Source organism: Microvirga sp. (genome assembly GCF_014699075.1).
Classification (GTDB): domain Bacteria; phylum Pseudomonadota; class Alphaproteobacteria; order Rhizobiales; family Beijerinckiaceae; genus Microvirga.
On sequence record NZ_JACXAB010000003.1, the window covers coordinates 284,372 to 399,714 of the forward strand.

Below are 115,343 nucleotides of genomic sequence, written 5' to 3' on the forward strand. Positions count from 1 at the left end.
GGACCTTGATTCCCATATGAGGATGAGGCCCCTCGTCAACAATGACATCATGGCCCCAAAGTTCGCGCCTGCGGCAGGATCGACAGGCATTCCGGGCTCGACGCCGTTCGCCTTTTGATCCATGGTCCCGCCGATGAATCAGTCCGATCCCAGACCCGATCCGCAGGACAACCTGGCCCATGAGCCGGCATCCGGCTCGCTGAGCGCCCGCGCCCGTGCGGCGGTTGCGCCGCAATCCCCGTACCTGAACGGCCTGAACCCGGAACAGCGCGCCGCCGTGGAGGCGACCGAGGGCCCGGTTCTCGTGCTGGCCGGCGCCGGCACCGGCAAGACCCGCGTGCTCACCACCCGGATTGCGCACCTGATCGCCACCGGTAAAGCCTACCCGTCCCAGATCCTGTCCGTGACCTTCACCAACAAGGCCGCGCGGGAGATGCGCGAGCGCATCACGGCGGTGATCGGTCCCGTGGCCGAGGGCATGCAGTGGCTCGGCACGTTTCACTCGATCGGCACCAAGATCCTGCGCCGTCATGCGGAGCTCGTGGGCCTGCGCTCCGACTTCACGATCTTAGGGACAGACGACCAGCTTCGCCTGATGAAGCAGGTGATCGAGCTTGAGGGCATCGACGAGAAGCGCTGGCCGGCCCGGCAGCTCGCCGGTCATATCGACGGCTGGAAGAACCGCGGCCTCGGACCCGATCAGGTGCCGGCCGGTGAAGCCGGAGCGTTCGCCAACGGCAAGGGCGGGCGACTTTATCGGGCCTACCAAGAACGCCTCAAGACCCTGAACGCCGTCGACTTCGGCGACCTCCTGCTGGAATGCCTGCGCCTGTGGCGCGAGCATCCGGACATTCTGGAGCAGTACCAGAACCGTTTCCGCTACATGCTGGTGGACGAATATCAGGACACCAACGTCGCCCAGTATCTCTGGCTGCGGCTTCTCGCCCAGGTGCGCAAGAACCTTTGCTGCGTCGGTGACGACGACCAATCGATCTATGGCTGGCGTGGCGCCGAGGTCGACAACATCCTGCGCTTCGAGCACGACTTTCCCGGCGCCACCGTGATCCGGCTTGAGCGCAACTACCGCTCCACCGGCCACATCCTCTCGGCTGCGTCCGGCCTCATCGCCAAGAACCAGGGCCGCCTCGGCAAGACCCTGCGCACCGAGGACGAGGCCGGCGAGAAGGTGACGATCACCGGCGCCTGGGACTCCGAGGAAGAAGCCCGCCTCATCGGCGAGGAAATCGAGGCGCTGCACGCCAAGAAGCATTCGCTCTCCGAGATTGCCATCCTGGTGCGCATCTCGGCGCAGATGCGCGAGATCGAAGACCGGCTGGTGACGCTCGGCGTTCCCTACCGCGTCATCGGCGGCCCGCGCTTCTACGAGCGCGCGGAAATCCGCGATGCGCTCGCTTACTTGCGCGTCGTCAACCAGCCCGCGGATGATCTCGCCTTCGAGCGTATCGTGAACACCCCGAAGCGCGGCCTGGGCGATGCGACGATCCAGGTGCTGCACAATCATGCGCGCGCCGCCCGCGTGCCGCTGATGGAAGCAGCGCGCTTCGTCGTCGAGACCGACGAGCTGAAGCCGAAGCCGCGTGCGACCCTGCGCGATCTTCTCATCTCCTTCGGCCGTTGGGCGAAGCTGTCCGAGACGCTCTCGCAGTCCGAAGTGGCTCAGACGGTGCTGGAGGAATCCGGCTACACGGACATGTGGCAGAAGGACAAATCCGCCGATGCTGCGGGGCGGCTTGAAAACCTCAAGGAGCTCGTGCGCTCCATGGAGGAATTTCCGGATCTGCAGAGCTTCCTCGAGCACGTGTCTCTCGTGATGGAAGCCAACGAGTCCGACACTGTCGAGCGCGTGAGCCTGATGACGCTCCATGCCGCAAAAGGCTTGGAGTTCGGCACGGTCTTCCTGCCCGGCTGGGAGGAAGGCCTCTTCCCGAACCAACGCGCTCTCGATGAGAGTGGCCGCGCCGGTCTGGAGGAAGAGCGCCGTCTCGCCCATGTGGGCATCACCCGGGCCCGGCGCCGGGCCAAAATCTACTTCGCGTCCAACCGGCGCATCCACGGCCTGTGGAACTCGACCGTGCCGAGCCGCTTCATTGACGACCTGCCTGAATCGGATGTCGAGATCGCCGAGGCTCCGGCCAACTTCTCCCATGGCGGATCGCGCTTCGACCGCATGCAGCCCTTCAGCGGCTCGTCCTACCAGACCCCCGGTTGGCAGCGGGCCCAGGCACACCGTGCAACGACCGACGACGGCGGCTACTCCGCCCGGCGCTCCGGCGAACGGCGCGGTCCGACACTGATCGAGGGTGAGCTGGTGGCGAAATCCACCGGCGGCTCGGGCTTCAAGCTGGGCGGGCGCGTGCTGCACACCAAATTCGGCCCCGGCACCATCGAGGCGGTCGACGGCAACAAGCTCACGGTCGAGTTCGACAAGGCCGGGCGGAAGATGGTGCTCGACAGCTTTGTCGAGGCGTTGGGATAGGCTTGAGCAAGCTCTCACTGTCATTCCGGGGCAAGCGCAGCGAGAGCCCGGAATGACAATGGGGAGCAATTCAAAATGCCAATGGCCGGCACAAGGCCGGCCATGACGTTGATGTAGAACTCGCCACAACTACTCCGCAGCAGCGGGCGGCACCGGGGCCGGCGGGGTTCCGTAAGTGCGGGGATCGACCGGATTGAGGTCGCCCTCGTCCTCCGTGTAGGCTGGCGGGCGATCGACGTAGGTGAACGTGCCCTTCCCGTCCGGCGCAGGCCCTTGAGCCCAGCGTCCCTGCTCGCTCTCCGTGCCTTCCGAATGGTTGAGGAACTGGTAGGACACCTCGGTCTTCTCCAGCTCCTGCGGAAAGTTCGACGGCACCGGAGTCATCTCGAGCCCGTCCTCCTCCAGTTCCTTGATCGCGGCGAGCCACTGGTTCTGGTGCATGGTGTCACGGGCGAGCATGAACGAGAGCATGTCGCGCACGCCCGTGTCGTTGGTCATGTTGTAGAGACGGGCGACCTGGAGACGGCCCTGGCTCTCGGCCGTCACGTTGAAGCGGAAGTCGGCGAGCAGATTGCCGCTCGCGATGGTGTAAGCCGACGTCCACGGATTGCCGACGCTGTCCGTAGGCCGAGAGCCGAGCCCGGCCACGATATAGTGCTGAGGGTTCATGCCGGCCACGATGGCATCCTCGACGCGGGCGCCACCCATCACGGCGCCCACCACCGAGTTCTTGGCCATCTCCTCCTGCTGCTCGATCGGCGAGGTTTCGAGCAGGCGCGCGATCATGGTGGCGAGCATCTCCACATGGCCGATCTCCTCGGTGCCGATGTCCATGATCATGTCCTTGTATTTCTGAGGACCGCGGCAGTTCCAGCCTTGGAACAGATAGGTCATCATCACGCTGATCTCGCCCCATTGGCCGCCCAGGGGCTCCTGGAGCATCTTGGCGAAGAGCGGGTCTGGTTTGTCAGGCTTGGCGTGATACGCCATCTGCTTCTGGCGGAAGAACATCGGCTGCTCCTGTCTGGTGGATTGAGTCGCGACTCTCAGCCCCGCAAGAGTCAGCCTTCCAACCGGAGCATCCTCCCGTTGTTCCCGAATGAGGCTGTTTGTGCGGTACTTTAGACGGGTTCTGATCTGGGCCATCTTCTCTCTAGCCACCCGCCCGCAACTGTGGAACCATCCGGCCCCGATGAATGACCGCGAGAGGTGCCGATGTTCCCCCTGTCCAACATGCTGAGATCCTTCATCCGCGCCGGAAGCCTGAAGGTGATCGATGCGGAGGGCGGCACCCATACGTTCGGCGGGGAAAAGCCGGGACCGAGCGTCACCATGCGGCTGACCGACCGTTCGCTCTATCACAAGCTCTTCCTCAACCCGGAACTGCATGCCGGCGAGGCCTACATGGACGGCCGTATGAGCTTCGAGGACGGCTCGAACTTGCGGGACTTCCTGAACCTGTTCTCGATGAACCGCTCGTCCTTGGCGAATTATCCGCTGCAGAGCGTGCTCAAGCGCATCTCGCGCGGGGTGAAGCGCTTCCAGCAGGCGAACCCCGTGGGCAAGGCGCAACAGAACGTGGCCCATCACTACGATCTGGGCAACGACTTCTACAAGCTCTTCCTTGACAAGGGCATGCAGTATTCCTGCGCCTATTTCGTCAACGATGACGACACGCTGGAAGAAGCGCAGCAGAACAAGCTTCGTCTGATCGCGTCGAAGCTGCGCCTCAAGCCCGGCATGAGAGTTCTCGACATCGGCAGCGGCTGGGGCGACCTCGCGCTTTATCTCGCCGCCATGGAAGACGTGGATGTCACCGGCGTCACGCTCTCCAAGGAGCAGCATGAGCTCTCCAACGAGAAGGCACGGCGCGCGGGCCTATCGGATCGGGTGCGCTTCGAGTTGCTCGACTATCGCAAGGTAGACAAAAAGTTCGACCGCATCGTCTCAGTCGGCATGTTCGAGCATGTGGGCGTGCATCATTACGGCGAGTTCTTCGCCAAGATCAACGCGCTGCTCGACGATGACGGGCTGATGGTGCTGCATTCCATCGGCAAGATGAGCCCTCCCGGCACCGCAAGCCCGTGGCTCAGGAAGTACATCTTCCCCGGCGCCTACTCGCCTGCCCTGTCCGAGGTGTTCCCCGTCGTCGAGCAGAACCAGCTCTGGGTGACGGATCTCGAATTCCTGCGACTGCACTACGCAAAGACGCTCAATCACTGGCACCGGCGCTTCGAGGCGAACCGGGAAAAGATCGCCGCCATGTACGACGAGCGCTTCTGCCGCATGTTCGAGTTCTACCTCATCAGCGCCGAGACCATGTTCACAACAGGCAGCCAGCTCGTGTTCCACATGCAGCTTGCCCGCAAGCGCGATGCTGCACCGGTCGTGCGCGACTACGTCACGGATGTGCAGCGCGACTATAAGGCGAAGGAAGCGGAACGCCTAAAGGTGCTGGAGCCGGCTAGGCAGCTGACGCCGGTCTAAGATCCGGCATCTACTGAACCAATTGGCTGCCGCTCAGGTGAGCGTCTCGTAATCCTTGTTCTTCAGCCCGTCATGGGCATGTTGTGTCGGCAGCGTGCCTTCCGGCTGCTTCTTGAAATGCGAGGCGGCCATGGAGCCGACGGACCCTTTTGCGATGGTCACACCGCCATCAACCGCGTACAGCGCGCCGGTAATGTAGCTCGCCTCATCGGAGGCGAGGAAGCAGAACACGTTCGCGACCTCCTCCGGCGTTCCGCGGCGCCCCATCGGCGTCGCGTCGATCATCATCGATTCCATCTCACGATCCATCGGGCCGCTCGACTTGTGGGTCCATGCGGTGTCGATCGGACCGGGGCAGACGCAGTTGGCGCGCACGCCATGGGCAGCCTGCTCCACGGCCACACCGCGCATGAAGGAATGAATGAAAGCTTTGGTGCCGCCATACATTGTGTTCTTGGCAATGCCGATCATGCCGGCTTCCGAACCGGTGGAAACGATGTTGCCGTAGGTTTTCTGAAGATGTGGTAGGGCAAACTTGGTCATCAAGAAAACCGAACGGACATTCGCACGCAGGGTCTCGTCGAACTTGTCGATTGGGTAATCCTGCGTTTCCGCCGCGACCAGAAACATGCCGGCATTGTTGACGAGCACATCGATGCGCCCATAGGCATGGAGGCAGGCTTCGATAGCAGCCTCGGCGTGACGCTCCTCGGCGATATCGCCAAGGTAGGTCTCAGCGAAGCCGCCCGCATGATTGATCATGCGGGCAACATCCTCCACCGGATCGTCCGGCAGGCCGACGAGCAGAAGGCGGGCGCCCTCCCGGGCAAACTTGAGAGCAATCGCCTCGCCGATGCCGGTGCCGGCACCCGTCACGATGGCGACCTTGTCGAAAAGGCGTCCGGTCATGGGGATCTCCTGGGGAAACAAGCGCAGCCATTGGCCCTCGGCCATGGCCGCTGCTGAGCGAGGACAAAACGGGCCGCCACCCTGACGGTTCCTCGCAGGCCCCGGAATCACGGACAGGTGACCTGCGCTCTGATGAATGGTAAGGCGACCGCATGCTTGAAGGTCTGCACCCCAACCGCCCCACCCACGTCTTCCGCATCACCACGGATGAGCGTTCCGCACGCGTCATGACCGACATGATCGGCGAGATCTTCGATCCGGCCGAGACCGCCGTTGCGTCTTTCGAGACGGAAGACGACGGCCCCTGGATGCTGGAGGCCTATTTCGCCCATCAACCGGACGAGGCGGCGATCCGCAACCTGCTGCGCCCCATCGTGGGCGCTGAGGCCGACAAGGGTGTGTTCCTGCCTCTGGAGCAGAAGGATTGGGTGAAGTCGTCGTTGGAAGGCCTCAAGCCTGTTCGCGCCGGCCGCATCTTCGTCCACGGCTCCCATGACCGCGAGCACCGCCTGCCCAGCGACATCGCCATCGAGATCGAGGCGGGCCTCGCCTTCGGCACAGGCCATCATGGCACCACCAAGGGCTGCCTGCTTGCCTTCGTGGATGAGTTGAAGATGCGCACGCCGCGCCATGTGCTCGATGTTGGCACGGGCACGGGCATTCTCGCGTTCGCTGCGGCGAAGGTTTTGAGGCGCCCTGTCGTGGCCGGCGATATTGACCCGGAGGCTGTGCGGGTGGCGCGCGAGAACGCGCGGCTCAACGGGATTGCGGCGTGGATGAGGCTCTATGTCGGTCCGGGCATCCGCCATATGGAAGCGGATCGTCCTGGGCATTTCGACCTCGTCTTCGCGAACATCCTGGCCAAGCCCCTGCGGATGCTGGCACCGGCGCTGTCGCGCGTGGCAAGCGATGACGGGACGATCATTCTGTCGGGGCTTCTCTACCGCGACGTCCCTGGCGTTCTGTCGGCCTATGCGCACCAGGGCTGGTATCTGCAGCGCCGCTACAACCTGGACGGCTGGGCGGCATTGGTCATGACAAGAGGCAGCGCCCGTGCGCTGCCCCGCCTGTAATTCCGATTACTCGGCCATAACGCCCGGGTAGCGCTTGGCAAGCTCGCGGCGGAGCTTGAGGGTCTCCGTCCAGACTTCGCGGATGGCCTTGAGGGCGGTGATGATGATCATGGTCCTATCTTTCTTCGCAAATGAACTGATTAAAGCTTGAAGGGCAGATCGTCGGACTGGTCGAGGAACAGGGGCGAATGATCCTGCCGGCGGCCGAGATCGGACATGAGGGCCTCGTGGCGGCGCAGTTCCCGTGCGGCGCTCCGGACGCGGCTCTCGATGAGAGCGTTCATCACGCGGGTCGCGACCTGCGAAAGCCGGGACGGGGCGCTTACAGGACTGGCAACGTGGGACGAAAAAACGGCTGCGGTCATGGGCTCATCTCCAACAGATCGGTGCTGAAACCCTTCAGCGTTCCTCTGTTCTTGTTGTCAGAAAGATAAGCTCGGTTCGACTTTGGTAGAAGTCATAGGATCACATGCAAGCCATGCGCTATGTGCAGAACCCTCTTAATTCTGATTAAGATCTAGTCGCCTGGCGCATAATCCCAAGGCGGTCTGCTCAAGGATGCATCATCATCCATCGGGGCATTGCAGTTGCAGCCGCGCTCGCTCCGGTTTGGCGCATCGTGCGGACCCAGAGGGGCCGCGTCGGCGAAAAGTGGTCCCGGTTTTCCGCCAAATACGATGCGCCACTTCATAAACTGGAGCATCGGGTTGATCCCAAAAGTGGTTTCCACTTTTTGGCCCGATGCTCTAGCGTGCAGACCTCTTCATTCCCGATTTCCGGTGCTGCTTTCCATGGCTCAGTTCCAGTTTTTCGACGACACGACCTCGCCCGCCCAGGGACCCAAGCATATCGCCAAGCTGCGCGCCGAAATGGCCCGCCGCGGCTTCGACGGGTTCATCGTTCCCCGCGCCGACGAGCACCAGGGCGAATACGTGCCGAAGAGCGCCGAGCGTCTGGCGTGGCTCACAGGCTTCACGGGCTCGGCCGGGACGGCCGTCATTCTGCAGAACAAGGCCGCTCTCGTGGTCGACGGTCGCTATACGGTGCAGGCGGCAGAGCAGGTGGACACCTCCATCATCACGCCGGTTCAGCTCGCCGACTTCACGCCCGAAGATTGGATTGCCGAGAACCTGCCGCAGGGCGGCACCTTCGCCTATGATCCCTGGCTGCACACCAGCGACAGCCTGAAACGTCTGGAGCAGGCGGTCAGCCGAGCCGGCGGGCAGCTTGCTCCCGTCGACATGAACCTCGTCGACGTGGTCTGGATCGACCGCCCCGCGCCGCCGCAGGCCCCTGTGAAGCCGCATCCGCTCGACTATGCCGGCGAGACCGCGCCCGCCAAGCTGGAGCGCATCCGCCGCAAGATGGCGGAGGCCAAGATCGATGCCCTCGTCATCTCCGATCCGCACAACCTCGCCTGGGCCTTCAACCTGCGCGGCGGCGACGTGGGGCACACGCCCCTGCCGCTCGGCTATGCGATCCTGCCCCGCGAGGGCCGCGCAAGCCTGTACTTCGATCCGGCGAAGGTGACGAACGAGGCCGGCGACGCGGTCGGCGATCTGGCCGCGTTCGCGCCGATCAGCGGCTTCCAGGGTGCCCTCGACGCGTTGGGCCAGACCGGCGGCAAGATCCGCATCGATTCCGCCACCGGCGCCGTCGCCCTGATCCGCCGGATCGAGGCGGCAGGCGGCAAGGTCGACGTGGGGGCCGATCCGATCGCTCTCATGAAGGCCGTGAAGAACGAGGCCGAAATTGCAGGCTCGCACGCGGCGCATCTGCGCGACGGCGTGGCGGTAGCCCGCTTCCTCGCATGGCTCGAACGCGAGGCGCCGTCAGGCAAGCTCACCGAGATCGACGCAGTGGAGGCACTCGAGGCGTTCCGTGTCGAGACAGGCGCGTTGAAGAACGTCTCGTTCCCGAGCATTTCGGGCGCAGGCCCCAATGCCGCCCTGCCCCATTACCGCGTGACGAGTTCGAGCAACCGCGCCATCGAGCGCAACCAGATCTTCCTGATCGACTCCGGCGCGCAATACGAGGACGGCACCACGGACATCACCCGCACGATCATCGTGGGCGAGCCGACGGCCGAGATGAAGGATCGCTTCACCCGCGTGCTGAAGGGCCATATCGCCATCGCCCAGGCGGTGTTCCCAAAGGGCACGACCGGCGCGCAGATCGATGCCTTCGCCCGCAAACCCTTGTGGGAAGCGGGCCTCGACTTCGATCACGGCACCGGCCATGGCATCGGCAGCTATCTCTCCGTGCACGAGGGCCCGCAGCGCATCGCCAAGACCGGCCACACGCCGCTGGAGATCGGCATGATGCTGTCCAATGAGCCAGGTTTCTACAAGCCCGGCGCCTACGGCATCCGCATCGAGAACCTGATCCTCGTCGAGCCGCGCACGATTCCCGGCGGCGACCGCGAGATGATGGGCTTCGAGACGCTGACCTTCACACCCATCGACCTGCGCCTCGTCGAGCCGGCGATCATGAATGCGGACGAAATCGCGTGGCTCAATGCCTATCATGCCGCTGTTCGTGAGAAGATCGGGCCGCATCTCGATGCCGAGACACGCGCTTGGCTCGAGAACGCGACGCAGGCGATCGGCTAAAGAACATCCACTGTCATTCCGGGGCGCCGCAGGCGAGCCCGGAATCCATATCCGCTGACGGTGTGAAGGTAGGCGTAACGTCGCTCGCACTTTCTTGGGACGTCGTGGTTATGGATTCCGGGCTCCGCTGCGCGGCCCCGGAATGACATGGAGACGTTCATCAAATCAGGTTCCGCAGCACCACGACGGCGATCACGCCGACCGCCACCGTGCCGAGGAGCGGGAGTCGGAACGCCGCCACCGCCGTGATGGCGGCCGCGATGGCTTCAGCCCATCCGGTGGTGAGCGCGGTGGGCGCAATCACAGCGACCAGCACTGCCGGCGGAATGGCATCGAAGGCGGCTTTGGCGCGGCCGGTGAGCACGAGGCGGTCGGCCACGAACAGGCCTGCGATGCGCGTGAGATAGGTCACCGCCGCCATGGCCAGGATGGCGATCAGGGTTGTCGTGTCGAGGCTCATGAGCGAGTCTCCTGAGGAGCTGCGAGGTAAGCTGCCGCAATGCCTGCGAGAGCGCCGGATGCGACGTGCCACGGCGCGCCGATGAAGTAGTGGACGAGGGCTGCAACAATCGCACTGGCGGCAACGGTGACAAGCGTCACGCGGCTCCTTCCGAAGCCGGCCACGAGGCCGATGAACAAGGCCGTAAAGGCGAAGTCCGCGCCGATGCGCTCAGGGTCTCCGAGGAAGGAGCCGAGGATCGCCCCGATGGTCGACGACAGCGTCCAGTTCGCCCACAGCACCACGGCCATGGCGAACCAATAGGCTCCCGTCACAGGCCGCTCCAGGGCGCGGCGCTCGGAGAGCGCCCAGGCCTCGTCGGTGAGGAAGAAATAGGCCAGCAGGGTCTGGACCCGCGACATGCGGACCTTCGGCGTCAGCGAGGCTCCCATCAGCACATGGCGCGCATTGATCAGCAGAGTGGCGAAGGCCAGCGTCAGGACGGGCGCGGGACTGATCCAGGTCTCGATGGCGGCAAACTGCGCGCCGCCCGCGAAGACGAGCGAGGACATCAACAAGACCTCGAGGGTCGACATGCCCTTGGCGGCAGCAATCGCGCCGAACAGGAGGCCGATGGGCAGAGCCGCCACGGCCACCGGGGCGATGTCGCGCAGGCCCGCCTGGATGTCCCGGCGGGGTGTGGAGACGAAGGGGTTTGCTTGGTCCATGACGGTCCTCATCGTCCCGGCCTTATGCAGGACGAACATCTCGGCGTCTTGGATGAAAGTGCTGTGTCAGGCAGCTCTATAAGCCCCCGGCGTCACGCCCATGCGGGCCTTGAACACCCGGTTGAGGTGGCTCTGGTCAAAGAAGCCGCAGGCCACCGCCACATCGCCCGGAGCCTCACCCTGCCCCAGCAGCCGGGTCGCGGCCCGGAAGCGCCGGTCGAGGAGATAAGCATGGGGCGTCAACCCGGTCTCCTTGGCGAAGGCGCGGATGAAATGGCTGCGGGACAGCCCCGCCAGGTTGGCGAGGCCCGCGAGATCCGCCTCCTCGCCAATATGGGCATCGAGATAATCGCGCACCCGCAGGATGCTCGTCGATCCGTAGCGGACGCTCGGCAGGGCATCGAGATCGGCCCAGCGGGCAATCAGACGACTTAAGAAGTCGATGAGCCGGGTGTCCTGCTCCATCTCGGAGGCCCAGCTGTCCTCCTGGCAGAGGCAGGCATGGAGCCGGACCTGAGCCTGGAACAGCTCGGGATCGTCGATGACGGAATGCCGGAACCAAGGCGGACGCGAGAGCGGGCGTCCGGCCACGTCCTCGGCGATCTCCTGCATCAGCTCCGGCGAGGGATAGAAGGTGCGGTACTCGAAGCCGCCGCCATAGGGCTCGCCGTCATGGATCTCGTCGGGGCAGACAACCGCCACGCAGCCTGCCGGAACATAGCGCTGCTCGCCGCGATGGAAGAACGTCTCGCAGCCGGCCAGCACCGCCGCGATGGCATAGGTGTCGTGGCTGTGGCGGGCGTAGGAATGACGGCGGAAGGTCGCGCGCAGGCAATCGAGGCCGCGATAGCGCGGCACCCGCCAGAAATGCGTCACGTCGCCCGCTCCAACCTGGGCAGGATCGAGCGAGACCTCCGGGGTGATCACCGTCATGGGCGCACCATGCCACATGAGGGCCCATGTGTCTTGGACAGGAGTCTCACCCCCGCCCGACGAGGGCGAACCAGCCGTCCTCGTCCATGACCTGGAGGCCGAGCTCGGCCGCCTTGGCGAGCTTCGAGCCCGCGCCGGGGCCGGCCACCACGATGTCGGTTTTCTTGGACACGGAGCCCGCCACCTTGGCCCCGAGCCGCTCGGCCATGGCCTTGGCCTCCTCGCGGGTCATCTGCTCGAGGGAGCCGGTGAACACCACGGTCTTGCCGGCGACCGGCGAACTCGCGGAGGCCGGCGCTTCCATGGGCTCCGTAGTGACTTCAGCGAGCAGCGCATTGAGCATCTGCTCGTTGTGCTGTTCCTTGAAGAACTCGACGATGGCCTCCGCCACCACGGGCCCGATGCCGCCGATGGCGGTGAGTTCCGCATGCGCTTCAGATGTCTCGTCGGATGCTGCCTTCGCGGCTTCACGCAGGTGTTCAAAGGTGCCGAAGTGGCGCGCCAGCAGCCGCGCCGAGGTCTCGCCCACATGCGGGATGCCGAGCGCGAAGATGAAGCGGTTGAGCGAAATCGAACGGCGCGCCTGAATGGCTGAGAACAGGTTCTTCGCGCTCGTCTCGCCCCACCCTTCCCGGTTCTCCAGCCGTTTGAGGCTGCGCGCATTGCGCTCCTCCAGGGTGAAGATGTCCTGCGGGCGCTGGATCAGGCCTTCCTCGTAGAACTCATCGATGCGCTGCAACCCGAGACCCTCGATGTCAAACGCGTTACGCGACACGAAATGCTTGAGACGCTCGCGCGCCTGCGCCGGGCAGATGAGGCCGCCGGTGCAGCGGCGCACGGCATCCTCCTTGCCGGTGCGCGGATTGACCTCGCGCACCGCGTGGCTGCCGCAGGCCGGGCATGTGGTGGGAAATTCATAGGGCTTCGCGTCCGCGGGGCGCTTGTCCAGCACCACGTCGAGCACCTTGGGGATCACGTCGCCGGCCCGGTTGATGACGACCGTGTCGCCGATGCGGATGTCGACACCATTGCGGATCTTCTCGCCGTTGCCGCCGATGCCCTTGATGTAATCCTCGTTGTGCAGCGTCGCGTTCGACACCACGACGCCGCCGACCGTGACGGGCTTCAGGCGCGCAATGGGATTGAGCGAGCCCGTGCGGCCTACATTGATCTCGATGCCTTCGAGCACCGTGACGGCCTTCTGCGCCGGGAACTTGTGCGCCAGCGCCCAACGCGGCGAGCGCGACACAAAACCGAGGCGCTGCTGCAGGCTCAAGGAATCGACCTTGTACACGACGCCGTCGATGTCGTAGCCGAGGTTGGCGCGGTCGGTCTCGATGGCATGGTAATGCTCCAGCAATTCCGCGATGCTCTCGCAGCGGCGCGTCAGCGGATTGACCGTGAGGCCGAAGCTCTTGAAGCACTCCATCATGCCGTGTTGCGTGTCTGCCGGCATGGCGCTCACCTCGCCCCAGGCATAGGCGAAGAAGCGCAACGGACGCGAGGCGGTGATCGACGCATCGAGCTGGCGCAGGCTGCCCGCCGCCGCGTTGCGCGGATTTGCAAAGAGCGCCTTGCCGGCCGCTTCCTGGCGCGCGTTGATGGCGGCGAAATCCTCGTGCGAGAGATAGACCTCACCGCGCACCTCGAAAATTTCGGGAACGCTCGATCCCTTCAGCCGGTGCGGGATGTCCCCCACCGTGCGGGCGTTGTTGGTCACGTCCTCGCCCACCGCGCCGTCGCCGCGGGTGGCGGCGGAGACGAGCTTTCCGTTCTCGTAGCGCAGGCTCAAGGACAGGCCGTCGATCTTGGGCTCGGCCGTGAAGGCGAGCGGCGCATCGTCCTTCAGATTCAGGAAGCGGCGGATGCGCTCGACGAACTCCTCCACCTCCTCGTCGGCGAAGCCGTTGGCGAGCGACAGCATCGGCACGCGATGCCTGATCTTGCCGAACTTCTCCGACACCTTGGAGCCGACCTTCTGGGTCAGGCTCTCAGGGCTTTTCAGCTCGGGGAACTGATCCTCCAGCGCCTCGTAGCGCTTGCGCAGGGCATCGTACTCCGCATCCGAGACGCTGGGCGCGTCCTCCTCGTAATAGCGCCGGTCATGCTCCGCGATCTCGGCGCCGAGCGCCTCGTGCTCGGCACGGGCTTCATCGGGGGTGAGGTGGTCGGCGGGCTTTGAGGAGGTGTTGCGTGGGGACATGATCGAATCGGGTTTGAGGGTGCTTGAACCATAGCGCTCAGGGCTTCAGTCTCCAGAGGGGAAGCCCCAATCACGGCTTCCTTCCACTGTCATCCCGGACGAAGCGCAGCGAAGATCCGGGATCGGGTGCCATTCTGGCCCAACGATTCCGGGTTCTGCTGCGCAGCCCCGGAACGACGTTGTTTGAGCCAGCACCTTGGGGCCCGCAGCGGGTGCTGCGAGCCTGAAGGTTGATCGAGGGTGGCGCGAATGGCAGCCCGGTTCGGTGATGTGTGGTGATTGGGAAGAGCCGGGGTGCCTCTTCGCGCACGGTTTGTTTCAGCGGACCTGGTCAGAGCCAAGATCGGCCACCCGCGATCACAGGGGTGCAGCCCTGCGGCGGGACCGTGCCTGCTCCCACACTGCGACGCCTCGCGAGCGCGGCCCTCGATAGGAACAGATCTACCCAACCTTATAGCCGAGCTTGCAGCATCTGTCAAGAACAAAATAAGAACATACGCGCCTACATGCCCTCTCCCTGCAGCGGGAGAGGGTGGCCTGCGCAGCAGGTCGGGAGAGGGCCGTGCCCGACCGGACTTCCCCTCTCCCGGCTCGCTCCGCTCGCCACCCTCCCCGCAAAGGGGGAGGTTTACCCGCGCCTCATCCTGCACCCGATCCCGGATCGGCTGCGCCGTCCGGGATGACATCGTGGGGAACAGGGCGGATGTCATTCCCGGCCGGAGCGAAAGCGGAGGGGAAGGGAATCCATAGCGCCGCGCTTGATCGTGGATCCCCTTCCCGGCCTGCGGCCGCCGGGGATGACACCCAGGTTCTCACCGCTCGTCTTCACAGCTGGTCAGCAATGCCTCGCATCTCCTCTTCACCGCGCTTCACGCCGATGCTCCCATCAGCGGAGGTGCCGTTGCGGAAGTTGACCACCCAGGAAACATCCATCCTCATAAGCCGATGCTCAAGGTGAGTCGGGATGCCTGTGATGAATGTACTCGTGGTCGGCGGAACGGGGTTTCTGGGTGGGGCGGTGGCGGATGCTGCGCTCAAGGCCGGCCACAGGGTCGCGATCTTCACCCGCGGCCAGACCATCAACCCGGCGCTAGACGCCGGCTTCGAGACGATTGTGGGCGACCGGCACCAGGACCTCTCGGCCCTCAGGGGACGCAGCTTCGACCTTGTCGTCGACACCTGCGCCTTCGCGCCCGACGCCGTGGCGAGCCTGCTCGACGCCCTGTCTCCCGCCATCGGCCGATACGCGCTGGTAACGAGCGCTTCCGTCTATGCGGGCTTCGCCGAGCCCGGCCTGACGGAACAGGCGCCCACGAGCCGCGCAACACCTGAGCAACTGGGCCTCGCGCGATCGCTCCCGCTGGAGCGCCGCTCCAGCGCCGCATCCTACGGAACGGCCTACGGCCCGCTGAAACGCGAGTGCGAGCTGGTGGCGATCGAGCGTCTCGGCGACCGGGCGCTCATCCTTCGTTCCGGGCTCCTGGTCGGTGCAGGCGATTATACCGACCGGCTGACCTACTGGGTGCGCCGTGTGGATGGGGGCGGCTCCATCCCGGCACCCGGGGATCCGCAGCGGCTCGTTCAGCTCATCGATGTGCGCGATGCCGCGCGCTTCATCGTCGAAGGTGCCGGGAGAGGATTGGGCGGGGTCTTCAACCTCACCGGCCGTCCCCTTCCCATGAGCGCCCTCCTCGATTCGTGCCGCCAGGTTGCGGGATCGGACGCGCGGTTCGTCTGGTGTTCGGACGAGGCGGTTCTGGCCGCGGGCCTCGAGCCCTGGAGCGAGGTCCCCCTCTGGCTGCCGCATGCGGATGAGGCGTTCCGTCATTTTCTGGAGATCGATACGGAACAGGCATTCGCCCATGGGCTTCACACCCGGCCCTTGGATGAAACGCTCGAGACCATTCTCGCCTGGGACCGGACCCGCCGTGCAACGCCCTTGAAGGCCGGGATGCCTCCGGAGAAGGAGGCTGCGTTGTTGGCGGCGGTCGAGGCCGACGCGGCCGTGTAATCGGCAGAAAAGGCGATCCTGCTCGGTTATCGATCCGGCATGATCGGGCGCGTATTCCGCAGCACCTGGGTCAGCGCATCCGTCATCTGCCCGAGCAGCACGCGGTCCACGTTCCCCGCATTGTCGCAGGCCTTGTGATAGCAGGGGTCGTAGGGCTGCCCGGCCTGGCCGCCAAAGCGCGCGGCATGCTCGTCGCTCTTCGCATTGCCGGCGCCGGTGAAGAGGCCCAGCGTCGGGATGTTCTTGCCCGAAAAGGCCGCATCGTCCGAGCCGAAGCCGCGCTGGTTGCGGGAGCGCTCCTCCACCGGCAGATTTTTGGATTCGAAGTGATCGGTGAAGGCCTGGATGATGCCGGCGGTCTCAGGCGTGCGCTCCGTCTGCGAGAGCTGGATAAACCGCCCAGGATTGACCGAGCCGACCATGTCGAGATTGATGTAGAACCGGATCCGGCGCCGCTCCTCCTCTGAGAGCGCATCCAAGTGATGGCGCGAGCCGACAAGGCCGCGCTCCTCCGCACCCCAGAAGGCGAAGCGGATCGGCGTGCCGGTCGCGGGCTCCCTTGCAAGGCGCAGGGCCGTCTCCAGAACGGCCGCCGAGCCGCTGGCATTGTCGTTCATGCCGGGCCCCTCCGACACACTGTCGAGATGGGCTCCGACCACCATGAAAGGGACGTTGGTCTCACCACGATCCGCAAGCACATTCCGGGTGGAGCGGGTGCCGGTCTCAACATCGACCTTCAGGCGCACCCGATTGCGGGATGAGTCTTGGGCCACCTCGGCAAGCTTCCGCCCGGCCTCGGTGGTCACGCCCAGCACGGGAATCGCGGCTTGCGTGGCGAGGCGTCCGCCGAAGGTGCCGGTCTGGTCCCCGGTGCCCTGGTTCATGATGATGAGGCCTGCGGCTCCCGCCGACTGGGCCAGCTCCGCCTTGGTTTGGAACGGACAGGTGCCCCGCCGCACGAGGGCGATATGGCCTGGGGTGAAGCCTGCAAAGTCCTCCCGTTCGCAGCCGCTGGTCGAGGTCTGAAGGGGCTCCTCGTTCAAGGCGAGATCGACCGCCTGGACGGGCGCCGTCACGTCGCCGGAACCGGAACTCGCCAGGGTGCGCAGCGCCTCGCGCGGCGGCGTGAACGCATCGGCCTCTCCAGGCCCGGCGACGAGGACCGGCGGTGACCGCTCGTCGAAGAACGGAAAGGTGAATTCCTCGAACCGCACATTGTAGCCGGCGGCACGCAGCTGTTCGGCGATGTATTCGGCGGAGCGGTCATAGCCGGGCGTTCCGGCCGCCCTGTTGCCGCCATTGGCCGCGGCGATGTCCTGCAACGCCTGGACATGGCGGAACGGATCGGTCTGGACACCGGCTGCGGGCAGGCCGACATCGGCATGGGACGATGCTGCGCCCGTCAGGACAATACAGGCTGCAAGCGCGGTTCGGCGGATGTTCGACTGCAATCGGGGCACGCGAGGCTCGTTTCCATGGGGCACCTCTTGGTGCGTCCAAGGACATCGGGTTTGCGCGCCCCGCAACAAGTGCGGCAGCCTGGCCCTCACACAGACGTGAGACTTGGGATGCTCCATTCATAGCTTGCGCATCGTGCGGACCCAGCGGGCCGCGCCAGCGAAAAGTGGATCCGGTTTTCGCTGGCGCGGCCCGCTGGGTCCGCACGATGCGCTAATGCGCCGCCGCTTCGAGCAGGCGCGCGGCGGCCGCGCGGGCTTCCTCGGTGATGGTCGCGCCGGCGAGCATGCGGGCGATCTCCTCCCGGCGCGGCGTGGCCTCCAGCGGGATCACGCGGGTGGCGACCCGGTCCTTTTCACCGCGCACGCCCTCCTTGGCGATGAGGAAGTGGCTCTCGGCCTTGGCGGCCACCTGCGGCGCGTGGGTGACGGCCATCACCTGGACCTTGCGGGCGAGGCGTCCGAGGCGCTGGCCGATGGCGTCCGCCACGGCACCGCCGACGCCGGTGTCGATCTCGTCGAAGACCAGGGTCGGGGCCGAGCCCTTGTCCGCCAGCACCACCTTCAGGGCCAGCATGAAGCGCGAGAGCTCGCCGCCCGAGGCCACTTTCATGAGCGGGCCGGCGCGGGTGCCGGGATTGGTCTGGGCCCAGAACTCCACGCGCTCGAAGCCGCCCGCGTCGCGGCTCGCCTCGTCGGTGGTGATTTCCGTGATGAAGCGCGCGCGCTCCAGCTTGAGCGGCGGCAGTTCAGCCTGGACGGCGGCATCGAGGGCCTGGGCGGCCTTCCTGCGACCGGCTGAAAGCGCCTTCGCGGCCTTCACATAAGCGTCGTCGGCTTCTTTTTGGGCCTTCTCCAGGCCGGCGAGCTTTTCCTCGCCGGCATCGATGGCCACCACATCCTCCTCGAAGCGCTGGCGCAAGGCGGCCAACTCGTCGGCGGGCACGTCGTATTTCCGGGCGGCGGCACGAAGCGCAAACAGGCGCTCCTCCGTCTGCTCCAGCTCGCGGGGGTCGTATTCGGTGGCGCGGATCGCGTCTTCGAGGGCGGCGCGCGCCTCGTCGATGGCAACCAGCGCCGCATCGAGAGCCTTGACGCTCGGGTCCACGAGGGCGGGCGCCTGGGCGCCGCGGCGCTCCAGCTTGCGCACGGCAGCCGAGAGTTCGTTGACCGGCGATGCGTTGCCGGCCACGACCTCGTAGGCCTCGTTGAGATCCGTCGACACCTTCTCGGACTGCATCATGACCACGCGGCGCTCGGCGAGGCTCTCCTCCTCGCCTGCCAGCGGGTTGAGCTTCGTCAGCTCCTCGACCGCATGGCGCAGGAAATCGGCCTCCTTGCGGGCTTTCTGGATGCGGTTGCGGTGGTCCTGCAGGGCCGTTCGCGCGTCGCGCACCCGGCGGGCCGCCTCGGCCACGGCCTGGTTTTCCCCTGCGAGACCGCCGAAGGCGTCGAGGATCGCGCGGTGAGAGACGGGATCGACAAGGGCGCGGTCGTCGTGCTGGCCATGGATCTCGACCAGGGTCGCGCCGATGGCCTTGAGCACCTGGACGCTGACCGGCTGGTCGTTGACGAAGGCGCGGGTGCGCCCGTCGGCCACCTGCACGCGGCGTAGGATCAGGTCGCCGTCGATGTCGATGTCCGCATCCGACGCGATGCGGCGGGCCGGGTGATCCATGGGGCAGTCAAAGACGGCCGTCACCTGGCCCTGGTTCTCGCCATGGCGCACGAGGCTGCCGTCGCCGCGGCCGCCGAGAGCCAGGGCGAAAGCATCGAGCAGGATCGACTTGCCCGCGCCGGTCTCACCCGTGAGGACGCTCAAGCCCTCATGGAAGTGAAGCTCAAGCCTGTCGATGAGGACGATATCGCGAATCGCCAGCTGGATGAGCATGGATGGTGAGGCTTAGCCCGTCCGCTGACCGACCTGGGGAACGCCGCGGAAGGCCTTGCTGATCCAGGACTGGGAGTCCTCGCGAGGCTCAACGCCGCCCTTCGTCAGGAGGGCGTGGGCATCCTTGTACCAAGGAGAGTCGGGGAAGTTGTGACCGAGAACGGCGGCGGCGGTCTGCGCCTCGCCCACGATGCCCATGGCCATGTAGGCCTCGGTGAGGCGCTGGAGAGCCTCTTCCACGTGGCGGGTCGTCTGGTAACGGGACACGACCTGGCGGAAGCGGTTGATGGCGCCCGCGTAGTTGCGCTTCTGCAGGTAGAAGCGGCCGACCTCCAGCTCCTTGCCGGCGAGCTGGTCGCTCGCGACCTGGATCTTCTTCCGGGCGTCGGACACGTACTCGGAGTTCGGGTAGCGCTGGACCAGTTCCTGCAGGGACAGGATGGCGCGCTCGGACTTTTCCTGGTCGCGGGTGATGTCCGGGATCTGGTCGTAATAGGACGACGCCATGATGTACTGGGCGTAGGCCGCGTCCGTGGTGTTGGGATAGCTCTGGAGATAGCGGCGAGAGGCCGTGATGGCCTCATCGTAGAAGCCGCCTTCGTAATTGGCGTAAGCCTCCATGATCAGGCCTTTGCGGGCCCAGTCGGTGTAGGGATACTGCTTGTCGAGGCTGCTGAACTTGGTAACAGCGCCGTCGAAGTCGCCCTTCTGCACCCGGGCGAGACCGTCGTTGTAGATCTCTTCGGCGGGCAGGTTGGAGACGATCTCTGGCTTGTAGCTCGTGTCCTTCTCGAACGGGTTCAGCGACGAGAGCGTGTCGCATCCCGCGAGCCCCAGGCCGCAGACGCCAAGGATCAGGGCGCGGGCAGCCGCGCCTTTCATACCCGAATAAGCCTTCGCGAACGACATGCTTCGCGGTCCTCCAAAAACCGTGCCCGATGTTTTAACGGTGCATCAAAGGTTCTTTAGCCCAAGCACGGGGCAAGAGCCAAGCCCATAGCACAGGGTTTACCCAATAGGAATTAAGAAAGCCTGCATGAAATCATGCGGCCAATGGGCGCCTTGAACCCTAAGGTACCGTAACGGTGCTTTCAGGAATGATGTCAGTGCACTTCGGGAGCGAAAACCGAAGCGACCGCGCTGCCGATATCGGCATAGCCGGACTCGCGGCGCGGCGTGGCGTCCACGATGGCGTAGTTGGAGCGGCTCGAGAACAGGGCCTCCAGCACCGAGAAGTTCATGCGGTGGCCGCCGCAATAGGAGCGGTAGGTGCCGAGCAGCGGCAGGCCAGCGAGCGACAGGTCGCCGACGGCGTCGAGGAGCTTGTGCCGGACGAACTCGTCGGCATAGCGCAGGCCTTCCGGGTTCATGATGCCGTCGTCGCCGATGGCCACGGTGTTCTCAAGGGAGGCGCCGAGCGCGAAGCCGGCGCTCCAGAGCTTCTCCACGTCGCGCATGAAGCCGAAGGTGCGGGCGCGGGAGATCTCGCGGCGGAATACCGAGGGAGACAGGTCGATGGCCTTGCGCTGACGGCCGATCACCGGAGTCGGGAAGTCGATCTCCACGTCGAGGCGGAAGGCGCGCTCGTTCGGGAGAAGCTCGGCGAAGGCCCGGCCCTGGGTGACGCGAACGTGCTTGAGAACCTTGATGTAGCGGCGGGTGACGCCCTGAGCCGTGATGCCCACCTGGTCGATGGAATCGATGAAGGGCGCCGAGCTGCCGTCGAGGATCGGAACCTCCGGGCCGTCGATCTCGACGAGAACGTTGTCGATGCCGAGGCCGGCAAGAGCCGCCATGAGGTGTTCGATGGTGGCGACCGCGCCCGAGTCGCGGTCGCCGATGACCGTGCACAGCTCGGTGGCGGTCACCGCCAGATGCCGAGCATCGATCAGACGGTCCAGGCCGCCCGGAAGACCGGTGCGGAGAAAAGCAATGCCATGGTTCGCTTCAGCCGGATGAAGGATCATCTTCACTTCATCCCCGGAGTGGACTCCGGTTCCGATGAGGGTCACGGCGGCGCGAAGCGTGGTTTGCTGGCTTTGCTTCATGTGTCCTGGACCTCAATTACCCTTGTCGCCTGACAGAGCCTGTTTCGCCGAAGGAAGGTGCATTGGCTGCGTTGTGCTTCCCGCGGCAGGCTTCTTGTAGCGGTGCCCCTTATGATGTGAGGCACCATAGTCCCGCTATATGGCTAGGCCAAATCACGCTTTCTTACCGTCTGTTACAAAGGGGATAAGTCTCAAGCCTTTGATGTTAATAGATTTTTAACGAAGAAGGCCCCCAGCCGGTTAGGGCTGGGGGCCGTTTGTAACAGCTGTAACAGCGTGGTCAGGCTTGCTTAGTTGGCCTGGCGGCGGAGGAAGGCGGGAATCTCCAGCTGATCATCCTCGGAAGCCGCCCGGGGAGCCGGGGCCGGCTGGCCCTGCGGCGGCCGCTGCGCCTGGGCCGGCATGGGCCGGCGGGCGTATTCGGCATGAACCGAGGACATGGGCTGGCGCGGGGCCTCCTGGCGCGGCTCGGCAGGAGCCTGCTGCGGCTCCTCGCGGCGGCCGAAGCCGATGGTCGCGAGACGCTGGATCAGCGAAGGCTTGTGCTCCGGAGCCGGCTCCTCGCCGCGGCTGGCGCGCAGGGCAACCTGTCCAGGCATGGGCAGCTCGTCGATGCGCGGCATCCGGGCCGGACGCATGGCGCGCTCGGCCTGCGGCGGGATGAAGGCGCCCTGGTCCATAGGCTCGTCGTAGACCTGCGCCTGAGGGGCCGGAGCCTCGTAGGCCACTGCCTGCCGCGGCTGGGCCGGGGTGAGAACCACGTCGTCGCGCACGATCGGCTGGGGAGCGGACTCCACAGGCTGGGCCGCAGCCACGGGGGCCGCCATCGGAGCCGGAGCCAGAACGGGCGAGCCCTGGGTCAGGATCTGAGCCGCCTTCACCGGTTCGGCTTGGGCGGCGGAGCGAAAGGTCGGCGTGGCCTGGGTGGCGCGGGCGCGGGCCTCGGCCCGCAGGCGCTCGGCAACCTCGGAGATGCGCTGCTCGGTGGCCGTCAGATCGCCGCCGTTCTCCATGATCGCGTGGTCGATGCCGGTGGCCACGACGGACACGCGGATGATGCCTTCCAGGCTCTCGTCGAAGGTGGCGCCGAGGATGATGTTGGCATCCTGGTCCACTTCCTCGCGGATGCGGGTGGCGGCTTCGTCGAGCTCGTAGAGGGTGAGGTCGTTGCCGCCGGTGATGGAGATCAGCAGGCCGCGCGCGCCCTTCATCGACACGTCGTCGAGGAGCGGGTTGGCAATGGCTGCTTCAGCGGCACGGATGGCGCGCTTCTCGCCGGAGGCCTCGCCCGTGCCCATCATGGCCTTGCCCATGCCGCGCATGACGGAGCGCACGTCGGCGAAGTCGAGGTTGATGAGGCCTTCCTTCACCATCAGGTCGGTGATGCAGGCAACGCCCGAGTAGAGCACCTGATCGGCCATGGCGAAGGCGTCCGCGAAGGTCGTCTTCTCGGTGGCGACCCGGAACAGGTTCTGGTTCGGGATCACGATGAGCGTGTCGACCGCCTGCTGCAGCTCGTTGATGCCGGCTTCCGCCAGCTTCATGCGGCGCACGCCCTCGAACTGGAACGGCTTCGTCACGACGCCAACCGTCAGTATACCAAGTTCGCGGGCTGCGCGGGCCACGACCGGGGCAGCGCCCGTGCCGGTGCCGCCGCCCATGCCGGCGGTGATGAACACCATGTGCGAGCCTGCGAGCTGATCGCGGATCTCGTCGATCACCTCTTCGGCGGCCGCGCGGCCAACTTCCGGCTGTGAGCCGGCGCCGAGACCTTCGGTCACCTGAATGCCCATCTGAACCACGCGCTGGGCTTTGGAAGAAGCTAGTGCCTGCGCGTCGGTGTTCGACACCACGAACTCGACGCCCTCCAGACCCGATTCAATCATGTTGTTCACGGCATTGCCGCCGGCACCGCCGACGCCGAACACCGTGATATGCGGCCTGAGTTCCCGGATGTCCGGAGCTTGCTGATTGATAGCCATGATCTGTGCCTCTTCTGGCCTTATAGTGATGAGCGTTTGGCGGACGCTGACCTTTGTTTACTTGAACTCTTCACGATGGCCCGCCGCGCCAACGCGTTACTCGTCTTAGAAACTATCGCGAATCCACCGGCCCATCCGAGAGAAGTAGCCGTCGGTTCCCGTACTCTGAAACAAGCCGCTGGAGCGCGGCTCGAAATACTCGATGTGTGCCACCTGCGGATAAACCAGGAGGCCGACCACCGCCGAAAAGGCAGGGCCCTTTGCCGCTTCGGGCAGGCCCTTGATGCCGAGCGGACGCCCGACACGAACCTGGCCCTGCAAGATGCGGCGCGCCGTTTCCGGCAGCCCGACGAGCTGGCTTGCGCCGCCCGTCAGCACGACCCGCCGTCCGGCCTGGGCCGCAAAGCCCGCGCCTTTCAACCGGTCGCGCACGAGTTCGAGAACCTCCTCGACCCGCGGCTTGATGATGCGAACGAGGTGCGACTTCGGCAGATGATTCGGAACGTCCCGTTCGTCTTCATCGACCTGCGGCACCGCGATCATGTCCCGGTCATCCGCGCTCGATGCGATGGCGGAGCCGTAGAAGGTCTTGAGCCGTTCGGCAGCGGACACGCGGGTCGTGAGACCGCGCGCGATGTCCATGGTCACGTGGTGACCGCCGACCGCGATGGCATCGGTGTGAACCAGATGCCCGTTGGAGAAGATGCCGACGCTCGTTGTGCCGCCGCCCATATCCACCACCGCGCAGCCCATGTCGGCCTCATCGTCGACGAGGGCGGAGAGGCCCGCTGCATAAGGTGTTGCGATCACCGCCTCGATGCCGAGGTGGCAGCGCTCGACCGCCAGCATGAGGTTGCGCGCGGCAGCCGCTTCGGACGTCACCACGTGCAGATCCGCGCCAAGGCGCTCGCCGATCATACCGGCGGGATCGACGATGTGGTTCTGCGCATCGAGCGAGAAACCGGTCGGAAGAGCATGCAGCACCGTGCGGCCGCGACGCAGATCGTAGCTCGACGCAGCATCGAGCACGCGATGCACGTCGCCTTCGCTCACCGCGCCGCGCACGGGAACATGCGCCTCGAAATGCTCTGACGCGAGACGCCCGCCGGTGAGGTTCACGATCACCGACTGGATCTCGACCTTCGCCATCCGCTCGGCGGCATGCACCGCCTGCCGGATCGCAGCCTCGGCCGCTTCCAGATCGACGACAACGCCGCCCTTCAGGCCCATGGACCGCTGATGGCCGATGCCGAGGATGCGCGCCACATGGGTGCGGCTGCGCAGCGACTCGACCTCGTCGGCCGGCTTCAGCTCCGCCACGACGCAGACGACCTTGCTCGTTCCCACGTCGAGCACCGAGAGAATGGTGCTCTTGCGTGCGGAGAGTGGCTTCAGGCGAGGCGTCAAACCGTGACCCGAGAGACTCATGTATCGACCCCCTTGCCGCGCATTGGTTTTTTCTTGAGTGCCTCGGCGCGGGCCAAGGCGGCCTCTTCCGTCAAGCGGACGACGACGCGATCCGACATGCGCAGATCGATCGCCAGCACGTCCTTTTCCAGAATCTTCTGCTCGTGTTCGAGCTTCACGAGACGGGCCAGCGCCTCAGCGGCTCCAATCTCCGGCAGGCGCACGTCCATGCCGTTGTCCATCTTCAGCGTCCAGCGCCGCCCGGCCACGAGCGTGCCGGCGCGAATGCGCTGTTTCAGCGGGCCGGCTGCCTCGACCAGAGCGAGATAATCCTTGCTGCGGGCATTGGCGCCCTCGCCCACCACGAAGGGCAGATTGAGATAGCGCTCGTCCTGCATCAGGTCGATCACCGTGCCATCGGCGGCAACGACGAAGAGTTCGCCGTTGTTCTGCCAGATGGCATGCGCCTCGCGCTCGGCCAGCGTGATGACGAGTTCGTTGGGATAGAGCTTGCGCACCGTCGCCGACTTGACCATCGGCACGCGCTCGAGGCGCTCGCGCAGGTCGTTCACGTCGAGGAAGGCGAGCGACAGCTTGCCATTGATGCCGGCCGCCGCGAGAACCTCGTTCTCGCCCATCTGCGAGATGCCGGAGATCGTCACCTGCTCGAGGCCGAGACCCACGGTGCGGGCCAGCGCATGGTGCGGCTCGCCATGCTGGCGGATGAAACCGTCGATATGCCCGCCCTGCCAGAGGCCGTAGCCGACGACCGCCGAGAAGAAGGCCAGCGTCAGGCCGGTTCCGAGGAAGCGTGGAAGGCGTTGCTCGATCGGGGCACCGGCGGAGCGGCGGCGCACGCTGCCGGAGGATCCGAACAGCTTTTTGATTCGGGAGGGCTGCTTGAACGAGGAGGCGGGCCTCCGCCCCCCGGAGGCAGCGCGCGCAACGGCGAATCCGGCCGGGTAGGCCGTCATCGGTTGCAGGTAGCGTCCTCCACCATCCATTGCACAAGCTCGCCAAACGTATAGCCCGCGTGGGCTGCCAGTTCTGGCACCAAGCTCGTCTCGGTCATGCCGGGTTGCGTGTTGACCTCCAGAACGACGAGTTCCCCGGTTCCCCCAGGAGTGTCGTCGTACCGCAAGTCGGCGCGGCTGATTCCCCGACAGCCGAGCGCTTGATGCGCCGTTAACGCCAACTCTTGGACCTTTTGGTAAATATTCGGTTTAATTTCTGCCGGGAGGACGTGAATGGAGCCGCCCTTCACATATTTCGCATCGTAATCGTAGAAGACCCCGGTGGCGGGCCGGATGTCGATGACCCCAAGGGCCTTGTCGCCCATGACCGCGCAGGTCAGCTCACGGCCCGCAACGTAAGATTCCACAAGGAGTTGGTCGCCGAACGACCAGTCTTCGCGCAGCAGTTCCTGGGGCGGATGGGAGCGGTCCTCACGGACGATGATGACCCCGTAGGACGAGCCCTCGCTGATCGGCTTGATCACGTAAGGGGCCGGCAGAGCGTGGCTTTTCGCCGCCTCAAAACGGTTAACGACCATGCCCTTGGGAACCGGCACGCCGGCCGATTCCATGACGATTTTCGCCTTGTCCTTCTGCATGGCGAGTGCCGAGGCGAGGACGCCGGAATGGGTGTAGGGAATTTTTAAGAGTTCGAGCAGGCCCTGAATCGTCCCGTCCTCGCCCACCCGTCCATGCAGCGCATTGAACACCACGTCCGGCGCAACCGCCTGGAGAACAGTGGCGATATCGGGCTGCACGTCGATGGGAGTGACCTTGTAGCCTTGGCTCTCCAAGGCCTTGCAGCAGGCCCGGCCCGACGCCAGACTGACCTCGCGCTCCGCCGACCAGCCGCCATAAAGGATGGCAACATGCTTCGCCATGGGTCTCTCCTGTGATGTGCCCCAGCGATGCCGGGCCGAAAGTGATTCGGGTCAGGGCTTGGGAAGCCCGACCCGCTTGATCTCCCATTCGAGCTCCACGCCGGACATCTCGCGGACGCGGCGGCGGACCTCTTCGCCCAAGCCTTCGATGTCGGCCGCGGAGGCGGAGCCATGGTTGATCAGGAAGTTGCAGTGCATCTCGGACACCTGGGCATCGCCCACCCGAAGTCCCCGGCATCCGGCGGCATCGACCAGCTCCCAGGCCTTCTTGCCCGGCGGGTTCTTGAAGGTGGAGCCGCCCGTGCGGGTGTTGACCGGCTGGGTCGAGGAGCGCGCCTCGGTGATGGCGTTCATCTCGGCGAGGATCTCTTCCGGATTGCCGGAGCGGCCCTCGAACAGGGCTTCGGTGAAGATCACATCGTCGGGCACGCCCGAATGGCGATAGGTGAAGCCCATCTGCGCGTTGGTGAAGCTCACCGCCTCGCCGGTGCGCGTCAGGCCCTTGGCCTCGACGAGCACATCCTTGGTCTCGCCGCCATAGGCGCCGCCGTTCATGCACAAGGCCCCGCCGATGGCGCCGGGAATGCCACGCAGGAAAGACAGCCCCGCAATGCCGGCCTCGGCGGCCGCGCGCGCGACCTTCACGTCAGGAGCGCCTGCTCCGGCGCGCACGCGCAGGTTCGGCTCGATGGACACTTCGGCAAAGCCCTTGCCGAGACGAATGATAACACCTTCCCAACCGCCGTCGCGGATGAGCAGGTTGGAGCCGAGGCCTACCACGAGAACCGGCACGCTGCGGTCGAGGCGCTGCAGGAAGTAAGCGAGGTCGTCCGTGTCCGCCGGTGTGAACAACACCTGCGCCGGGCCGCCCGTGCGGAACCACGACAAAGGCGCCGTCGGCGCATTCGCCTCCAGCTTGCCGCGCAGCTCCGGCATGCGGGCTTTGATTTCAGGAACGATATCAGAAAACATCAAATACCCCGCAGCCCTCATCCTGAGGAGCGAGCATGGCTCGCGTCTCGAAGGACGAGGGCGTCTCCAGCGAGCACTGGAAGCGGTTTCCTCGCCCTTCGAGACGAGCGCTTTGCGCTCTCCTCAGGATGAGGAAACCTTGTGTCGCCCCACAGATTTTCAAGCTGCCTTCTCGCCCAGATGCTCGAGTTCACCCGGCAGGGCATAGGCCCATTGGGTGATGTTGCCGGCGCCGAGGCAGATCACGTAATCGCCCGGCTTCGCCACGCCCTTCACGAGGTTGGCAAGGTCTTCGGATTTTTCAAGCACCATCACGTTGCGATGACCGCGGGCTTTCAGGCCCGACACGAGACCGTCGCGATCCATGCCGGGAATCGGCTGCTCACCCGCCGCATAGACCGGCGCGACGATGACCGCATCCGCATCGTTGAAGCAGGTGCAGAACTGATCGAACAGGGACGACAGGCGCGAATAGCGGTGCGGCTGCACCACGGCGATCACCTGCCCGTCCGTCGAAGCGCGCGCGGCTTTCAGCACCGCGGCGATCTCGATAGGGTGGTGGCCGTAATCGTCGAACACAGTGACGCCGTTCCACTCGCCCGTGCGGGTGAAGCGGCGCTTGACGCCGCCGAAGCCGGCGAGCGCCTTGCGGATCGCATCGGGCGAGACGCCGAGTTCATGCGCGACGGCAATGGCCGCCGTGGCGTTGAGCGCATTATGCGCGCCGGGCATCGGGAGCACGAGGTCTTCGAGTTCGAGGCGGAAGCCGGGACGGCGGTCGCGGATCATCACGCGGAACTTGGTCTGCCCGCCGCGCGGATCCACATCCATGATCCGCACGTCGGCCTGCGGGTTCTCGCCGTAGGTGATGATGCGCCGGTCCTCGATGCGGCCCACGAGGTCCTGCACGGTCGGATGGTCGATGCACATCACGGCAAAGCCGTAGAACGGGATCGAGTTGATGAAGGAATGGAAGGAATCCTTGATCGCGTCAAAAGTGCCGAAATGATCGAGATGCTCGGCGTCGATGTTGGTCACGATCGCCACATCGGCCGGGAGCTTCAGGAAGGTGCCGTCGGATTCGTCCGCCTCCACCACCATCCATTGGCCGTCGCCCATGCGGGCGTTGGTGCCATAGGCGTTGATGATGCCGCCGTTGATCACCGTCGGATCAAGGCCGCCTGCATCGAGCAGCGTCGCGACAAGCGAGGTCGTGGTGGTCTTGCCGTGGGTACCGGCCACCGCCACGCAGGACTTGAAGCGCATGAGCTCGGCCAGCATCTCAGCGCGGCGAACCACCGGCAGGCGCTTTTCGCGGGCGATGACCAGTTCCGGGTTGTCGCGCTTGATGGCGGTGGAAACCACCACGATCTCGGCTTCGTCCACGTTCTCGGCCTTGTGGCCGATGAAGGTTTTGATGCCTTTGTCGGCCAGACGCTTGACGTTGTAATTGTCGGCAGCGTCGGAGCCCTGAACCGTATAGCCCAGATTGTGCATGACCTCGGCGATGCCCGACATGCCGATGCCGCCGATGCCGATGAAGTGAATGGGTCCAAGCTTCGGCGGCAGTTTCATGGGCTTTTTCCGTTATTGTTCGCAGAAATGAGGGTGAGCACGGCCTGAGCCAGGCGCTCAGCCGCATCCGTGATGCTGGCGCTATGTGCGGCGGCGGCGGCCTGGGTCAAGCGGTCAGGCTCTTGAAAATAGGCCTGAATCTCGCCGGCCAGCCGCTCAGGGGTGAAGTCCGATTGCGGACAAACGATGGCGGCGCCTCGATCTCCGAGGGTCTTGGCATTGGCCGCCTGGTCCTGATCGAGGGAGCCCGGCAGAGGCACGAGGATCGAGGGGCGGCCGATCACGGCAAGCTCCGCCACGGTCGAGGCGCCGGAGCGGGAGACGACGAGATGGGCCTGAGACAAGCGGTGCGGCAGGTCCTTGAAGAAGGGCTCGGCCTCGAATTCCACATTCAGGCGCTGATATTGGGCGCGCACCCGCTCCAGATCCTCGCCCCTCGCCTGCTGGGTGATGACAATCCGCGAGCGGAGCTCCTGCGGCAGAGCCTCAATGGCGGGCGGCACCACGTCGCTCATCACACGGGCGCCTTGGCTGCCGCCGACCACAAGAAGGCGCAGTTTGTCCTGGGGGCCGAGCGAGGCATAAGCCTGCTTGGCCGCGTCCAGCACCGCGGGGCGGATCGGGTTGCCGGTGTGGATCACCTTGCCCGGCACACTGGCCGGGATGCCCTTGATGCCGGCAAAGCCCGTGGCGATGACCGTGGCGCGGCGGGCGAGCAGGCGGTTGGCCCGCCCCATGACGCCGTTCGCCTCGTGGATCACCGTCGGCACCTTGAGGAGCGAGGCGGCGATGACCGGCGGCACGGTGGGATAGCCGCCGAAGCCCACGACCACGGCGGGCTTCATCCGGCGGATCTCGGACATGGATTTCAGGGTCCCCTGCCCGAGCATCAGCGCGGCTTTCGCCATCTGCGGGATGGAACGGCCCGACGGGGTGGCAGAGGGGATCTCGACGATCTCGTCGGCCGGGAACGAGCCCGCATAGGCGTTGGCGCGCTTGTCGGTGGCGAGCGCCACTTGGGCTCCAGAAGCCTTCAGGGCATTGGCGAGCGCTTCCGCCGGAAAGAGATGACCGCCGGTGCCGCCGGCGGTCAGGAGGATGAGAGGAGCGTTCATCTTCACAGTCGATCCTGGCCGAAATGGTCCATCATCTCGGCGCGCGGGCGCCGCCGCGTGAGCGCGATGAGGAAGCCCATGCCAAGCGCCAGCGAGAGCAGCGACGAGCCGCCATAGGAGATGAAGGGCAGCGTCATGCCCTTGGCCGGCATGAGATGCACGTTCACCATCATGTTGATGCAGGCCTGCAGGCCGAACATGAAGATGAGACCCGTAGCCGCGAGGCGGCAGAAGGTGTCCTCGTTGCGGCGAGCCAGCGTGAGACCGCGCAGCACGATGAAGGCGAAGACCATGAGCAACGCGATGCACACGATGATGCCGAACTCCTCCGCCGTGACCGCGAAGATGAAGTCGGTATGGGCATCAGGCAGGATGCGCTTGACCGAGCCCTCACCCGGACCGCGCCCGAGCCATCCGCCGCGGGAGAAGGATTCCATGGCGGTGTCGACCTGGAAGGTGTCGCCGGAATCCTTGTCGAGGAAGCGCTCGATGCGGGCGCGCACGTGCGGCAGGAACTGATAAGCCGCTCCAATGCCGAGGAGCCCGGCGCCCCCAAGGCCCATCACCCAGAACCAGTGCAAGCCGGCGACGAAGAACAGGCCGCACCATACGATGGTGACGAGCATGGTCTGGCCGAAATCGGGCTGCAGGATGAGCGGGATGATGGTGGCGGGCAGGAGCAGGAACGCCAGGAGCGTGCCCGGCACGTCCTTGCGCCGCGCGCCCTCCGAGAAGGCCCAGGCCGAGAGCACCACGAAGGCGGGCTTCACGAACTCGGACGGTTGCAGGCCGAGGGGGCCGATCATGATCCAGCGATGGGCGCCCTTGATCTCGGGGCCGTACTGGAACGCCAAAAGGATCATCACCATCCCCAGCGCATAGACCAGCAGAGCGAGACGGCGCAGGTGGCGCAGGGACAGGAACGAGACGGTGATGGTGATCAACACGGCCGGGACGAGGAACATCACCTGACGGTTCACGAAGTGGAAGGTGGAGAGGCCGAGCCGCTCCGCCACCGGCGGGCCACCGGCCATGAGGAAGACGAGGCCTGCCAGCATGAGGATGGCGAGGCCTGCGAGAAGCGAACGGTCGACCGTCCACCACCAATCGCCGAAAGCCGAGCGTTCCGCGCGTGACACCATTGTCTAAGCCCCCCTGGCTTCGATGCCGGGTAATGCCCGGACCAGATCGCGGAAATGGTTTCCGCGCACTTCGTAATTGGCAAATTGGTCGTAGGACGCGCAGGCAGGCGACAGCAGCACGACGGCATGAGCGCCAAGCGCCTGTGCGTCCGATGCCGCCTGCTCCACAGCCTTGTCGAGGGTGCCGCAATGAACGTGCGGCACATCCGAGCCGAGCGTCTTCGCAAATTCATCCGCAGCAGCACCGATGAGGTAGGCCTTGCGGATCTTTGGGAAGTAGGCCTTCAGCGGCTCGATGCCGCCTTCCTTCGCCTTGCCCCCGAGAATCCAGAAGATGTCATCGAAGGATTTCAGCGCCTTCTCGGTGGAATCCGCATTGGTCGCCTTGGAGTCGTTGATGAAGAGAGCGTCACGGATACGACCAACCTCTTCCATGCGATGCGGAAGGCCGGGGAAGGTGTGGAGCCCTGAGCGGATTTTTTCCGGGGACACGTTCAACGCCAGGGCAATGGCAACCGCTGCAGCGGCGTTCTGCGCATTATGCGCGCCGCGCAGTGAACCGATGCCCGACAGATTGGCGACCGCGGCTGTATCGGACTCCGTCACCGCAACGAGAGTATCTTCATCTGCGAATATGCCCTTCACGCCCAACGGCTCCACTGAAACGCGGGCGACATTCACGCCCTTGGCCTCGCAGCGCTCAGCGATCGCACGGCTCATCGGATCGTCGACCCCGATGACGGCGAGACCCGCCTTCGCCACCAGCCGCTCCTTGATCGCCGCATAGAGCTCCATCGTCCCGTGCCGGTCGATGTGGTCGGGCGAGAGGTTGAGATGGACGCCGACGGTGGGCGCGAGCGACGGTGCGAGGTCGATCTGGAACGACGAGCACTCGATCACATGAATGCGGTTGTCAGCGGGCGGCGCGAGCGACAGGATCGCCGTGCCGATATTGCCGCCCATCTGCACGTCGCGGCCCGCCTCGCGCAGGATATGGGCGATGAGCGCCGTGGTGGTGGACTTGCCGTTGGTGCCGGTGATCGCCACGAAGGGCGCGTTCGGCGCAATCTTCGCGCGCTCGCGGCAGAACAGCTCGATATCGCCGATGATCTCGACGCCGGCCTCACGCGCCAGCTTCGCCGACCAGTGCGGCTCGGGATGGGTGAGCGGCACGCCGGGCGAGAGGATGAAGGACGAGACCTGTGACCAGTCGATCTGGCGCAGGTCGGCAGTCTCGATGCCTTTTGCACCGGCTTCCGCCATCTTCGCCGGATTGTCGTCGCAGGCGATCACCCGCGCGCCGCCCTCCTTCAAGGCAAGCACTGTGGCCAGCCCCGAGCCGCCGAGGCCGAAGAGCGCAACCGTTTTGCCTGCGAAGGAGGTGACGGGTGTCATGCGTCTTACCGGAGCTTGAGGGTGGCGAGGCCGGTGAGCGCCAGCACCACGGCGATGATCCAGAAGCGGATCACCACCTGCGGCTCGGTCCAGCCCAGCTGCTCGAAGTGATGGTGGATCGGCGCCATCTTGAAGACGCGCTTGCCGGTGAGCTTGAACGACGTGACCTGGATGATCACGGACAGGATCTCCAGCACGAACAGGCCGCCCACGATGGCGAGCACGATCTCGTGCTTGGCCGCCACCGCGATGGCGCCGAGCATGCCGCCGAGGGCGAGCGAGCCCGTATCGCCCATGAAGATCTGCGCCGGCGGCGCATTGAACCAGAGGAAGCCGAGGCCCGCGCCGATCAGCGCGCCGCAGAGCACCGCGAGTTCGCCGGTGCCGGGCACGAAGTGGATCTGCAGGTAGTTGGAGAACACCGCGTTACCGGACAGGTAGGCGATGAAGCCGAAGGTGCCTGCCGCGATCATCACCGGCACGATGGCGAGCCCGTCGAGGCCATCGGTGATGTTCACTGCGTTGCCGGCGCCGACGATCACGAAACCGGCGAAGATCACATAGAACCAGCCGAGATTGATGATGAGGTCCTTCGAGAAGGGCAGCGCCAGCTTGTTCGCCAGTCCTGGCGTCGCCATGTAGGAGATCGCCAGGCAGGCCACGACGGCGATGATCGCCTCGATGGTGAGACGCGAGCGTCCGGAGAAGCCCTTGTGCGACTGCTTCGTGACCTTCAGGTAATCGTCGTAGAAGCCTATGGCGCCGAAGCCCACGGTGACGAACAGCACGACCCAGACATAGTGGTTCTCGAGATTCGCCCAGAGCAGGGTCGAGACCAGCACGCCCGCAAGGATCATCAGGCCGCCCATGGTGGGCGTGCCGCGCTTCGTCAAAAGATGCGATTGCGGCCCGTCCTCGCGGATCGGCTGCCCCTTGCCCTGACGCACGCGCAGGAGCGAGATGATCGCGGGTCCGAACAGGAACACGAACAGCATGCCGGTCGCCGTCGCGCCCCCGGTGCGGAACGTGATGTAGCGGAAGATGTTGAGGGGGCTGAAATAGGGGCTGAGCTCAGCCAACCAGGTTAACATCGATCATCCTTTCAGCGCGTGGGCCGTTGCGCTCGCGCCGTAACGTTCTTTCAAGGCTTTGACAACCAGAGCCATTTTCATGCTGAGCGAGCCCTTGACGGTGACCGCATCGCCGGGGCGAACCGCCGCGCAAACCGCGTCGACCAGATCGGCGGAGCTTTGCGCGTGAGCGGCCACGAGCGATTTCGGCAGCGCATCCACGAGGTTCTGCATCAGGGCGCCGGCGGCAAAGACCTGGTCGATCCCATTCGCATGAACCGCCTCCGCCAGTTCCGCGTGAAGCCGCGGCCCTGTCTCGCCCAATTCCTTCATGTCGCCCAGCACGGCAATCCGCCGCGCCCCGCGCTCAAGCTCGACTGCGCCAAGATTGGCGAGCGCAGCGCGCATGGAGGCCGGATTGGCGTTGTAGCTCTCGTCGATCAGCAGGGCTTCGCCCTCGCCGACGCTAAGCATGGTGCGTTCGCCGCGCCCGACCGGGGGTTTCAGTTCGGCGAAAGAGAGCGCCACCAGGGCGATGTCCGCGCCGAGCGCATGGGAGGCTGCGAGCACGCTCAGGGAGTTGAGGGTGTGGTGGCGGCCTGCCGTGCCGATCCTATAGGTCAGGGGCTTGCCGAAGATCGTCGCGTCGACCACGGAGTGATCGGGCTTCACGATGATGCGGTTCGCGCGGATATCCGCCGCTTCGTGTTCGCCGAAGGTGATGACGCGGCCGGCCGCGGAGGCATAGGCATGGGCGCGCATGCGCTCGAAATAGGGGTTGTCGCGGTTGATCACCGCCGTGCCGCCGGACTCCAAGCCTGAAAAGATCTCGCCCTTGGCGTCGGCGATGCCCCAGAGCGACGGGAAGAACTCGATATGAACGGGCTCGACCGTGGTGATCACCGCCACATGCGGACGAACCATGCCGGCGAGCGGCAGGATCTCGTGGGCATGGTTCATGCCGATCTCGAACACGCCGAATTCGGTCTCGCGCGGCATGCGGGCGAGCGTGAGCGGCACGCCCCAGTGGTTGTTGTAGGAGGCAACCGATGCGTGGGTCGCGCCCTGACGGGAGAGCGCAGCACGCATGGCCTCCTTCGTGCCGGTCTTGCCGACCGAGCCCGTGACCGCGACAATCCTGGCATTGGTGCGGGCGCGGGCCGCGCGGCCGAGCTGGCGCATGGCATCGAGCACGTCGGGCACCACGATCAGCCTGTCGGAGCCTGCGAATTCAGGAGCCTTTTCCTCGGACACGATTGCAGTCGAGGCGCCCTTCTCCAGGGCTGCCGTCACGAAATCGTGGCCGTCATGCACGTCACCCTTGATGGCAAAGTACAGATCGCCGGGCTCGAGCGTGCGCGTGTCGATGGATGCACCCGTCGCCTGCACGAAGCCGCTGCCGATGCGCGCGCCGGTGGCGGCTGCAATCTCGTCTCTCGTCCAAAGGGGTGAATTCATCCCTGCCTCGCTGCAATAGCCGCCCGAACCTCGTCATGATCCGAGAACGGCAGGGTCCGGTCGCCGATGATTTGGCCCGTTTCATGGCCTTTTCCGGCCACGACCAGAATATCGCCCCGGCGAAGCTCGCCCACGGCGGTGCGAATGGCTTGAGCGCGGTCGCCGATCTCCCTGGCGCGGGGCGCGCCCTTCATGACCTCGGCCCGGATGGTAGCCGGATCCTCGGAGCGAGGATTATCGTCTGTGACGATCACCACATCCGCCTTGTCGTTGGCAATGCGCCCCATGAGCGGGCGCTTTCCCTGATCCCGGTCGCCACCGCAGCCGACGATGCAGAACAGCTTTCCCGTCACGAAGGGACGCAGGGCATCGAGCACATGCGCGAGCGCATCGGGCTTGTGGGCATAATCGACGATGCAGATGGCGCCGTCCACCTCGCCCACCTGCTCCAGGCGGCCGCGCACGCCTTTCAATCCTTTGAACCCTTCGAACACCTCGGCCGCCCTGCCCTCGCCTTCCACGGCCAGCACGAGGCCTGCGGCGACGAGCGCGTTCTCGACCTGGAAGGCACCGAGAAGAGGAAGCGTTGTCTGGAACGTTTTCCCAAAGGCTTCGATGGTCAGGGCCTGCGTGAAGCCCTCCGTGCGTGCCTCGACGAGACGGATAGTCTCGCCCATGCTGCCGGTTGTGATGACTTCGAGCCCACGATTGCGAACGCCATGCAGGAACACGTCGGCATAAGGGCCGTCCGCATTGATGATGGCGGGCGCATCCTGCGGCAGAAGCGTATCGAAGAGGCGAAGCTTTGCCGCCGCATAGGCCTCGGTCGTGGCGTGATAATCGAGATGGTCGCGGCCGAGATTGGTGAAGCCTGCTGCCTGCAAACGCACCCCGTCGAGGCGGCGCTGGTCGATGCCGTGCGAGGAGGCCTCCATGGCAAGGCGCGTGACGCCGTCATTGGCCAAGCGGTCGAAGCTCTCGTGGAGGGAGATCGGATCGGGCGTCGTGAGCGAGCCATACGCTGCGCCGTCGGACGTAATAATGCCAAGCGTGCCGACGCTGGCGGATCTATAGCCCAGATGCGCGAAGAGCTGGCGGATGAAATCGGCCACAGAGCTCTTGCCGCTCGTGCCCGTGACGGCGACAACCTTCTCGGGCTGCTTCGGATAAAACCTTGCCGCTGCAAGAGCGAGCGTCCGGCGCACGTCCTTCACCTGGATGTAGGCAATGGTGTTTGGCAGATCCGACGGGCGCTCAGCCTCGCCGACGATGGCGACCGCGCCTGCAGCCGCTGCCTGCGGGACGAAGCTCATGCCGTCCACCTTGGTGCCGGGCACGGCAAAGAACAGGGTGCCGGGCTCCACCTTGCGGCTGTCGGACGCGATCTTGGAGATGGAAAGGGACGCCTGAGCGTCGCCTGCCGCGAGATCGAGAAGATCGCCTAGATTCACGGACCTTGCGTTCATCGGTTGCTGCCCCAGGCGCCGAGGCGCGACATGAGCGGGAAAGGCTGCGCCGGCGGCTCGAAGCGCGGCGGCACGCCAAGCAGCGGCGCGATGCGCTCGATGATGTTGCCCGTCACGGGAGCCGCGTTCCAGCCTGCGGTCGAGAAGCCATAGGTGCCTTCCACCGCCTGCGGTTCGTCCATGATGGTGAGGAAAACGTATTTCGGCTTGTCGGACGGCACCACGGCCGTGAAGGTGGTGAAGTTCTTGTTCTTGGCGTAGCGGCCGTTGATCACCTTCTCGGCGGTGCCGGTCTTGCCGCCGACGAAGAAGCCCGCGATCGAGGCATTTCCGGCCGAGCCTTCCGGAGTCGAAGCGTTGAGGCGCATCACATAGCGCATGGCCTCGCTGGTCTCGGGCTTGAGCACCTGCAAGGCGTTCTGGCGCGCCTCATCCTGCGTGCGCTTCAGGAAAGTCGGCTTGATCATGACGCCGCCGTTCACCAGCGCGCCCACGGCGGAGAGCGCCTGCAGCGGCGCGACCGCAAGGCCGTGGCCGAAGGCAATGGTCATCGTGTTGAGTTCGCCCCAGCGCGGCGGGACGATCGGCAGGGCGCTTTCCGGCAGCTCCGTCTCGAGACGGGTCAGCTGGCCCATCTTGCGCAAGAAGGCCTTGTGGCCCTCGACGCCGATGCCGAGCGCCATGCGGGCGGTGCCGATGTTCGACGAGTGCACGAACACTTCCGGCGTGGAGAGAACGCGCCGGGTCGGATGATAGTCGCCGATGGTGAACTTGCCGTAGCGCAGGCCGGAGCGTGCGTCGAAGGTCGAGTTGATGTTGTACTTGCCGGAGTCGAGCGCCATCGCGACGGTGAGCGCCTTGAAGGTCGAGCCCATCTCGAACACGCCGACATTGATGCGGTTGATGCGATCCTTGTCGAGCGCGTCGACCGGATTGTTGGGATCGTAGTCGGGCAGCGACACGAGGGCGATGATCTCGCCGGTGTTCACGTCCAGGATCGCGCCGGCCGTGGCCTTGGCCTTGAACTTCGCCATGCCCTTCGCAAGCTCGTCGCGCAACGCATGCTGCACGCGCAGATCGAGGGAGAGCTGGATCGGTTTCAGGTCGGCGGCCGAGATATTGAAGCCTGCGCCGTTGAGGTCCTGCAGGCCCATGCTGTCGATGTATTTCTCGATGCCGGCGATGCCCACATTATCCACGTTGGCAAAGCCGAGCACGTGAGCGGCGGCCTCGGCATTGGGATAGACCCGCTTGTTCTCAGGCAGGAAGCCGATGCCGGGGATGCCCAGGCGGTGCACCTCCGCCTGCTGGCGCGGCGTGATCTCGCGCTTGACCCAGACGAAGCCCTTCTTGGTGCCGAGCTTGTTGCGCAGGTCCGTGGCGTCGAGATCCGGCAGCACGGCGGTCAGCAGCTCGACCGCCTCGTCCTTGTCGACGATGTTGCGCGGCTCGGCGAACACCGACACCATCTTCACATCGGTGGCGAGAATCTCCCCGTTGCGGTCGACGATGTCCGGACGCGCAGCGGAGATTTCGGACGACATCACGCGACGCACTTCGCTGGTGGTCTCGCTGGTCACCGCGAGATGAACGAGGCGCCCGCCAATCAGGCTGAACAGGCCAACGAAACATACGGCCGCGAGGCCGACACGCGACGTGCTCTTGTCATGGCGCAGGCGAAACAGCTCGCGGGCGTGACCGAGCACGCCGCGCTTTTGATGGGTGGGCTGACCCTGCCATTCGGTTTGGGGCTCTTGCGACACGAGGCTCACCGTTTCGGAGTTTGAGTCGTCGGAGTGCGGGCGGCCGAATTCCTGTCCTTCGGCGTCGATGTCGGCTCAAGCAACCCGAGCGCTTCGAGCTTGCGGCCGATCTCGTCCTCGCGGGACGGCCGGTTCGGAAGGTCGGACAGACGCGCGAGCTGCTGGATCTTCAGCGCCTGTAGATCGAGGTGCTTGTCGGCGGCCTCCTGGAGGCGGTCCGGACGGTCGAGATACTGCCACTCGGCCTGCAGAACCGCGATAGCCTCGCGCTCACGGCTGACCTGCGACTTCAGCTTCGCCACCTGCTCCACATAGTAGAGGGTCTCGTACTTGACCGAATAGGCATAGCCCGCCGATGCGATGAGGGCGGAGATCGCGATGATATGGAGCAGTCGGATCACCGGCGCCCTCCCTTTTTCTCGGCTGTCTGCGGCAGTTCGGCCAGCATGGTGATGGCGCTCAGGGGTTCCTGCGGCGGCGTATCGGTGCGGGCACCTGCGCGCAGCTTCGCTGAGCGCGCCCGCGGATTGCGCGCCATCTCCTGCTCGCTCGGAGCAATGGGCCCGCGGGTGATCGCATCGAAAGTCGCTTCAGGGGCCGTTGCGGTCGGCAGATGGCGCGAGCCGGTGGGTGCGCGCCCGGTGCGAACGCTGAAGAACTGCTTCACGATGCGGTCTTCAAGCGAGTGGAACGTCACGACCACGAGACGTCCGCCCGGCTTGAGAATGCGCTCAGCCGCATGCAAGGCGCGCACCAGCTCACCGAGCTCGTCGTTCACCGCGATGCGCAGCCCCTGGAACACGCGTGTGGCGGGGTGAATGCCGCCGGGCTCCTGCCGAATCAGGGAGGCTACCAGATCGGCCAACTGCCGCGTGGTCTCGAAAGGCTGGCGGCGCCGCGCTTCGATCACCGCGCGCGCAACGGCGCGGGCGCGCCGCTCCTCTCCGTAATGATAGAAGATGTCGGCGAGTTCGGCCTCGGACGCCTCATTGATGAAATCCGCCGCGCTCGGGCCCGACTGCTCCATGCGCATGTCGAGCGGGCCTTCGTTGCGGAACGAGAAGCCGCGCTCGGCCTGATCGAGCTGCATGGACGACACGCCGATGTCGAGCACGACGCCGTCGACGCTGTCGAACCCCTGCGCGCGTGCAATCTCGTCGAGATCGCCGAAGCGGCCCGGCACGAGCATCAGACGTTTCTTGAATTTGGCGCTTAGCGCCTCACCGCCGGCAATCGCATCGGGATCGCGGTCGATGGCGATCACCTTGTTCTGCGGATGGGCATCGAGAATGGCGCGCGTGTAGCCGCCTGCGCCGAACGTGCCATCGATGAAAACGCCACCGCGATTTGCATCGAGCGCTGTGCCAACCTCCGCCAGGAGAACAGGAACGTGACGGGACGGTCCGCCAGCGGCTCCGGCTCCTGGGCCGTCGCCGCGTCCCATCATCGTTCCCGCACTCCTGGTGAGGTGTTCTGCACTAGCCTTGGCTCCAAAACTCGATTGCCCAATGCTTTCTTCAGGTCTCTGACCTTCGTGCGCGCCTCCTCCAAGTGCGCACGGAAGCGCTCGGGCTCCCAAATCTGGAACTTGTGACCAAGTCCGACGAACGTCACCGTATCGCCGATCCCGGCATGCACTTTTACTGTGTCCGTCAGGATGACACGCCCCTCCGGATCGACCTTCAGAATCTCGCTGGTCCCGAACAATGCCGTCGACAGCTGATCCCGTTCGTCCGAATAGGGCGACAGCGTCGACAAGAACGCATCGATCTCGTTCAGAAGCACGTTGCCGCCTGCGTCCAGCGCCGGCGCATCGAGCGCCGGATGTACGTAGAGCCCCTCGAATCCATCCCGGGCCAACACGGCCCTGAAGGATGCGGGGATCGAGACGCGACCCTTCGAATCCAACTTGTTGGTGAAATTGGACACGAAGCGGTTCATTGGCCGCAGCTCGCACGCTCCTGATTGTCAGCCCCCAGGCGGATCTTGTGGATCCGCCACCCGTTCTCGGTGGTGACGCGACTTTCAGAAGCAGAACGCCAGCATTTCTTGTGTGCTTGACGCCCTCTTCGGAAGACACCGTCGACGGGATGGTTTGGGATAACATGGGATAATATGGTCGTCAACGGAACGGAGGTGGAGCGCAGGCCTCATGGCATGCGTTCCCCATGAGACGCATTTACGGTTAATGAATCGTAAGCGGAGCAAAGGTTTGCTCCGCTTTCTTGCAGATTGTGGCCTGTGGATAGATGGGGTCAGCCGGCCTGTAAGCCGGGTTCTGTAGGGCCCAAAGTCTAAGACTTCGGACGTGGCGACCATTCCTCTGGGACGATCATTGCTGAACGCCTCAAGCAACCAACCCGGACGACCAGCCTGGAAGCGGGCCTGGCGCGAGCGCCTGTCGTCCCTATTCGGTTTTGCTCCTGGTGGGGTTTACCATGCCGTCCGCATTGCTGCGTCCGCGGTGCGCTCTTACCGCACCCTTTCACCCTGACCTCGGGGTCCGGAGACCTTGCGAGGCGGTCTGCTTTCTGTGGCACTTTCCCTAGGGTTGCCCCCGCCGGACGTTATCCGGCACCTTGCTTCCATGGAGCCCGGACTTTCCTCCCCGAGCGAACTCGAAGCGGCCGCCCGGCCGGCTGACGGACGGGATGTGGTGCCAAAAGGGTCCTGCCGTCAAGGGCGAAGAGCCGAGCATCGGATTGATCCCAAAAGTGCACATCCACTTTTGGGCCTGATGCTCTAATCGGCAGCCGCCGTGATCACCTTGACCTTGGCGCAATAGGCCCGCGATGCGGCCGTCATGGTCTGGGTTCGGTGGCCGAACTGGTAGCGCAGGATCGTGCCGCATGTGTCGCCGCCCGCAAGCTTATAGGCAGTGGCCAGGTATTTGAGGCCATAGCGGAGATTTGTTTCCGCAGCGAAAAGCCCGGCGGCATCGCCCTTGTAGCCCAGCGACTGCGCCGTGCGGACATTGATCTGGGTGAGGCCCACGTTCGGACCGTTGCGGGCGCCGGCATTGTAGCGGCTCTCGATCCGGATCACGGCATCGGCCAATTCATAGGGCAGCCCGTTCTCGGAGGCATAGCGGGCAATGAGAGGCTTGAGCGCGCCGGCACGCGCAGCATCGGACAGGCGAGCCTTCGACCCGGCGCCGACCAGCGGCACAGGAAGGGACGCGGTCTGCTGATCCGCCGCTTCGGGGGCAACCGTCAGTTTTGCAATCTTCTCGGGTTGCGCTTCGTTCGCCTTGCCCGCCTGAGGCTTGGCAGCCTTGGAGGCAGCCGCTTCCTTCGACTTCTTCTTGGCTGCAGCCTTGGCGTCCGGCTCGGGCGCCTCCGCGGCAGAAGCTGCGGCAGCCTCCTCGTCGGCGAAGGCAGCGGCTTCAGCCGCCGCAGCGCCGAGGAACTGCTCGGCCTGGTCGGGAGAGATGGGAGCGCTCTCGCCTCCGCTCGCCCGGGCCTGCGATGCCACCACGAGGGCGGCTGCGCCCAAACCTGCAATTGCCAGCGTTCTGAGGAAGTGTTGCCAAGTCAAACCGAAACTCCAGCTGGCGGTAACCATGAGGGGGCGCTGGGTGACGGCGAAATGAGGCGAAGATGTGGCGCCTCACGGCACAATTTTGTTCAGAATAGGTTCAAGCTTGACCGTATTGTCTTCGTGAGGCTTGGGCCCTACAACCCAATTCTAGCCTTGAAGCGGCTCTGAATCCCGCCCTCTCCTGCGCATTGGAGGAACTCTTTCTCCGCCCAGGAGTTGGCGACAGCGTAAGGTCAAGCTAACTACCGCCGGGCCGATGGCCCGCTCAACAACAGGGAAGCCTCCATGAAGAAGATCATGACAGCCATTGCCGCCGGTGCCCTCACCCTCTCGATGGCAGCCTGCAATACTCCTGGTGAGCGTGCAGTCGGCGGCGCCGCAATCGGCGGCCTCGCTGGTGCGGCGATCGGTGGCGCAGCGACCGGCTCGGCAGGCGGCGCTCTGGCCGGTGCGGCCATCGGTGGCGCTGGCGGCGCAATCGTGGGTGCCTCGACGGCTCCGCGCGGCCCGGCCTGCCCCTACGGCACCTACCAGGACGTCTACGGCAACGTGTACTGCCGCTAATTCCTCTCACGAGCGAATTTCAGGGGCCGAGGCGTTCTCGGCCCCTTTTCTTTTGCCTGCACTTGGGCGTACGACTTTAAATAAGATGATTCAGTCGATTTGGGGTAAGCTCGGCGGTGCCGGCATCGGGCTCGCATTCGGCGGGCCGATTGGCGCTCTCCTGGGCGGCGTTGCCGGCCATGTTCTCGTTGATCGCGAAGGCGCTTTGTTCGGAAAGCCGCCGCGCGACGTCATGTTCACCATGGGGCTCGTGGCACTCGCCGCCAAAATGGCGAAGGCGGACGGCGTGGTGGTCGACGTGGAGGTCCGGGCTTTCGAGCAGATCGTCGAGGTACCGGACAGCGAGCATGAACGCGTCGAGCGCCTGTTCAACCTCGCCATGCAGACCTCGGACGGGTTCGAGGCCTACGCCCGCCAGATCCACGAAGAGTTCAGCGAAGAGCCTGCGCTTCTGGAGGACGTGCTCGACGGCCTGTTCCACATCGCCAAGGCGGATGAAGCCGTTCACGAGGCAGAATATGCCTACCTCAAGGACGTGGCGACGATCTTCGCCCTCTCGGACAAGGATTTCGAGCGCATCGCCGCGCGCCACGTGAAGCGCAAGGACGATCCCTATCTCATCCTCAATGCCGACCGGAGCATGAGCGACGAGGAACTCAAGCGGCATTACCGCAAGCTCGTCGCCGACAATCACCCGGACCGGGAGATCGCCCGCGGCCTGCCACCGGAAGCCGTGAAGATAGCCACAGAGCGCGTGGCCACCATCAACGCGGCCTGGGAGCGGATCGCCGCCGAGCGGAACATCCGGTGACCGCATGAGCGCGCTGACACCGGAAAGCCCCGTCGCCGCCAAGGTGTTTCCGTCCCCCAATCACGGGGAGCGCAAGGACGGCCGGCGCCCCAGCATGCTCATCCTTCACTACACGGGCATGCCCGACGAGGGCGAAGCGCTGCAATGGCTGTGCAATCCGGTCTCGCAGGTCTCCGCCCATTATTTCGTGTTCGGGGACGGGCGTGTGCTGCAAATGGTGCCGGAATCGCGCCGGGCCTGGCATGCGGGCCTCTCCTCCTGGGACGGGGAGACCGACATCAATTCCAGCTCCATCGGCATCGAGATCGCCAATCCCGGCCACCCCGGCGGCCTGCCGCCCTTCCCCGCAGGTCAGATCGAGAGCGTGGCGGCGCTGGCGAAGGACATCGTCACCCGCTGGCGCATCCCGGCCACGCGCGTGCTCGCCCATTCGGATGTGGCGCCCGGCCGCAAGGTCGATCCCGGCGAGCTCTTTCCCTGGAAGACCCTGCACGAGGCGGGCGTCGGCCACTGGGTCTCGCCGGCGGCAACCAGCGATGGTCGCTTCTTCTCGCGCGGCGACCAGGGGATGCCCATCGAGGCGCTTCAGGCCATGCTCGTGATGTACGGCTACGGCCTGAAGATCAACGGCGTCTTCGATGAGGATACGGAAAAGGTCGTCGCCGCCTTCCAGCGCCATTTCCGACCCGAGCGCGTCGACGGCGTCGCGGATGCCTCGACGATCATGACCCTGCGCAACCTGATCGCAGCCCGGCCGCAAGCCGCCGCATGACAAAGAGTTAACTCGCAACGCTATAGGAAATCGGCCACAATCGCCCCGCATGAAGGATCATGTCTTGCTGAGGGTTGTCGGGTGCGTCGCGTCTGGTTGTGGCTGATCGTCATTGTTCTGGTGGCAGGAGGCGCCGGCTTCATCCTGTGGAAGCCCACGGGCGGCAACGCCTCGGATCAAGCCTATCGCCTCGGCACGGTCGATCGCGGGCCGATCACCGCGAGCGTGCGCGCCACGGGGACGCTCAACCCTGTCACCACAGTCCTCGTCGGCTCCCAGCTCTCCGGCCAAGTGGTCGAGATCCTCGCCGACTACAACACACCCGTGAAGGAAGGCCAGGTGGTCGCCCGCCTTTATGGAGAGCAGATCAAGTCGCGCCGGGATGCAGCGCTGGCGGATCTCGCTCAGGCGAGGGCTGACCTCGACACCAGGCGCGCCCAGATCGACAAGGCCCGCTCCGCACTTCAACGCGCCGAAGCACAGGCCGCCGACCTTCGGGCGCAGCGTGATCGGACTCAGGCCCAGTTGGAGGAAGCCCGACGCGGCAGCGAGCGGCAGACGGAACTCAACGCGCGCGCGGTGGGAACGCAAACCGCTCTCGAGCAGGCCCGCACCCAGGTCGACATTCAAACGGCGAACCTGGCCTCGGCCGACGCGCAGATTGCGTCCAATCAGGCGGAGACGGCAGGGCTCAGAGCCGATCTTGCACTGGCGGAAGCGAACGTGAAATCCGCCGAGGCGATCATCCTGCAGCGGCAGGCGAAGCTCAGGGACATCGAAATCGATCTCGGCCGCACGGAGATCAAATCGCCGGTCGAAGGTGTAGTGATCAAGCGCGACATCGAGCTCGGCCAGACGGTCGCCGCCTCGCTCTCCGCTCCAACCCTCTTCACCATCGCGCAGGACCTGAGCGAGATCGACATCTATGCCAATATTGACGAAGCGGATGTCGGCCGTCTCAAGGAGGGACAGAAGGTCTCCTTCACGGTCAACGCCTTTCCGAACCGCACCTTCGACGGCAGGGTGCGCATGGTGCGTCTTGCCGCGCAGACGGTGCAGAACGTGGTCACCTACACGGCGGTCATCAGCGTGCGCAACCAGGACCAGGCCCTGCTGCCCGGCATGACGGCGAACCTCCAGATCATCACCGACGAGCGCGAGGACGTGCTGCGCATTCCGAATGCCGCCTTGCGCTTCCGGCCCGCCGTCGCGATGGCAACGGCCGAGGCAGGAGACGGTACGCCGGACGCTCAGCCGAGAGGGCGGCCCCGTCAGCCGGATGAGCAGGCTGGCGACGGAAGCGGCACGGCGACGGCTGGCCAAGCGCCGCGGCGGCGGCCCCGTGGCGAACAGGCCAGATCCATGCAGGACGAGGGCACCAGAGCGCGTATCTATCGCGTCGGACCCGACGGCAATCCGCAGCCCCTGCCCGTGCGGCTCGGCGTGACGGATGGAGCCTATACGGAGATCCTTCGCGGCGACCTGCAGGAAGGCGCTGCCATCATCATCGGTGCGCCGCGTGCCGACGCGGCGGACGAGACGAACGGCGCTCCCAACCGCCGCCCGCGCCCGCCGCGGATGTTCTAGGAGGGCGCCCTGTGGCTCTCATCGAAACGCGCGATCTCAGCCGGGTTTATGACCTCGACGCCGGACGCGTCGTGGCGCTCGACGGCGTGTCCCTCGCCATTGACCAAGGTGATTTCGTGGCCGTCATGGGACCTTCGGGCTCGGGCAAGTCCACCTTCATGAACCTGATCGGCTGCCTCGACCGGCCGACGGGCGGCCACTACCGGCTCGCCGGCACAGCCGTCGAGAGCCTCAATGCGGACGGCCTAGCGCGCCTGCGCAACCGCGAGATCGGCTTCGTGTTCCAGCAGTTCAACCTGCTGCCGCGCGTGGATGCCTTAGGCAACGTGGAGCTGCCCATGATCTACGCGGGCTTCGACCGCAGGACCCGTCGCGAGCACGCCCTCCAGGCCCTCGGCCGCGTCGGGCTTGCAGAGCGTGCCCATCACCGCCCGATGCAGCTCTCCGGCGGGCAACAGCAGCGTGTGGCGATTGCCCGCGCCCTCGTCAACAGTCCAAGCCTGCTGCTCGCCGACGAGCCGACCGGCGCCCTCGACAGCCGCACGGCGAACGAGATCATGGCGCTGTTCCAGGAACTCAACCGCGAGGGCGCCACCATCGTGCTCGTGACGCACGATGCGGAGGTGGGGCGACACGCGCAACGCCTCGTGCGCTTCCGCGACGGTCGCGTGACCGAGGATCGCCGTCAGACGCCCATCGATGCCCGCGATCTCGCACCGGAGGCCGCCGAGTGAGACTGATCGAGGCGATCCGCTCCGCGCTTTCCGCCATCATGGCCAACGCCCTGCGCAGCCTGCTCACGATGCTGGGTATCGTGATCGGCGTCGCGGCCGTCATCGCCATGGTGGCGATCGGCTCGGGCGCGCGCAATCTCGTCGACCAGCAGATCCGCTCGCTCGGTGCCAACCTCGCCATCGTGACGCCCGGCAACGTCACGCAAGGCGGCGCTCGCCTTGGCGCAGGCGCCGCCTCATCGCTCACCGACGAGGACGCGCAGGCGATCCGGCGCGAGATCGACGGCGTGGTGGCGGCAGCCCCATTCGTGCAGGGCGGCGCGCAGGTGGTGGCCGCCGGCAGCAACTGGGGCACGCGGATCTACGGCATCGACCTCGACTGGTTCTCCGCCCGCGAATGGGACGTCGCCACCGGCCGCACGTTCGATCCGGAGGAGATGCGCCGCGGCGATATCGTCATTCTTCTCGGGCAGACGGTGGCGCGCAACCTCTTCGGCGACGAGGATCCCATCGACCGGGTCGTGCGCGTGCGCAACGTGCCGTTCCGCGTGATCGGCGTGATGGCATCAAAAGGCCAGTCGGCCTTCGGCCAGGATCAGGACGACGTGGTCTTCGTACCGCTCGATGCGGGCCGGCGCCGCGTGATCGGCCGCAACTACGCCAAGGACCGCTCCGTCGGCTCGATCTTCGTGAAGTTCGCCAACGAAAGCGACATCGAGCCCGGCATCGGGAACATAACGGAGCTGCTGCGGCAGCGCCATCGCATTACCGGAGAACAGGAGGACGATTTCTCGATCCGCAACCTGACCGAGATCGCCAATACCGCGTCCGCCTCCGCTAATACATTGTCCATGCTGCTCGCGGCCGTCGCTGCTGTCTCGCTGCTGGTTGGCGGCATCGGCATCATGAACATCATGCTGGTCTCCGTCACCGAGCGCACCCGCGAGATCGGCCTGCGGCTCGCTGTCGGCGCGCGTCCGCGCGACATCCTCAGCCAGTTCCTCATCGAGGCGACCACGCTCTCCACCATCGGCGGCGCGCTCGGTATCGGTCTCGGCGCGGGCGCCGCCTATGCCGTGGCGCAGCTCGCCGGATGGCCCTCGCTCGTGTCGACAAACGCCATCCTCATGGCCGTGGGCTTCTCGGCTTTGGTCGGCATCTCCTTCGGGTTCTATCCGGCGCAGCGCGCGGCGAAGCTCGATCCCATCGAGGCGCTGCGGAGGGAGTAACAGTTGGAATTCGTCATCCCGGACGGCGTCAGCCGACCCGGGATCGTGAGCAGGATATGGTGCAGGTCTCCCTCTCCCTGAGAGAGGGTTGGGGTGAGGGGTTAGTGTCCTGTCAGGATAGACCTGTAACCCCTCACCCGCGCCTTCGGCGCGACCTCTCCCCCTGGGAGAGGTGAACCAGCGCCGCACTCGTCGAACGATCCCGGGTTCTGCTTCGCAGCCCCGGGATGACAGCCAGGAATTACTCCGCCGCCATCACACGATAGCTCGCCGGATCGTAGTTGAGGATCGGGCCGAGCCAGCGCTCGACCTCCGTCACGCTCATGCCCTTGCGCTCGGCGTAATCCTCCACCTGATCCCGCTCCACCTTCGCAACGCCGAAGTAGTAGGATTGCGGATGCGACAGGTAGAGGCCTGACACGGACGAACCCGGCCACATGGCATAGGATTCCGTGAGCTTCACGCCGATGCGGCGTTCGGCTTCGAGCAGGCTGAACAGCGTCGCCTTCTCCGTATGATCGGGTTGCGCCGGATAGCCGGGCGCCGGGCGGATGCCCTGGTATTCCTCGCCGATCAGACCGTCATTGCCGAGGCTCTCATCCGGCGCGTAGGCCCAGAATTCCTTGCGCACACGCTCGTGCATGCGCTCGGCGAAAGCTTCCGCGATGCGATCGGCCAGCGCCTTCACCATGATCGAGCGGTAATCGTCGTTCGCGCGCTCGAACCTCTCGGCGATGCGCACCTCCTCGATGCCGGAGGTGACCACGAAGGCGCCGATCCAGTCGGGCTTGCCGCTCTCGACGGGCGCCACGAAATCGGACAGGCAGATATTCGGCTTGCCGTCGCGCTTGGAGAGCTGCTGGCGCAGGCCGTGGAAGGTGGCAAGCTGGTCCGAGCGGCTTTCGCCCGTGAAAAGACGGATGTCGTCACCCACCGCATTGGCGGGCCAGAAGCCGATGATCGCCTTCGGGTTGAACCAGCGCTCCTCAACGAGCTGCTTGAGCATGGCTTGCGCATCGTCCCAGAGCTGGCGCGCGGCCTCGCCCTGCTTCTCGTCTTCGAGGATCGCCGGGAAGCGGCCCTTCAGCTCCCAGGTCTGGAAGAACGGCGTCCAGTCGATATAGGGCACGAGCTCGCCCACATCGTAGCTGCGGAATACACGTGCGCCGGTGAAGGTGGGCTTGGGCGGCTGATAAGCTGCCCAGTCGATCTTCAGGCTGTTGGCGCGGGCCTTCTCGATGGAGAGGCGCTGCTTGTCGGCCTCGGAGCGAGCATGCGCATCCGCCACCTTCCGGTACTCGGCCCGGAGCGTCTCCACATAGCCGTCCTTCATGTCGGACGAGAGCAGCGACGACACGACGCCGACTGCGCGGCTCGCATCCGTCACGTAGACGGCCTGACCCTTGTGGTAGTTCGGGTGGATCTTCACCGCCGTGTGCACGCGGCTCGTGGTGGCGCCGCCGATGAGGAGCGGAATGTCGAAGCCCTCGCGCTCCATCTCGCTCGCCACGTTCACCATCTCGTCGAGAGAGGGCGTGATGAGGCCCGAGAGGCCGATCACGTCCACATTCTCCTTGCGCGCGATATCGAGGATCTTCTGCGCGGGCACCATGACGCCGAGATCGATGACCTCGTAGTTGTTGCAGGCGAGCACCACGCCGACGATGTTCTTGCCGATGTCGTGCACGTCGCCTTTCACGGTCGCCATCAGCACCTTGCCGGCAGCCGAGCGTTCGGTCGAGCCGTTGGCCTTCTTCTCGGCTTCCATAAACGGCATCAGATAGGCAACCGCCTGCTTCATCACGCGGGCGGACTTCACCACCTGCGGCAGAAACATCTTTCCGGCGCCGAAGAGATCACCCACCACGTTCATGCCAGCCATGAGCGGGCCTTCGATCACGTGCAGCGGGCGCTCGACCTCTTGGCGCGCCTCTTCCGTATCCTGCTCGATGAACTCGGTGATGCCGTTGACGAGAGCGTGCTCAATGCGCTTAGCCACAGGCCAGGAGCGCCATTCGAGATCGGCGGCCTTGACGGCGCCGGTGCCATCGCCCTTGAAGCGGGGCGCCGCTTCCAGCAGGCGCTCCGTGGCGTCGGGACGGCGGTTGAGCACCACGTCCTCGCACAGCTCGCGCAGTTCCGGGTCGATCTCGTCATAGACCGCGAGCTGGCCCGCATTCACGATGCCCATATCCATGCCGAGCTTGATGGCGTGGAACAGGAACACCGAATGCATGGCCTCGCGCACAGGCTCGTTGCCGCGGAAGGAGAAGGACAGATTCGACACGCCACCCGAGATATGGGCGTGCGGCAGCGTCTCGCGAATGATGCGTGTCGCCTCGAGGAAGTCGACACCGTAGCCGTTATGCTCCTCAATGCCGGTGGCGACCGCGAACACGTTCGGATCGAAGATGATATCTTCTGGAGGAAAGCCCACTTGCTCTGTCAGGATCTTGTAGGCGCGGGTGCAGATCTCGACCTTGCGCTCCAGGGTATCGGCTTGGCCGACCTCGTCGAAGGCCATGACGACGACCGCCGCCCCATAGGCACGGCATATCCTCGCCTGCTCGATAAACGCCGCCTCGCCCTCCTTCATGGAGATCGAGTTCACGATGGCCTTGCCCTGCAGGCACTTGAGACCGGCCTCGATCACGTGGAACTTGGACGAGTCCACCATCACCGGCACGCGGGCGATGTCGGGCTCGGCGGCCACGAGGTTGAGGAACTCGACCATGGCCTTCTCGGAATCGAGCAGGCCCTCGTCCATGTTGACGTCGATGATCTGCGCGCCGTTCGCCACCTGATCGCGCGCCACGTCGAGCGCGGCCGCGTAATCGTTGTTGGTGATGAGCTTGCGGAACTTGGCGGAGCCGGTGACGTTCGTGCGCTCGCCCACATTCACGAACGGGATGTCGGAGGTGAGCGTGAAGGGCTCAAGGCCCGACAGGCGCATGAGCGGCTGCACCTTCGGAACCGAGCGGGGCGCCTTGCCGGCGACAGCTTCGGCGATGGCGCGGATATGCTCCGGGGTGGTGCCGCAGCAGCCGCCGACCACGTTCACGAGACCAGAATCGGCAAACTCCGCCAGCATGGTGGCGGTGGCCTCCGGGCGCTCGTCATAGAGGCCGAACTCGTTCGGCAGGCCGGCATTCGGATAGGCGCAGACGAGGGTATCGGCGACCCGGCCGATCTCCTGGATATGAGCGCGCATCTCGCGTGCGCCGAGAGCGCAGTTGAGACCGATGGAGAACGGCTCCGCATGGCGCACCGAATACCAGAAGGCTTCGGGCGTCTGGCCCGACAGCGTGCGACCGGAGAGATCGGTGATCGTGCCGGAGATCATCACGGGCAGCTTGATGCCCCGCTCGGCGAAGACCTGCTGCGTGGCCACGATGGCGGCCTTGGCGTTGAGCGTGTCGAAGATGGTCTCGATCAGGATGATCTCGGACCCGCCATCGACGAGCCCCCTCACCTGCTCGGCATAAGCCTCGCGCACCTGATCGAAGGTGACCGCGCGGTAGCCGGGGTTGTTCACATCGGGCGAGATGGAGAGCGTGCGGTTCGTCGGACCGACTGCGCCGGCCACGAAGCGGTGGCGGCCATCCTCCTTCTCGGCGATCAGCGCAGCCTCACGGGCGAGGCGCGCGCCGTCGAAGTTCAACTCGTAGACGATCTCCTCCATGCCGTAATCGGCCTGGGCAATGGACGTGCCGGAGAAGGTGTTCGTCTCGACGATGTCCGCGCCGGCCCGGAAGTAAGCGAGATGCACATTGCGCACCGCATCGGGCTGCGTGAGGATCAGGAGATCGTTGTTGCCCTTGACGTCCTGCTTCCAATCCCTGAAGCGCTCACCCCGGAAATCCTCTTCCGAGAAACGTGAATTCTGCAGCTCCGTGCCCATGGCGCCGTCGAGCACGAGAATCCGCTTGGATGCGGCTTCACGAAGCGCCTTGAGCACGTCGGAGCCATTGGCCGGGCGAGGAGTGAATGCAGTCATGCGATCTGTTCTCTTTGCATCGCAGCCGGTTCGTAGGCTGCCGATGGTGATTTCGGCAACGTCAGGCAGCAGCCTTCACGCTCTGGTCGCGCAGGCCAAGCAGATGGCAGATGGCATAGACCAGGTCGGCGCGGTTCATGGTGTAGAAGTGGAACTCGTTCACGCCGCGATCGACGAGGTCGATCACCTGCTCGGCGGCCACGGCTGCGGCCACGAGCTTGCGCGTTTCCACATCGTTCTCAAGGCCGTCGAAGCGGGCCGCCAGCCAGCCGGGAACGCTCGCGCCGGTCTTCGAGGCGAAGTTCGCCGTCTGCTTGAAATTCTGCACCGGCACGATGCCGGGCACGATCGGGATGCTGATGCCGCGGGCGTGCACGCGGTCGAGAAAGCGGAAGTAATGATCGTTGTCGAAGAAGAATTGGGTGATGGCGCGATCCGCTCCGCAATCCACCTTGGCCTGCAAGGCGTCGATATCCGCATCCAGCGATGACGCTTCGGGATGCTTCTCCGGATAGGCCGAGACGGAAACCTCGAAGTCGCCGATGGCCTTGATGCCGGCGACGAGATCGCAGGTCTGCTGGTAGCCGCCCGGGTGCGGCTCATAAGCCGTGCCGATCCCGCTGACCGGATCCCCGCGCAGAGCCACGATGTGGCGCACGCCCGCATCCCAGTAAGACCTCACGACATCGTCGACCTCGCGCTTCGTGGCCGCAACGCAGGTGAGATGCGCGGCAGGCTTCAGGTCCGTTTCCTGCACGAGGCGGGAGACCGTGGCGTGAGTGCGCTCGCGGGTCGAGCCGCCTGCACCGTACGTCACCGAGACGAACTGCGGATTGAGCGGAGCAAGACGCTGAATCGACGACCACAGGGTCGCTTCCATCTCTGGAGTCTTCGGCGGGAAGAACTCGAACGACACCTTGATCGGACGCGAGGCCTGCCGGCTGGGGCGAAGGGTGAGCGGTGACATCAGGCAACCTCTCTGTCGGGTTCGTTCAAGGGCCAATCCGTCACCACGCGGCGATCCTGGCCAAGCCAAAGGGATACGGTCAGATGCTCCTCGCCCTTCTTGGGCGGAGCGATCTCCCGGTTGAGGGTGCAGTCGAGTCCGGCCTCGTCGAGCCAACCGGCCACCTGTGCCGGAGCAAAGCCGAGGCGGCGATGAGCCTGCGCCTCACGCAGGAATTCGAGGCTGTGGGGCGCGAAATCCACCACGAGGATGCGCCCGCCCGGAGCGACGAGACGCGCCGCCTCACGGATCGCCCGGGCCGGATCATCGAGATAGTGCAGAACCTGATGGATGACGACGAGATCGAAGGTGTCGCGCGGGAACGGAGGAGCATAGATGTCCCCCTGGCGCAGCTCGATTCCTCTTAAGCCCGCCTTCTCCAGGTTGGCGCGGGCCACCGAGAGCATGGCATGGCTGGCATCGAGGCCAACGGTTCGCTGGGCGCGGGGCGCCAGCAGCTGCAGCATGCGGCCGGTGCCCGTGCCGAGATCGACGAGGTTGCGGATCGTGCGCGTGCCCAGGGCATCGAGCACGGCGGCCTCAACCACAGCTTCCGGGGCATGGAGAGAGCGGATCCGGTCCCATTCCGGCGCCAAGCGCGAGAAGAAGGCCTGCGCCGCCTGCGAACGCTGGGCGCGCACCGCCTGAAGCCGCGTCCGATCCTCCAGCAGCTGCGGATCGGAGCGGTCGAGGCTCTCCAGGGTCGGACGGATGATACGCAGGGCGACGCCCCTGTCGGTGAGCCGGAAGAAGGCCCAGGCTCCCTCGCGATGCCGCTCCACGAGACCGGCCTCGACCAGAAGCTTCAGGTGGCGGGAGATGCGGGGCTGGGACTGGCCCAGGATGTCGGTGAAATCGGAAACGGAGAGTTCACCCTCCGTCAAAAGGGCAAGCATCCTCAGGCGCGTCTCTTCCGCGGCGGCCCGCAGGACGTCGAGGGTCAGGTCCAAGGATGGAGACGGGGTGTCAGGCACAGCCAAATCTCGCTCTTACATATAAAGATATGTTTATATCTTATTTGCAGTGGGAGCAAGCAAAGCCTTAGGACTTTTCTCGGCGGACCTTGGCGCGTCCTGACAGAACCACCAGCACGAAGACAGCCCCAGCGACGAACCAGGCGGAGAGCGCGATCTCCTCCCGGTTGAGAAGGGAGGCGATCAGCAGGGTGATGAAGGTTTGCAGGAGCTGGACTTGGGAGACATGGGCGATGCCCCCGATGGCCAGCCCCGCATTCCAGGCGAAGAAGCCCAGATACTGGCTCATCAAGGCCACGTAGGCGAAGCTGACCCAGTTCCAGGCTGGAACCGTTGCCGGCTCCGCCGGCACGCTCCAGAGCGCCACCGGGATCGTGACCGGCAGGGCGACGACCAGAACCCAGGAGATCACCTCCCAGCCGGCCAAGCCCGCACGGGCGAGCTTGCCGGACAGCACGTAGCCTAGGGCCGACGACAGGGCTGCTCCGAGGAGGAACACATCTCCCTGCCCCAGCTGGCCACCGCCCTCATGCAGGGTGAAGCCGATCACGAGGGCAGCGCCGGCCAGAGCTGCCAGCCAGAAGGCCGGGCTCGGGCGCTCGCCGGCGATCAGGGCGCTGATGGCCGATGTGGCGAGCGGCAGGATGCCGAGCACCACGCCGCCGTGGGAGGCGGGCACGCTCTGCATGGCGAGTGCCGTAAAGCCCGGAAAGCCCGCGACCAGGCACAGGGCGACGAGTGCGAGGGTGCCGGTCTGCCGCCACGACGGCCAGCGCTTGCGGAGCAGAAGAAGCGTTGCCAAGGCCAGGAGTCCCGCGAGCGCTGCCCGCCCCGCGGTGATGAAGAGCGGGCTCAGGTGCTCGACGGCTATATGCGTGAACGGCAGTGTGCCGGCGAAGATGCACACGCCGACGAAGCCCAGAAGCAGGCCAAGGGTTTCGCGGGGCACGGAACGCCGGCTTACCGGAAGGGCGGTTCGTCGAAGCTGCGCAGCTTGCGCGAATGCAGGGAGGTGCGCTGCCCCCTCAGTATGTCCAGGGCCGACAGACCGATCATGAGGTGCTCGCTCACCGCTCGCTCATAGAAGGCATTGGCCGCGCCCGGCAGCTTGATCTCCCCGTGCAGCGGCTTGTCCGAGACGCAGAGCAGGGTCCCGTAGGGCACGCGCAGGCGATAGCCCTGGGCCGCGATGGTGCCGCTCTCCATGTCCACCGCGATGGCGCGGGAGAGATTGATCTGGCGCCGCTCCTGGCTCCAGCGCAGCTCCCAGTTCCGGTCGTCATAGGTCACGACCGTGCCGGTGCGCAGGCGCCGCTTCAGCTCCTCGCCCTTCTCGCCCGTGACCTGAACCGCCGCCTCCTGCAGGGCCACCTGGATTTCGGCAAGCGCCGGGATCGGGATTTCCGGCGGCACGGCCCCGTCGAGGATGTGGTCGCGCCGGAGATAGCCGTGGGCCAGCACGTAATCGCCGATGGACTGCGACTGGCGCAGGCCCCCGCAATGGCCGACCATGAGCCAGCAATGGGGCCGCAGCACCGCCAGGTGATCCGTGATGTTCTTGGCGTTCGACGGACCGACACCGATATTGACCAGGCTCACCCCCTGCCCGTCCTTGCGCATCAGGTGATAGGCCGGCATCTGGAACCGGTGCCACGGGGACGAACCGATCAGATCCTCGACCGTCGCCTCGTCCAGTCCCCGCTCGATGCTGACCCCGCCGGGCAGGTCGAGCCGCGTATAGGGTCCGTTCTCGTCGGCCAGCTCCTTCACGGCCCAGCGGATGAACTGGTCCACATAGCGGTGATAGTTGGTGAGCAGGATCCAGGGCTGGACGCAACGCCAGTCGCTGCCGGTGTAATGCACCAGCCGGCGCAGGGAATAATCCACCCGGGCCGCATCGAACAGCGCCAGCGGCCGCGCCTCGTTTTCATGAAACATCCAGGTGCCGTCGGCGATCTCGTCGCCGACCTTGGCGAGAAGCGGCGTCGGGAAGTGCTGGGCGAGCTCGGAGGCGGAATGCGCCCCCCGGCCCAGCTCGTCGCCGCGCTCGAACACGTAAGGATAGGGGATCTCCTGGTCGCTGACCCCGACCTCGATGGTGGCGCCGTAGTCGCGCACGAGGAAGTTCAGCTGCTCCAGCAGGTAGTTCCGGTAGAAGGTCGGCTGCGTGATGGTGGTGGCGTAGACGCCCGGGCCCTGGAACTTGGCATAGGCGCGCTGCTTGATCGGGGGCACAGACGATGCCCGGTAGTCCAGGCGCAGCTCCGGATAGCGGAAGCGGGAACGCTCAAGCGGCGTGGGGGCGGTGCCGGTGGCGAAGAAGTGCTCCAGCGCATGGCGCTGCGCCTCGATGGCGCTGTCATGGAGCTCGATCAGCCGCGCGACGGCTTCTTCAGGGGTTGCAACGGATTCGAAGCTGGAAATGTTGTCGACTGGCACGTGGACTCTCTTCTTATGTCTCGTGCCTCAAGGGTCATACACTGTTTCGTCGCAGAACCCAACTCACTTTGAATAAGCTCGGCGGACACTCATGCCGCGGATCCATAGCCGGCCCAGGATCTATCCATCAGGCGAAGTTCACGCAGTCCCAATAATGAAATAGAATTGAGCATGGGGGCAAAACTCTTGATGTCTCCTGCACAGAACCGGGCGTTCGTGCGGGAAAGGAAGGCATACAATGCTTCGCACAGTTTCTCTCGTTCTAGCCTTCAGCCTGGCCACCGCTGCACCAGCCCTCGCGCGCCGCTGTCCGATGGACATGGCGGCCATCGACAAGGCCGTGCAGACGGCGCAGCTCTCGGCCGCCGACCGACAAAGGGTCATGAGCCTGCGCCAGCAAGGCGAGGAAGCCCACAAGGCCGGCAATCATCCCGAGTCGGAGAGGCTCCTCGACGAGGCCAAGAGGATCCTGAAGATTTAGGATGTCGGCAGACGTTTCGCGGGCGCTCAATATAAAAGGACGCGGGCGAGCTCCCGCGTCCGATGCCTGTGACGAGGCAAGTCCCGGCGGACGTTACCGCGAGAACTTCTTGTACTTGATGCGGTGCGGGATCGTGGAATCCGTGCCGAGGCGGCGCTTCTTGTCCTCCTCGTAATCGGCGAAGTTGCCCTCGAACCATTCCACGTGGCTGTCGCCCTCGAAGGCGAGGATGTGGGTGGCGATGCGGTCGAGGAACCAGCGATCGTGCGAGATGATCACGGCGCAGCCCGCGTAATCCTCCAGCGCCTCTTCGAGCGCGCGCAGGGTGTCCACGTCGAGATCGTTGGTGGGCTCGTCGAGGAGCAGGACGTTGGAGCCCGACTTCAGGATCTTGGCCAAATGCACGCGGTTGCGCTCGCCGCCCGAGAGCACGCCCACCTTCTTCTGCTGGTCGGAGCCCTTGAAGTTGAAGGCGCCGCAATAGGCGCGGGCGTTGATCTCGCGCTTGCCGAGATAGAGGATCTCGTTGCCGCCAGAGATCTCCTCGTAGAGGGTTTTGTTGGCGTCGAGCGAGTCGCGGCTCTGGTCGACGTAACCGAGCTTCACGCTCTCGCCGATCTTGATCGAGCCCTCGTCCGGCTGCTCCTGGCCGGTGATCATGCGGAAGAGCGTCGTCTTGCCGGCGCCGTTGGGGCCGATGATGCCGACGATGCCGCCCGGCGGCAGCTTGAACGACAAACCATCAATGAGGAGCTTGTCGCCAAAGGCCTTCTTCAGGTTGTCGAACTCGATGACGTTATTGCCGAGGCGCTCGGCGATCGGGATGATGATCTGAGCGGTCGTCGGCCCCTTCTCGTTGGCCTTGGCCACGAGGTCCTCGTAGCGCTGGATACGCGCCTTCGACTTGGCCTGACGGGCCTTCGGCGAGGCCGACACCCACTCGCGCTCGCGCTCGATGGTGCGCTGGTGGGCCGCGTCCTCACGGCCCTCCTGCTCGAGGCGCTTCTGCTTCTGCTCGAGCCAGGAGGAGTAATTGCCCTCGTAGGGAATGCCGCGCCCGCGGTCGAGCTCCAGAATCCAGCCCGTCACGTTGTCGAGGAAGTAGCGGTCGTGGGTGACGATCAGGATCGCGCCCGGATAGTTGCGCAGGTGGCCTTCCAGCCAGCCGGTCGTTTCGGCATCCAGGTGGTTGGTAGGCTCGTCGAGGAGCAGCAGCTCAGGCTGCTCCAGGAGCAGCTTGCACAGGGCCACGCGGCGGCGCTCGCCGCCCGACAGCTTGTCCACGGACCAGTCGTCCGGCGGGCAGCGCAGGGCGTCCATGGCCTGGTCGACCTGGGAGTCGAGATCCCACAGGCCCTTGGCCTCGATCTCGTCCTGGAGACGGGTCATCTCGTCCATGGTCTCTTCGGAATAATTCATGGCCAGCTCGTTGTAGCGGTCGAGGATCGCCTTCTTGGGGGCCACGCCCTCCATGACGTTCTCGCGCACGTTCTTCGACGGGTCGAGCTGCGGCTCCTGCGGCAGGTAGCCGACGCGGGCGCCCTCAGCCACCCAGCCCTCGCCGGTCCAATCCGTATCGGTGCCGGCCATGATGCGCAGCAGGGTCGACTTACCGGCGCCGTTGACGCCGAGCACGCCGATCTTGGCGTCCGGATAGAAGGACAGATGGATGTTATCCAGGACCTTCTTGCCGCCCGAATAGGTCTTGGTGAGGCCACGCATGTGGTAGATGAATTGACGGGACACGGAAAAAGCCCTGCTTGATCGAGATGTGAATGGAGTTGGCCGTCAGTTAGCAGGGGCGGAGGACCGGGGCAAGGCGGGGGAGTGTCGCCACGGGTTCGCCGCCAGCAGAGTTCCAAATGGCCAGCACTGTGCGGCCCGCAGCGTGAGCTGGGAGCCTTCTAAGGCAATCGAGGGTGGCGCGACGGGCAGCCCGGCTCGATGATGGATGGTGATAGGGAAGAGCCGAACTGTCTCTTCGCGCACGGCTTCTTTAGGCGTTCAAGCGATGCCGGCCCGGTGACCGCCTCAGGCGGGGCCCGCCTGCTCAGCGGGGGCCTTGAACCGATTCCGACCACCGGCACGCAGCCTGGGCCTCCTGTCGGTGCGGCTTGCGAGGCTGCACCACAGGACCGTGCCTGCTCCCACACTGCGACGCCTCGCGAGCGCGCCCCTCGACAGGAGCAGGTCTACACAACGATATAGCCGAGCTTGCAGCTGCTGTCAAGAACAAAATAGGAACATGCACAGGACTGTCATTCCGGGGCGAGCGGGAGCGAGAGCCCGGAATCCATAACCGCTGAGAGTGCAGGAAGAGGCGCTACGCTCCTCGCTCTTTTCTGAGCCGTCGTGTTTATGGATTCCGGGCTCCGCTATGCGGCCCCGGAATGACAGGTAGCGTGTCCATTCCCGGCCGGAGCTTCAGCGGAGGGGAAGGGAATCCATCATGCTGAGCGTGAGAGTGGATCCCCTTCCCTCGCCTGCGGCTCGCCGGGGATGACACCGGCAAACGTCATCACCGGCCTTGTGCCGGTGATCCCGATCCGTGAGGCGCAACGCTCTTCTAATCGGGATGGCCGGCACAGGACCGGCCATGACGCCGGTGGGGTCATCGCTGGACAAGAATAGCGCGGCCCTCCCCCGGGAAGGTGAGACTTATCCGCATCAAAGCCCGAACGGATAGGTCTCCGGCATGCCCTTGCCATGGGCGTGGGTGAGCGGCTTCACGGCCCTGGTCTCGTCGAACCAGACAAAGGCGTCGAACTGCTCGGCAAGCACCGCTTCGAAGTAATGGCTGTAGAGCTCGGTCTCCGGCCGGTAGACCACGCCGATGGCTCGTTCCAAGCGTGGCCGGGAGAGTGCCTCGGTCAGGTCGGCCTGGCCGTTCTCGCGCCAGTCGGTGAGGAAGCAACCCAACCCCGCATCGCGGAAGATGCGCTCATGGCTGTCAGGTCGCGCCGGGCGGACGCTTTTGACCTGCATGGGCTCATCCCAGTCGTCCGCCGCCGCCACCGTGCCGCGATCCGTACTGAGCCCGATGAGAACGGCCTCGTTGCGGTAGGTCTTGCGGCAGAGCTCGCCGATGTTGAACTCGCCCTGCCAACCCATGGCCGTGGCGGCAGCGTTGCCGATATGGGAGTTGTGCGCCCAAACGACGGCCTTGGCGTTGTCGCGGCGCGCGAGCAGGCTCTGCAGTGTCTCGAACATGTGCCGGTCGCGCAGATTCCAGGACTCGGTCGCGCCCTCATACATGATGCGGTAGTAGTGCTCGGCCGCATGGACGATCTTGGCGTTCTGGACCGCATCGAAGAAAGCCTCGCCGCCGTTGGCTTTAAGATATTCCATGCGCTTGTCGAGGATATCCTGAAGCTGGCGCAGCAGGGCCTCGTCGCAGGGCTTCTTCTGCCCGGTGAGAACCGCGCGGCCGTAGCGGGCCGGATCCGACTGCCAGGGGCTGAGGCAGCCATAGCGTCCCCGGGCATCTTTCGCGGCTTCCGGATCGACCTTATCGAGGTAATCGAGCACGGAGCGGATGGACCCGTGCAAGCTGTAGACATCGAGGCCACGGAACTCGGCACGCATATCCTCGGCACGATCCCTGTTGTGTTCGCGCATCCAGTTGACGAAATCGGCCACCTCCTCGTTGCGCCACATCCAGGTGGGGAAGCGCTCGAAGGCCGCGTCGTCACCGTCGGGAACAGGGCGATGACGCACATAAGCATCGATCCGGGCTGCATCCGGCCAGTCGGCCTCGACGGCCACGATGGTAAAGCCGTGCTGCTCGATGAGACGCCGGGTGATGGCGGCGCGGGCGCGGTAGAACTCCGATGTGCCATGACTCGCCTCGCCCAGGAGCACGACCTTGGCATCGGCAAAGCGGTCGAACATGGCGCCGAAAGCCTGCTCGTCGGCGATGGCCGGCAGAGGCTCTCCATGCTCGCGCACGAGATCGACGGCCTCCTTGATGGAGGCATCGTTCTCGCTCTGCTTCCAGGACAAGCGCGCCATGGCTGCATCTCCGGCAAGGCCGGGTGCACCATATCCCGGCTCATCCGAAGAACGGCGGCAGGACTCGGCTTGTTCCGCCTGATAAACACATCCGCCTGAATGGAAAACGGCCGGAGATTCGCTCTCCGGCCGTTGGTCTGCTCAGAAAAATCGGCGTCTACCAGAACCAGATGTCGCCGCGTTCCAGGGTCGAGGCCTTGAAGTTCTTCAAGGTCAGGACGTCACCTTCGCCAAAATTGATGACAGTGTCGCGGCCAACCTGTTTCACCAGTTTCATGAACGTTTGCATGACCTCCGCGTCAGTCCTGCCGCGGCCGATGCCGGTATCGTTCATGTTGCCCTGGATAATGAGCTGATCTTCTTCTTTGAGCTTGAAGTCGTAGATGACGTCCTTGTTAATTCCTTCGCCAATCATGAAATTATCGGCGCCTTTACCACCCCATAGCTTGTCGATGCCGCCACCGGGGGTCACCAAGTCGTCCCCTTTGCCGCCCCAGAGCTGATCGTTCCCGAACCAGCCTTCGACAACGTCATTGCCATCGCCGCCATAGAGTTTGTCGTCGCCATCTTCACCTTCGACCCTGTCGTCGCCGACGCCACCCTGCATGGTGTCGTTGCCGGCACCGCCAGCCAGTTGATCGTTGCCGGCTTCGCCATAAAGCTTGTCGTGGCCGTCGCCTCCAGCGACGAGATCGAATCCCTCACCGCCACGCACGAGGTCATTGCCGGCCTCGCCATAGAGCATGTCGTTGCCGAGGTCGCCACGGACTTGGTCGTTGCCTAAGCCGCCGTAAGCGATGTCGGCGCCATCCCCACCATAGAGCCGGTCCGCTCCGGCATTGCCCTCGAGGTAGTCGTCGCCCCCATTGCCAGAGATGGCGTCATCGCCGTCGCCGCCATCGACGGTGTCATCGCCGAGCCCTCCGATCAGCCTGTCGTTGCCGCCGCGGCCATGGACGAGGTCATTGCCGGCAAGCGCGTTGATCGTATTGGCCCGGCTGGTCCCGGTGATCTCGTCATCGCCAGACGTTGGCTTGACCGAAGGTCCGGTCTGGCCGACGGTGAAGGTGAACCACTCGGCACGGATGGGCTCCGACGCGAGGATGGTAATGCTGCCGTTATCGAAGGCTACCTTGTAGCCTCCCGCTATAGCGGTAATCTGAAGATCCGTGTAGCTGGCGGCACCTGCATTGAGCAGACGGATCCGATCACCCTGAGTATAGCTGAAATCGAGAATTGTATCGTCGCCATCTCCACCGGAATAGGAGAAAACATCCGCGCCCTTGTTGCCTCTGAGAGTATCGTTTCCTGAGCCGCCGATCAGCGTGTCGTTGTTGAAACCTCCGCTCAGCGTGTCAGCAAGCGATGTGCCGGTTCTCTCAAGCCCCGCGACGGAACGAGGGTCTTTGAAATACTGCTCGATCAGCGCGTCCGCGAGCTTCCCGTGAGTGGAATATCCGACGTCAGGAGACGGATCGATCACTCCTGCGCTCGCGTCATAATTCCAGAACCAGTAGCCGGCCAGCCAGCCCTCATCCAGGCGATCGGTGAGGATCTTGTAGAAGGCCTTGTGCATGTTGAGCTGTTCGACTTCGTCGACGGGATAGGGCTCACCCCACTGCCATGGAGCCGTGTTGTTGCCATCCATGCTGCGGAAGCCAGCCTCGGTGAAGACGAGCTTCTTGCCGAACTGATCGGCAATCCGCTTCAGGGCATCCATCGCGGAGATGTTCTGGCCGAACTTCTCAACGATGGGAACTCGGGTGCTGGACACATCGGACGGCTTGGTCCAGCCATCGATCAACTGCTGCAGCGTCGGATTGAAATTGTTCTGCGTGAAGGCGATGTAGGGATTGGTTCCGATGTAATCGAGCTTGTCCCAGAACTCGACGTGGAGCGCTTCCGTCCAAGTGGCCGCATAAGTCAGCTTGACATTGCTCCCCACGATCTCGCGGACGTCCTCGATGATATCGTTCCAGTGATGCGTGAAGCGAGGATGCGTCATGCTCTCGCATTCGTTGCCGATGGCGAAGGTCGTGACGCCCTGCTCCTTAGCCAGCCGCGCATAGTGAAGGACGGCTTCCTTATAGGAAGCAAACCACGCATTGCCGAAGGTCGCCCACTGCGCTTCGGTCGGCGGCGTTCCGTCGGGATTGTTGCCGGGACCGATCAGCGCGTTCCAGTCGTCGTTCTGCATGTTCACATGCAGCTTGAAGATCACTTCCAGGCCACGGGCCTTGGCCTCTGAAATGGCTGTTCTGATGGAGCCGTCGCTCTCCGTCCGCGGGCGGCCATCGACGTTATTTCCGCCGGGGTCTCCATTGTCGCGGTAGACCGTGGTGGACTTGAGGCTGTCCATGTAGACGGTGGGAACGATAACGACCTGGGAAGCGCCATCCTTCTGGATCTCGGTCAGAACGTCCCTGACAGCTTGGCTGCGATAATTGCCATCCCACCAGGACGGCATGCTCTCTGCCTGGAACTCAAAAAGCTTGGCCATGTAATCTGCCCCTAAGACTCAGAATTATCGCTTATTGTGCGTTATGAGCTTTCATTACAATATAACACAACATGCAGCAAGCGGAGCACGGGTGCGGCACATCGAGCCTCAGTCCCGATGCCTGTGGGAAAGAAGAACACCTAGCCGTCCCGAACTCGAAGAGGGATCCGCGCAGGGACACGTGCATGACGCAACGGCAAGCACGAAGCCTCAGGCGGCGGCACTCATCAGCGTGTTGAAGGCCTCTTCGGCCGCGATGACGGTTGCCATCTGGACGGTATGGGCGAAGCGGAAGGCATCCCCGTAGATCGTCTCATCCGGGAATTCCGTAATCAGCGTCATCGGGGTCGGGTGACGCTCGTCGGCCGTGATCAGGCAGGGGATGTCGTTGATGATTTCGTAGGGCGTTCCGCCGGAATGGATCGAGCAGATCTCGATCTGGCGCCGGTTGAACTCGGCGAGGTCCGGCACCGCCGACAGGCCCGTCGTGACGGCTTCGATCAAGGTCCTGGCCATCTCGCCCCAGGCGGGATGGTGCCGCATGATCAGGAAGAAGCCCTTCGGGATCGTCCAGAGCTCGAAGCCGCGCGGCAAATAGCCGGTGAAGGGTCTGGTCCATTCATGGGCCGGGTAGCCGTGAAAATTGAGGTGAAGCTGCGCGCCCGTCAGAGCCAGGGCCCGATTGCGGGCGCCGATCTCATAGACGGGCTCGCTGGTTCCATATTCCAGATCGTTGCCGAGCGACGTGTAGCGCGCAGCGTGGTGCATGTGCCGTGGGCTGCCCTCGCAGAGGCGGCCATGCAGGGCGTAGCCGTCCGGGTTCTCAACCGGGATATAGGCGATGTTCGCCTCCGGGTTGGCCAGAAGCCGGCGCACGGCCCGCAGGGTGCCGACGGGAGCCGAGGTCTCATTGGCATGCTGTCCGCTCGTGACGAGGACCGCCGCGCGCGAGCCAGGACGATAGAGGCCGCGCACCGGCCTCCCCTCGCGGGAAACACCCTCGAAGGTCACGCCGGGAAGCTCAGCAAGCTCCCGGTGGATCTGGGCAAGGGACGGTGCGGCATCCGCTGTTTCGATATCCTGCTCCGGCCGGGCCGGATCGGACGGCGCGCCGAAGGAGCGCAGGGCCACGCGGATGTCTGCGTCGCCTTCGCCTGCGCGGATGTCCGGCACGATCTGGCCGGGCTGCAGGCCGCGGTCGTCGGAGGGACGGCCCGAGCGGTGCTTGAAGAACTCGAGAATCGAGAAGTAAAAGTCCTCGTGCAGCGCCTCGCGGGTGCTCATGACCTCGTCGCCGTAAGCGAGTTCGCGCTCGATGCCCGGAATGGCGACATCGATGGCAAGCGTCTCCACATAGGGCTCCGTTGCAGGCCAGTCATGGACCATGACGGCCGCCATGACCTTGTGAAACACCTGCTCGATCTCGGTCTCGAGCGGCTCGTCGAGGTCAGGGCCGCCATCGGCACGCCCCGTCACCTTCAGCCAGCCGGTCGGGGTGAGGTCGACCTGGTCGAGATGGTTGGTGCGCAGGCGGTTGGGCGCGAAGACCTCATGCTCCGCAACACTCCCGTCCGCGTATTCAAGGGTGATCTGGTAGGTCAGATCGGCCTCGCCGGGCTCGAAGCGGGTCTCGATGCTTCCGAGCAGGGCCGCCAGGGGATAGGCCTCAGAGAGGAAGCGCAGGCGGTCGGCCTTTTCATGCATGGGATAGCGCACGGTCGCGCGGGCGACGCCCGCCATGTCGAACTCTTCGAGAAAGGCGTGCACGAGCGGCTTGTAGGCGCTGCGCAGGCGGGCATGGATGCCGGCCGCGGCAAAGACCTGTTCGGCGCGGCGACGCGCTGCTTCATCCTCGAACAGCCAGGCCTCGAGGATCATGCCGCGATGGTCATCGCTGGCCCATTCGCGCACGAGACTGTCGAGCGTGCGTGGAACCCGCTCTTCGAGCAAAATCGTCATTTCGAGGTCTGTCCTGTCGGATCGAGATAGTCGCGCAGCCAGTCGCCCAGAAGGTTCAGGCCGAGCACGGTGAACATGATGGCGAGCCCGGGAAACACGCTGACCCACCAGGCCGTCTGCAGATAGGTGCGCCCATCGGCGAGCATGCCGCCCCAGCTCGGAATGAGCGGATCGACGCCGAGGCCGAGGAAGGTCAGGCTGCTTTCAAGCAGGATGTTGTTGGCCACCTGCAGGGTCATGAGGATGATGATGGGACCGAGCACGTTCGGTAGAACGTGCGTGAAGATGATGCGCCCGTTGCCGACCCCGATGGCGCGGGCGGAGAGAATGAACTCCCGCTCCCGCAGGGCCAGCACAGTGCCGCGCACGAGGCGGGCATATTGCACCCATTGGGTGGCGATCATGACGAGGATCACCTTGTCGATGCCCGCGCCCAGGATGGCCAGGAACATGATCGCGACCAGGATGAAGGGCAGCGCGAGCTGAATGTCGACGAAGCGCATCAGGAGGATCTCGGCGATGCCGCGATAATACCCCGCCACCAAACCGACGAGCGTGCCGATGATGACGGCGCCGAGCACGGACAGAAAGCCGACCATGAGGGAGATCTTGCCGCCCACCGCGACGCGGGCCAGCACGTCGCGGCCAAGGGGATCGGTGCCGAGGAAGTGCTGCCAGCTCTGGAACGGCGGGATGAGCCTCGCCATGAGGTCCATGCCCTCGCCGCCGTCTGGGAACAGGATAGGCGAGAGCAGCACGACCAGGGCGATGCCGCCTGCGAAGAGGAGGCCGAGGACAAGCTCGAGCGACTTGAACCACGAGCGCGACGAGGAGACGGCCTGGGCCGTTGCCATGGGCTTCACTCCGTCCGGATGCGCGGGTCGATCAGCCCGTAGGCGATGTCGACCAGGAGATTGATGAGAATGATGAACAGCGCCAGCACCGTGATCGTGCCCTGGAGCACCGGATAATCACGGTTGGAAATGGCATCAAAAGCGAGCGTGCCCATGCCGGGCCAGTTGAACACCCGCTCCACGATCACGATGCCGCCAATGAGGCCTCCGAACTGCAGGCCGATATAGGTGACGAGCGGAATGGCCGAGTTGCGCAGGGCGTGCTTGTAGAGCACCACCCGGTCGCGCAGGCCCTTGGAGCGCGCCACCATGATGTATTGCTGCGAGAGCGTCTCCAGCATGGCGGTGCGCACGAGGCGCACATTGGTGGCCGTGAGGATGACCGCCATGGTGAGCGCGGGCATCACGAAGCTCTCCGGCCCTTCCATGCCGCTCGGCGGCAGGATTCCGAGCACGATGGAGAACAGGAGCACCAGCATGATGGCAAGCCAGAAGTTCGGGAACGACAAGCCGACCAGCGACAGGATGCGGATCACCTGATCGGGCCAGCGTCCGCGATGCACGGCCGCGTAGATGCCGAGCGGCACGGACAGGATGATGGAGGTGATGAGTGAGGCGAAGGCCAGCAGGAGCGTTGCGGGCAATGCGCGGGCAATAAGCATGGAGACAGGCGTGCCGCCCATGAAGCTTTTGCCGAAGTCACCCGTCAGAATGCCCTCAAGAAAACTGAAATACTGAACGAAGAACGGTCGCTCGAGGCCCAGTGACTGCCGGATGTTCTGCAGATCCTGCTCGGTGACGCTGCCGGCGCCGCCCACCAGCATGACGGCGGGATCGCCCGTCAGCCTGATCGCGAAGGAGACGATCAGCGTGACCGCGAGGATGACGAAAATGGCTTGCAGCAATCTTTTGAGGATAAAACCCGCCACAGGATTTCCTTCTACATTGGAACAGGCCCTGCTTTCGCAGGGCCTGTTCGATCATCATGAGGATGCGAGTTTACTCGACCGTCACATCGTTGAAGCGGAAGCGCCGGTCAGCCGGCGGCACGAAGTTCTTCACCCGCTTGCTCACGCCAAGCACAGTGTTCTCATTGTAGAGCGGAATTTCGAGCGCCTGATCGGCCACGTAGCGCGCGACCTCCTGCAGGATCTTCTGGCGCTGTTCCGTATCATAGATGGTGCGCTGCTTTTCAAGCAGGGCATTCAGCTTCGGATCGTTGTCGTATGGGTTCCACTTCTCGCCCGAGTGATACATCAGGTAAGCGGTGTTGTCGTAGTCGAAGGTCCATCCGCCCCAGGAATTGTGCCAGGCCTCACCGGTCTTGCCGTTCGGGATGATGTCGTTGAGCAGAACCGGAGGCTCGTGCGGCTGGAGCGAGGGCTTGAGGCCGAGCGCCTGGAAATAGCCGGCCGCCGCCTGTGCGACCTCGCGGAAGGTCGCGTCATTGCCGCGGAAGTCGATTCGCACCTGAGAACCAGCCGGCACATTCGCCTGCTGCAGCATCTGCTTTGCCTTGGCGAGATCGAAGGGCAGCGGCTTCAGGGCCGGATCGTTGCCGAATGACAGTTCCGACTGGAAGCTCGCGATCGGCTTGCCATGGCCGAGCAGCACCGCCTTGATGATCGCATCGCGATCAACAGCCATGGTAAGGGCCTTGCGGACGTTGATGTCCTTGGTGATGCCCTCCTTGGTGTTGAGACGCAGGGCCACGACCGTCGGGCCGGTGATGCTCACCAGAGTGGCGTTCGGGCTCTTCTCCACTGTCGGCGCTAGCCCGAAGGGGATGAGCGTCGCGATGTCGATGCGGCCGGCCTGGAGCTCTGCCACCTGGGTGTTGGCTTCAGGAATGAACCGGTTCACGACCTTGTCCAGCTTCGGCGCACCGCCCCAATGCTCGGGAAACGCTTCGAGCACCAGGTTCACCTTCGGAGTGTATTCAACGAACTTGAACGGGCCGGTGCCGACCGGGTTCATGTTGAAGTGCGCGTCGCCCTTCTCCTGAATGTACTTCGGCGGCACGATCATGCCGCCGTAGCCGGCGAGCTTGGTCAGCAGCACGGGATCGGGCTGCTTCATGATGAAGTCGACGGTATAGGGATCGACGATCTCCACCTTGGAGATGGAATTGTAGTTCGATTGCTGAGGACCCTTCTTGCCTTCCTCGCCGAGCAGGCGGTCGAAGGTGAACTTCACGGCCTCGGCGTTGAAGGGCTCGCCATTGTGGAATTTCACGTTCTGGCGCAGCTTGAAGCGGATGCGATTGTTGTTTTCGAGAAATTCCCAGGAGGTCGCAAGAGCCGGCTGGAGCTTCATGTCGGGTCCGCGCGAGAGCAGGCCGTCATAGATGTTGTTGGCCGCCGACGACCACGGCACCAGGAAGCTGTCGATGGGATCCCAGCTGCCGGGATCGATGGTGATTGCAACCGTAATGGTTCCCGCCGCCTGCGCACCGGATGCCATGAGCGGCATCACAGCCGTCGCGACGGTGAAACCGAGCGCTTTCAGTGTTGTCGAAAACTTCATCTTATCTTGTCTCCCTCTGGAAAATTCTTCTTACGCTGCGCCACGAAGCGTATCCGCCTCGATGGCCACCCAATGTCCCGGCGCGACCTCGCGCATGCGATGGATGGCGGGCTCCTGCCCGACCGGGCGCACCGGGCTCGGGATTTCGCCTTCGATCCGCACCTTCGCCCGCTCGCGCTGCGGATCGGCGATTGGCACCGCCGCGAGCAGCTTGCGGGTGTAGGAATGCTGCGGGTTCTCGAAGATAGCCTGCCGTGATCCGAGCTCGACGATCTGGCCGAGATACATCACGGCAACGCGATGGCTGATCTTTTCCACCACGGCCATGTCGTGGGTGATGAACAGGTACGACAACCGCCGCCTCTCCTGCAATTCCATGAGCAGGTTGACGATCTGCGCCTGGATCGACACGTCAAGCGCCGACACGGACTCGTCGGCGATGACGAGCTTAGGATCACTGGCAAGGGCCCTGGCGATGCAGATGCGCTGGCGCTGTCCGCCGGAGAACTCGTGCGGATAGCGCTTGGCATGCTGCGGCTGCAGGCCGACCTGATCGAGCAGCTCGTGCACGCGCCGCTCGCGCGCCTTGCGGTCATTGATCAGGCCATGAACGATGATCGGCTCGGCGATGCTGTAGCCCACCGTATGTCGCGGATCGAGGGAGGCGAAGGGATCCTGGAAGATGTACTGGATTTCCTGCCGCAGCCGCCGCCGCTCGGCCGGGCTCATGGCCCCCATGTCGCGTCCGTCGAAGCGCACCGTGCCGCCTGTGGGCTCGACCAGTTGCTGCAGCGTGCGCCCGATGGTGGACTTGCCGCTGCCGGATTCGCCGACCAGCGCCAGCGTCTCGCCGGGATAGATGTCGAAGCTCACCTCCTCGACCGCATGGACGCGGTGCGTCACCCGGCCGAAGAAGGTTTTTCCGACGTTGAAGCGCGTGGTGAGCTTTTCCACCTGGAGAACGGGCTTAGTGTAATCGGCCGTGTTCTGCTCATGCGTGCCGCCCACGGGCTTGGCCACGTTGCCATCCATCACCATCACGGGCGTGCGCTTCGGCAACGGCTGGCCTGTGAGGCTCCCTAAGCGCGGTACAGCCGAGAGAAGCGCTTTGGTGTAGGGATGCTGCGGCGACGCAAAGACGTCGCGCACCGGCGCCTGCTCCACCTTCTCGCCTTTCCACATCACCACCACGTCGTCGGCCATCTCGGCCACCACGCCCATGTCGTGCGTGATGAAGATGACGGCGGTGCCCATCTCGGCTTGAAGGTCGCGGATGATGTTGAGGATCTGTGCCTGGATCGTCACGTCGAGGGCCGTTGTCGGCTCGTCGGCGATGAGGAGCTTGGGATTGCAGGCGAGCGCCATGGCGATCATGACGCGCTGGCGCATGCCGCCGGAGAGCTGGTGCGGGTAACGGTCGAGGAGCCTGTCCGCATCCGGCAGGCGCACCTTCTGCAGCAGGTCCCTGGCCCGCAGCCGTGCGTCGCGCCCGTTCAGGCCCTGGTGCAGGATCAGCGTCTCAGCGATCTGGTTGCCGATGGTGAAGACCGGATTGAGCGACGTCATCGGCTCCTGGAAGATCATGGCGATGTCGTTGCCGCGGATCTCCCGGAGCCGGTCGTCAGAGGCTCGAACGAGATCAATGGCCTCGCCGCCATTGGGGCGGAACAGCACCTGCCCGCCCGTGATGCGCCCGCCCGTGTAATCGGTCAGGCGCATGATCGCCAGCGAGGTGACGGACTTGCCCGATCCCGACTCGCCGACAACCGCCAGGGTCTTGCCCGGCTGCACGTCGAAACTGACTTCCTTGACGGCTTTGAAGGGTCCATTCCCCGTGCCGAACTCCACCGACAGGGAGCGGACCGACAGGAGGGCTTCAGATTGACGATTGGGTGTGTCCGACATCCATCCACGCTCTTGAGACAGCACCGGCCTGAAAACCCATCAGGCCGGTACCTCTTCGATACCTGTTATCCATCCCAGCCGCAGTGCCGATACGTCAAGCACCGTTTGCGTCAGATCAGACAATCGCCTGGATCATAGATCCAGCGCAGCGCAAAGCGCGAGTCTTTTGTTATGTTGTCACCCACTCACCGCCGCGCATGAGCGGCTCAGGCATCCCGTCCTGTGTGATACCATCAACATCCACCCGGTCGGAGCCGATCATCCAATCAATGTGAATCAAACTCTTGTTGGAGCCGCGGGACGCCAACTCGTCCTCGTTCATGCCGCCCCCGCCCCGGATGCACTTGCTGTAAGCCTGACCAAGAGCGATATGGCTCGAGGCGTTCTCATCGAATAGGGTGTTGAAGAACAATAGCCCGCTCTGCGAGATCGGCGAGGAATAGGGCACCAGGGCCACCTCGCCGAGACGGCGCGCGCCCTCGTCCGTATCCAGAACCTTGTTCAGCACGGCCTCGCCCGTGCGCGCCCTGCTTTCGACGATGCGCCCACCCTCGAACCGCACCTGGATGTCCTGAATCAGGGTGCCGTTATAGGAAAGAGGCTTGGTGCTCGTGACCGTGCCGTCCACGCGATCCTTGTGCGGCGTGGTGAAGACCTCCTCGGTCGGGATGTTGGCGTTGCAGACGATGCCGTTCTTCGCCGCCGTCGAGCCGCCATTCCATTCGTGTCCATCTGCGAGGCCGACGCGCAGGTCGGTGCCGGGGCCGCGGAAATGGAGCGCGGCATAGTTCTTCTCGTTGAGCATGCGCGTCCGAGTCTGCAAGGCGGCGTTGTGCTTCTCCCAGGCCGCAATCGGATCCGGCGTGTCGACGCGGGACGCCGAGAAGATCGCCTGCCACAGCTTGGCCAGCGCCACCTCGTCCGTATCGTCCGGGAACACGGTCTTGGCCCAGGCCGGCGTCGCGGCGGACACGATGGTCCAGTTGATGTCGAAGCCCGCGATCATGTTGAGGGCCGGCATATAAGCCTTGGAGCGGGCCCGGTTGGCGCGGGAGACCTTGTCCGGATCCTCCTTGGCGAGGAGCGACGGATCCTCACCCACGATGGCAAGGCGGGCCGCGCCCTTCTTATAGGCCTCGGCCATGCCCTCGTAGAGCCAGGCCGGAGCCGTATCGAAGCTCTCATCCCGCCCATGGCGGAAGCGCATCAGCGTGCTCTCCTCGTCCGAGAAGATCGTGGTGACCAGGGAGGCACCGGCCTTGTAGGCATGCTCCGTGATGCGCCGTACCAGAGCCACGGCATCGAGCGGCGCAGTCAGGACCAGCTCCTGCCCCGGCTTCAGCCCGAGTCCGACCCGAATGGCGACCTCCGCCAGACGGTCGAGAAGCTGGGCGTGGAAGGCCGCATCGGGCAAATTCCGGACTTGTTCGTTCATGATCGTGGTCTCTCGACGCTGGAAAAGATGACCGGAGAGGCTACACGGCTATGCCGTCCATGCAACCTCAATGGGCTCGGATCTCACATATTCTCGCCGCCCGTGACTCCAAGGGCCTCCGGGTCGAAGGCGATGCTCTTGATGATGGCGTGAACCGCAAGGCCAGGCTTCAGGCCGAGTTCCTCCACGGATTTCCGGGTCACGCGGGCCACGACAGGATCGCCGCCGCAATCGAGCTGCACATCCACGCTCGCTCCCTCCGCGTCGTCGATGGAGGAAATGAATCCCGGCAGGACGTTCAAGGCGCTCAGGCCTTCGGGGGCTTTCAGCGACAGGATGATGTCGCGGGCGCGCAGACGCACGCGCAGGCTTGTGCCGATGGGATGCGGGAGGCGCGGGACGCTTAAACGACCGGCTCTCGCCTGCAGCACGGTCAGGTCGTACGTCTCATCATGCCTCGACACCTGTGCCTCGATCAACGCGCCGGCCTCCGTGAGACCGCTCTGCGCGAAGTAATTTGTGTGCCGCAGGACTTCCACCGCCGGACCGGAGGCCATCACCTGCCCGTCTGAGAGAACCACGACAGAGGTTGCCAGTCGCGCGATCTCGGCCACGGAATGGCTGACGAGAACGATAGGAACGCCGCCCTCATCGCGCAGGCGTTCGATATAAGGATAGATCTCGCTTTTGCGCGCCTCGTCGAGGGAAGCCAGCGGCTCGTCCATCAGCAGAAGCTGCGGATCGGCCAGCAGCGCACGGCCGATGGCCACACGCTGCTTCTCGCCGCCCGACAGGGTCGACGGGCGGCGGTCGAGCAGATGGCCGATACCAAGAAGATCCACTAGGTGATCGAAGTTCGCTGTCCGCGCGTCTTTCGGTGTGAACCAGCGGCCGAAGAGCAGGTTGTGCCGCACGTTGAGATGCGGAAAGAGCCGCCCCTCCTGGAACACATAGCCGATGCGCCGTCTGTGTTTGGGCACGACGATGTTTTTCTTCGTGTCCATAAGCACCCGGCCCTGCACCACGATGTGAGCGTGATCCGGCCGCACGAGACCACTGACGGCATTCACGATGGTCGTCTTGCCGGAGCCTGATGGGCCGAAGAGTGCGGTGAGCCTCCCGTCGGATTGGAAACGTGCCTCAAGCGCAAAGCCGCCCTGCCGGTGACGGATGTCGACATCGAGGATCATCAGGCATGAACCCTGCGGCGCACGCGCCGGGCCAGCCATTCGGAGAGCCACAACGCGCCGATGGAAATGACGATCGATACAAGCGTGAGCCGCATCGCACCGCCCTCGCCTCCTGGCACCTGAGTATAGGCATAGATCGCCGAGGGAATGGTCTGCGTTTCGCCGGGAATGCTCGACACGAAGGTGATCGTTGCGCCGAACTCGCCCATGGCCTTGGCAAAGGACAGCACCATGCCGGCGATGATGCCGGGGAGGATCAGCGGCAGCGTCACCACGCCGAACACCCAGGCAGGATGTGCCCCGAGGGTGCCCGCCGCATCTTCAAGTTTGCGGTCGACAGCCGCGATGGACAACCGGATGGCGCGCACCAGAAGCGGAAAGCCCATAATGGCGCAGGCGAGTGCAGCACCCGTCCAGCGAAACGAGAACACGATGCCGAACTGCTCGGCGAGAAACACCCCGATGGGCCCGCGGCGACCGAAGCCGATGAGCAGGAACCAGCCGACCACGACGGGCGGCAGGACAAGTGGCAGATGCACGAGTACGTCGAGAGCCTGCCGCCCCCAGAAGCGCCCGCGCTCCAGCAGAAACGCGATGGCGATGCCGGGGATGAGGCTTGCCGCCATGGCCACGAAGGCGACCTTCAGGCTGAGGCGAACGGCCGTCCACTCTTCCGGAGAAAGTCCCTCCATCAGGAGCCCGATCCCGCCTTGTCCAAGACCGTAAACCCCTGCTTCTCAAAGAAGGGTTTGGCCTTGTCCGAACGCAGGAAACTCAGAAGCGATGCGGCGTCGGGATTATTCGAGTCTTTCGTCAAGGTCACCGGATAGACGATGGGCGGATGGCTGCCCTCAGGGAATGTCGCGACAATATCTACGTTCGGATCGGATGCGGCATCGGTCTTGTAGACGATCCCCAGCGGTGCCTCACCGCGGGAGACGAGAAGAAGCGCGGCGCGCACGTTCTCCGTCTGAGCGATCCTATCCTTCACGCCTGCCCATGCGCCGAGATGCTCGAGCGCAGCTTTCCCGTATTTGCCGGCCGGCACTGCATCCACATGGCCCATGGCCAAGCGGTTGCTGCCGAGGACCGAGGCGAGGTCGAGACCGGCTTTAAGCTCGACCTGCACCGTAGAGCCCTTCGGCGCTATAATCACGAGTGAATTGCCCAGGAGGCTGATGCGGCTTTCAGGCTTTATCAGCCCTTTCGAACTGGCATAGACCATCCAATCAAGATCGGCGGAAAAGAACAGGTCGGCCGGGGCTCCTGCCTCGATCTGCTTGGCCAGAGCATTGCTCGCTGCATAGGATGCCACGACCCGCTTGCCGCTTTCGCGCATCCAGGCGGCGCTCGCCTCGTCGAGAGCATTCTTCAGGCTGGCGGCCGCGAAGACCAGGACATCCTTGGCTTGAGCGGAGGCAACGCCGAACGGCACGAAACATGCAAGACCAAGCCCCAGCACAAGCCCTCTGGTGAAGCCGCCCAATGCACAGCGCGCCGGATGCATGTCTGTCTCCATCGGACCTTTCGGTCCATGATGGAGCCATCCTAGCCAAGTGGGCTTGGTCTTCAAGCCGGGCGACGCCGGGGAGACGGCTTCTTCACCAGGGATCGGACCAGCCGGTAGCCGAGCAGCATGGCGACGATGGCCGCATAGACTAGGGGCTCGGTCGGCCACGACTTCACCACGAGGATGTAGTGCAGCACCGCGCCGACGGCCGCCACGTAGACGAGCTTATGCAGCTTGGCCCAGGCCTGCCCGCCCATGCGCCGGATTGCGGCATTGTTGGAGGTGACGGCCAGGGGCACGAGGATGACGAACGTCGCCATGCCGATGGTGATGTAGGGCCGCTTGACGATGTCGGCCACGATGGCCGCTATGTCGAGTCCCTGGTCGAGCACCAAGTAAGTGATGAGATGCAAGGCGGCATAATAGAACGCCAGCAGCCCGATGGCGCGGCGGTAGCGCAGCAGGTTGATGCTGAAGAGTTGCCGCAGCGGCGTGATCGCCAACGTTGCGATGAGGAAGCGCAAGGCCCAGAGGCCGAGCGCCTGCTCAAGATAGCGCATGGGATCGGCGCCGAGTTGATCCATGACCCCGGCATAGAACAGCCACACGGCCGGGATGAAGCCGACGATGTAGACGAGGATCTTCGGCACCTGAGGCAGGGTGAAGCCCTTGGCCGCTGGCGCGGAGGCTCTTCCGGCCATCAGTAGAGCTTCCGCAGGTCCATGCCGGTGTAGAGGCTCGCCACCTGCTCGGCATAGCCGTTGAACATCAGGGTCGGGCGGCGCTTCACGAACAGACCGCCCTCGCCGATGCGCCGCTCGGTGGCCTGGCTCCAGCGCGGATGGTCCACGCCCGGGTTCACGTTGGCGTAGAAGCCGTATTCGCTCGGTGCCTGCTTGTTCCAGGAGGTTGCCGGCTGCTTCTCGACGAAGCTGATGCGGGTGATCGACTTGATGCCCTTGAAGCCGTATTTCCACGGCACCACGAGGCGGATGGGCGCTCCGTTCTGGTTCGGCAGGGTCTCGCCGTAGAGTCCGACCGCCATGATAGTGAGCGGGTTCATGGCCTCGTCCAGGCGCAGGCCCTCCACATAGGGCCATTCGAGCACCGGAAAGACGGAGTCCATTCCCGGCATCTCTTCGGGCCGATAGGCCGTCTCGAAGGCCACGTATTTCGCGCTGCCGAGAGGCTCCACGCGCTTGATGAGATCCGCCAGCGGGAAGCCGACCCAGGGGATGACCATGGACCAGCCCTCGACGCAGCGCATGCGGTAGATGCGCTCCTCGAGCGCCGAGGCCTTGATCAGGTCCTCAATGGCGAACTCGGCAGGCTTGCCCACCATGCCGTCGACCTTGACCGTCCAGGGCGACGTCTTGAGCGACTTGGCCTTGGCGGCGGGATCGTCCTTGCCGGTGCCGAATTCGTAGAAATTGTTGTAGCTCGTCACGTCCTCGCGGCTCGTCAGCTTCTCGTCCGTCGAGAAGGGGCTCTTGGCCGCTGACAGTGGCGCAGCAGCGAGTCCTCCCGGCAGGGACGCCGCAAAAGCAAGGCCGGCGGCGCCGGTCATCCATTGGCGGCGATTGAGGTAGACCTCCCGGGGGGTGATCTCGGAGGGCAGAATATCGGACGGGCGGCGGATCAGCACGGCATTACCTCGGTTCAAACCCATTGTGGATGGGTACACCCGAGAACGCCAGAGGTGCTCTCACGTTTCCGTTACAAACTTGCCTGATGGGTCCTCAGGATGCTGCCCGAACAAACTTTCTCGTGATCTCGCGCGGATTGGTGATCGCCGTGCCCACCACCACCGCATGGGCTCCGCGCTTGAAAGCCTCCGCGACGAGGTCCGGCGTGTCGAAGCGCCCCTCCGCCACAATCGGAGCCGGGATCTCGGCGACGAGCATCGACAGGAGGTCGAGGTCGGGCCCCTCGGTTCTGGTCGAAGCCGTCTCTTCCGTGTAGCCGGAGAGTGTTGTGGCGATGTAAGTGGCACCGGCCGCGTGGGCGGCCCGGCCCTCCTCCAGCGTGGCGATATCGGCAAAGATCTCGCGGCCGAGTTCGGCGCGAATACGCCGGATCAGCCGCTCCACCGGCTCTCCATCGCGCGGGCGCGGGGTGGCATCGAGGCCGATGATGTCGGCTCCTGCCCTGGCGATTTCTGCAGCCTGAGCGAAGCCGGGCGTGATGTAGACCGGCAAGCGCTCGTCCCAGACCTTCGCGATGCCGATGATCGGGAGCGCAGTCACGGCGCGGATCGCCGCAATGTCCTCTGCCCCGTTGGCGCGGATGCCCCTGGCGCCGCCCTGCTCCGCCGCCTGCGCCATGGCGGCCATGTGGACTGAGCCATGGAGCGGGTTGTCGGCGCGGGCCTGGCAGGAGACGACGAGCGCGCCTTTCGGGATGAGCATGCTACTTCACCGCGCCGGCGGTCATGCCCTGAATAAACTGGCGCGAGAGGGCGATGTAGAGGAGCGTGATGGGGGCGGCCGCGATGGTGAGGCCGGCGAACAGCATGCCCCAATCGGTGGTGTATTCGCCCATGAAGGTGGTGAGCCCCTGCGGCAGGGTCTTGCGCGCATCGGTCTGAATGAAGACGAGCGGGAAGAAGAAGTCGTTCCAGATCGGCACCGCGTTCTGGATCGCCGCAATGGCCATGGGCGGACGCGCCAGCGGCAGCATCACCGACCACATGATGCGCGGCTCGGAGGCGCCGTCGATGCGGGCCGCATCCTCCAACTCAGACGGCAGCGTGCGCAGGAAGCCCGCCATGATGAAGACGGCAGACGGCAGCCCGATGGCCGTGTAGGTGACGATGAGGCTCCAGCGGCTGTCGAGGAGGCCGAGATCCCGCAGCAGGATGAAGAGCGGGATGACCGCGAGCTTCAGAGGCAGCATGAGGCCTGCCAGGAAGAACAGCAGGATGAAGGTGTTGGTGCGCGACTCATAGCGCGCCACCGCATAGCCCGCCATGGTGCCGAGCACGAGGATGAGGAGAACCGAGGTGCCCGTCACCAGGATCGAATTCATGAAATAGGTCGGCATCGCGGTTTCGCCGAGCACCTTGGCGAAGTTTCCGACCTGCGTGAAGTCGGGCAGCGCGAAGGGATGCTCGAAGATCTCGCCCGTGGTCTTGAAGGCGGAGAGCACCATCACCACGACCGGATAGAGCATGATGAAGGAATTGGCGATCAGGATGACCTGCGCCAGCAGCGCGAAGGAGATCGGCTGGCGCGAGGCGGGCGCCTGAGATGTGAGGGCGGTCAAAACTGGATCTCCCGACGGCGCAGCCACAGGGTCAGCATGGACGCGAAGACGACGATGAAGAGGAACAGGAGCGTGGCGAGCGCGGAGCCCATGCCGAAGTTCTGGATGCTGGCGCTCTGGTTGCCGAAGGCCGTGCGGTAGAACACGAGACCCAGCACGTCCGTGGTGCCGAAGGGCGAGCCGTCGAGGCCCACCATGACATAGGGAATTTCGAACCAGTTGAACGCGCCGATGAAGAGCAGCGTGAACAGGATGGTGGTGCTCGGCGCCACCAGGGGCCACACGATGTTCTTCAACAGCTGCCACTCGCTGGTGCCGTCGAGCCGCGCCGCCTCGATGATCTCGGGCGGGATGCGCTGCATCCCGGCGAGATAGACCAGCGTCGGGAAGCCCACGAAGTGCCAGGCATTGGCCAGGATGAGCGCGCCGAGCGCCGTCGAGGAATCGCCGAGCCACGGCTTGGCTAAAGAATCGAGACCGAGCGAATAAAGCGCCTGATTGATGATGCCGAAATTCGGGTTGAGGAACAGCTTCCAGAGGAAGCCCACGATGATGGTCGACAGCACCACCGGGACGAACACCGCGATCCGGTGGAAGCGGAAGCCGAAGGGCTCCTTGTAGAGCAGCCAGGCGAGGAGGAACCCGCCGCCGTTCTGTATGATCATCAGCGCGACGAGCGCATAGACGTTGTGCAGGAAGGCGTTCCACACCACGGGCGCCATGGTGGCGCCGAACAGCACTTCCTTGAAGTTCTTCAGGCCCACGAACTCGCCGCGCGCCAGCCCCTGCCAGTCGTAGAAGGCATAGGCGAAGGCCGACAGGATGGGATAGACCACGAAGAGCGACATGAACACGATGGGCGGGACGACGAGAAACGCCACCCATAATTGCCGCTTCAGCGACGGGGCCTGTTTGCGCGAGACGAGCATTCACTCAAAACCTTAAGTTCAACGTTCCAACAAACACCACCCTCATCCTCAGGAGCAGCCTTCAGGCTGCGTCTCGAAGGAGCCTCCAGCGAGCACTGGAGACGCCCTCGTGCCCGGACATAGTCCGGGACTTCGAGACGGACCTGACGGTCCTCCTCAGGATGAGGGCTTTTGGGCACGTTTGTCAGAACTCAAGAGGCGGCGAGCCCGATAGCCCGCCGCCCCTGTGTCACAAGCTTACTTCTGGAACGGCTTGTAGTAGGTCGCGATGCCCTTGTTGATCTCGGCCGCGGCCTGCTCCGGAGTCTGCTGGCCGGCGAGCATCTTCTGCACGTTCGACTGCAGCAGCACCGAGCCGCTCGGCTCCTGATAGCGGAAGCGCACGAGCATCAGGTAGGACATGGAGTTCTCCGCGAGCTTCGCCACCTCCTGGGTGATCGCATCCTCGATCTTGATGCCCTTGATCGGCGACAGGTTCTTGAGCGTATTGGTGAAGGCCGTGCCGTATTCCGGCGTGGCGAGGTAGCGCACGAACTTGAGCGCCGCGTCCTTCTTCTCGGTCTTGGCGTTCACCGCATAGCCACCGTCGTAGTATGTGGCGATCAGGTGCTGATCGCCCGACTTCATGACGGGAGCCGGGAACACGCCGAGGTCGAGGGTCGGGTTCTGGTTCTTGAAGTTTGCCACCTCGTAGGAGCCGCCCGCGAACATGGCCGCGCGGCCGGCAACGAAGAGCTGCTGCGAGGACGGATAGTCGACACCGGTGAAGTTCGGCGAGAAGTACTGGCTGACATCCTTCAGCTTGGTGAGCGCGCCCACGAAGCGCGGATCGGTGAAGTTCGCCTTGCCGGCGACGATGTCGGCCTCGAACTGCTTGCCGAGCATGGACGACAGCAGACCGCCGACGATGGTCTCGTTCTGCCAGGCGGTGGCCGTGCCGTTGGCGAACGGCGTGATGTTCTTGGCCTTCAGGGCCTGGGCGAGCGTCATCAGCTCGTCCCAGGTCTTCGGCGGGTTCACGCCGTTATCCTTGAAGATCTTCTTGTTGTAGACCACGAGCTGCGCCTGCATGGCGAAGGGAACGGCATAGACCTTGCCGTCGGCGCGCAGGGTCTCGGCGGCGAGCGATGCCTCAGGGAAGTTTGCCAGCTCCGGCACGTTCTGCTGGTCGAGGGCGAGCAGGTAGCCCGGGGTCGCAATCGTCTCCAGATTGCCGTAGGCGCGCACCTGGATCACATCCGGGCCGCGGCCGGCGGCGAGCGCCGTGGAGAGGATCGTCTGGTAGTTTTCAGGCGCATAGGTCTCGAACTTGACCGTGATGCCGGGGTTCTTCTCCTGAAACTTCTTGATCGTGTCCTGGTAGAAAGCCTTATCCTCTTGGCGCCAGCTCCAGAAGGTCAGTTCGGTCTGCTGCGCCATGGCGGCAGTGCCAGAGAGCAGGAGGCTGCCGGCGGCAGCGCCCATCAGAATGCGTCGGGTCAGTTTCATTGTCGTTTCCCTCACTGTTGAAGTCCTTGTCCTCCCACCGCAGGGCCTGTCCTTTGAGCAAGCCCTGCGGAACGCGTTCAGCGCGATCGCTCGGCTGCAATGACGAGAAAGGTCGCGTCGTCGTGGGTTTTAACACGAGGATAGGCGCCTGCCATGAGGTCGCCCCGCTCCCTGTCCCGCAATTCCTGCATCAGGTCCGGTCCTTTTGCCTGGGCAAGCCGGTGGTAGAGTTCGCCGTCTGAATAGGCCCCGAACACATCCACGAGCCGCATGAAACCATCGGTGGCGAGCACGATGGGTGCGCCCGGCTGCACCTGCGCCTCGAACCGCAGCTCCTCGCCGGCCCAGGGCCGACGCGGGCTCACCACCCAATAGCCGTCCGGTTGGTTGAGCCGGGTGCGGTTCTCGCGGATCTGGCGCCTGACGGCTTCGGGGATCTTCCCCGGCTCGTGTTCCCTGGCGCCGAGAGCCGCCATCGTCTTGCGCTCGAAAGGCTTTGCCCGCTCGTCGCTCCAGCGGACGATGCCATGCTCCGACGGAACGAGGGCTATCACATCGCCGAGGAAGCGTCCCTGGAGCGCGAGGAGCCCGCCCTCTCCCGGGATGACTTCGATCAGGCCGAGACACGCAGAGGGCGTATGATGGTCGCTGACATCCGGCACATGCGCGGTCTCTTGCCCGAAGGCCGATCGAACATCGGCCTCCAGCCGCTGAAGCAGTCCATCGGCGGCTTCCGCTTCGGACAGGGCTGCCAGTCGCTCGTCCATGAAGTCGGCGAGCCAGGCGGCGTCGCTGCCCCCGGAGGTCAGCTGCTCTTCGGAGAGACCAGTGGCTCCATCGATGATCCAAGCGAAACGGCCGCGCAGACCGGCCCCGTCCTCGTTAAAGCGGGAGCCAGTCAGGGAAAGCCGGTCGAGTGACCGGAAGCAGACAGTGGAGCCAGTCGCGTTCACAGCTTAACTGGTCTCATATTGGTTGCCTCATGTCCATACTGGTCTCAAAGGCCGTTCACACCCTTCCTGAAGGGCCGGAAAGGCTTACCCAGGGTCGGTTTGATCGAATTCCGGGCTTGAGCGTTAGTCACTTGGATCCCATTGCAGCGGCAAAGGATGAGCCATGGTCACCCTGGAGATAGCCGGCAAGGCGGTTGCCGTGACGAATGCCGACGAGGAGCAGGCTCGCGAACTCTTTCTCAGCGAGAGCTTTAAAGATGACCTAAAGTCGTTTAAGAGCGAGGGCCGCTCCCTCTGGGACGGCTCAGCTGCCTTGACGACACGGCCCGCATCGGAAGACGAAATCGATGCCTTCTATGAGGCCCTGGACGAAGAGGACGAGGTCGACGAAGACGGCGAAGACGATGATGACGGCCTCGATATCGATGTCGTGTTCCTGGTGTCCATCGACGAAATTGACGACGCCGCTGCCTCCGGCTGATCATCCTTACCGGAGCCCTTGAGGGCTCCTCTTGAAACGGTCCAGCCCATTCTCATGCCTTTCCCCAAGTCCAATCCCAGCCTCGACCGCGCCCTGGCCGACAAAGGCTACAACGACCCGACCCCCGTCCAGGCCGCCGTGCTGCAGCCGGAGGCTGTCGATCGGGATCTCCTCGTGTCCGCCCAGACGGGCTCCGGCAAGACGGTTGCCTACGGCCTCGCCATGGCGTCGACCCTGCTGGGCGACGCCGAGCGCTTCGAGGCGCCCCGCGAACCGCTTGCCCTGATCATCGCCCCCACCCGTGAGCTCGCCCTCCAGGTCAACCGGGAGCTGATCTGGCTCTATGGCCCGGCCGGAGCCCGCGTCGCCTCCTGCGTCGGCGGCATGGATGTGCGCCGAGAGCAGCGGGCGCTCGCCGATGGCTGCCATATCGTGGTCGGCACCCCGGGCCGCCTGCGGGACCACCTGGAGCGCGGGCGCCTCGACACCTCGAAGATGCGAGTCGTGGTGCTCGACGAGGCCGACGAGATGCTCGATCTCGGCTTCCGCGAGGATCTGGAGTTCATCCTCGACGCCACGCCGGAGGAGCGCCGCACCCTCCTGTTCTCCGCCACCCTGCCGAAGAACATCGTCGCCCTGGCGCGGCGCTACCAGCACGACGCCCACCGCATCGACACCCTGGTCGAGAACGAGCCCCACGGCGACATCGAGTATCGCGCCCTCAGGATCGCGCCCAACGAGGTCGAGCATGCGGTGGTCAACGTGCTGCGCTTCTACGAGAGCCGCGGCGCCATGGTGTTCTGCCATACCCGCGAGGCCGTGCGGCACCTCCATGCAAGCCTGATCGAGCGCGGCTTCTCGGCCGTGGCGATCTCCGGCGAGCTGACGCAGAACGAGCGCAGCAACGCTCTGCAGTCCCTGCGGGACGGGCGCGCCCGCGTCTGCGTCGCCACCGACGTGGCGGCCCGCGGCATCGACCTGCCGGATCTCGGCCTCGTGATCCATTTCGACCTGCCGAACGATCACGAGACGCTCCTGCACCGCAGCGGCCGCACGGGCCGTGCGGGCCGCAAGGGTACCTGTGTGATGCTCGTGCCCTATACCCGCCGCCGCAAGGCCGAGCGGTTGATCGACATGGCTCGCGTCGATGTCACCTGGGCCGGCGCTCCCTCGGCCGACGAGATCCGCCTGAAGGACCGCGAGCGCCTGATGCAGGACCCGATCTTCGCGGAAGAAGCGACGGACGAAGACATGAGCATGGCGCGCGCGCTTCTCGCCGAGCGCTCGGCCGAGGAGATCGCCAATGCCCTGGTGAAATTCCATCGTGCCCGCCTTCCGGCCCCGGAAGAGATCGTCGATGCGGGAACCGACCGCGAGCCGCGCCAGCGCAAGGACAAGCGCGAGCGGGGCGAGGAGCGCACCCGCGGCTTCAAGGAACGGGATCGTGGCTCGTCGGAGGGCGGTTTCGAGCGCTCGTCCGAGGACATGGTGTGGTTCCGCATGAGCGTCGGGCGCCGCAACAATGCGGATCCCCGCTGGCTCCTGCCGATCATCTGCCGCCTCGGCCACGTGACGAAGAAGGAGATCGGCTCGATCAAGATCTTCGACCGGGAAACGAAGTTCGAGATCGTGAAGTCCCAGGCCTCGAAATTCGCCTCTGCCGTGCGCAAGACCAACGACGAGGACATCAGCATCGAGCCTGCCGATGCAGGGCCCGGCAAGCCGGGATACGGCAAGGCAGGACCCGGCAAGCCGCGCGATGCCAAGCCGCCGCGCGATGCCAAGCCCTGGAGCGGTCCGAAGGGCAATGGACCCAAGAGCCATGGTCCCAGGGAGCGAGACGCTCATCCTGCCCGCAAGGGACCACCAGCCGATAAAGGTCCGAAGGACTTCAAAGGTCCAAAAGATTTCAAGAAGTCGAAGGACAAGAAGCGCTCGACCGACAAGCGCCCCTGATCAGAGCAACAGGCCGGGACATGAACATGTCCCGGCCTGAATTGTTTCACACGCACGAGAGAGTTCTACAGGGGTCCAGCCCAACGGGATTTATCGCGTTGCACCATATCTATTGTGCATTGCAACATACACACCATATCAGCGTTAGCTTCAGATCTTATCTTACCCGGAAGGGCCAAACGATAATGCAACGCTTAGGTCAAATGCTTCAGCAGCTGGCGCGTCATCGGCGTCAGTGGGAAACCAACATGAAAGCCTCCACCGCAGCGGCGGCTTTCTTCGAAAACGCAACCGTGCCGAGCCGTCTGACAGAGACTGTCGGCTTCGGGTCCAATCCGGGCAACCTGCGCATGCTGACCCATGTGCCGGAATCCGTCTCCTCCTCTCCGGCTCTCGTGGTCGTTCTGCATGGCTGCACGCAAACGGCAGGGGGATATGATCATGGTTCCGGATGGTCCGCCCTGGCGGATCGCTACGGATTCATCGTTCTTTACGCCGAGCAGCAGGAGGCGAATAACCCGAAGCGCTGCTTCAACTGGTTCCAGGCCGGAGATATCGAGCGCGACAAGGGCGAAGCCCACTCGATCCGGCAAATGGTGGAACACACGATCAAGCAGCACAACGTGGATCGCGGCCGCGTCTTCGTCACCGGACTTTCAGCCGGCGGAGCGATGACGGCCACCATGCTCGCCACCTACCCGGAGGTGTTCGCTGCCGGCGCCATCATCGCAGGCCTTCCCTATCGCTGCGCCACCAGCGTCCCCGAGGCGTTCGAATGCATGTTCCAAGGCCAGACCCGATCGGCGCAGGAATGGGGTGGTCTTGTGCGCAACGCCTCATCCCATCAGGGACCGTGGCCCAAGGTCTCCGTCTGGCACGGCAGCGCTGATGCCACCGTGAAGCCGATGAACGCAGGCGAGATCATCAAGCAATGGACGGATGTCCATGGCCTCAAATCCAGTCCCAGCCTCAGCGAAACCGTCGACGGCTACCCACGCCGTGTCTGGACCAATGCGTCCGGCGATGACGTGGTCGAGGAATATGTCATCACCGGCATGGCCCATGGCACGCCGCTGGCCGTTGGCGACGATGAGAACAGCTATGGTGCGGCTGGCCCCTTCCTTCTCGATGTGGGCATCTCATCAAGCTACCGCATTGCGCAGTTCTGGGGTCTGACCGAGCAGAATGCCGACATCTCGCGCGTCAGCGCCCCATCGGAGCCTGCTCGACGCAACCCGTCTCCATTGGTCATTGACCAGCCTGCCGCAGATGAGTGGACGGCACAGGACGCCACACGCAAGCCGCAACAGGATCCCCGACATTCAAGGGCGCCGCACATGGATGTGGGTTCGGTGATTACGAAGGCTCTCCGGGCGGCAGGCCTCATGAAGTAGGCCTGTTCGAAGGCGAACAAGCGGGGGCCGGGCATCTGCGGGTGCCTGGCCCTTTTCACTTGTTCGATCGTTTTCTCTCCTGACTCAGCAGATCTTCAGGCTTGCGCTTCTCGCCTGTCACGCAATTCATGCTCGGCATGCTGGCCTGCGCCGGGACGATGCGAGGGGCAGCATCGATCCCTGCGATCTCACGCATGATCTTCGTGCGGATCACCATGGCGAACTGCTCGGGATCGTGCAGGGGCAGCACGAATGAGCCCACGCCGCCGATCACGCATTCCTTGAAGTAGAGGTCGAGATCGTGCAGCTCCGTGCTGCCTGAGGCTCGCTTGAACATGATCGGCAGTCCGTTGATGACGATGCCATCCGCAACAGCCTCATCGCGCGCGTAGGTAACGTGGCGGCCATCGTTGTTGGGACCGTCCCCGGATACGTCCACGACACGGCGGATCGGAGCCCCGCCCAATTGCTCGAACAGCTTGCGGGTATGATCGATGATGCCGGAGATCGATGTCATCCCAGCTTGGCGAATGGGCTGGTAGGAGAGATGATTGGCGAATGAAGTCGCCTTTTCAGGGCTGTCGATGATGGTCCACGGCACGAGAACGCGCTGATCCTTCACGCCCGACCATTCCACATAAGTGACGGCGATGCGGCCATTCAGGCCATTTGCGATGGCTTCATGCACGAGAGACGATCGGAACGCCTCCACAAAGCCCTCGCGCTGCAGACCCTGCTCTTCACCCTCCATGGACGAGGAGACATCAACGGCGATGACGAGCGCCACATCGAGTTCCGCTTCGGGAGCGATAGGCCCAGCTGCGAGAACTTTACCGGCCAGGAGACAAAACGCGAGAGTACTCAGGAGCCTGTTCGCCATGACCACCTCCGCTCCCGGCTCCGGGCTCATCGACCGTGGCCAAGGCTGCGCTTGGTCAACGCGCTGATCGAGCATTTGATACGCGGGGATAATCACAAATCTTGTGACCGCCGGATTGGACAAAAGCCAATCTTGAGATGTTTCTGATGCTTTTATCCTAGCAAAAGAATAGATTTTTCAATGACATAGCCCACAAAAATCCAACGTAACAAAATCCACTCTCTATACGCAGAGCAGACAAGGATCGGGCATTTCAGTAAAGTTCAATGACGTTACGCAAGGGGGCTAAAAAATGAAACCGGATATGGACCTGATCGGCGCTCTCACCAGCTTCTCCGTCGGCACGCTCGAGGGCCGGGACGCGATGATGGTGATTGAATTGGCCACCACGCCTGAGGAATACGAGCAGGGCATCCGGCGTCAGATGCCGGTGGCCATGACCCCTGAGCATGCCCGCGAACTCGGCGAAGCCCTCCTTCTGGCGGCCAAGGCGGCTCAGATGGGCGAGGCCCCCAGCTACACGATGAACTGATCCGTTTACGCGGGACTTTCTACCGGCACGTTCGGTAGGATCCCATGTCGAAGTGGAAATGATCGTGGTGAGCCTCGTTGTATTCGGGGCTGAGCACCACATCGAAAAAGCGACAGGCTCCATCTCTCAAGGCGCGCAAGAATGCCCTCTGGCGTTCATCGCCTCCAGCCCAGTCATCCTTCACCGTAATCTGCTGCCCGTCGGCAAGGACGAAGCCTGCAATGTCGATGGCGTTGGCGGTGGCATGCTCGCTGCGCCGTCCACCGGCCCGGTGATTGATGTTCCGGCACGCGTAAGTGCCGAAATGCGCGACCCTCACAATCGCCTGTCCGAGATGGTCCCGCGCGGCCGGGAGCAGGATGTGGTGTTCGAACAAGGCCCAGGCGACCGTCAGCGAGCAAGTGGCCGTGAAGCTCCCGCTCAAACTGACCGCGGATCGGGACACCTCGACGGCATTCGACAGCCCGCAGCCGTCCTCTGAGACACGATCCGGCACGGCTCTGTGTGAAATCCGTGACCCGTCCAGGACAGTCAGACACTGGCCACGATCACGCTCCAGGCGGGAGAGCTTCCATCGCGTCAGCCCATTGACCTCATCCGCAACCCTCAACGGCGTAAAGGGATTGAGCCTGTTCGGGATGTCGAGAAAGCCGGCCCAGATCAATGCTGACACAACAGCAAGCCCGAGCGCGAGGGCAAGGGCCAGTCGGATAAGGATGACCTGCATGATGCTGGAGCGGCGGAGCTGTTGAGGCTGATCGTTATGCACCCTTCTGTTCTAGGGCTGCCCTATACAGGATCCACCTGAACGCCAGTGTGCAGCATCCGTGAGAGATACTTTGAGGGATGATGGTCATGCGCTGCAGGCGCAAGGCAATAAAAAAGCAAGGCAGTTTCCTGCCTTGCTTGTGTAGAGACCTAATGTCTCGTGCGGTCGAAGAGATTCCCCTCCGACCGCAGTGACCTCTTAGATGGAGTCCTTGAGGTCCTTGGCCGCGCGGAAGGCGATCTTCTTCGAAGCCTTGATCTTCACGGGCTCGCCGGTCTGCGGGTTGCGGCCCATGCGGGCGGCGCGCTTGCGCACCTGCAGGATGCCGAGGCCGGACAGGCGGATCTTGTCGCCCTTCTTCAGGCTCTTGGCGATCATCTCGACCACCTGGGTCAACATCTCGTTGGCCTGGCGCTTGGGAACCTCGTGCATCTCGGAGAGACGATCGGCAATGTTGCGCAGCGTCAGGATCGGGGAAGCCGACGAGGCCGAAGCCTTCGTGGTCTTCTTCACAGTAGCCTTCGACGTCTTGCTGGCAGCCTTGGTCGCAGCCGCTTTGCCGGCAGCCTTGGCGGGCGCCTTTGCGGTCTTCGACGTTGCCTTTGCTGCAGCCTTCGGCGCCGCAGCCTTCTTGGCCGGGGCCTTCTTCGAAACCTTGGTTGCAGTCTTGGCCATCAGGAACTCCTTGTTTTCGACGGTGAATGCATAAGACAGCATTTCCTCATTAGCGCGTTCAGCCAGGAATTAAAGTGGCAAAGTTCATTTTACGCACAATAGACAAGGGATACTTGCCCATATCTCATCAAAGACTGCTGGAATGCTGCCTTGCATTCACAGGCCCCGCTTCGTGGCGCGGCAGATTCCGTTCGACTTCATGTGGCGCAGCCAGGGCTAGGGCTTGGAGAGAATCAGCTTGAGATTGGTCAAAGCGAGTTCTTGGCACGCCTGCGCTTGATTCCCATTGTTCGATGGATCAAGGGAATGAGTGCAACATTCGGATCGACAAAGCGCCTCGTCCCATCATATTCCCTAGCGGGATAGAACAACGACGGTGAGAGCATGACACGGGTCGCCTGCATTGGGGAATGCATGATCGAGCTTCGGGAGGAGGCCGACGGCAGGCTCTCCCGCAGCTTCGGTGGGGATACCCTCAACACGGCCGTGTATCTCGCCCGCCTCGGCACACAGGTGGATTACGTCACTGCCTTGGGGGACGACAGCTGGAGCGACGAGCTGATCGCAGCCTGGATAGCGGAGGGCGTGGGCACAAGCCGCGTGCTGCGCCTGCCCGGTCGTCTGCCGGGCCTCTACATCATTCAGACGGATCCCAAAGGCGAGCGCCGGTTCTCCTATTGGCGCGAGACCGCAGCCGCCCGCCTGCTCTTCCAGGCCCCTGAAGCCCGTACGATCATCGACTCCCTCGCCGGCGATGACCTCGTCTATTTCTCCGGCATTTCGCTGTCCCTCTACGGCGATGAAGGGCGCGGGCGTTTGTTCGAAGCCCTGCGCGCGATACGCTCGGCCGGAAAGCGCGTGGCCTTCGACACTAATTTCCGCCCGCGGGGCTGGCCCGATCAAGCCATTGCGCGGAAGGCCTTCCGGCAGGCCTTCGAATGCGCCGACATCATTCTTGCCTCCACGGAAGATCTTGAGCTGCTGTTTGAACATGCCGGCACAGATGAAGTGCTGGCCTTCGCGGATCGGGCGGAGACCGTCCTCAAATGTCCGGACCTGACGTGCCGGGTGATGGTGCAGGGCAAGGAGATCGTCGTTCCGGGCAAACCTGCGGACGACGTCGTGGACACGACCGCCGCCGGCGACAGCTTCGCGGCGGCCTATCTTCACGCACGCCTTCTCGGCAAGGACCCTGAGGCAGCAGCCCAGGCAGGACACCGTCTTGCGGGCCAGGTGGTTCGCCATCGCGGCGCGATCATTCCTCGCGACGCCATGCCGAAGCCGTAACATATCGTTCAAGGAGTTCCTCGGATGACCCAAGATCTGTCAGCTCTGGCTGAATCCCGCGACCGGCAACTTGCCGATTTGCTCCGCTCCGGCCCCGTCGTTCCGGTCATCACGCTTGAGCGCGTGGAGGATGCGGTTCCTCTCGCCCGCGCCCTTGTGGCGGGCGGGCTGCGCCTTCTCGAAATCACCCTGCGCACACCGGCCGCCGCCGATGCGGCGGCGGCGATCATCCGTGATGTGCCGGACGCCATCGTGGGCATCGGCACAGTCCTGACACCCAAGGACTTGGAGCGCGCCCAGGCGCTCGGCGCCCGTTATGCCCTGAGCCCCGGCGCCACGCCGGACCTGCTCGATGCGGCGTCCCGAAGCACGATGCCGTTCATCCCCGGCATTGCTACGGCATCCGAGTTGATGATGGCGCTGGCTCATGGCTTCCAGACCGTCAAGTTCTTCCCTGCCGTTGCAGCGGGTGGCATTCCCGCCCTGAAGGCTCTTGCAGGACCGTTCCCGCAGGCGCGCTTCTGCCCCACGGGCGGCATCGACGAGAAGAACGCCAAGGATTGGCTTGCCCTTCCCAATGTCGTGGCTATCGGCGGCTCGTGGATCTGCTCAACCGCCGACATACGCGCGCAGGCATGGGATGAGATCACCGCGAAGGCTCAAAGAGCAGTAGCTTCAGCGAAGGCCTGAGGCCATTCCTCGCATTTGGTAGGATTGTCAGGCCCCTCCCCCGTGGCGATACTTCCGCCTAACGGGGAGGACCAGACATGGCTTCGAGCATCTACGACACCGATCTCGACAAGAACCCGGCGAACTACCAGCCGCTGACGCCCCTCAGCTATCTGGAGCGCGCAGCCGGCGTGCATCCGGACAGGATCGCCGTTATTCACGGCCCGTTGCGGCGCAACTATCGCGACCTCTATGCACGCGCACGACGCCTCGCCTCCGCCCTGGCCCAGCGCGGCATCGGGCGGGGCGATACGGTGTCGGTGATGCTGCCCAACACCCCCGCCATGGTCGAATGCCACTACGGTGTGCCGATGGCCGGCGCAGTGCTCAACACTCTCAATACCCGCCTTGATGCGAAGATCATCGCCTTCTGCCTGGAGCACAGCGAGGCCAAGGTTCTGATCACGGATCGGGAATTCTCCGGCACCGTCAAAGCTGCTCTCGAAATGAGCGCGAACAAGCCTCTGGTGATCGACTACGACGACCCGGAGTTCACCGGCTCGGGCGAGCGCCTCGGCACCATGGAATACGAGGAGTTCCTGAGCCAGGGCGAACCGGATTTCGCCTGGAGCCCTCCGCAGGACGAGTGGGACGCGATCACGCTCAACTACACCTCCGGCACCACGGGCGATCCGAAGGGTGTCGTCTATCACCATCGCGGCGCCTACCTGCTCGCCATGGGCAACATCATCACGGGCGGCATGGGCCAGCATCCGGTCTATCTCTGGACCCTGCCCATGTTCCACTGCAACGGCTGGTGCTTTCCCTGGTCGCTCTCCATCGTGGCGGGCACCCATGTGTGCCTGCGCGCCGTGCGGGCCAAGCCCGTGTACGATGCGCTCGCCGATCACAAGGTCACCCATCTGTGCGGCGCGCCCATCGTCATGTCGACGCTGCTCAATGCACCTGAGGCCGAGAAGCGGCCCGTGCCGCATACGGTGAAGTTCATGACTGCGGCGGCTCCACCGCCGGAAGCGGTTCTCGCCGCCATGAAGAGTGCAGGCTTCGACGTCACCCATGTCTATGGCCTGACGGAAGTTTATGGCCCGGCCGTCGTCAATGAGTGGCACCAGGAATGGGATGATCTAATTTCCAGCGAATACGCGGCGAAGAAGGCGCGCCAGGGCGTGCGCTATCCGGTGCTCGAATCCCTCGATGTGCTCGATCCCGAGACCCTGCAGCCCATACCCGCGGACGGCCAGACGCTCGGCGAGGTGATGTTCCGCGGCAATGTGGTGATGAAGGGCTATCTCAAGAACCCGGCCGGCACCGCCAAGGCCTTCGAGGGCGGCTGGTTCCATTCCGGCGATCTCGGCGTGAAGTACCCGGACGGCTATGTGCAGCTGAAGGACCGCTCCAAGGACATCATCATCTCCGGCGGCGAGAACATTTCCTCCATCGAGGTGGAGGACGCGCTCTACAAGCACCCGGCCATTCAGGCGGCGGCCGTCGTGGCGATGCCCGATGAGAAATGGGGCGAGACGCCCTGCGCCTTTGTGGAAGTGAAGCCCGATCAATCCGTTTCGACTGAGGACATCATCGCCTGGTGCCGGCAGAACCTCGCATCCTACAAGTGCCCCCGCACGGTGATCTTCACAGAGCTGCCCAAAACCTCCACGGGTAAGATCCAGAAGTTCCAGCTACGCGAGATGGCGCGGGCCTACAAGGCAGCGAGCTAGCCGAGGGGCGTGTCAGCGCCCCTTCCACACGGGCTTGCGCTTCTCGATGAAGGCATCAATACCCTCTGCGGCATCTTCCGCCATCATGTTGCAGGCCATGACGTTGCCCGCATACGCATAAGCCTCCTCCAGGCTCATGGAGCGCTGGCGGCTGAACATAGCCTTGCCCGTGCGGATGGCGACCGGGCTCTTTGCGCAGATGCTTGCCGTCAAGGCGGTGACCGCTTCGTCGAGTTCCCCATCCGGCGCTACGCGGCTGACGAGCCCAAAAGACAAGGCCTCGGCGGATGAGATGAAGCGGCCTGTCACCAGCATGTCGAAGGCATGCTTCGGCGAGACGTTGCGCGAGAGGGCCACCGCGGGCGTGGAGCAGAAGAGTCCCACATTGATGCCCGAAACCGCGAAGGTCGCGCTTTCCGCCGCAACGGCTAAATCGCAGGAGGCCACCAGCTGGCACCCTGCGGCGGTGGCCATGCCGTGCACCCGGGCGATCACCGGAACCGGCAGGTTCACGATGGCCTGCATCACCCGGCTGCATCGGGTGAACAGGGCATCGTAGTAACCCTGGCGCGGGTTGGCCCGCATCTGCTTGAGGTCATGACCGGCGCAGAAAGCCTTGCCCGATGCCGCGATGACAACGCAGCGGGCGGCCTCATCCTGCCTCAGATCGTCGAGCGCTCCTTGGAGTGCCGCCAGCATCTCCTCGGACAGGGCATTGAACTGAGCCGGACGGTTGAGGGTGAGCGTGACGACCCCGCCCTGCTCCTCCCGCAGCAGGATGCTCTCGTCAGACAAAGTCTGCTGGGCGCTCATGGCTGCTCTCCTTTGGATTCGAACCCGTTGTTTGAGGAATCCAACCTGAATAAGCTCGAACTTGCAAGAAGCCGGCGGAGGAACGCCACCTCCGTGCGTGGCCGAGGATAAAAGAGGTGTCCCTGTGAGCAAGCCGATCAGCCGTTTTCCCGTTCCCGAAATCGCCGCTCTGCCGGAGGACATCCGCACGCGCATCCTGACCGTTCAGGAAAAATCCGGCTTCGTGCCCAACGTCTTTCTGGTTCTCGCCCGTCGGCCCGACGAGTTCCGGGCCTTCTTCGCCTATCACGATGCCCTGATGGGCAAGCCCGGCAACCTCACCAAGGCCGAGCGCGAGATGATCGTGGTGGCCACCAGCAACGCCAACCAGTGCCAATATTGCGTCATCGCCCACGGGGCGATTCTGCGCATCCGCGCCAAAAACCCCCAGATCGCCGATCAGGTCGCCGTGAACTACCGCAAGGCCGACATCACACCCCGGCAGAGGGCCATGCTGGACTTCGCCATGAAGGTGGCGCTCGAGGCTCACACCGTTGGTGACACGGACATTGCCGCTCTGAGCGACCACGGCTTCAGCGAGGAGGATGTGTGGGACATCGCGGCGATTGCCGCGTTCTTCGCCATGTCGAACCGCCTCGCCAATGTCAGCAACATGCGGCCGAACGACGAGTTCTATTTGCTCGGCCGTGTCGAGCAGCAGGCTTAAGGCAGCAGCACCTTGCCCGGATTGAGCCGGTTGTCGGGATCGAGCGCCCGCTTGATGGTGCGGGCAAGATCCATCTCGGCGGAGGCGCGATAGCGGGCGAGTTCACCAACGCGGTATTGGCCGATGCCGTGCTCCGCCGAGATGCTGCCGCCGAAAGCCGCCACTACGTCATGGACGATGCGGTTCACAACGCCTGGATCGTGATCGGGTCCAACGATTATGTTGTAGTGGATATTGCCGTCACCCAGATGCCCAAAGGCGTTCACGCGCGTTCCAGGCGCTCCGGCAGCCAAGGCCTCGCCAGCCTCCGAAAGAAAGCGCGGCACCTCCGTCAGCGGCACCGAGACGTCATGCTTGACGCTCTTGCCCTCGCGCGCTTCCGATTCCGTCACATGCTCGCGCAGGGCCCAGAGCTGGGCCGCTTGTGCGCCCGACTCGGCGATCACGCCATCCAACGCGATCTCCTGCTCGAAGGCTGTGCCGAGCATGGTCTCGGCGGCTTCGCGCAGGCCTGCGAGGCTGGAGGCCGCCTCGACCAGCACGAACCACTCCCCTTCCGCGATGGGAGCCTTCAGACCGGCATGCTTGGCGACAAGCTGCATGGAGGTGGCGGAGATCAGCTCGAAGGCGGAAATCTGGTCGCCCAGCTCGTCCTGGGCTAGGGCCAGGAGCCGCAGGGCAGCCGCAGGATCGGCCACCGAGAGCAGCGCTGTGACAGAGTGCTTCGGCCGCGGCAGGAGCCTTAAAGTGGCCGCCGTGACGACTCCCAGCGTGCCTTCGCTGCCGATGAAAAGCTGTTTCCAGTCATAGCCCGCATTGTCCTTGCGCAGCCGGCGAAGGCCGTTGGCGATGGTGCCATCCGGCAGAACCACTTCGAGGCCGAGCACGAGGCTGCGGGTCATGCCGTAGCGCAGCACGTTCACGCCCCCGGCATTGGCCGCCACGACCCCGCCGATGGTAGCCGATCCTTCCGCCGCCAGACTGATCGGCAACAGGCGGCCGGCGGCAGCGGCGGCGTCCTGCGCGACTTTCAGGATGCACCCCGCCTCCGCCTCGATGGTCAGGCCGACGGGATCGACATGGCGGATGGCCGCCATACGGTTCAAGGAGAGGACGACCTGGGTGCCGGACGCATCCGGAACTGCTCCGCCGGCCAACCCCGTGTTACCGCCCTGGGGCACGATTGCCACTCCGGCCTCGCGGCAGACCTGCACGATCGCCGCGACCTGCTCGGTCGATGAAGGGCGTACGACGCAGGCGGGCTTGCCGGGGAAAAGCTTGCGCCAGTCCACGGCATAGGGTTCGACGTCGGAAGGGTCCGAGACGACGCCCATCGGCCCGACAAGGCCGGTCAGGCGTTGCAGCAAATCCGTCGGCATCGTCATCGCAAAACCCTCGTGGCCGCCATTCACGGCATGGCTCACCGCTCCTGACCGATCATGGCGGGATCGTCAACGCGACATCCACGAGAGGCAGGGAGAACGAAGCAGGGTTACGCTCACTTCTTCCCCGATCCGGGCTCGGCCATCTTGCGGTGCTGCTCGGCGAGCATGCCGGCCGGGGTCACGGAGGCCAGAACGGTGGTGAACTTGTTCTTCCACCCGCTCACCACGTCGCCATCGCCGCGCATCATGGCATCGAAGCCAACCTTGGCCACATCGGCCGGATCGTCCTTCTTGTCCTGCCCGACTTTCGTATCCTCCATGTCGGCGCGTTCGAAGAACTCGGTGTCGGTGGCGCCGGGCATGAGGCAGGTCACCGTCACGCCTGTGTCCTTCAGTTCGTTGCGGAGCGCGAACGAGAAGGAGTCGATGAAGGCCTTGGTGCCGTTGTAGACCGCCTGGAACGAACCCGGCATGAAGCCGGCTATGGAACCGGTGATGAGGATGCGCCCCTCACCGCGCGTCCGCATATCGCGCCCGACCTTCTGGATGAGATAGATCGTGCCAGTGATGTTGGTGTCGACCACATGGCGCACCTGAGCAAAGTCCTGGTCCAGGAAGGCATGCCCGAGGCCATGTCCCGCATTGGCGAGCAGCGCGCCGACGGGCCGACCCTTCACAGCCGCGTAGAGCTTATCGACGCCCTCGATGGTGGCAAGGTCAACTTCAAGCGCATCGACAGCGGCGCCGAGAGCTTCGAAATCCTTCGCAGCATCGCGAATGGCCGCCTGATCGGCCGCGATCAGCAGATCATAGCCGTTCTGGGCGCAGAGCTTGGCAAGCTCATACCCAATACCCGTTGAGGCTCCGGTGACGATGGCGAGTGGTCTGGAAGTATCCGGCATGGCGCTCTCTTTCGCAGGTGTGACGGCATTCAACCGGCCACTGCTGGAGACGCGTGAGCCCGGCGCATAGGCTTGAACTCCCGGGGGACGCGAGAGTTCAATAGCTTGCCGCGACTGGCGGCAGGCTTCGTTCATGGAGCATTCCCGGTCCAGTTGAAAACCAGCTCCGGAGCCAATCCCACCCGGTTGCTTTCGCCCGGATGGCAAGATACCTTCACCATAACAATAACGACAGATCAGGCCCGGACGGGTCGGCAGTCGGGAGAGGCGCTCTTGGTTCCGCAGGCAACGGTGACGCTGTGCATCGCAGTGAGGGATGGCGCATACGGGCACGGCAGAGCCCTTGACGCACCCGAGCGTGCCGCCGGGATGAACTTTGCCGAATGTGCAATGCGTGCACCTCCAGCGCCCTGCCGGAACAGGCCTGCATCAGCCCTTCCATTGTCGATGTTTCCAATGCTGCTCGACCTCCAGGGAAGTGCCGATGACTCTCGCTCTTGATGGCGTCTCGAAGAAGGTCGGAGCCTCCACCCACATCGAGGATGTCAATCTCACCCTGGAGCGCGGCACCCTCAATGTGCTGCTCGGCGCCACATTATCCGGCAAAACCTCCCTCATGCGGCTCATGGCCGGGCTCGATGCGCCGACGAGCGGTCGCGTGATCGTCGAAGGCAAGGATGTGACAGGCTGGGCCGTGCAACGGCGCAGCGTCGCGATGGTCTATCAGCAGTTCATCAACTATCCCTCGCTCACGGTCTACGAGAACATCGCCTCCCCCTTGCGAGTCTCCGGCGCAGCACAAAGCGACGTCGATGCGCGCGTGCGCGATGCCGCCAAGCTTCTGAAGCTTGAGCCCTATCTCGACCGCAAGCCGCTCAATCTCTCCGGCGGCCAGCAGCAGCGGACCGCCATCGCGCGGGCGCTGGTAAAGGGCGCGGATCTCGTCCTCCTCGACGAGCCGCTGGCGAACCTCGATTACAAGCTGCGGGAGGAACTGCGCGAGGAGCTGCCGAGGGTCTTTGCAGCCTCGGGGGCGATCTTCGTCTACGCCACCACCGAACCCTCCGAGGCCCTGCTTCTCGGCGGCAACACGGCCACCCTGTTCCAGGGTCGAGTCACGCAGTTCGGGCCTACCCCGCAGGTTTACCGCCAGCCGCACGATCTGGTCACGGCCCGCGTCTTCTCGGATCCTCCAATCAACACCCTGAAAGCCCGCAAGGCTGATGGCAGTGCGACTTTGAGCACCGGCGGGCAGGTTCCTGCGGTTGGGCCTCTCGCCAGCGTTCCCGACGGCGAATACACGGTCGGGTTCCGGGCCCATCATCTCACCCTCGAGCCCACCGGCACCCATGAGATCGCGATTCACGCGACCGTGTCCGTGGCCGAGATCACAGGTTCGGAGAGCTATGTGCATCTCGATGCTGGCGACCACCGCTTCGTGGCTCTTGTGCCCGGCGTGAGGCGCTTGGAGCCGAAGTCTCAGGTAACCGCCTATCTCGATCCCCGCCGCCTCTTCCTCTTCGATGAGCATGGCCGGCTCGCCGCGGCCGATCCGGCCCAGAAAGCCGCGTGAGGAGAGAACGATGGCCCGCATCACGCTCGATCATCTCGCCCATGCCTATAAGGCCAATCCGCGCACGGCGGAGGATTATGCCCTCAAGGAAATCAACCACGTCTGGAGTCAGGGTGGCGCCTATGCTCTGCTGGGGCCTTCAGGCTGCGGCAAGACAACCCTGCTCAACATCATCTCCGGCCTCGTGCGCCCGACGCGCGGACGCGTGCTTTTCGACGACCTCGACGTGACGGACCTGTCGACGGAAGCCCGCAACATCGCGCAGGTCTTCCAGTTTCCCGTGGTCTACGACACGATGACCGTGCGCGAGAACCTCGCCTTCCCGCTCAAGAACAGAAACGTGCCCCGTGACCGGACAGCCCGGCGGGTGGAGGAGATTGCAAGTCTTCTCGATCTCACCCGCGTGCTCGACCGGAAGGCCAGCAATCTCACGGCCGACATGAAGCAGAAGATCTCCCTCGGCCGCGGCCTCGTGCGCCCCGACGTGGCGGCGATCCTGTTCGACGAGCCGCTGACGGTGATCGATCCGCACCTGAAGTGGCAATTGCGCTCCACCCTGAAGGAGATCCACCGGGCACTGGACATCACCATGATCTACGTGACGCACGACCAGACCGAGGCGCTCACCTTCGCCGACAAGGTCGTTGTGATGCATGACGGCGCCGTGGTGCAGACCGGCACCCCCGAAGAACTGTTCGAGCGCCCCACCCACACCTTCGTTGGCCACTTCATCGGGTCGCCCGGCATGAACATCCTGCCCTGCCGGATCGAGGGCGCCACCGCCTTTATCGGCAACACCATGATCCCGCTCAGGCGCGCCTATCGGACCCTGTCGGACGGCGAACGCATCGAGCTCGGCATCCGGCCGGAATTCGTCCAGCTCCAGCCGAAGGGGACGGGCCTGCCGGTTCAGGTGCGGCGCATCGACGATATCGGGCGCGCTCGCATCGCCCGCGTGGAGATGAGCGGCCGTCCTCTTGCCGCAAGCGTTCCGGACGGCATCTCCATCGAAGGAAATGAGGCCTCGCTCGTGCTCGATCCAAACCACGTGCATATCTATGCCAACGGGCATCTGGTTGCGGGCGAAGCCACCGGAGGTCACGCGGCATGACCAAGACCCTCAACAACAAGGCTTGGTTCTTCGTTCTGCCCGTCTTCGCGATCGTGGCCTTCTCGGCCGTCCTGCCGCTCATGACGGTGGTGAACTATTCGGTTCAGGACACCTTCGGCAATAACCAGTTCTTCTGGAACGGCATCGGCTGGTTCCAGGAACTGCTCGACCCGTCGAGCCAGCTCGGCGAGCAGTTCCTGTCCTCGCTCATGCGCACGCTGCTGTTCTCCGCGATCATCCTTCTGATCCAAGTGCCGCTCGGCATCGTAGTGGCTTTGTCCATGCCGCGCGAGGGCTGGACGGTGGCGCTCTGCCTCGTGCTCATGGCGTTGCCGCTGCTCATTCCGTGGAACGTGGTCGGCACCATCTGGCAGGTCTTCGCCCGCGGCGACATCGGCCTCCTCGGCTGGATCGTCAACCGCCTCGGCATCGACTACAACTACACAGGCGACCCCATCGACGCCTGGGTGACCATCATCGTCATGGATGTGTGGCACTGGACGAGCCTCGTCGCCCTCCTCTGCTATGCAGGGCTGAAATCCATTCCGGATGCTTATTACCAGGCAGCCCGCATCGACGGCGCCTCGCGCTGGGCCGTGTTTCGTACGATTCAGCTGCCGAAGATGCGGCGCGTGCTGCTCATCGCCGTGCTCCTGCGCTTCATGGATTCCTTCATGATCTACACCGAGCCCTTCGTGCTCACGGGCGGCGGTCCGGGCAACGCCACCACGTTCCTGTCCATCGATCTAGTGAAGCTGGCCTTGGGCCAATTCGATCTCGGAAAGGCGGCCGCCATGTCGCTGGTCTACAACCTCATCATCCTCGCCATCTGCTGGGTCTTCTACACCGTCATGACCAACGTGGACGCCGAGCGCGACAGGGTCGAAGCATGAGCGGAACCATCGCCGTCAGCCCATCGAACGTGAAGTCTTCCGCAAAGCCGGCGGCCGTCAACCGCGCCCTCTCCGGTCCCCGCGTGAGCGGCCGCGTCGTCGTGATGACGCTCTACCTCCTGTTCCTCATGCTTCCGATCTACTGGCTCCTGAACATGAGCCTGAAGACCAACATGGAGATCACCTCAGGGCTCACCCTCTGGCCGCGCGACATCACCTTCGACAACTACATCAGGATCTTCACGGACCAGAGCTGGTATTCGGGCTACATCAATTCGCTCACTTACGTGCTCATCAATACAGTGCTGTCGATCGCCTTCGCGCTGCCGGCGGCCTATGCCTTCTCCCGCTACAGGTTCCTAGGCGACAAGCACCTGTTCTTCTGGCTGCTGACCAACCGCATGGCGCCCCCGGCGGTGTTCGCCCTGCCCTTCTTCAACCTCTACTCGGCCATCGGCCTGTTCGACACGCCCTGGGCTGTGGCTCTGGCTCACTGCCTCTTCAACGTGCCGCTCGCCGTCTGGATTCTGGAGGGCTTCATGTCCGGTGTGCCGCGGGAGATCGACGAGACCGCGGCGATCGACGGCTATTCCTTCCCGCGTTTCTTCGTGAAGATCTTCATGCCGCTGATCGCGTCCGGCGTCGGCGTGGCGGCATTCTTCTGCTTCATGTTCTCGTGGGTCGAGCTGCTTCTGGCACGAACGCTTACGTCCGTAACCGCGAAGCCGATTGCCGCCACCATGACCCGCACCGTCTCGGCGGCCGGCATGGACTGGGGCCTCCTGGCCGCCGCCGGCGTGCTGACCATCCTGCCGGGCGCGCTCGTGATCTGGTTCGTCCGCAACTACATCGCCAAGGGCTTCGCCCTCGGCCGGGTCTGAAGGAGAGCACCATGCCCGATTTCGCCTGGATGGCCTGGACCTGGCAGACCGGCCTCTTCTTTTCAGCCATCGCGAGCCTGCTGCTGATCATGACGCTGCTGGCGGCGTATCGCCCCGAGACGGAGCGCGTCGGCATCCTGCGTATCCCGACGACGCGCGGCGACCGGCTTTTCATTTCGCTTCTCGGCTCCGCCTTCATCCACCTCGCCTGGCTCGGGCTCGTCGGCCCTGACCTGTGGTGGGCGTCTGCGCTTTCGCTCCTCTATGCAGCGGCGGTGTTCCGCTACGTTTAAGGAGCGACAATTCAAGACCTTCGGTTCATCCGAACGGAAGGGACAAGACCGGCAATGAAGCTGGCTCGGGGGTAATCTGGGAGGACAAGAATGAAGCTCACCCAATCTCACCGGCATTTGAAACTCTTCGTCTCGACAAGCGTGCTTGCCATGGCGCTCGGCACCGGTGCCGCTCTTGCCGGCATGGAAGAAGCCCGTCGCTGGATCGACAGCGAATTCCAGCCCTCGACGCTCTCCAAGGAGGAGCAGTTGAAGGAGATGGAATGGTTCGTGAATGCGGCGAAGCCGTTCGTGGGCCAGGAAATCAATGTGGTCTCCGAGACCATCACGACCCATGAGTACGAGGCGCGGACGCTTGCCAAGGCGTTCTCGGAAATCACCGGCATCAAGCTCACCCACGACCTGATTCAGGAAGGCGACGTGGTGGAGAAGATCCAGACTCAGATGCAGTCTGGGCGCAACATCTACGACGCCTGGGTCAACGATTCCGATCTCATCGGCACCCACTTCCGCTACAAGCAGGCCGTGGCGCTCGACGACTGGATGGCGGGCGAAGGCAAGGACGTGACATCGCCGACGCTGGACATCAACGACTTCATCGGCAAGTCCTTTACCACAGCGCCGGACGGCAAGATGTACCAGTTGCCGGACCAGCAGTTCGCGAACGTCTACTGGTTCCGCTACGACTGGTTCCAGCGCCCGGACATCAGGGAGAAGTTCAAGGCCAAGTACGGCTACGATCTCGGCGTGCCGGTGAACTGGTCGGCCTATGAGGACATCGCCGAGTTCTTCACCAACGACGTGAAGGAAGTCGACGGCGTCAAGGTCTATGGCCACATGGATTACGGCAAGAAGGACCCGTCGCTGGGCTGGCGCTTCACGGATGCCTGGCTCTCCATGGCCGGCAACGGCGACAAGGGCATTCCGAACGGCTTGCCCGTGGATGAGTGGGGCATCCGCATGGAAGGCTGCCGTCCGGTCGGCTCGTCCGTCGAGCGCGGCGGCGACACCAATGGGCCGGCCGCCGTCTACTCGATCACGAAGTATCTCGACTGGCTCAAGAAGTACGCACCTCCGCAGGCGGCGGGCATGACGTTCTCCGAGTCGGGGCCTGTTCCGGCACAGGGCAACATCGCCCAGCAGATGTTCTGGTATACGGCGTTCACGGCCGACATGGTGAAGCCGGGTCTTCCAGTCGTGAACGCGGACAACACGCCGAAATGGCGCATGGCCCCCTCGCCGAAGGGCGCGTACTGGAAAGAGGGCATGAAGCTCGGCTACCAGGACGCCGGCTCGTGGACCCTTCTCAAGTCCACGCCGGTGGAGCGCCGCAAGGCAGCCTGGCTCTATGCGCAGTTCGTGACATCCAAGACGGTCTCGCTGAAGAAGAGCCATGTGGGCCTCACCTTCATCCGCGAGAGCGACATCTGGCATAAGTCCATGACGGATCGCGCCCCGCAGCTCGGCGGCCTCGTCGAGTTCTACCGCTCGCCTGCCCGCGTGCAGTGGACACCGACCGGCAACAACATCCCGGACTACCCGAAGCTCGCACAGCTCTGGTGGCAGAACATCGGCGATGCTGCTTCCGGCTCGAAGACGCCGCAGCAGGCCATGGACTCGCTCGCAGCCGCCCAGGATGACGTGCTCACCCGTCTTGAGCGCGCCAATGTGCAGGGCGAGTGCGGACCGAAGATGAACCCCAAGACCTCGGCCGAGGAATGGTTCAAGAAGGCAGAAGCCGCCGGCACCATCGCGCCCCAGCGCAAGCTGGCAAACGAGAAGCCGAAGGGCGAGACGGTGGATTACGACACGCTCATCAAGAGCTGGCCGGCCAACCCGCCCAAGCGCAGCTGATCAAAGAAAGACCCCGCCTTTGCGGGCGGGGTTCTTTCATACCGTATGACCTACGATTTCCCCTTCTAGGGAGAAGATTCGTCCGGCAGGTCAGGAGTAGGCGCTACGCAGGTCGAGCGTGCTCCTCTGCCCGATATGCCGGTAGTTCTCCGAAAGCCATGTCCGGGCGGCTTCACGGCCCAGATCTCTAAGCGTCTCGAAGAATTCCCATTTGGCACTCAGGCGCGAGGCGGCGGTAAATTCATCGAGCTTTTCGCCACCATGGATGCGGTGCATCAGCACCCGCTTGTAGTCCAGTGTCGAAAGCTTGCCCTCGTCGATCAGACGCGTGACGAAATCGACGGCCCGCAATTGTTGCAGCAGATTGGCGTTGAACGTGATCTCGGTGAGACGGTTCTGGATTTCCCGAGCGCTCTGTGGCGTCGCCCGGCGTTCGATCGGGTTGATCTGGACGAGCACGATGTCGTCGGCCTTCGTCTCATAGAAGAGCGGGAACAGCGCAGGGTTGCCGGAATAGCCTCCGTCCCAATAGGGCTCGCCATCGATCTCGACGGCCTTGAAGATCATGGGCAGGCATGCCGAGGCGAGCACGTGATCAACGGTCAGCTCGGGGCCGGTAAAGAGCCGGATCTTCCCGGTCCAGACATTGGTTGCCGCAATGAAGAGCTTTGCATCCGTGCAAGCGCGCACCCGGTCGAAATCGATCAGCTCGCTGAGAGCATCCCGCAAGGGATTGATGTCGAGCGGGTTCAGATCATAAGGGCTCGCCACCCGTGACCAGGCATCGAGCCACAGATGGGTCGTTTCGCCGCCAATGCTCCAGAAGCTCAGCATGCGATCGAAGAGCGAGCGCTGCACAGGCGACAAACCGCCATCCAGGCTGACGCGCTGCCAGAACGTGCGAAGCTGCTCGCGAGCACCGTCCCGCCCGCGTTCGAGCCAGCCCTCGAACAGGACCACCGCATTCATGGATCCGGCACTGGCCCCGGTGATCGCCTCGATGGCAAGGCGCCCATCCTCAAGCAAGTAGTCGAGAACGCCCCAGGTGAAGGCACCGTGAGCCCCGCCGCCCTGCAGGGCGAGCGAAACCGGCTTCTCGGCATTGGGGCTTCTCAGCCCGCGGACAGGGTGGCTGATCTTATCGGCTCGTCCGGTCATCGAAGGCTCCCATTCGACTGTCAGCTTACCACGAGCGGCATTGTGCAAGGCAATTTTTGATAATTCTCGGTCGCTATCGATCTGAGTGCTGGCTACGGCAGTCAAGGAACCGCCTTTAGATCAGGCAAAAGCGTCGCAAACCATTGAAAAGATGGCGGCCCGGCAGGATCGTGACCCATTTGGTACAACCCTTTGCTCCGCAAAAGTTTCTCATCGGATATAGCAAGCCTCTGCGTAACACGAGTGTTACAAATGTAAGCTCGGAGACTGTCGTACATTGGTGTTGTCGAATGTTTGGAGGCATCTTCCGCCTACTCGGTTGTGGACTCATAACTGCGGATCCAGATGGGGGCTGATGCGAGCTTGATGGCGGCCAGGAAGTTCTCCGGGTTCTTATCGTACCGGGTGGCAATGCCGCGGTACTGTTTGAGCTTATTGAAGAAGCGCTCCACCAGATTTCTGTAGCGGTACAGAAAGACGTTGAAAACAAACGAGCCCTTGCGGTTGCTCTTGGGCGGAATGTTCGCCTGGACATCTTGCTCCTGCGCCTGCTCGCGAGTGGCATTGCTGTCATAAGCCTTGTCCGCCGGCAGGATCGTCCCAGGCTTGAGGTCTTTCAGGAGGACATCGGCCGCCGTGCCGTCATGAGCCTGTCCTGGCGTGAGAGAGATCCGGATCGGTCGCCCTTCGGCATCCACCAGAGCATGGATCTTGGTGCTCAGGCCGCCACGGGAACGTCCCATGCCATGATCTCCACCCCCTTTTTACCCGTCGCGCCGTGCTGGTGGACGCGCACGCACGAACTATCGATTATGACGAGATCGCCATTGTAGGCCGTCGAGACCGCCTGAAGGATGCGATCCCACGCGCCGGCCTCACGCCAGCGCACAAACCAATTGTAGCAAGTGGTGGAGCGCCATATCGCTCGGGGATGTCGCGCCAGGGCGAGCCGGTGCGGAAGCGCCAGAGGATGCCATTGAGCACGCGCTGGTCGTTCACCCGCGGCACACCCCTCGGCTTGTTGGGTAGCAGCGGCTCAATGACATTCCACCCAAAGTCAGTCAGCTCATGGCGGCGCATCAGATCCTCCCGGAACCGGGAGGTGAATCATCAACTCACTGCAAAGAAAAGATCTTTTATGGGTTCACGACCTAGCCAGGGTTGCAACGAACGTCCGATACTGAGTTCGGGTGCATGGGAACGACCCAAGTGCCCTCGACTTCGGCAGGGTGCCCCTGCATCAAACCACGATGCTTGCGGATTGGGAGCCTGCTGCCCCTATGGCGCGAGGGAACTTCACTTCTGAACTATAGACGAGATGGCGCAGCGCCGGACGGTCTCGTACGAGACGACAATACCACGCTCGAGGAGCATTTTCTTGTCCAGCCGCAGGCTAAATGGGAACCTGAAGCAGAGCCTGACCGCGTGAGCGATGATCTTAGGTGGAAAGCGGTGGCGCTTGTAGCTCACGGGCTCTGTCATGGGGGTCCGGCTACGCGGCCTACCCTCACACTCCAATTAATGTGACAATACTCTCGGCGCCATCAATCCCTTTTATCTAAGCGACGCCCCTGAGCCCCGACAAGCCGCGTCATTTTGCGCAGATCCTGCTCTTGCAAATCCATTGCGGCATCCAGCCAAATCTCAACAATGTCCCTCAACTCTTCATAGGTTAGCGGGTTAACACGCCTCTTAGAACGGTAGATCGCCTTATGAGCGTTATGCTTGCGTCTGTTAGAAGCGATGTAGTCTCTTACAGCATTCTCGCCCTGTCCATCCTCCGCGAGGACATCGACAACGCCAAGTTGATGCAACTGTTCAGCAGTAAAGACCGTCCCACTCATAATCAGTTTCTCAGCCCCCGCAGTGCCGATCTTACGGGATAGGAGACTGTATGCGCCCATTCCAGGAAAGAGATTGAACAAAACCTCTGGTAGGCCCATCTTTGCGCTTCGTTCTGCAACCACAATATCGAAGGAGAGCGCACACTCAAATCCACCGCCCAACGCATCACCTTGGACCAATGCGATCGTGACCAAGGGTGTGTGGAACGCCATTGCGTTCCCATAAATAACGTCTATGCAGCCATAGGCGTAATTCTGCAAACCTGCACGATCCTTGCTGCGGATACAATCCGCAAAGAAAGCAAGGTTTCCGCCGAAACTGTAAACACCTGGTGTCTGAGATGCAGCAACGAAGTACTCTAAGAGCTGGTGCTGCTCGCGATTCCCTTCGCTCATTATCACCCGGACTGATTCCTGCACACACAACATGTCCTGTATCAGCTCCATAGTAATCATCGGATGCTGACTTTCACGCATTGCTGCCCAGTATACTTTCTGCTCGAAGTCAATTCGCACATCTATACTCGGCAGACGAAGATTTGTCGCGTGCCCCCACTCCGGCTCGGAGCGGAGCTTCGGCGTCGGAATCTCAACTGCTGGCACTTCGCTACGATCGACAGCCTGGACGTCGCTTACGGCATGGTCATTTCGCTGAACCGATAGCGCCAGCATAAAAATTCTCCATCATAGAGACACTATTGACGTTACGAGCTTCATCTCGTCGACGTTGATGCTGCTAAACCACTAGCAGGCGTTCATTCCTAAAGATAATGATCTATTAACGAAGATATGTGTAGCTGTTGTTTAGGTTAGTCACGATACTTGGTTAACGGTCGACGCGCGCAATGCTTGGGTAATATGTCAACTTCTCAGGATCGCGAGCTTCATCACTCCACTGATCAAAACACAAGTTAACCAACCTTCTAAAAAGTTGCTTGACGTAGGACACAACCTCTAAATTTCTGTGATATACACGACTTGTGCAGCGCGAATGCGGCTCTTTTGACCTGCACTACTCAGATCAACAATGAGATAGGCTTTAGGCTGCTGCGTTCGACAACCTTTGATGAGCAACAATACAAATGTGAAACGACAGCATACCGCGCGACCAACGGATCGACGACGAGGGAGTAAGTCGGCTTGGAAGCTGATAGTTCGCTACGCTCGGCAGAACGAGAGGATTGAACAAACTCGTAGGCTTGGAGCGCTCAGGGGCAATAGATGACGACTATTCTGATTGTCGATGACAGAAGCACTAACCGTAGCATCTACTCGCGGTTGGCACAGGCAATTGAAGAAGATGCGATCGTACACGCATCTGCGTCCCCTCATGAAGCTCTAGACTGGCTGACCAGATCCTCCCCCGATCTGATCGTGACAGACTTTCGCATGCCCGGAATGGACGGAGCAGAGTTTACCCAACATGTCAGGAGCAGCGAGAACGGGGCAGATGTTCCTATCATCGTCATCACTGCATACGATGACCGAGCATTCCGACTACAGGCCTTGGAAGCTGGCGCGACCGATTTCCTTCGCTCACCTGTAGATCACTATGAGTTCACGACCCGCGCCCGCAATCTCCTTAAGCTTCAACGACAGCAGCAAATAATAAAAGGTCGCGCGCTTGAACTGGAGCATCAGCTTCGGATCAGCGAACGCTCTCAAGAGGAACTCGTTCGTAGCAGCAGGAAGGCACTTACCCAAGTTATCGATACGGTGCCCGCAATGATCAGTGCTAGCGATGAGAGCGGACGCATCGTGTTTGTCAACGCTTACTTCGCTGATTTTGTTGACGTAACCCCGGGATCATTGTTGGGCAGACAAATCAGCGATGTCATTCGGAGCGACAAGAGCCAACTGGGTAAGCAAATCCACAAGTCAATCCTTGCAAACAAAGGTGACTCTGCCAGCTTCGAAGAACAGATTACCGATAACACCGGATCGCAGCGCGCATTCTTGACAACTAAAACGTCGTTGCGCGAGCTTATAGGCGGTGTAACAGGAATACTCACGACATCAATTGATATCACGGAGCGGAAGCAGGCGGAAAACACGCTACGCCATATCGGGCTTCATGACACTCTTACCGATCTTCCCAATCGAAGAATGCTCTACGAGCGGGTTCAGCAGGAGATCAATGACGGACGTGGATTGTTTGCATTGCTTTTGATTGACCTTGACCGCTTTAAGTCCGTCAATGATGCGCTCGGTCACGCCGGAGGTGACCGCATCCTTCAGCTGGTGACAAGTCGTCTGATTAGCTGCGTTCCGGAGCACAATCTTATCGCAAGAATGTCTGGTGACGAGTTTGTGGTCGTTCAAACCGAGATTAAAGGCGCGCATGAGGCAGAAAAACTCGCACGCCACATCATCAACAGCCTGTCGGCCCCATTTCTGTTAGACGGCACCGAGTTAAAAATTGGATGTACAATTGGGTTGGCCTTATCGCCAAACGACGGCCGCGATGTGGAGAGGCTCCTTAGATATGCCGATTTGGCAATGTATCAAGCGAAGGCTGAAGGAAGAAACACTCTGCGCTTCTACTCCCCTGAGATGGAAAGCACATCCAAAAATAGCATCAGCTTAGAAGCTGATCTTCTCAGGGCCATTTCTCAAGAGCAATTCATCCTTCATTATCAACCGAAAATTGACTTGGAGACGGGAGCGATTGTCGGCGCGGAAGCGCTACTACGTTGGATGCGGCCAGATTTCGGTATCACGTCTCCACACACGTTCATCGATATTGCTGAAGAGACAGGAATGATCAATGAGATCGGCGCCTGGGTGCTAAACGAAGCATGCACTCAAGCAGCCACTTGGCAAGCTCTCGGGTACGGAGCCCTGCAAGTTGCAGTGAATCTCTCGCCGGTGCAGTTTTTCCGCCAAGATATCGTACAGCTTGTCGCAAGAACGTTACAGATAACAGGTTTGCGACCGGAGAACCTTGAACTCGAACTCACAGAAGGCAGTCTTCTCAAGGATGTTGAGAGAACGAAGCTGACGCTCCAGAAGTTGAAGGAACTAGGAGTGCGGATCGCGATCGACGATTTTGGGGTTGGCTATTCCTCCCTCAGCTATCTAAGAGACTTCCCAGTCGACACGTTGAAGATCGACCGCTCATTCATCTTCAATCTAGCAGACGAGACTCGTGACGAGGCAATCGTCAGGGCAATCATTTCGCTTGCTGAGAGTTTGGGCTTAAAGGTGGTTGCAGAGGGTGTTGAAAACAGCCTTCAACTTGGGTGCTTGCTCAATCACCCCTGCAGGGAAGCTCAAGGTTATCTCTTCAGCCGGCCCATCCCCGCAGAGGCGTTTGGCACGCTAATAAAGGAGTGCCCACGGTATCTAATACCTAGGCAGGGGGCGCGGCTCAGGACTGCGCAAGTAAAGTGATTACCAGAGTTCTGTCCAGGTTTACGAGCAGTCCCGATCGCGAGCATGAGATGAGCCTTAATCGGCTCATTCTGTTAAGCTTGATTGTGGCCTATACGTTTTGGGCCAACGCCTCTGTACCGCGGGAGGCGCTGATCAGCGGCTTCCTGTTTGCTGCCGTATCAGCCGGAATAGCAGCTCACATTTATTTTCGCCCAAAGCAGTCAACGGTCCGGCGTATCGTCGCAATAGTTAGCGACCTCTCCACCGTATCCTTTCAGATGCGGTTTGTGGGGGATCCGTCCTCTATTCTGTTTTTACTGTATCTGTGGATCACATTTGGTAATGGATTCCGCTTTGGGATCCGCTTCCTCTATATCGCAATGTCAGTCTCGGTCGTCTGCTTTATAGCAGTGGCTTACACGACACCTCGTTGGCACAATGATATCTACTTGTCAGCAACTATGTTGCTGAGTTTGATTGCACTTCCTCTTTATACAAGTACTCTGATCCGGAAGCTATCTAATGCAAAGGCTCAGGCAGAAGCGGCAAATCAGGCTAAGACGCTTTTCTTGGCCAGTGTCAGTCATGAGCTTCGAACTCCGCTGAATGCAATCATCGGCCTGTCTAGCCTCATGGCCAGGACAAAACTTGACGTTGAGCAACGAGGCTTCATCCGCACCATTGGTGCCGCCGGTGATACTCTGCTCCGGCAAATTAACAGCATTCTGAATCTGTCTCGCATTGAAGCAGGCCATACGTCCATCGAGAACATCGATTTCGACCTGTTGGAGCTACTTTCCACGTCGCGAGCGATGGTGCTCACTCAAGCGCAACAGAAAGGGCTCCGGCTCACTATTCACCTCGCGTCTTGGACACCTTTGCAGCTTCGCGGCCCAAAGCATCACCTTGAGGAGGTTCTGCTTAATCTTCTTGGCAATGCGGTGAAGTTTACAGAACGAGGATACATTACCCTCTCTGCTTATCCTGTAACCACAGATGATGGGCTATTCATACACTTTGCCGTCACTGACACAGGAATCGGTGTCGCTGCTCACGCGACCGAGAGCATTTTCGAGAGCTTCACCCAGGCCGACGAAACCATTATCAACCGCTTCGGTGGAACTGGCCTAGGCCTATCCATCTGCAGGCAATTGATCACCGCCATGGGCGGCAAGATCGGTGTTAACAGTCGGGAAGGCCATGGCAGTTCCTTCTGGTTCAATCTACCTATGACCCGCTCGGAGCAGACGGGATCAAGCCAAGTATCATCACACCTGTCTCCATCTGTTCTGGTTTGCCCTGACGCCGAACTCGCAGTCGGTCTTGTTTCACGCCTTAGTGTCCCGAGCGGCGTTCCCGTTCTCAGAACACTCCTGGACGCAAGAGAGCATGCCCAAAGAAGCGCTACGCAAGAGCAATTGGTATTCTACTACAGCGATTTACCAGAGGATCTTCTGGTAGCCGACATCGCGAGCGCAAACCTCTCGGTCAACCCAGTTGTTATTCTTCCGAAAGCGTCCCGGGCGCCCTCAACAGAACGGCTGATGCGGTGGTCGAGCAGCATACTTCCGCGTGATTTCACTTTGGAGGAAGTACGGGTCGGATCGATTGCAGCTGCTGCGCAAACAGCCGTGGCGCAGTCGCTTTGGAACGGGCCGAGTGAGGTCGAGCTTCCCAGGGCATCGACATCCCTCTCGATTCTGATTGCAGACGACAACTCAACAAACCGAATGGTAGTGTCCAAGATCCTGGAGCGTGGAGGCCACACGACACACTGCGTCGGGAACGGTGAGGATGCGCTCGACGCACTTGAGACGCAGAAATTTGATCTTATCATCATGGATCTCAACATGCCCGTCATGACGGGCATTGAGGCAACTAAACTCTTCAGGTTCACAGAGGCACAGGGTACCCGTATCCCCATCGTTGCCCTGACCGCTGACGCAACCCCAGAAGTTGTAGCTCGAACTCTCGAAGCCGGTATGGATGAATGCCTGACAAAGCCAGTGCAGCCAGCAACACTTCTCAGAATAATCGAAGAGAAAGTTGGCTCTCTACCGAAGAGCCCAGCGGCCACAGACACAACTGATCTGGTTGAGTGCCCGGCTGATCACCCCACACTAATCGATGAGACGATCCTGAGAGAATTGGAGCAGTTGGGGGGGCGAGACTTTGTTTCCACTCTTGTGCAAGAGTTCTTTTCGGATGCTGATCATCTAGTTGCTGAACTGAAAACTGCCGCCGCGTGTGCAGACTCCCACAGGTTTCGCCTTGAAGCACACGGATTACAGAGTGCCTCAGCGAACGTTGGAGCAAGAATTGTCCACGATATTTGCCTGAGTTGGCGAAAGATTACGAGCGCAGACCTACAGCGCGACGGGTCAGAACAACTCCATAAACTTGTAGTAGAACTCAAACGAACCCATCGCGCACTAAATATGTATCTTGCTACCATGAGCCAGGATAAAAGGGCTGCCAGCTTTACACACTAGCAATGCACTGCAGGAACATAGTTGGTGTGGCCCTGCGGCCAAGTATGGCAGCTGATGAAGTCCGCGCGTGGCAAGAATGCTGTCCCCGCGAGCTGATGAAGGTAAGGTTAGTTTCCGGGAGGGTTCAGGCAAGGCAATTGACCCTGCAGGCGGTGCGAGAGCGCTCAAAGCAGCGGACCGCATCTCTCCTATGCACTCATCGGGCCCAGGAATGCGATTCAGCGTGGACTCAGACGCCACTGCCGCACAAGTCTATGCCTGCGCCTGCGCGTCACGCCTGTCAGACCCTGGCACGCAGCTTTTCGGCTCTGCGTCAGCCGTCTCGTTTCTGCGACGGAAGCGCCATGGGCCGCGTTCCTCACGAAAGGACCGCTACACCGCAGACGGTCCGTCTCGCGATCCGGCGGTATGAGCTAAATGTGGGAGCGTGAGCTAAGTGTAGGAGCGCTGGCTAAGCACTCCCACTACAACACCCACGACCAGTTCAGGGCGCACCTGCAGTTCTTCATAGGATGCCTTCGACCAAGCCCACCGGCTCAGAACTCTACACGAACCCACGCCCCGAGTACGTCTGCCACCTCCGGCCAGAAGAGCCCGAAAGGTTCAAGCTCATTTCATCACACCACAGCCCGAAACCGTGCGGCTCAATAAGCTCAGGGGTGTTGCCACACAATCCAGCAAGGAGTCAGACAACTTGCTAGCTGCAATCAAGCTTGTATCAGCCCCTACCTGCCTGCGAAGTCATGACTCTAATGCTCTGCAATATGCCTCAAGCTTGAGCTTGGCCTCTAAGGCCGATCGCTAAACATTTTCACCTTCAGCTGCCACGGTAAGTGTTCATTTAACGTGAGGTGATAGACTTCTAGGCGGCAAATAGAGCAATCTGCGCGTCAGTTAGCGGGGGGGATCAGTGAAGGACCGGCGTTTGCGCAGGCGTGTACCAACAATTCTCGAAGGCCGAATTCAGATTGAGGGTCGTGAATCTGACATTGAATGCACGGTACGAGACCTCTCGGACTCCGGAGCCCGGATCTTTCTCCACCAACCTCTGGAACTCCCGGACGAGTTCATTCTGAGCATTCCGAAACGGGGCCTTTCTTCCAACGCTCGAGTCATGTGGTCGCGCGACAGGAGGCATGGGGTCATGCTGCTCCGAGATCTGCCTGTTGCCGAGCAGTCTACTTCGGATATCTTCGACCCTCGTATCCACACCATTCTCAAGGATGCCCGCTCCCAGCTCGCACAGATCATGGGACTTTCGGAAGATTCAATTCGATTGAACTTTGATGTTGACCCATTATCCCGGGACTGGTCCGAGGAATGACGCAGCCGAGGACACTTCCTGAACCGGCTTCGAATTCACATTGCTACTCGGCTGCACCAACTCGTGGCTGTGTCGTGTCGGCGGCATTTTCCGGAGGAACCCCAGCTCGAGGAGGCGAGGGAGCGCTCCCAGATCCCTTCCGATAGTCTTCAATGACGCGTGAAACACGCTGCCCGTCACCATCGATATAGGTATTCCCTGCGGATAGTGGCCAAGGATCCGCCACATGAACGGCTCTGTTCCATGCCTGCGCCTCACCAGCTGATAGAGTCAGGGTGTCCCGCCGTTTCGCATAGTCGACGCACCCGCTGAGTGCAGCCAGAGAAAGTCCAGCAACGGCCGCTGCAAACCAGTGCCGGCTACTTGACAATTTTTTTCTTAGCATTGCGTTTTTCCGGCTGCACTTCGACGATGTGCCCATAGGGACCGATAATACCCGTTCCGTCGGCAAAACGTCGCTTCGTATCGCTATCGACCTCCAGCTTGCCGAAAAGAAAAAATTCCACGTCGTTCGCTGGTTTGCTCGAGTCCAACGGGGTCTTGAGCGGCTGCCCTGGCTTAGATGGTCTCACCAAGTGGGGTGTGACGATGATCACGAGATCCGTTTCCTGCTCCTGGAAAGACGACGATCGGAAAAGCGCACCAAGGATAGGTACTTGTCCAAGCCACGGAATCTGATCCTGGTTCTTCGTGTGGGTGCTCTGAAGCAGTCCCGCCATCGCAAAGCTCTGGCCATCCCTCACCTCAATCATGGTGCTGGCGCGGCGGGTAATGAACGACGGAATGGAGATGAGCCCAGTGTTGATCCGGACGGACTCGTCGACCTGGCTGACCTCCGGCTCAAGCTTCAGATTGATCAGACCATTATCGAGAACCGTCGGGGTAAAGTTTAAGCGAACCCCATATTCCTTATATTGGACAGTGACCCTGTTCTCGTCGGAGGCAACTGGGATCGGGACCTCGCCTCCAGCGAGAAAGCTGGCCTTTTCGCCAGACAGGGCAATCAGGTTCGGCTCGGCCAGTCGGCGCGCCAAACCCTTTTCTTCCAATGCCTGAACGAGAATGTCAGCGCTGATGCCGCCCCCCAGCACCTGCGCCACCAAGGTACCGAACGGCTGGTTTCCGCTTGGAAGGGAAGGGTTGAAGCGAATGAGGCCCGGCGTCGAGTCCGAACTTACGCCTCCTGAGGTAAATCCGCCTCCCCGCGACCCGCCCTCGCGCCTGGCATACCAGCTCACGCCCAGCTCGCGTCCGGCGTTGCGGTTGGCTTCGATGAAGCGAACCTCGAGCATGACCTGCTGCCCGCCGCTGACCCGCAGGGCATTGATGACGCCGTCAGCGCCATACTGCTCGGCAATTTCCAGCGCTTTTCGAAGGGAGATCGCATCGGGAACGGTGCCGCTCAGACGCAGCCTCCCGTTGATGGTTTCGACCCTAACATTCGCCTGCGGCAGAGCCTGCTGAAGCGAAACCTCAAGGTCCGGCATATCGGCGCCCACCTCGACGCTCACAGTACCGAGAAGCGATTCATCCGGCGCATAGACCGCGATGTTGGTGCGCCCTTCGGCCTTTCCCAGCACATAGAAGCTGCGCCCGGTCAGTGGAACGGCTGTTGCAACATCCGGGTCGCCGACAATGACTTTGGTGATGTCCGCCGTCGTTTTCGCCGTGAGGAATTGCCCCTTTGCCACGTTGACGCCCGACAACGTGCGGCCGTTGCTGAATCGCAGGAGCCGCTCCTGCGCCAGTGTGGGAACCACCGTTAAGAGATTGGCGGCAGCCACCGCGAGAGCGAGGCCGAGGGCGGACCAGATCACACCACCTCTCCACCGGGGAGGCCGACAATATTTCTTCGTCATGGGAGGATCCGGCTCATGCGGTTGATCTGTTGCCTTACGTCGATCCAAAACGCGGGCCGCTGCGACCCCGTGGTCTAGACCTCATCAGATGTGAGGCGGTATGGTTAACGTAGCGTAAAGAAATTTCGCGTCTAATACGACTTGCCTGGAAATTTATTCTGTTGCGGCACGAACAAACGCTGTTCCGGACAAGAACTCATAAGAACTAGGCACAGGGGCAAAAGATGCTGGAATTCAAACGCGCATGGCGGCTTTGTCTGCTGATGATCACAGCCGTTCTACTTACAGGTTGCAACAGCACCCAGGATTTCAGCCTTTCCAGTTTCGGCAACAGCGTTGCAGGACCCGATCTTCCGGCATCAGTAGAACCCTACCCGGACGATCAGGTGCTGACGGTCGCGAAGGTACATTTTACCGAGCGCAACTATGGCAGCGCAGCACGCTATTATGAACGGGCTGTGGAGGTCATGCCGAACAATCCGGAGGCATGGCTCGGTCTCGCAGCGTCCTACGACCGGGTTCGGCGCTTTGACCTTGCGGATCGAGCCTACACCGAGGCCTCGCGCTTCATGGCGGATCGACCCGAGTACTACAACAACGTAGGCTATTCCTATCTGCTTCGAGGGGATGTCGCAAAGGCGCGCAGCAACTTCCTCAGGGCGCAAGAACTCGATCCAGCCAACCTGACGGTCAACAACAACTTGGAGTTGTTGAGAGACAACGCCAACCGCATCGGTTCGAAGCAGGGATAGTTTGGATTGATCGAAGGAGCCTGGCCCTCAGGGTGGTCAGGACCGGCACCACGCGAACGGACATCGAAGAAGCCGGATACCTCTTTGGACCGCCAGGCTTAACCTGATTGTCGACTGGTGGATTTGTGCGCAGGGCAAAGCAGTCGCCCTGTGGGCTTGCCGGCTAGGCCATTTAGCCGAGCATGGTCTGGTTAATGCTCTAGGCTATCAAGCTGAATAGACCGGACTGCCGAAAGAATTCTTAAATGGGACAACACAAGCGCAGGGTTCAGGTCTCAGCATGATCCGAACGGGAGCTTGTGGGGACGCTGACCTACCCGGGCCAGCAAACCAGGCAACCAGGTCGAGGAACAACACCATGAAGTCACTTATCTCGCGTTTCGTCAAAGACGAGTCCGGTGCAACCGCTATCGAATACGGCCTTATCGCTGCAGGGCTTGCCGTCGTCGTCGTTGGAATCTTCGGAGACGGTAAGACCGTTGACATTATGCTCACGAACATGTTCGGGGAGGTCTCGAAGCAGGTGACTGCAGCCACAGGGGCCTCAGGGTCCTAGTGCCC

Annotated in this window: 92 protein-coding genes, 1 other RNA gene and 2 pseudogenes; 31 read left to right on the plus strand and 64 right to left on the minus strand. The window is 63.2% G+C overall.

Annotated features, from left to right (window positions below):
* Positions 1-133 precede the first annotated feature (133 nt).
* Complete coding sequence (locus tag IC232_RS06890) at positions 134-2,497, plus strand: ATP-dependent helicase (protein ID WP_190844186.1); 2,364 nt, start codon at positions 134-136, stop codon at positions 2,495-2,497.
* Positions 2,498-2,626: 129 nt separating this feature from the next.
* On the opposite strand, the gene IC232_RS06895 is transcribed toward IC232_RS06890, so the two are convergent.
* Positions 2,627-3,508, minus strand: a complete 882-nt coding sequence (locus IC232_RS06895) for a manganese catalase family protein (RefSeq protein ID WP_190844187.1) — start codon at positions 3,506-3,508, stop codon at positions 2,627-2,629.
* A gap of 204 nt (positions 3,509-3,712) precedes the next feature.
* On the opposite strand from IC232_RS06895, the gene IC232_RS06900 reads away from it, so the two are divergent.
* Complete coding sequence (locus tag IC232_RS06900) at positions 3,713-4,984, plus strand: SAM-dependent methyltransferase (RefSeq protein WP_190844188.1); 1,272 nt, start codon at positions 3,713-3,715, stop codon at positions 4,982-4,984.
* Between the two features lie 33 nt (positions 4,985-5,017).
* On the opposite strand, the gene IC232_RS06905 is transcribed toward IC232_RS06900, so the two are convergent.
* Positions 5,018-5,893: an SDR family NAD(P)-dependent oxidoreductase gene (locus IC232_RS06905; RefSeq protein WP_190844189.1), complete on the minus strand. Its 876-nt coding sequence runs from the start codon at positions 5,891-5,893 to the stop codon at positions 5,018-5,020.
* A gap of 152 nt (positions 5,894-6,045) precedes the next feature.
* Between IC232_RS06905 and IC232_RS06910 the strand changes: the two genes are divergently transcribed.
* Entirely contained in the window at positions 6,046-6,966 is a 921-nt protein-coding gene (locus tag IC232_RS06910) for a 50S ribosomal protein L11 methyltransferase (protein ID WP_190844190.1), read from the plus strand.
* A 140-nt stretch (positions 6,967-7,106) separates the two neighbouring features.
* Here IC232_RS06910 and IC232_RS06915 read toward each other — a convergent pair whose 3' ends face one another.
* Positions 7,107-7,331, minus strand: a complete 225-nt coding sequence (locus IC232_RS06915) for a hypothetical protein (protein WP_190844191.1) — start codon at positions 7,329-7,331, stop codon at positions 7,107-7,109.
* 426 nt (positions 7,332-7,757) lie between these two features.
* Here IC232_RS06915 and IC232_RS06920 point away from each other — a divergent pair, with 426 nt between their 5' ends.
* On the plus strand, positions 7,758-9,578 hold the full coding sequence (locus tag IC232_RS06920) for an aminopeptidase P family protein (RefSeq protein ID WP_190844192.1): 1,821 nt from the start codon (positions 7,758-7,760) through the stop codon (positions 9,576-9,578).
* A 160-nt stretch (positions 9,579-9,738) separates the two neighbouring features.
* On the opposite strand, the gene IC232_RS06925 is transcribed toward IC232_RS06920, so the two are convergent.
* From IC232_RS06925 to ligA, 4 genes are all read right to left on the minus strand, one after another.
* Entirely contained in the window at positions 9,739-10,038 is a 300-nt protein-coding gene (locus tag IC232_RS06925; RefSeq protein WP_190844193.1) for an AzlD family protein, read from the minus strand.
* Complete coding sequence (locus IC232_RS06930) at positions 10,035-10,745, minus strand: AzlC family ABC transporter permease (RefSeq protein ID WP_190844194.1); 711 nt, start codon at positions 10,743-10,745, stop codon at positions 10,035-10,037. The genes IC232_RS06925 and IC232_RS06930 overlap by 4 nt, the downstream gene beginning before the upstream one ends.
* A gap of 66 nt (positions 10,746-10,811) precedes the next feature.
* On the minus strand, positions 10,812-11,678 hold the full coding sequence (locus IC232_RS06935; RefSeq protein ID WP_190844195.1) for an AraC family transcriptional regulator: 867 nt from the start codon (positions 11,676-11,678) through the stop codon (positions 10,812-10,814).
* A gap of 46 nt (positions 11,679-11,724) precedes the next feature.
* Positions 11,725-13,881, minus strand: a complete 2,157-nt coding sequence (ligA, locus tag IC232_RS06940; RefSeq protein ID WP_190844196.1) for an NAD-dependent DNA ligase LigA — start codon at positions 13,879-13,881, stop codon at positions 11,725-11,727.
* Between the two features lie 973 nt (positions 13,882-14,854).
* Here ligA and IC232_RS06945 point away from each other — a divergent pair.
* Positions 14,855-15,892, plus strand: coding sequence for an NAD-dependent epimerase/dehydratase family protein (locus IC232_RS06945; protein ID WP_190844197.1), 1,038 nt, complete (start codon positions 14,855-14,857; stop codon positions 15,890-15,892).
* A 26-nt stretch (positions 15,893-15,918) separates the two neighbouring features.
* Here IC232_RS06945 and IC232_RS06950 read toward each other — a convergent pair whose 3' ends face one another.
* The 22 genes from IC232_RS06950 to IC232_RS07055 form a co-directional block, all read right to left on the minus strand.
* On the minus strand, positions 15,919-17,352 hold the full coding sequence (locus IC232_RS06950) for a M20/M25/M40 family metallo-hydrolase (RefSeq protein WP_190844198.1): 1,434 nt from the start codon (positions 17,350-17,352) through the stop codon (positions 15,919-15,921).
* A 211-nt stretch (positions 17,353-17,563) separates the two neighbouring features.
* Positions 17,564-19,240, minus strand: a complete 1,677-nt coding sequence (gene recN / locus IC232_RS06955) for a DNA repair protein RecN (RefSeq protein ID WP_190844199.1) — start codon at positions 19,238-19,240, stop codon at positions 17,564-17,566.
* Positions 19,241-19,252: 12 nt separating this feature from the next.
* Positions 19,253-20,149: an outer membrane protein assembly factor BamD gene (locus tag IC232_RS06960; protein ID WP_190844200.1), complete on the minus strand. Its 897-nt coding sequence runs from the start codon at positions 20,147-20,149 to the stop codon at positions 19,253-19,255.
* A gap of 194 nt (positions 20,150-20,343) precedes the next feature.
* Positions 20,344-21,288: a UDP-3-O-acyl-N-acetylglucosamine deacetylase gene (gene lpxC / locus IC232_RS06965; RefSeq protein ID WP_190844201.1), complete on the minus strand. Its 945-nt coding sequence runs from the start codon at positions 21,286-21,288 to the stop codon at positions 20,344-20,346.
* A 290-nt stretch (positions 21,289-21,578) separates the two neighbouring features.
* Positions 21,579-23,270 carry a cell division protein FtsZ gene (ftsZ, locus tag IC232_RS06970; RefSeq protein ID WP_190844202.1) on the minus strand — a complete coding sequence of 564 codons (1,692 nt, stop codon included), beginning with the start codon at positions 23,268-23,270 and terminating at the stop codon, positions 21,579-21,581.
* A 105-nt stretch (positions 23,271-23,375) separates the two neighbouring features.
* Complete coding sequence (gene ftsA, locus IC232_RS06975) at positions 23,376-24,698, minus strand: cell division protein FtsA (protein ID WP_190844203.1); 1,323 nt, start codon at positions 24,696-24,698, stop codon at positions 23,376-23,378.
* A complete protein-coding gene (locus IC232_RS06980) occupies positions 24,695-25,681 on the minus strand; it encodes a cell division protein FtsQ/DivIB (RefSeq protein ID WP_190844204.1) in 987 nt (328 codons plus the stop codon). The genes ftsA and IC232_RS06980 overlap by 4 nt, the downstream gene beginning before the upstream one ends.
* Positions 25,648-26,571, minus strand: coding sequence for a D-alanine--D-alanine ligase (locus IC232_RS06985; RefSeq protein WP_190844205.1), 924 nt, complete (start codon positions 26,569-26,571; stop codon positions 25,648-25,650). Before IC232_RS06985 ends, IC232_RS06980 begins: the two co-directional genes overlap by 34 nt.
* Before the next feature lie 51 nt (positions 26,572-26,622).
* Positions 26,623-27,543 carry a UDP-N-acetylmuramate dehydrogenase gene (murB, locus tag IC232_RS06990; protein ID WP_409564873.1) on the minus strand — a complete coding sequence of 307 codons (921 nt, stop codon included), beginning with the start codon at positions 27,541-27,543 and terminating at the stop codon, positions 26,623-26,625.
* A 159-nt stretch (positions 27,544-27,702) separates the two neighbouring features.
* A complete protein-coding gene (murC, locus tag IC232_RS06995) occupies positions 27,703-29,118 on the minus strand; it encodes a UDP-N-acetylmuramate--L-alanine ligase (protein ID WP_190844207.1) in 1,416 nt (471 codons plus the stop codon).
* Positions 29,115-30,239, minus strand: a complete 1,125-nt coding sequence (gene murG, locus IC232_RS07000; protein ID WP_190844208.1) for an undecaprenyldiphospho-muramoylpentapeptide beta-N-acetylglucosaminyltransferase — start codon at positions 30,237-30,239, stop codon at positions 29,115-29,117. The genes murC and murG overlap by 4 nt, the downstream gene beginning before the upstream one ends.
* Positions 30,236-31,375 carry an FtsW/RodA/SpoVE family cell cycle protein gene (locus IC232_RS07005; RefSeq protein ID WP_190844209.1) on the minus strand — a complete coding sequence of 380 codons (1,140 nt, stop codon included), beginning with the start codon at positions 31,373-31,375 and terminating at the stop codon, positions 30,236-30,238. The genes murG and IC232_RS07005 overlap by 4 nt, the downstream gene beginning before the upstream one ends.
* Before the next feature lie 3 nt (positions 31,376-31,378).
* On the minus strand, positions 31,379-32,770 hold the full coding sequence (gene murD / locus IC232_RS07010; RefSeq protein WP_190844210.1) for a UDP-N-acetylmuramoyl-L-alanine--D-glutamate ligase: 1,392 nt from the start codon (positions 32,768-32,770) through the stop codon (positions 31,379-31,381).
* Positions 32,771-32,775: 5 nt separating this feature from the next.
* Positions 32,776-33,861 carry a phospho-N-acetylmuramoyl-pentapeptide-transferase gene (gene mraY / locus IC232_RS07015; RefSeq protein ID WP_190844211.1) on the minus strand — a complete coding sequence of 362 codons (1,086 nt, stop codon included), beginning with the start codon at positions 33,859-33,861 and terminating at the stop codon, positions 32,776-32,778.
* A 3-nt stretch (positions 33,862-33,864) separates the two neighbouring features.
* Positions 33,865-35,298 (minus strand): UDP-N-acetylmuramoylalanyl-D-glutamyl-2,6-diaminopimelate--D-alanyl-D-alanine ligase, encoded by a 1,434-nt coding sequence (locus tag IC232_RS07020; protein ID WP_190844212.1) that lies wholly within the window; start codon positions 35,296-35,298, stop codon positions 33,865-33,867.
* Positions 35,295-36,764 carry a UDP-N-acetylmuramoyl-L-alanyl-D-glutamate--2,6-diaminopimelate ligase gene (locus IC232_RS07025; RefSeq protein ID WP_190844213.1) on the minus strand — a complete coding sequence of 490 codons (1,470 nt, stop codon included), beginning with the start codon at positions 36,762-36,764 and terminating at the stop codon, positions 35,295-35,297. The genes IC232_RS07020 and IC232_RS07025 overlap by 4 nt, the downstream gene beginning before the upstream one ends.
* Entirely contained in the window at positions 36,761-38,527 is a 1,767-nt protein-coding gene (locus IC232_RS07030) for a peptidoglycan D,D-transpeptidase FtsI family protein (protein WP_409564874.1), read from the minus strand. Before IC232_RS07030 ends, IC232_RS07025 begins: the two co-directional genes overlap by 4 nt.
* 5 nt (positions 38,528-38,532) lie before the next feature.
* A complete protein-coding gene (locus IC232_RS07035; protein WP_190844215.1) occupies positions 38,533-38,928 on the minus strand; it encodes a hypothetical protein in 396 nt (131 codons plus the stop codon).
* On the minus strand, positions 38,925-39,974 hold the full coding sequence (rsmH, locus tag IC232_RS07040) for a 16S rRNA (cytosine(1402)-N(4))-methyltransferase RsmH (RefSeq protein WP_190844216.1): 1,050 nt from the start codon (positions 39,972-39,974) through the stop codon (positions 38,925-38,927). The genes IC232_RS07035 and rsmH overlap by 4 nt, the downstream gene beginning before the upstream one ends.
* Positions 39,971-40,468 carry a division/cell wall cluster transcriptional repressor MraZ gene (gene mraZ, locus IC232_RS07045; RefSeq protein WP_190844217.1) on the minus strand — a complete coding sequence of 166 codons (498 nt, stop codon included), beginning with the start codon at positions 40,466-40,468 and terminating at the stop codon, positions 39,971-39,973. The genes rsmH and mraZ overlap by 4 nt, the downstream gene beginning before the upstream one ends.
* 310 nt (positions 40,469-40,778) lie before the next feature.
* An RNA gene (rnpB, locus tag IC232_RS07050) (RNase P RNA component class A) lies at positions 40,779-41,170 on the minus strand.
* 99 nt (positions 41,171-41,269) lie between these two features.
* A complete protein-coding gene (locus IC232_RS07055) occupies positions 41,270-42,064 on the minus strand; it encodes a lytic transglycosylase domain-containing protein (protein WP_190844218.1) in 795 nt (264 codons plus the stop codon).
* A gap of 288 nt (positions 42,065-42,352) precedes the next feature.
* Here IC232_RS07055 and IC232_RS07060 point away from each other — a divergent pair, with 288 nt between their 5' ends.
* The 6 genes from IC232_RS07060 to IC232_RS07085 all read left to right on the plus strand — a co-directional run bounded on the left by IC232_RS07060 (position 42,353) and on the right by IC232_RS07085 (position 47,764).
* The gene (locus IC232_RS07060; RefSeq protein WP_190844219.1) at positions 42,353-42,631 is read left to right on the plus strand and encodes a hypothetical protein; all 279 of its coding nucleotides are present in this window, start codon (positions 42,353-42,355) and stop codon (positions 42,629-42,631) included.
* A gap of 85 nt (positions 42,632-42,716) precedes the next feature.
* Positions 42,717-43,442 carry a TerB family tellurite resistance protein gene (locus tag IC232_RS07065; RefSeq protein ID WP_190844220.1) on the plus strand — a complete coding sequence of 242 codons (726 nt, stop codon included), beginning with the start codon at positions 42,717-42,719 and terminating at the stop codon, positions 43,440-43,442.
* A gap of 4 nt (positions 43,443-43,446) precedes the next feature.
* Entirely contained in the window at positions 43,447-44,214 is a 768-nt protein-coding gene (locus IC232_RS07070) for an N-acetylmuramoyl-L-alanine amidase (RefSeq protein WP_190844221.1), read from the plus strand.
* A gap of 81 nt (positions 44,215-44,295) precedes the next feature.
* Positions 44,296-45,801 (plus strand): efflux RND transporter periplasmic adaptor subunit, encoded by a 1,506-nt coding sequence (locus tag IC232_RS07075; protein WP_190844222.1) that lies wholly within the window; start codon positions 44,296-44,298, stop codon positions 45,799-45,801.
* A gap of 11 nt (positions 45,802-45,812) precedes the next feature.
* Positions 45,813-46,535, plus strand: coding sequence for an ABC transporter ATP-binding protein (locus tag IC232_RS07080; protein ID WP_312895120.1), 723 nt, complete (start codon positions 45,813-45,815; stop codon positions 46,533-46,535).
* On the plus strand, positions 46,532-47,764 hold the full coding sequence (locus tag IC232_RS07085) for an ABC transporter permease (RefSeq protein WP_190844223.1): 1,233 nt from the start codon (positions 46,532-46,534) through the stop codon (positions 47,762-47,764). Before IC232_RS07080 ends, IC232_RS07085 begins: the two co-directional genes overlap by 4 nt.
* Before the next feature lie 241 nt (positions 47,765-48,005).
* On the opposite strand, the gene metH is transcribed toward IC232_RS07085, so the two are convergent.
* The 5 genes from metH to IC232_RS07110 form a co-directional block, all read right to left on the minus strand.
* Positions 48,006-51,761 carry a methionine synthase gene (metH, locus tag IC232_RS07090; protein WP_190844224.1) on the minus strand — a complete coding sequence of 1,252 codons (3,756 nt, stop codon included), beginning with the start codon at positions 51,759-51,761 and terminating at the stop codon, positions 48,006-48,008.
* Positions 51,762-51,822: 61 nt separating this feature from the next.
* Positions 51,823-52,728: a methylenetetrahydrofolate reductase [NAD(P)H] gene (gene metF / locus IC232_RS07095; RefSeq protein WP_190844225.1), complete on the minus strand. Its 906-nt coding sequence runs from the start codon at positions 52,726-52,728 to the stop codon at positions 51,823-51,825.
* Positions 52,728-53,741 (minus strand): ArsR/SmtB family transcription factor, encoded by a 1,014-nt coding sequence (locus IC232_RS07100; protein ID WP_190844347.1) that lies wholly within the window; start codon positions 53,739-53,741, stop codon positions 52,728-52,730. Before IC232_RS07100 ends, metF begins: the two co-directional genes overlap by 1 nt.
* A gap of 67 nt (positions 53,742-53,808) precedes the next feature.
* Positions 53,809-54,690 carry a DMT family transporter gene (locus IC232_RS07105; RefSeq protein ID WP_190844226.1) on the minus strand — a complete coding sequence of 294 codons (882 nt, stop codon included), beginning with the start codon at positions 54,688-54,690 and terminating at the stop codon, positions 53,809-53,811.
* 11 nt (positions 54,691-54,701) lie between these two features.
* Positions 54,702-56,180, minus strand: coding sequence for an AMP nucleosidase (locus IC232_RS07110; RefSeq protein ID WP_190844227.1), 1,479 nt, complete (start codon positions 56,178-56,180; stop codon positions 54,702-54,704).
* Between the two features lie 238 nt (positions 56,181-56,418).
* Between IC232_RS07110 and IC232_RS07115 the strand changes: the two genes are divergently transcribed.
* Positions 56,419-56,661 carry a hypothetical protein gene (locus tag IC232_RS07115; protein ID WP_190844228.1) on the plus strand — a complete coding sequence of 81 codons (243 nt, stop codon included), beginning with the start codon at positions 56,419-56,421 and terminating at the stop codon, positions 56,659-56,661.
* 93 nt (positions 56,662-56,754) lie between these two features.
* Here IC232_RS07115 and ettA read toward each other — a convergent pair whose 3' ends face one another.
* The 19 genes from ettA to IC232_RS07210 form a co-directional block, all read right to left on the minus strand.
* Entirely contained in the window at positions 56,755-58,407 is a 1,653-nt protein-coding gene (gene ettA, locus IC232_RS07120) for an energy-dependent translational throttle protein EttA (RefSeq protein WP_190844229.1), read from the minus strand.
* Between the two features lie 921 nt (positions 58,408-59,328).
* The gene (locus IC232_RS07125) at positions 59,329-60,672 is read right to left on the minus strand and encodes an erythromycin esterase family protein (protein ID WP_190844230.1); all 1,344 of its coding nucleotides are present in this window, start codon (positions 60,670-60,672) and stop codon (positions 59,329-59,331) included.
* 157 nt (positions 60,673-60,829) lie between these two features.
* Positions 60,830-63,172: a glycoside hydrolase family 113 gene (locus tag IC232_RS07130; protein ID WP_190844231.1), complete on the minus strand. Its 2,343-nt coding sequence runs from the start codon at positions 63,170-63,172 to the stop codon at positions 60,830-60,832.
* Positions 63,173-63,382: 210 nt separating this feature from the next.
* Complete coding sequence (locus IC232_RS07135) at positions 63,383-65,131, minus strand: peptidase M14 (RefSeq protein WP_190844232.1); 1,749 nt, start codon at positions 65,129-65,131, stop codon at positions 63,383-63,385.
* Positions 65,128-65,985 (minus strand): ABC transporter permease, encoded by an 858-nt coding sequence (locus IC232_RS07140; RefSeq protein ID WP_190844233.1) that lies wholly within the window; start codon positions 65,983-65,985, stop codon positions 65,128-65,130. Before IC232_RS07140 ends, IC232_RS07135 begins: the two co-directional genes overlap by 4 nt.
* A 5-nt stretch (positions 65,986-65,990) precedes the next feature.
* Complete coding sequence (locus IC232_RS07145) at positions 65,991-66,914, minus strand: ABC transporter permease (RefSeq protein ID WP_190844234.1); 924 nt, start codon at positions 66,912-66,914, stop codon at positions 65,991-65,993.
* Positions 66,915-66,984: 70 nt separating this feature from the next.
* Positions 66,985-68,511, minus strand: a complete 1,527-nt coding sequence (locus tag IC232_RS07150) for an ABC transporter substrate-binding protein (protein ID WP_190844235.1) — start codon at positions 68,509-68,511, stop codon at positions 66,985-66,987.
* Positions 68,512-68,541: 30 nt separating this feature from the next.
* Positions 68,542-70,416, minus strand: a complete 1,875-nt coding sequence (locus IC232_RS07155; RefSeq protein WP_190844236.1) for an ABC transporter ATP-binding protein — start codon at positions 70,414-70,416, stop codon at positions 68,542-68,544.
* Between the two features lie 169 nt (positions 70,417-70,585).
* Positions 70,586-71,851 (minus strand): aminopeptidase, encoded by a 1,266-nt coding sequence (locus IC232_RS07160; protein ID WP_190844237.1) that lies wholly within the window; start codon positions 71,849-71,851, stop codon positions 70,586-70,588.
* 83 nt (positions 71,852-71,934) lie between these two features.
* On the minus strand, positions 71,935-73,041 hold the full coding sequence (gene modC / locus IC232_RS07165; protein WP_190844238.1) for a molybdenum ABC transporter ATP-binding protein: 1,107 nt from the start codon (positions 73,039-73,041) through the stop codon (positions 71,935-71,937).
* Complete coding sequence (gene modB, locus IC232_RS07170) at positions 73,041-73,733, minus strand: molybdate ABC transporter permease subunit (RefSeq protein ID WP_190844239.1); 693 nt, start codon at positions 73,731-73,733, stop codon at positions 73,041-73,043. Before modB ends, modC begins: the two co-directional genes overlap by 1 nt.
* A complete protein-coding gene (modA, locus tag IC232_RS07175; RefSeq protein ID WP_190844240.1) occupies positions 73,733-74,548 on the minus strand; it encodes a molybdate ABC transporter substrate-binding protein in 816 nt (271 codons plus the stop codon). The genes modB and modA overlap by 1 nt, the downstream gene beginning before the upstream one ends.
* Positions 74,549-74,610: 62 nt before the next feature.
* Positions 74,611-75,252: a protein-methionine-sulfoxide reductase heme-binding subunit MsrQ gene (msrQ, locus tag IC232_RS07180; RefSeq protein ID WP_190844241.1), complete on the minus strand. Its 642-nt coding sequence runs from the start codon at positions 75,250-75,252 to the stop codon at positions 74,611-74,613.
* Positions 75,252-76,196 carry a protein-methionine-sulfoxide reductase catalytic subunit MsrP gene (gene msrP / locus IC232_RS07185; RefSeq protein WP_190844242.1) on the minus strand — a complete coding sequence of 315 codons (945 nt, stop codon included), beginning with the start codon at positions 76,194-76,196 and terminating at the stop codon, positions 75,252-75,254. Before msrP ends, msrQ begins: the two co-directional genes overlap by 1 nt.
* Positions 76,197-76,290: 94 nt before the next feature.
* Entirely contained in the window at positions 76,291-76,959 is a 669-nt protein-coding gene (locus IC232_RS07190) for an N-acetylmannosamine-6-phosphate 2-epimerase (protein ID WP_190844243.1), read from the minus strand.
* A gap of 1 nt (position 76,960) precedes the next feature.
* Positions 76,961-77,815 (minus strand): carbohydrate ABC transporter permease, encoded by an 855-nt coding sequence (locus IC232_RS07195; protein WP_190844244.1) that lies wholly within the window; start codon positions 77,813-77,815, stop codon positions 76,961-76,963.
* Entirely contained in the window at positions 77,812-78,744 is a 933-nt protein-coding gene (locus IC232_RS07200; RefSeq protein WP_190844245.1) for a carbohydrate ABC transporter permease, read from the minus strand. Before IC232_RS07200 ends, IC232_RS07195 begins: the two co-directional genes overlap by 4 nt.
* A gap of 237 nt (positions 78,745-78,981) precedes the next feature.
* Positions 78,982-80,232, minus strand: a complete 1,251-nt coding sequence (locus IC232_RS07205; protein ID WP_190844246.1) for an extracellular solute-binding protein — start codon at positions 80,230-80,232, stop codon at positions 78,982-78,984.
* A 77-nt stretch (positions 80,233-80,309) separates the two neighbouring features.
* Complete coding sequence (locus IC232_RS07210) at positions 80,310-81,185, minus strand: protein phosphatase 2C domain-containing protein (RefSeq protein ID WP_190844247.1); 876 nt, start codon at positions 81,183-81,185, stop codon at positions 80,310-80,312.
* A gap of 163 nt (positions 81,186-81,348) precedes the next feature.
* Here IC232_RS07210 and IC232_RS07215 point away from each other — a divergent pair, with 163 nt between their 5' ends.
* The 3 genes from IC232_RS07215 (at position 81,349) to IC232_RS07225 (ending at position 85,016) form a co-directional block, all read left to right on the plus strand.
* Positions 81,349-81,666: a hypothetical protein gene (locus tag IC232_RS07215; protein WP_190844248.1), complete on the plus strand. Its 318-nt coding sequence runs from the start codon at positions 81,349-81,351 to the stop codon at positions 81,664-81,666.
* Positions 81,667-81,720: 54 nt separating this feature from the next.
* Entirely contained in the window at positions 81,721-83,622 is a 1,902-nt protein-coding gene (locus IC232_RS07220; protein ID WP_190844348.1) for a DEAD/DEAH box helicase, read from the plus strand.
* Between the two features lie 185 nt (positions 83,623-83,807).
* On the plus strand, positions 83,808-85,016 hold the full coding sequence (locus IC232_RS07225; protein ID WP_190844249.1) for an alpha/beta hydrolase family esterase: 1,209 nt from the start codon (positions 83,808-83,810) through the stop codon (positions 85,014-85,016).
* A 55-nt stretch (positions 85,017-85,071) separates the two neighbouring features.
* On the opposite strand, the gene IC232_RS07230 is transcribed toward IC232_RS07225, so the two are convergent.
* The gene (locus IC232_RS07230; protein WP_190844250.1) at positions 85,072-85,896 is read right to left on the minus strand and encodes a DUF1194 domain-containing protein; all 825 of its coding nucleotides are present in this window, start codon (positions 85,894-85,896) and stop codon (positions 85,072-85,074) included.
* A gap of 292 nt (positions 85,897-86,188) precedes the next feature.
* Between IC232_RS07230 and IC232_RS07235 the strand changes: the two genes are divergently transcribed.
* Positions 86,189-86,428 carry a hypothetical protein gene (locus IC232_RS07235; protein ID WP_190844251.1) on the plus strand — a complete coding sequence of 80 codons (240 nt, stop codon included), beginning with the start codon at positions 86,189-86,191 and terminating at the stop codon, positions 86,426-86,428.
* 19 nt (positions 86,429-86,447) lie between these two features.
* Here the strand turns inward: IC232_RS07235 and IC232_RS07240 are convergent, their stop codons facing one another.
* Both IC232_RS07240 and IC232_RS07245 read right to left on the minus strand, forming a co-directional pair.
* Positions 86,448-87,197, minus strand: a complete 750-nt coding sequence (locus IC232_RS07240) for an extensin family protein (protein WP_210335248.1) — start codon at positions 87,195-87,197, stop codon at positions 86,448-86,450.
* 198 nt (positions 87,198-87,395) lie between these two features.
* On the minus strand, positions 87,396-87,872 hold the full coding sequence (locus IC232_RS07245; RefSeq protein ID WP_190844252.1) for an HU family DNA-binding protein: 477 nt from the start codon (positions 87,870-87,872) through the stop codon (positions 87,396-87,398).
* Positions 87,873-88,256: 384 nt separating this feature from the next.
* Between IC232_RS07245 and IC232_RS07250 the strand changes: the two genes are divergently transcribed.
* From IC232_RS07250 to IC232_RS07260, 3 genes are all read left to right on the plus strand, one after another.
* Positions 88,257-89,159 carry a sugar kinase gene (locus tag IC232_RS07250; protein ID WP_190844253.1) on the plus strand — a complete coding sequence of 301 codons (903 nt, stop codon included), beginning with the start codon at positions 88,257-88,259 and terminating at the stop codon, positions 89,157-89,159.
* A 24-nt stretch (positions 89,160-89,183) separates the two neighbouring features.
* Positions 89,184-89,849 (plus strand): bifunctional 4-hydroxy-2-oxoglutarate aldolase/2-dehydro-3-deoxy-phosphogluconate aldolase, encoded by a 666-nt coding sequence (eda, locus tag IC232_RS07255; protein WP_190844254.1) that lies wholly within the window; start codon positions 89,184-89,186, stop codon positions 89,847-89,849.
* A gap of 77 nt (positions 89,850-89,926) precedes the next feature.
* Entirely contained in the window at positions 89,927-91,567 is a 1,641-nt protein-coding gene (locus tag IC232_RS07260) for an acyl-CoA synthetase (protein ID WP_190844255.1), read from the plus strand.
* A 12-nt stretch (positions 91,568-91,579) separates the two neighbouring features.
* Here the strand turns inward: IC232_RS07260 and IC232_RS07265 are convergent, their stop codons facing one another.
* Positions 91,580-92,380, minus strand: coding sequence for an enoyl-CoA hydratase (locus IC232_RS07265; protein WP_190844256.1), 801 nt, complete (start codon positions 92,378-92,380; stop codon positions 91,580-91,582).
* Between the two features lie 124 nt (positions 92,381-92,504).
* Here IC232_RS07265 and IC232_RS07270 point away from each other — a divergent pair, with 124 nt between their 5' ends.
* The gene (locus IC232_RS07270) at positions 92,505-93,086 is read left to right on the plus strand and encodes a peroxidase-related enzyme (protein ID WP_190844257.1); all 582 of its coding nucleotides are present in this window, start codon (positions 92,505-92,507) and stop codon (positions 93,084-93,086) included.
* Here IC232_RS07270 and IC232_RS07275 read toward each other — a convergent pair.
* Together IC232_RS07275 and IC232_RS07280 are read right to left on the minus strand one after the other, a co-directional pair.
* Positions 93,083-94,471 (minus strand): FAD-binding oxidoreductase, encoded by a 1,389-nt coding sequence (locus tag IC232_RS07275; RefSeq protein WP_190844258.1) that lies wholly within the window; start codon positions 94,469-94,471, stop codon positions 93,083-93,085. The genes IC232_RS07270 and IC232_RS07275 overlap by 4 nt on opposite strands.
* A 113-nt stretch (positions 94,472-94,584) precedes the next feature.
* A complete protein-coding gene (locus IC232_RS07280) occupies positions 94,585-95,373 on the minus strand; it encodes an SDR family NAD(P)-dependent oxidoreductase (protein WP_190844350.1) in 789 nt (262 codons plus the stop codon).
* A 484-nt stretch (positions 95,374-95,857) separates the two neighbouring features.
* Between IC232_RS07280 and IC232_RS07285 the strand changes: the two genes are divergently transcribed.
* From IC232_RS07285 to IC232_RS07310, 6 genes are all read left to right on the plus strand, one after another.
* On the plus strand, positions 95,858-96,946 hold the full coding sequence (locus tag IC232_RS07285; RefSeq protein WP_190844259.1) for an ABC transporter ATP-binding protein: 1,089 nt from the start codon (positions 95,858-95,860) through the stop codon (positions 96,944-96,946).
* Between the two features lie 10 nt (positions 96,947-96,956).
* Positions 96,957-98,057: an ABC transporter ATP-binding protein gene (locus IC232_RS07290; RefSeq protein WP_190844260.1), complete on the plus strand. Its 1,101-nt coding sequence runs from the start codon at positions 96,957-96,959 to the stop codon at positions 98,055-98,057.
* The gene (locus IC232_RS07295) at positions 98,054-98,950 is read left to right on the plus strand and encodes a carbohydrate ABC transporter permease (protein WP_190844261.1); all 897 of its coding nucleotides are present in this window, start codon (positions 98,054-98,056) and stop codon (positions 98,948-98,950) included. Before IC232_RS07290 ends, IC232_RS07295 begins: the two co-directional genes overlap by 4 nt.
* A gap of 104 nt (positions 98,951-99,054) precedes the next feature.
* Positions 99,055-99,831, plus strand: a complete 777-nt coding sequence (locus IC232_RS07300; RefSeq protein WP_190844351.1) for a carbohydrate ABC transporter permease — start codon at positions 99,055-99,057, stop codon at positions 99,829-99,831.
* A gap of 11 nt (positions 99,832-99,842) precedes the next feature.
* Entirely contained in the window at positions 99,843-100,124 is a 282-nt protein-coding gene (locus IC232_RS07305) for a DUF2160 domain-containing protein (protein WP_190844262.1), read from the plus strand.
* Positions 100,125-100,274: 150 nt separating this feature from the next.
* The gene (locus IC232_RS07310; protein ID WP_246812095.1) at positions 100,275-101,978 is read left to right on the plus strand and encodes an ABC transporter substrate-binding protein; all 1,704 of its coding nucleotides are present in this window, start codon (positions 100,275-100,277) and stop codon (positions 101,976-101,978) included.
* A gap of 90 nt (positions 101,979-102,068) precedes the next feature.
* On the opposite strand, the gene IC232_RS07315 is transcribed toward IC232_RS07310, so the two are convergent.
* From IC232_RS07315 to IC232_RS07330, 4 genes and pseudogenes are all read right to left on the minus strand, one after another.
* Positions 102,069-103,136, minus strand: a complete 1,068-nt coding sequence (locus tag IC232_RS07315) for a patatin-like phospholipase family protein (RefSeq protein WP_190844264.1) — start codon at positions 103,134-103,136, stop codon at positions 102,069-102,071.
* A 311-nt stretch (positions 103,137-103,447) separates the two neighbouring features.
* Positions 103,448-104,216: pseudogene (locus IC232_RS07320) on the minus strand (IS5 family transposase).
* 246 nt (positions 104,217-104,462) lie between these two features.
* Positions 104,463-104,618, minus strand: a pseudogene (locus tag IC232_RS07325) (IS6 family transposase); the annotation flags it as partial.
* 62 nt (positions 104,619-104,680) lie between these two features.
* A complete protein-coding gene (locus IC232_RS07330; protein ID WP_190844265.1) occupies positions 104,681-105,652 on the minus strand; it encodes a crotonase/enoyl-CoA hydratase family protein in 972 nt (323 codons plus the stop codon).
* Positions 105,653-106,201: 549 nt separating this feature from the next.
* Here IC232_RS07330 and IC232_RS07335 point away from each other — a divergent pair.
* The 3 genes from IC232_RS07335 (at position 106,202) to IC232_RS32840 (ending at position 112,171) form a co-directional block, all read left to right on the plus strand.
* Positions 106,202-108,373: a putative bifunctional diguanylate cyclase/phosphodiesterase gene (locus IC232_RS07335; RefSeq protein WP_190844266.1), complete on the plus strand. Its 2,172-nt coding sequence runs from the start codon at positions 106,202-106,204 to the stop codon at positions 108,371-108,373.
* A gap of 50 nt (positions 108,374-108,423) precedes the next feature.
* Positions 108,424-110,847: a response regulator gene (locus IC232_RS07340; protein WP_190844267.1), complete on the plus strand. Its 2,424-nt coding sequence runs from the start codon at positions 108,424-108,426 to the stop codon at positions 110,845-110,847.
* Positions 110,848-111,757: 910 nt separating this feature from the next.
* A complete protein-coding gene (locus IC232_RS32840; protein ID WP_190844268.1) occupies positions 111,758-112,171 on the plus strand; it encodes a PilZ domain-containing protein in 414 nt (137 codons plus the stop codon).
* Between the two features lie 359 nt (positions 112,172-112,530).
* Here the strand turns inward: IC232_RS32840 and IC232_RS07350 are convergent, their stop codons facing one another.
* A complete protein-coding gene (locus IC232_RS07350; RefSeq protein WP_190844269.1) occupies positions 112,531-113,955 on the minus strand; it encodes a type II and III secretion system protein family protein in 1,425 nt (474 codons plus the stop codon).
* Between the two features lie 299 nt (positions 113,956-114,254).
* Between IC232_RS07350 and IC232_RS07355 the strand changes: the two genes are divergently transcribed.
* Together IC232_RS07355 and IC232_RS07360 are read left to right on the plus strand one after the other, a co-directional pair.
* A complete protein-coding gene (locus IC232_RS07355) occupies positions 114,255-114,782 on the plus strand; it encodes a tetratricopeptide repeat protein (protein ID WP_190844270.1) in 528 nt (175 codons plus the stop codon).
* Positions 114,783-115,140: 358 nt separating this feature from the next.
* Positions 115,141-115,338 carry a Flp family type IVb pilin gene (locus IC232_RS07360; protein WP_190844271.1) on the plus strand — a complete coding sequence of 66 codons (198 nt, stop codon included), beginning with the start codon at positions 115,141-115,143 and terminating at the stop codon, positions 115,336-115,338.
* Positions 115,339-115,343: the final 5 nt, after the last annotated feature.

Coding starts and splice junctions, on each gene's coding strand:
- IC232_RS06890 (WP_190844186.1), top strand. CDS start 134: ATGAATCAGTCCGATCCCAGACCCGATCCGCAGGACAACCTGGCCCAT.
- IC232_RS06895 (WP_190844187.1), bottom strand. CDS start 3,508: ATGTTCTTCCGCCAGAAGCAGATGGCGTATCACGCCAAGCCTGACAAA.
- IC232_RS06900 (WP_190844188.1), top strand. CDS start 3,713: ATGTTCCCCCTGTCCAACATGCTGAGATCCTTCATCCGCGCCGGAAGC.
- IC232_RS06905 (WP_190844189.1), bottom strand. CDS start 5,893: ATGACCGGACGCCTTTTCGACAAGGTCGCCATCGTGACGGGTGCCGGC.
- IC232_RS06910 (WP_190844190.1), top strand. CDS start 6,046: ATGCTTGAAGGTCTGCACCCCAACCGCCCCACCCACGTCTTCCGCATC.
- IC232_RS06915 (WP_190844191.1), bottom strand. CDS start 7,331: ATGACCGCAGCCGTTTTTTCGTCCCACGTTGCCAGTCCTGTAAGCGCC.
- IC232_RS06920 (WP_190844192.1), top strand. CDS start 7,758: ATGGCTCAGTTCCAGTTTTTCGACGACACGACCTCGCCCGCCCAGGGA.
- IC232_RS06925 (WP_190844193.1), bottom strand. CDS start 10,038: ATGAGCCTCGACACGACAACCCTGATCGCCATCCTGGCCATGGCGGCG.
- IC232_RS06930 (WP_190844194.1), bottom strand. CDS start 10,745: ATGGACCAAGCAAACCCCTTCGTCTCCACACCCCGCCGGGACATCCAG.
- IC232_RS06935 (WP_190844195.1), bottom strand. CDS start 11,678: ATGACGGTGATCACCCCGGAGGTCTCGCTCGATCCTGCCCAGGTTGGA.
- ligA (WP_190844196.1), bottom strand. CDS start 13,881: ATGTCCCCACGCAACACCTCCTCAAAGCCCGCCGACCACCTCACCCCC.
- IC232_RS06945 (WP_190844197.1), top strand. CDS start 14,855: ATGAATGTACTCGTGGTCGGCGGAACGGGGTTTCTGGGTGGGGCGGTG.
- recN (WP_190844199.1), bottom strand. CDS start 19,240: ATGCTCATCCAGCTGGCGATTCGCGATATCGTCCTCATCGACAGGCTT.
- IC232_RS06960 (WP_190844200.1), bottom strand. CDS start 20,149: ATGTCGTTCGCGAAGGCTTATTCGGGTATGAAAGGCGCGGCTGCCCGC.
- lpxC (WP_190844201.1), bottom strand. CDS start 21,288: ATGAAGCAAAGCCAGCAAACCACGCTTCGCGCCGCCGTGACCCTCATC.
- ftsZ (WP_190844202.1), bottom strand. CDS start 23,270: ATGGCTATCAATCAGCAAGCTCCGGACATCCGGGAACTCAGGCCGCAT.
- ftsA (WP_190844203.1), bottom strand. CDS start 24,698: ATGAGTCTCTCGGGTCACGGTTTGACGCCTCGCCTGAAGCCACTCTCC.
- IC232_RS06980 (WP_190844204.1), bottom strand. CDS start 25,681: ATGGATGGTGGAGGACGCTACCTGCAACCGATGACGGCCTACCCGGCC.
- IC232_RS06985 (WP_190844205.1), bottom strand. CDS start 26,571: ATGGCGAAGCATGTTGCCATCCTTTATGGCGGCTGGTCGGCGGAGCGC.
- murB (WP_409564873.1), bottom strand. CDS start 27,543: ATGTTTTCTGATATCGTTCCTGAAATCAAAGCCCGCATGCCGGAGCTG.
- murC (WP_190844207.1), bottom strand. CDS start 29,118: ATGAAACTGCCGCCGAAGCTTGGACCCATTCACTTCATCGGCATCGGC.
- IC232_RS07005 (WP_190844209.1), bottom strand. CDS start 31,375: ATGGTGTCACGCGCGGAACGCTCGGCTTTCGGCGATTGGTGGTGGACG.
- murD (WP_190844210.1), bottom strand. CDS start 32,770: ATGACACCCGTCACCTCCTTCGCAGGCAAAACGGTTGCGCTCTTCGGC.
- mraY (WP_190844211.1), bottom strand. CDS start 33,861: ATGTTAACCTGGTTGGCTGAGCTCAGCCCCTATTTCAGCCCCCTCAAC.
- IC232_RS07020 (WP_190844212.1), bottom strand. CDS start 35,298: ATGAATTCACCCCTTTGGACGAGAGACGAGATTGCAGCCGCCACCGGC.
- IC232_RS07025 (WP_190844213.1), bottom strand. CDS start 36,764: ATGAACGCAAGGTCCGTGAATCTAGGCGATCTTCTCGATCTCGCGGCA.
- rsmH (WP_190844216.1), bottom strand. CDS start 39,974: ATGATGGGACGCGGCGACGGCCCAGGAGCCGGAGCCGCTGGCGGACCG.
- mraZ (WP_190844217.1), bottom strand. CDS start 40,468: ATGAACCGCTTCGTGTCCAATTTCACCAACAAGTTGGATTCGAAGGGT.
- IC232_RS07060 (WP_190844219.1), top strand. CDS start 42,353: ATGAAGAAGATCATGACAGCCATTGCCGCCGGTGCCCTCACCCTCTCG.
- IC232_RS07065 (WP_190844220.1), top strand. CDS start 42,717: ATGATTCAGTCGATTTGGGGTAAGCTCGGCGGTGCCGGCATCGGGCTC.
- IC232_RS07070 (WP_190844221.1), top strand. CDS start 43,447: ATGAGCGCGCTGACACCGGAAAGCCCCGTCGCCGCCAAGGTGTTTCCG.
- metH (WP_190844224.1), bottom strand. CDS start 51,761: ATGACTGCATTCACTCCTCGCCCGGCCAATGGCTCCGACGTGCTCAAG.
- metF (WP_190844225.1), bottom strand. CDS start 52,728: ATGTCACCGCTCACCCTTCGCCCCAGCCGGCAGGCCTCGCGTCCGATC.
- IC232_RS07115 (WP_190844228.1), top strand. CDS start 56,419: ATGCTTCGCACAGTTTCTCTCGTTCTAGCCTTCAGCCTGGCCACCGCT.
- IC232_RS07125 (WP_190844230.1), bottom strand. CDS start 60,672: ATGGCGCGCTTGTCCTGGAAGCAGAGCGAGAACGATGCCTCCATCAAG.
- IC232_RS07130 (WP_190844231.1), bottom strand. CDS start 63,172: ATGGCCAAGCTTTTTGAGTTCCAGGCAGAGAGCATGCCGTCCTGGTGG.
- IC232_RS07135 (WP_190844232.1), bottom strand. CDS start 65,131: ATGACGATTTTGCTCGAAGAGCGGGTTCCACGCACGCTCGACAGTCTC.
- IC232_RS07140 (WP_190844233.1), bottom strand. CDS start 65,985: ATGGCAACGGCCCAGGCCGTCTCCTCGTCGCGCTCGTGGTTCAAGTCG.
- IC232_RS07150 (WP_190844235.1), bottom strand. CDS start 68,511: ATGAAGTTTTCGACAACACTGAAAGCGCTCGGTTTCACCGTCGCGACG.
- IC232_RS07155 (WP_190844236.1), bottom strand. CDS start 70,416: ATGTCGGACACACCCAATCGTCAATCTGAAGCCCTCCTGTCGGTCCGC.
- IC232_RS07160 (WP_190844237.1), bottom strand. CDS start 71,851: ATGAACGAACAAGTCCGGAATTTGCCCGATGCGGCCTTCCACGCCCAG.
- modC (WP_190844238.1), bottom strand. CDS start 73,041: ATGATCCTCGATGTCGACATCCGTCACCGGCAGGGCGGCTTTGCGCTT.
- modB (WP_190844239.1), bottom strand. CDS start 73,733: ATGGAGGGACTTTCTCCGGAAGAGTGGACGGCCGTTCGCCTCAGCCTG.
- modA (WP_190844240.1), bottom strand. CDS start 74,548: ATGCATCCGGCGCGCTGTGCATTGGGCGGCTTCACCAGAGGGCTTGTG.
- msrQ (WP_190844241.1), bottom strand. CDS start 75,252: ATGGCCGGAAGAGCCTCCGCGCCAGCGGCCAAGGGCTTCACCCTGCCT.
- IC232_RS07190 (WP_190844243.1), bottom strand. CDS start 76,959: ATGCTCATCCCGAAAGGCGCGCTCGTCGTCTCCTGCCAGGCCCGCGCC.
- IC232_RS07200 (WP_190844245.1), bottom strand. CDS start 78,744: ATGCTCGTCTCGCGCAAACAGGCCCCGTCGCTGAAGCGGCAATTATGG.
- IC232_RS07205 (WP_190844246.1), bottom strand. CDS start 80,232: ATGAAACTGACCCGACGCATTCTGATGGGCGCTGCCGCCGGCAGCCTC.
- IC232_RS07215 (WP_190844248.1), top strand. CDS start 81,349: ATGGTCACCCTGGAGATAGCCGGCAAGGCGGTTGCCGTGACGAATGCC.
- IC232_RS07220 (WP_190844348.1), top strand. CDS start 81,721: ATGCCTTTCCCCAAGTCCAATCCCAGCCTCGACCGCGCCCTGGCCGAC.
- IC232_RS07225 (WP_190844249.1), top strand. CDS start 83,808: ATGCAACGCTTAGGTCAAATGCTTCAGCAGCTGGCGCGTCATCGGCGT.
- IC232_RS07230 (WP_190844250.1), bottom strand. CDS start 85,896: ATGGCGAACAGGCTCCTGAGTACTCTCGCGTTTTGTCTCCTGGCCGGT.
- IC232_RS07235 (WP_190844251.1), top strand. CDS start 86,189: ATGAAACCGGATATGGACCTGATCGGCGCTCTCACCAGCTTCTCCGTC.
- IC232_RS07245 (WP_190844252.1), bottom strand. CDS start 87,872: ATGGCCAAGACTGCAACCAAGGTTTCGAAGAAGGCCCCGGCCAAGAAG.
- IC232_RS07250 (WP_190844253.1), top strand. CDS start 88,257: ATGACACGGGTCGCCTGCATTGGGGAATGCATGATCGAGCTTCGGGAG.
- eda (WP_190844254.1), top strand. CDS start 89,184: ATGACCCAAGATCTGTCAGCTCTGGCTGAATCCCGCGACCGGCAACTT.
- IC232_RS07260 (WP_190844255.1), top strand. CDS start 89,927: ATGGCTTCGAGCATCTACGACACCGATCTCGACAAGAACCCGGCGAAC.
- IC232_RS07265 (WP_190844256.1), bottom strand. CDS start 92,380: ATGAGCGCCCAGCAGACTTTGTCTGACGAGAGCATCCTGCTGCGGGAG.
- IC232_RS07275 (WP_190844258.1), bottom strand. CDS start 94,471: ATGACGATGCCGACGGATTTGCTGCAACGCCTGACCGGCCTTGTCGGG.
- IC232_RS07280 (WP_190844350.1), bottom strand. CDS start 95,373: ATGCCGGATACTTCCAGACCACTCGCCATCGTCACCGGAGCCTCAACG.
- IC232_RS07285 (WP_190844259.1), top strand. CDS start 95,858: ATGACTCTCGCTCTTGATGGCGTCTCGAAGAAGGTCGGAGCCTCCACC.
- IC232_RS07290 (WP_190844260.1), top strand. CDS start 96,957: ATGGCCCGCATCACGCTCGATCATCTCGCCCATGCCTATAAGGCCAAT.
- IC232_RS07295 (WP_190844261.1), top strand. CDS start 98,054: ATGACCAAGACCCTCAACAACAAGGCTTGGTTCTTCGTTCTGCCCGTC.
- IC232_RS07300 (WP_190844351.1), top strand. CDS start 99,055: ATGACGCTCTACCTCCTGTTCCTCATGCTTCCGATCTACTGGCTCCTG.
- IC232_RS07305 (WP_190844262.1), top strand. CDS start 99,843: ATGCCCGATTTCGCCTGGATGGCCTGGACCTGGCAGACCGGCCTCTTC.
- IC232_RS07310 (WP_246812095.1), top strand. CDS start 100,275: ATGGCGCTCGGCACCGGTGCCGCTCTTGCCGGCATGGAAGAAGCCCGT.
- IC232_RS07315 (WP_190844264.1), bottom strand. CDS start 103,136: ATGACCGGACGAGCCGATAAGATCAGCCACCCTGTCCGCGGGCTGAGA.
- IC232_RS07330 (WP_190844265.1), bottom strand. CDS start 105,652: ATGCTGGCGCTATCGGTTCAGCGAAATGACCATGCCGTAAGCGACGTC.
- IC232_RS07335 (WP_190844266.1), top strand. CDS start 106,202: ATGACGACTATTCTGATTGTCGATGACAGAAGCACTAACCGTAGCATC.
- IC232_RS07340 (WP_190844267.1), top strand. CDS start 108,424: ATGAGCCTTAATCGGCTCATTCTGTTAAGCTTGATTGTGGCCTATACG.
- IC232_RS07355 (WP_190844270.1), top strand. CDS start 114,255: ATGCTGGAATTCAAACGCGCATGGCGGCTTTGTCTGCTGATGATCACA.
- IC232_RS07360 (WP_190844271.1), top strand. CDS start 115,141: ATGAAGTCACTTATCTCGCGTTTCGTCAAAGACGAGTCCGGTGCAACC.